This is a genomic window from Microbulbifer jejuensis (assembly GCF_047289955.1).
Classification (GTDB): Bacteria; Pseudomonadota; Gammaproteobacteria; order Pseudomonadales; family Cellvibrionaceae; genus Microbulbifer.
The window spans coordinates 114,320-229,662 of sequence record NZ_JBLBUB010000004.1; the positions used below are offsets into that span (position 1 = coordinate 114,320).

The 115,343-nt window shown below is 55.3% G+C and carries 87 protein-coding genes and 4 pseudogenes (2 of these 91 running past the window's edge); 64 read left to right on the top strand and 27 right to left on the bottom strand.

What is annotated here, in order from left to right:
• The 5 genes from hemC to gshB all read right to left on the bottom strand — a co-directional run.
• Positions 1–877: the 5' portion of a hydroxymethylbilane synthase gene (gene hemC, locus ACL7TT_RS03930; RefSeq protein WP_299940010.1), read on the bottom strand. 41 nt of this gene lie to the left of the window's left edge; only the first 877 of its 918 coding nucleotides appear in the window; its start codon is at positions 875–877; its stop codon lies off the left edge, out of view.
• Between the two features lie 81 nt (positions 878–958).
• Positions 959–1,390, bottom strand: a complete 432-nt coding sequence (gene ruvX, locus ACL7TT_RS03935; RefSeq protein WP_413393327.1) for a Holliday junction resolvase RuvX — start codon at positions 1,388–1,390, stop codon at positions 959–961.
• Between the two features lie 32 nt (positions 1,391–1,422).
• The gene (locus ACL7TT_RS03940) at positions 1,423–2,007 is read right to left on the bottom strand and encodes a YqgE/AlgH family protein (protein WP_413393329.1); all 585 of its coding nucleotides are present in this window, start codon (positions 2,005–2,007) and stop codon (positions 1,423–1,425) included.
• 35 nt (positions 2,008–2,042) lie between these two features.
• Positions 2,043–2,951, bottom strand: coding sequence for an energy transducer TonB (locus ACL7TT_RS03945; protein WP_413393331.1), 909 nt, complete (start codon positions 2,949–2,951; stop codon positions 2,043–2,045).
• A gap of 102 nt (positions 2,952–3,053) precedes the next feature.
• On the bottom strand, positions 3,054–4,010 hold the full coding sequence (gshB, locus tag ACL7TT_RS03950) for a glutathione synthase (protein ID WP_413393332.1): 957 nt from the start codon (positions 4,008–4,010) through the stop codon (positions 3,054–3,056).
• A 347-nt stretch (positions 4,011–4,357) separates the two neighbouring features.
• On the opposite strand from gshB, the gene pilG reads away from it, so the two are divergent.
• The 6 genes from pilG (at position 4,358) to ACL7TT_RS03980 (ending at position 15,229) form a co-directional block, all read left to right on the top strand.
• On the top strand, positions 4,358–4,753 hold the full coding sequence (gene pilG, locus ACL7TT_RS03955) for a twitching motility response regulator PilG (RefSeq protein WP_020413651.1): 396 nt from the start codon (positions 4,358–4,360) through the stop codon (positions 4,751–4,753).
• Positions 4,754–5,004: 251 nt separating this feature from the next.
• The gene (gene pilH, locus ACL7TT_RS03960) at positions 5,005–5,367 is read left to right on the top strand and encodes a twitching motility response regulator PilH (protein WP_413393335.1); all 363 of its coding nucleotides are present in this window, start codon (positions 5,005–5,007) and stop codon (positions 5,365–5,367) included.
• 16 nt (positions 5,368–5,383) lie between these two features.
• A complete protein-coding gene (locus tag ACL7TT_RS03965) occupies positions 5,384–5,923 on the top strand; it encodes a chemotaxis protein CheW (protein ID WP_413393337.1) in 540 nt (179 codons plus the stop codon).
• A gap of 167 nt (positions 5,924–6,090) precedes the next feature.
• Positions 6,091–8,232 (top strand): methyl-accepting chemotaxis protein, encoded by a 2,142-nt coding sequence (locus ACL7TT_RS03970; protein ID WP_413393339.1) that lies wholly within the window; start codon positions 6,091–6,093, stop codon positions 8,230–8,232.
• 135 nt (positions 8,233–8,367) lie between these two features.
• On the top strand, positions 8,368–14,703 hold the full coding sequence (locus tag ACL7TT_RS03975) for a hybrid sensor histidine kinase/response regulator (protein ID WP_413393340.1): 6,336 nt from the start codon (positions 8,368–8,370) through the stop codon (positions 14,701–14,703).
• Between the two features lie 43 nt (positions 14,704–14,746).
• Positions 14,747–15,229, top strand: coding sequence for a chemotaxis protein CheW (locus ACL7TT_RS03980; RefSeq protein WP_413393342.1), 483 nt, complete (start codon positions 14,747–14,749; stop codon positions 15,227–15,229).
• Between the two features lie 324 nt (positions 15,230–15,553).
• On the opposite strand, the gene ACL7TT_RS03985 is transcribed toward ACL7TT_RS03980, so the two are convergent.
• Entirely contained in the window at positions 15,554–18,211 is a 2,658-nt protein-coding gene (locus ACL7TT_RS03985; RefSeq protein ID WP_413393344.1) for a penicillin-binding protein 1A, read from the bottom strand.
• 147 nt (positions 18,212–18,358) lie between these two features.
• Here ACL7TT_RS03985 and ACL7TT_RS03990 point away from each other — a divergent pair, with 147 nt between their 5' ends.
• The 7 genes from ACL7TT_RS03990 (at position 18,359) to aroB (ending at position 25,046) form a co-directional block, all read left to right on the top strand.
• Positions 18,359–19,435, top strand: coding sequence for a pilus assembly protein PilM (locus tag ACL7TT_RS03990; protein ID WP_413393346.1), 1,077 nt, complete (start codon positions 18,359–18,361; stop codon positions 19,433–19,435).
• A 1-nt stretch (position 19,436) separates the two neighbouring features.
• Positions 19,437–20,012 (top strand): PilN domain-containing protein, encoded by a 576-nt coding sequence (locus ACL7TT_RS03995; protein ID WP_413393347.1) that lies wholly within the window; start codon positions 19,437–19,439, stop codon positions 20,010–20,012.
• Positions 20,013–20,024: 12 nt separating this feature from the next.
• Positions 20,025–20,645: a type IV pilus inner membrane component PilO gene (locus ACL7TT_RS04000; RefSeq protein WP_413393349.1), complete on the top strand. Its 621-nt coding sequence runs from the start codon at positions 20,025–20,027 to the stop codon at positions 20,643–20,645.
• Entirely contained in the window at positions 20,642–21,172 is a 531-nt protein-coding gene (locus ACL7TT_RS04005; protein ID WP_413393351.1) for a pilus assembly protein PilP, read from the top strand. The genes ACL7TT_RS04000 and ACL7TT_RS04005 overlap by 4 nt, the downstream gene beginning before the upstream one ends.
• Positions 21,172–23,355, top strand: a complete 2,184-nt coding sequence (gene pilQ / locus ACL7TT_RS04010) for a type IV pilus secretin PilQ (protein WP_413393353.1) — start codon at positions 21,172–21,174, stop codon at positions 23,353–23,355. Before ACL7TT_RS04005 ends, pilQ begins: the two co-directional genes overlap by 1 nt.
• Positions 23,352–23,876, top strand: a complete 525-nt coding sequence (locus tag ACL7TT_RS04015) for a shikimate kinase (protein WP_413393355.1) — start codon at positions 23,352–23,354, stop codon at positions 23,874–23,876. The genes pilQ and ACL7TT_RS04015 overlap by 4 nt, the downstream gene beginning before the upstream one ends.
• 84 nt (positions 23,877–23,960) lie before the next feature.
• Positions 23,961–25,046, top strand: coding sequence for a 3-dehydroquinate synthase (gene aroB, locus ACL7TT_RS04020; protein WP_413393357.1), 1,086 nt, complete (start codon positions 23,961–23,963; stop codon positions 25,044–25,046).
• Between the two features lie 133 nt (positions 25,047–25,179).
• Here aroB and ACL7TT_RS04025 read toward each other — a convergent pair whose 3' ends face one another.
• Positions 25,180–25,332: a hypothetical protein gene (locus ACL7TT_RS04025; protein ID WP_413393359.1), complete on the bottom strand. Its 153-nt coding sequence runs from the start codon at positions 25,330–25,332 to the stop codon at positions 25,180–25,182.
• Positions 25,333–25,390: 58 nt separating this feature from the next.
• On the opposite strand from ACL7TT_RS04025, the gene gltB reads away from it, so the two are divergent.
• The 4 genes from gltB (at position 25,391) to ACL7TT_RS04045 (ending at position 34,037) form a co-directional block, all read left to right on the top strand.
• Positions 25,391–29,839, top strand: a complete 4,449-nt coding sequence (gene gltB / locus ACL7TT_RS04030) for a glutamate synthase large subunit (RefSeq protein WP_413393361.1) — start codon at positions 25,391–25,393, stop codon at positions 29,837–29,839.
• A gap of 20 nt (positions 29,840–29,859) precedes the next feature.
• Positions 29,860–31,278: an FAD-dependent oxidoreductase gene (locus ACL7TT_RS04035; protein WP_413393363.1), complete on the top strand. Its 1,419-nt coding sequence runs from the start codon at positions 29,860–29,862 to the stop codon at positions 31,276–31,278.
• A gap of 175 nt (positions 31,279–31,453) precedes the next feature.
• Entirely contained in the window at positions 31,454–32,518 is a 1,065-nt protein-coding gene (gene hemE / locus ACL7TT_RS04040; protein WP_299940397.1) for a uroporphyrinogen decarboxylase, read from the top strand.
• A gap of 172 nt (positions 32,519–32,690) precedes the next feature.
• Entirely contained in the window at positions 32,691–34,037 is a 1,347-nt protein-coding gene (locus ACL7TT_RS04045; RefSeq protein ID WP_413393365.1) for an HD-GYP domain-containing protein, read from the top strand.
• A 51-nt stretch (positions 34,038–34,088) separates the two neighbouring features.
• Here the strand turns inward: ACL7TT_RS04045 and asd are convergent, their stop codons facing one another.
• Genes asd through rsgA form a run of 3 tightly spaced genes read right to left on the bottom strand, consistent with a single transcriptional unit; the run spans position 34,089 to position 36,813 of the window.
• Positions 34,089–34,961, bottom strand: a complete 873-nt coding sequence (asd, locus tag ACL7TT_RS04050; protein WP_413393367.1) for an archaetidylserine decarboxylase — start codon at positions 34,959–34,961, stop codon at positions 34,089–34,091.
• 26 nt (positions 34,962–34,987) lie between these two features.
• Positions 34,988–35,785, bottom strand: coding sequence for a sulfurtransferase (locus ACL7TT_RS04055; protein ID WP_413393369.1), 798 nt, complete (start codon positions 35,783–35,785; stop codon positions 34,988–34,990).
• Complete coding sequence (gene rsgA, locus ACL7TT_RS04060) at positions 35,779–36,813, bottom strand: small ribosomal subunit biogenesis GTPase RsgA (protein ID WP_413393371.1); 1,035 nt, start codon at positions 36,811–36,813, stop codon at positions 35,779–35,781. The genes ACL7TT_RS04055 and rsgA overlap by 7 nt, the downstream gene beginning before the upstream one ends.
• An 85-nt stretch (positions 36,814–36,898) precedes the next feature.
• Here rsgA and orn point away from each other — a divergent pair, with 85 nt between their 5' ends.
• Positions 36,899–37,438, top strand: coding sequence for an oligoribonuclease (gene orn, locus ACL7TT_RS04065; RefSeq protein ID WP_299939945.1), 540 nt, complete (start codon positions 36,899–36,901; stop codon positions 37,436–37,438).
• A gap of 24 nt (positions 37,439–37,462) precedes the next feature.
• Here orn and queG read toward each other — a convergent pair whose 3' ends face one another.
• Entirely contained in the window at positions 37,463–38,566 is a 1,104-nt protein-coding gene (gene queG / locus ACL7TT_RS04070; RefSeq protein WP_413393373.1) for a tRNA epoxyqueuosine(34) reductase QueG, read from the bottom strand.
• Between the two features lie 136 nt (positions 38,567–38,702).
• Here queG and ACL7TT_RS04075 point away from each other — a divergent pair, with 136 nt between their 5' ends.
• The 13 genes from ACL7TT_RS04075 to ACL7TT_RS04135 all read left to right on the top strand — a co-directional run bounded on the left by ACL7TT_RS04075 (position 38,703) and on the right by ACL7TT_RS04135 (position 54,062).
• Positions 38,703–40,184 carry an NAD(P)H-hydrate dehydratase gene (locus tag ACL7TT_RS04075; protein WP_413393375.1) on the top strand — a complete coding sequence of 494 codons (1,482 nt, stop codon included), beginning with the start codon at positions 38,703–38,705 and terminating at the stop codon, positions 40,182–40,184.
• 2 nt (positions 40,185–40,186) lie between these two features.
• Positions 40,187–40,702 carry a tRNA (adenosine(37)-N6)-threonylcarbamoyltransferase complex ATPase subunit type 1 TsaE gene (tsaE, locus tag ACL7TT_RS04080; RefSeq protein ID WP_413393377.1) on the top strand — a complete coding sequence of 172 codons (516 nt, stop codon included), beginning with the start codon at positions 40,187–40,189 and terminating at the stop codon, positions 40,700–40,702.
• Positions 40,703–40,781: 79 nt separating this feature from the next.
• Entirely contained in the window at positions 40,782–42,044 is a 1,263-nt protein-coding gene (locus ACL7TT_RS04085; protein ID WP_413393378.1) for an N-acetylmuramoyl-L-alanine amidase, read from the top strand.
• Positions 42,045–42,099: 55 nt separating this feature from the next.
• Complete coding sequence (gene mutL / locus ACL7TT_RS04090) at positions 42,100–43,980, top strand: DNA mismatch repair endonuclease MutL (protein ID WP_413393379.1); 1,881 nt, start codon at positions 42,100–42,102, stop codon at positions 43,978–43,980.
• Positions 43,981–44,050: 70 nt separating this feature from the next.
• Positions 44,051–44,974, top strand: a complete 924-nt coding sequence (gene miaA, locus ACL7TT_RS04095) for a tRNA (adenosine(37)-N6)-dimethylallyltransferase MiaA (protein WP_413393459.1) — start codon at positions 44,051–44,053, stop codon at positions 44,972–44,974.
• Positions 44,975–45,165: 191 nt separating this feature from the next.
• Complete coding sequence (hfq, locus tag ACL7TT_RS04100; protein WP_299939929.1) at positions 45,166–45,450, top strand: RNA chaperone Hfq; 285 nt, start codon at positions 45,166–45,168, stop codon at positions 45,448–45,450.
• A 138-nt stretch (positions 45,451–45,588) separates the two neighbouring features.
• Positions 45,589–46,920 carry a ribosome rescue GTPase HflX gene (hflX, locus tag ACL7TT_RS04105; protein ID WP_413393382.1) on the top strand — a complete coding sequence of 444 codons (1,332 nt, stop codon included), beginning with the start codon at positions 45,589–45,591 and terminating at the stop codon, positions 46,918–46,920.
• A gap of 148 nt (positions 46,921–47,068) precedes the next feature.
• Positions 47,069–48,205, top strand: a complete 1,137-nt coding sequence (gene hflK, locus ACL7TT_RS04110; protein ID WP_299940390.1) for an FtsH protease activity modulator HflK — start codon at positions 47,069–47,071, stop codon at positions 48,203–48,205.
• 11 nt (positions 48,206–48,216) lie between these two features.
• Positions 48,217–49,089, top strand: a complete 873-nt coding sequence (gene hflC / locus ACL7TT_RS04115) for a protease modulator HflC (protein ID WP_299939923.1) — start codon at positions 48,217–48,219, stop codon at positions 49,087–49,089.
• A gap of 195 nt (positions 49,090–49,284) precedes the next feature.
• On the top strand, positions 49,285–50,481 hold the full coding sequence (locus ACL7TT_RS04120) for an ATP phosphoribosyltransferase regulatory subunit (RefSeq protein WP_413393384.1): 1,197 nt from the start codon (positions 49,285–49,287) through the stop codon (positions 50,479–50,481).
• A 114-nt stretch (positions 50,482–50,595) separates the two neighbouring features.
• Entirely contained in the window at positions 50,596–51,918 is a 1,323-nt protein-coding gene (locus tag ACL7TT_RS04125; RefSeq protein ID WP_413393385.1) for an adenylosuccinate synthase, read from the top strand.
• Positions 51,919–52,059: 141 nt separating this feature from the next.
• Positions 52,060–52,713: a PAQR family membrane homeostasis protein TrhA gene (gene trhA / locus ACL7TT_RS04130; protein WP_413393387.1), complete on the top strand. Its 654-nt coding sequence runs from the start codon at positions 52,060–52,062 to the stop codon at positions 52,711–52,713.
• A gap of 128 nt (positions 52,714–52,841) precedes the next feature.
• Positions 52,842–54,062, top strand: coding sequence for a lytic murein transglycosylase (locus tag ACL7TT_RS04135; RefSeq protein ID WP_299939914.1), 1,221 nt, complete (start codon positions 52,842–52,844; stop codon positions 54,060–54,062).
• 7 nt (positions 54,063–54,069) lie between these two features.
• On the opposite strand, the gene ACL7TT_RS04140 is transcribed toward ACL7TT_RS04135, so the two are convergent.
• The 3 genes from ACL7TT_RS04140 to ACL7TT_RS04150 form a co-directional block, all read right to left on the bottom strand.
• Positions 54,070–55,092 carry a succinylglutamate desuccinylase/aspartoacylase family protein gene (locus ACL7TT_RS04140; RefSeq protein WP_413393389.1) on the bottom strand — a complete coding sequence of 341 codons (1,023 nt, stop codon included), beginning with the start codon at positions 55,090–55,092 and terminating at the stop codon, positions 54,070–54,072.
• Positions 55,093–55,182: 90 nt separating this feature from the next.
• Entirely contained in the window at positions 55,183–58,284 is a 3,102-nt protein-coding gene (locus tag ACL7TT_RS04145; protein WP_413393391.1) for a DUF6531 domain-containing protein, read from the bottom strand.
• A gap of 22 nt (positions 58,285–58,306) precedes the next feature.
• On the bottom strand, positions 58,307–59,170 hold the full coding sequence (locus ACL7TT_RS04150; RefSeq protein WP_413393393.1) for a Stp1/IreP family PP2C-type Ser/Thr phosphatase: 864 nt from the start codon (positions 59,168–59,170) through the stop codon (positions 58,307–58,309).
• A gap of 190 nt (positions 59,171–59,360) precedes the next feature.
• Here ACL7TT_RS04150 and ACL7TT_RS04155 point away from each other — a divergent pair, with 190 nt between their 5' ends.
• The 16 genes from ACL7TT_RS04155 (at position 59,361) to tssH (ending at position 82,336) form a co-directional block, all read left to right on the top strand.
• Entirely contained in the window at positions 59,361–60,080 is a 720-nt protein-coding gene (locus ACL7TT_RS04155; RefSeq protein WP_413393394.1) for a transposase, read from the top strand.
• Positions 60,081–60,206: 126 nt separating this feature from the next.
• Positions 60,207–61,640: a type VI secretion system contractile sheath domain-containing protein gene (locus ACL7TT_RS04160; RefSeq protein ID WP_413393396.1), complete on the top strand. Its 1,434-nt coding sequence runs from the start codon at positions 60,207–60,209 to the stop codon at positions 61,638–61,640.
• A gap of 149 nt (positions 61,641–61,789) precedes the next feature.
• A complete protein-coding gene (gene tagH / locus ACL7TT_RS04165) occupies positions 61,790–63,607 on the top strand; it encodes a type VI secretion system-associated FHA domain protein TagH (protein WP_413393397.1) in 1,818 nt (605 codons plus the stop codon).
• Positions 63,594–64,211 (top strand): type VI secretion system lipoprotein TssJ, encoded by a 618-nt coding sequence (gene tssJ / locus ACL7TT_RS04170; protein WP_299939894.1) that lies wholly within the window; start codon positions 63,594–63,596, stop codon positions 64,209–64,211. The genes tagH and tssJ overlap by 14 nt, the downstream gene beginning before the upstream one ends.
• Before the next feature lie 74 nt (positions 64,212–64,285).
• Entirely contained in the window at positions 64,286–65,623 is a 1,338-nt protein-coding gene (tssK, locus tag ACL7TT_RS04175) for a type VI secretion system baseplate subunit TssK (RefSeq protein ID WP_299939893.1), read from the top strand.
• A gap of 1 nt (position 65,624) precedes the next feature.
• On the top strand, positions 65,625–66,488 hold the full coding sequence (gene icmH / locus ACL7TT_RS04180; RefSeq protein WP_413393399.1) for a type IVB secretion system protein IcmH/DotU: 864 nt from the start codon (positions 65,625–65,627) through the stop codon (positions 66,486–66,488).
• Positions 66,489–66,542: 54 nt separating this feature from the next.
• Positions 66,543–70,082 carry a type VI secretion system membrane subunit TssM gene (tssM, locus tag ACL7TT_RS04185; RefSeq protein ID WP_413393401.1) on the top strand — a complete coding sequence of 1,180 codons (3,540 nt, stop codon included), beginning with the start codon at positions 66,543–66,545 and terminating at the stop codon, positions 70,080–70,082.
• Positions 70,079–70,756 carry a type VI secretion system-associated protein TagF gene (gene tagF, locus ACL7TT_RS04190; RefSeq protein ID WP_413393403.1) on the top strand — a complete coding sequence of 226 codons (678 nt, stop codon included), beginning with the start codon at positions 70,079–70,081 and terminating at the stop codon, positions 70,754–70,756. Before tssM ends, tagF begins: the two co-directional genes overlap by 4 nt.
• A gap of 526 nt (positions 70,757–71,282) precedes the next feature.
• A complete protein-coding gene (tssA, locus tag ACL7TT_RS04195) occupies positions 71,283–72,566 on the top strand; it encodes a type VI secretion system protein TssA (RefSeq protein ID WP_413393405.1) in 1,284 nt (427 codons plus the stop codon).
• Between the two features lie 42 nt (positions 72,567–72,608).
• Positions 72,609–73,130 (top strand): type VI secretion system contractile sheath small subunit, encoded by a 522-nt coding sequence (tssB, locus tag ACL7TT_RS04200; protein ID WP_299939881.1) that lies wholly within the window; start codon positions 72,609–72,611, stop codon positions 73,128–73,130.
• Entirely contained in the window at positions 73,127–74,614 is a 1,488-nt protein-coding gene (gene tssC, locus ACL7TT_RS04205; RefSeq protein ID WP_299939878.1) for a type VI secretion system contractile sheath large subunit, read from the top strand. Before tssB ends, tssC (ACL7TT_RS04205) begins: the two co-directional genes overlap by 4 nt.
• A 103-nt stretch (positions 74,615–74,717) precedes the next feature.
• Positions 74,718–76,232, top strand: a complete 1,515-nt coding sequence (gene tssC / locus ACL7TT_RS04210) for a type VI secretion system contractile sheath large subunit (protein WP_413393408.1) — start codon at positions 74,718–74,720, stop codon at positions 76,230–76,232.
• A gap of 4 nt (positions 76,233–76,236) precedes the next feature.
• Positions 76,237–76,710 (top strand): type VI secretion system baseplate subunit TssE, encoded by a 474-nt coding sequence (gene tssE, locus ACL7TT_RS04215; protein ID WP_413393410.1) that lies wholly within the window; start codon positions 76,237–76,239, stop codon positions 76,708–76,710.
• A complete protein-coding gene (tssF, locus tag ACL7TT_RS04220; protein WP_413393412.1) occupies positions 76,710–78,539 on the top strand; it encodes a type VI secretion system baseplate subunit TssF in 1,830 nt (609 codons plus the stop codon). The genes tssE and tssF overlap by 1 nt, the downstream gene beginning before the upstream one ends.
• Positions 78,503–79,651 (top strand): type VI secretion system baseplate subunit TssG, encoded by a 1,149-nt coding sequence (tssG, locus tag ACL7TT_RS04225; RefSeq protein WP_413393414.1) that lies wholly within the window; start codon positions 78,503–78,505, stop codon positions 79,649–79,651. The genes tssF and tssG overlap by 37 nt, the downstream gene beginning before the upstream one ends.
• A 69-nt stretch (positions 79,652–79,720) precedes the next feature.
• Positions 79,721–82,336, top strand: coding sequence for a type VI secretion system ATPase TssH (gene tssH, locus ACL7TT_RS04230; protein WP_413393416.1), 2,616 nt, complete (start codon positions 79,721–79,723; stop codon positions 82,334–82,336).
• A 169-nt stretch (positions 82,337–82,505) separates the two neighbouring features.
• Here the strand turns inward: tssH and pepN are convergent, their stop codons facing one another.
• Positions 82,506–85,208 (bottom strand): aminopeptidase N, encoded by a 2,703-nt coding sequence (pepN, locus tag ACL7TT_RS04235; protein ID WP_413393418.1) that lies wholly within the window; start codon positions 85,206–85,208, stop codon positions 82,506–82,508.
• An 865-nt stretch (positions 85,209–86,073) separates the two neighbouring features.
• Here pepN and ACL7TT_RS04240 point away from each other — a divergent pair.
• A complete protein-coding gene (locus ACL7TT_RS04240; protein ID WP_413393420.1) occupies positions 86,074–87,606 on the top strand; it encodes a cryptochrome/photolyase family protein in 1,533 nt (510 codons plus the stop codon).
• Positions 87,607–88,005: 399 nt separating this feature from the next.
• Here the strand turns inward: ACL7TT_RS04240 and ACL7TT_RS04245 are convergent, their stop codons facing one another.
• The 3 genes from ACL7TT_RS04245 to ACL7TT_RS04255 form a co-directional block, all read right to left on the bottom strand.
• Positions 88,006–88,602: an HdeD family acid-resistance protein gene (locus ACL7TT_RS04245; protein ID WP_299939854.1), complete on the bottom strand. Its 597-nt coding sequence runs from the start codon at positions 88,600–88,602 to the stop codon at positions 88,006–88,008.
• Between the two features lie 396 nt (positions 88,603–88,998).
• Positions 88,999–90,312 (bottom strand): omega-aminotransferase AptA, encoded by a 1,314-nt coding sequence (gene aptA / locus ACL7TT_RS04250; protein WP_413393422.1) that lies wholly within the window; start codon positions 90,310–90,312, stop codon positions 88,999–89,001.
• Between the two features lie 130 nt (positions 90,313–90,442).
• Positions 90,443–91,888: an NAD-dependent succinate-semialdehyde dehydrogenase gene (locus ACL7TT_RS04255; RefSeq protein ID WP_413393423.1), complete on the bottom strand. Its 1,446-nt coding sequence runs from the start codon at positions 91,886–91,888 to the stop codon at positions 90,443–90,445.
• A 206-nt stretch (positions 91,889–92,094) separates the two neighbouring features.
• Here ACL7TT_RS04255 and ACL7TT_RS04260 point away from each other — a divergent pair, with 206 nt between their 5' ends.
• From ACL7TT_RS04260 to ACL7TT_RS04270, 3 genes are all read left to right on the top strand, one after another.
• Complete coding sequence (locus ACL7TT_RS04260; protein WP_413393425.1) at positions 92,095–93,027, top strand: LysR family transcriptional regulator; 933 nt, start codon at positions 92,095–92,097, stop codon at positions 93,025–93,027.
• Positions 93,028–93,314: 287 nt separating this feature from the next.
• On the top strand, positions 93,315–94,268 hold the full coding sequence (locus ACL7TT_RS04265) for a DnaJ C-terminal domain-containing protein (RefSeq protein ID WP_413393427.1): 954 nt from the start codon (positions 93,315–93,317) through the stop codon (positions 94,266–94,268).
• A gap of 2 nt (positions 94,269–94,270) precedes the next feature.
• Entirely contained in the window at positions 94,271–94,594 is a 324-nt protein-coding gene (locus ACL7TT_RS04270) for a chaperone modulator CbpM (RefSeq protein ID WP_299939840.1), read from the top strand.
• A gap of 117 nt (positions 94,595–94,711) precedes the next feature.
• Here the strand turns inward: ACL7TT_RS04270 and ACL7TT_RS04275 are convergent, their stop codons facing one another.
• Positions 94,712–95,692 (bottom strand): calcium/sodium antiporter, encoded by a 981-nt coding sequence (locus ACL7TT_RS04275; protein ID WP_413393429.1) that lies wholly within the window; start codon positions 95,690–95,692, stop codon positions 94,712–94,714.
• 335 nt (positions 95,693–96,027) lie between these two features.
• On the opposite strand from ACL7TT_RS04275, the gene ACL7TT_RS04280 reads away from it, so the two are divergent.
• The 5 genes from ACL7TT_RS04280 to ACL7TT_RS04300 all read left to right on the top strand — a co-directional run bounded on the left by ACL7TT_RS04280 (position 96,028) and on the right by ACL7TT_RS04300 (position 100,809).
• Complete coding sequence (locus tag ACL7TT_RS04280) at positions 96,028–96,279, top strand: hypothetical protein (RefSeq protein WP_299939834.1); 252 nt, start codon at positions 96,028–96,030, stop codon at positions 96,277–96,279.
• Positions 96,280–96,572: 293 nt separating this feature from the next.
• Positions 96,573–97,652, top strand: coding sequence for a 4-hydroxyphenylpyruvate dioxygenase (gene hppD / locus ACL7TT_RS04285; protein WP_299939831.1), 1,080 nt, complete (start codon positions 96,573–96,575; stop codon positions 97,650–97,652).
• Between the two features lie 15 nt (positions 97,653–97,667).
• Positions 97,668–98,213, top strand: coding sequence for a VOC family protein (locus tag ACL7TT_RS04290; RefSeq protein ID WP_413393431.1), 546 nt, complete (start codon positions 97,668–97,670; stop codon positions 98,211–98,213).
• Between the two features lie 12 nt (positions 98,214–98,225).
• Entirely contained in the window at positions 98,226–99,233 is a 1,008-nt protein-coding gene (locus tag ACL7TT_RS04295; protein ID WP_299939826.1) for a fumarylacetoacetate hydrolase family protein, read from the top strand.
• 1,015 nt (positions 99,234–100,248) lie between these two features.
• Positions 100,249–100,809 (top strand): hypothetical protein, encoded by a 561-nt coding sequence (locus tag ACL7TT_RS04300; RefSeq protein WP_299939823.1) that lies wholly within the window; start codon positions 100,249–100,251, stop codon positions 100,807–100,809.
• Positions 100,810–101,433: 624 nt separating this feature from the next.
• Here ACL7TT_RS04300 and ACL7TT_RS04305 read toward each other — a convergent pair.
• A pseudogene (locus ACL7TT_RS04305) lies at positions 101,434–102,024 on the bottom strand (thiamine pyrophosphate-binding protein); the annotation flags it as partial.
• 345 nt (positions 102,025–102,369) lie between these two features.
• On the opposite strand from ACL7TT_RS04305, the gene ACL7TT_RS04310 reads away from it, so the two are divergent.
• A complete protein-coding gene (locus tag ACL7TT_RS04310) occupies positions 102,370–103,395 on the top strand; it encodes a helix-turn-helix domain-containing protein (RefSeq protein WP_413393434.1) in 1,026 nt (341 codons plus the stop codon).
• Positions 103,396–103,479: 84 nt separating this feature from the next.
• Here ACL7TT_RS04310 and ACL7TT_RS04315 read toward each other — a convergent pair whose 3' ends face one another.
• Together ACL7TT_RS04315 and ACL7TT_RS04320 are read right to left on the bottom strand one after the other, a co-directional pair.
• Positions 103,480–103,989: a hypothetical protein gene (locus ACL7TT_RS04315; RefSeq protein ID WP_413393435.1), complete on the bottom strand. Its 510-nt coding sequence runs from the start codon at positions 103,987–103,989 to the stop codon at positions 103,480–103,482.
• 50 nt (positions 103,990–104,039) lie between these two features.
• Positions 104,040–105,374 (bottom strand): NAD(P)/FAD-dependent oxidoreductase, encoded by a 1,335-nt coding sequence (locus tag ACL7TT_RS04320; RefSeq protein ID WP_413393437.1) that lies wholly within the window; start codon positions 105,372–105,374, stop codon positions 104,040–104,042.
• A gap of 466 nt (positions 105,375–105,840) precedes the next feature.
• Here ACL7TT_RS04320 and ACL7TT_RS04325 point away from each other — a divergent pair, with 466 nt between their 5' ends.
• A complete protein-coding gene (locus ACL7TT_RS04325) occupies positions 105,841–106,752 on the top strand; it encodes a bile acid:sodium symporter family protein (protein ID WP_299939812.1) in 912 nt (303 codons plus the stop codon).
• Between the two features lie 486 nt (positions 106,753–107,238).
• Positions 107,239–107,472 (top strand): annotated as a pseudogene (locus tag ACL7TT_RS04330) (transposase); the annotation flags it as partial.
• A gap of 52 nt (positions 107,473–107,524) precedes the next feature.
• On the opposite strand, the gene ACL7TT_RS04335 reads toward ACL7TT_RS04330, so the two are convergent.
• Complete coding sequence (locus ACL7TT_RS04335; protein ID WP_299939809.1) at positions 107,525–107,899, bottom strand: transposase; 375 nt, start codon at positions 107,897–107,899, stop codon at positions 107,525–107,527.
• A gap of 41 nt (positions 107,900–107,940) precedes the next feature.
• On the opposite strand from ACL7TT_RS04335, the gene ACL7TT_RS04340 reads away from it, so the two are divergent.
• On the top strand, positions 107,941–108,444 hold the full coding sequence (locus ACL7TT_RS04340) for an SMI1/KNR4 family protein (protein ID WP_413393439.1): 504 nt from the start codon (positions 107,941–107,943) through the stop codon (positions 108,442–108,444).
• Positions 108,445–108,566: 122 nt separating this feature from the next.
• Here ACL7TT_RS04340 and ACL7TT_RS04345 read toward each other — a convergent pair whose 3' ends face one another.
• Positions 108,567–109,247, bottom strand: a complete 681-nt coding sequence (locus ACL7TT_RS04345; RefSeq protein ID WP_413393441.1) for a DUF7822 domain-containing protein — start codon at positions 109,245–109,247, stop codon at positions 108,567–108,569.
• Positions 109,248–109,683: 436 nt separating this feature from the next.
• Here ACL7TT_RS04345 and ACL7TT_RS04350 point away from each other — a divergent pair, with 436 nt between their 5' ends.
• The 3 genes from ACL7TT_RS04350 (at position 109,684) to ACL7TT_RS04360 (ending at position 112,628) form a co-directional block, all read left to right on the top strand.
• Complete coding sequence (locus ACL7TT_RS04350) at positions 109,684–110,040, top strand: VOC family protein (protein ID WP_413393443.1); 357 nt, start codon at positions 109,684–109,686, stop codon at positions 110,038–110,040.
• 121 nt (positions 110,041–110,161) lie between these two features.
• Positions 110,162–110,653 carry a P-loop NTPase family protein gene (locus ACL7TT_RS04355; RefSeq protein ID WP_413393445.1) on the top strand — a complete coding sequence of 164 codons (492 nt, stop codon included), beginning with the start codon at positions 110,162–110,164 and terminating at the stop codon, positions 110,651–110,653.
• A 190-nt stretch (positions 110,654–110,843) separates the two neighbouring features.
• The gene (locus ACL7TT_RS04360; RefSeq protein ID WP_413393446.1) at positions 110,844–112,628 is read left to right on the top strand and encodes a DUF885 domain-containing protein; all 1,785 of its coding nucleotides are present in this window, start codon (positions 110,844–110,846) and stop codon (positions 112,626–112,628) included.
• 1,137 nt (positions 112,629–113,765) lie between these two features.
• Here the strand turns inward: ACL7TT_RS04360 and ACL7TT_RS04365 are convergent.
• Positions 113,766–113,966 (bottom strand): annotated as a pseudogene (locus ACL7TT_RS04365) (IS256 family transposase); the annotation flags it as partial.
• A gap of 21 nt (positions 113,967–113,987) precedes the next feature.
• Positions 113,988–114,302 (bottom strand): IS4 family transposase, encoded by a 315-nt coding sequence (locus ACL7TT_RS04370; protein WP_413393447.1) that lies wholly within the window; start codon positions 114,300–114,302, stop codon positions 113,988–113,990.
• Here ACL7TT_RS04370 and ACL7TT_RS04375 point away from each other — a divergent pair.
• Positions 114,283–115,059: pseudogene (locus ACL7TT_RS04375) on the top strand (IS5 family transposase); the annotation flags it as partial. The gene ACL7TT_RS04370 and the pseudogene ACL7TT_RS04375 overlap by 20 nt on opposite strands.
• A 108-nt stretch (positions 115,060–115,167) precedes the next feature.
• Here the strand turns inward: ACL7TT_RS04375 and ACL7TT_RS04380 are convergent.
• Positions 115,168–115,343 carry the end of a DUF4386 domain-containing protein gene (locus ACL7TT_RS04380; RefSeq protein WP_413393449.1) on the bottom strand. The gene runs 529 nt beyond the window's last position, so 176 of the gene's 705 nt are visible here — the last part of the coding sequence; the start codon falls outside the window, past its right edge; it ends in the stop codon at positions 115,168–115,170.

The following is a 115,343-nucleotide window of genomic DNA, read 5'->3' on the forward strand; positions in this document are numbered from 1 at the left end:
ACTGCTTCGCCAGTTGTGTGCCGAGCACCGCACCGCTGCTGGCAGCACCGCGGCACTCTGCCCTTATCAGCGTGGAACCGTCCGGGCTGCCCACTAGGCCGCGCAGCCAAAGAGAACCATCCTGCAACTCGGCATAGCAGCCGATAGGTACCTGGCAGCCGCCGTTGAGGTGCTTGACCAGTGCGCGCTCTGCACTGAGGCGAGCGGCGGTTTTGGCACAGTGCAGAGGTTGCAGCAGGGCTTCCAAAGCCTTGTCGCGGCGGGATTCGATGCCCACCGCGCCCTGGCCGCCGGCGGGCAACAGTATATCGGTAGACAGGTAGCTGCGGATGCGCTCGCGCATATCCAGGCGCAGCAGGCCGGCCGCAGCCAGAATAATGGCGTGGTAATCCCCAGCATCGAGCTTTGCCAGCCGGGTGTTAACGTTGCCGCGCAGGAATTTGATCCGCAGGTCCGGACGACGTGCCAGCAGCTGGCACTGTCGCCGCAGGCTTGAGGTGCCCACTACGGCGCCCCGGGGTAGCTCTTCGAGGCTGGTATGCAGGTTGCTGACGAAGGCATCGCGGGGATCCTCACGCGCGCAGATCACGGGCAGGTGCAATCCTGCGGGGAACTCCATCGGGACATCCTTCATGGAGTGAACGGCGATGTCCGCGCGCCCGGCCAGCATGGCCACTTCCAGTTCTTTCACGAAAAGCCCCTTGCCGCCAATCTTGGCCAGGGGCATATCCAGAACCTGATCGCCACGACTGGTGAGAGGCAAGAGCTCAATCTGTAAGCCCGGGTGTTCCCCTTGCAGGCGGTCTTTCACGTAATTGGCCTGCCAGAGTGCCAGGGCGCTCTGGCGCGTAGCGATGCGGATACGAGAAATGGGCATTCTGCTCGATCATCTGTTTGAGTGGTGGGACAATTCTACCAAAGGGAGGGGTGTCGTGGCTTTTACAGACCGAGGGAAATATCAATTTGGAGACTGCCGCGCGCGCAGCCAGTCCTCCAGAATGATGCGTGCGGCGATCGAGTCCACCGGATCCCTGGCGTAATTACCGCGGTGACCACGCTCATGGGCTTCTTCCTTTGCGGCGCGGGTGCTGAGGCGCTCGTCGATAAATGCCACCGGCAACCCGGTGCGTCCGTGCAGGCGTTGGCCGAATTTGCGTGCTCGGGCGCTCAGTGCACTCTCGCTGCCATCCATATTCAGGGGCAGACCCACCAACAGGTAATGGGGTTGCCACTCTGCGATGAGGCGCTGCAAGTTTTCCCAATCCGGTTTGCCCTCCTTTGCCGGCAGGGGGGACAGTTCCCTGGCGCTTGCGGTCAGGCTCTGGCCAAACGCGAGGCCGATGGAGCAGGTACCAAAGTCAAAGGCAAGGGCAGTAATGGGTTTACTCATGGGGTGGATATGCTTGGATTGGTGTGCGCTGGCTAGGCGTGGCCGGTCTGTGAGCCGAGCCCGGACAGGTTGATGCCGTGGCGCGCGGCAGCATTCTGCCAGCGTTTCTCTACCGGTGTAGCGAACAGGATCTCTGGTTCTGCCGGTAGCGTCAACCAGGCGTTGTCGACCAGTTCCTGTTCCAGTTGCCCAGGTTCCCAACCGGCGTAGCCAAGTGCGAGCAGCACGTCGTCGGGGCCGTGTCCGCCGGCGAGGGATTCGAGGATATCCTTGGAGGCGGTGAGGCTGATCTCCGTATTGATCTCAGTCGTTGAGTCGAACTGTATACCGGCCCCGTGCAGGACAAAGCCCTGTTCCGGGGAAATGGGGCCGCCCAGCAGCACCGTCTCGCCTCCGCGCTGACTGGAGTCCTGCAAGGACAACTGTTCGAATACCTCTTTCCAATGGACCTTGCTGGGGGCATTAATCACTATACCCATAGCCCCCTCATCACTGTGTTCCACAAGCAGGGCTACGGTCTGCTTGAAGCGGGGGTCTTCCATACCGGGCATGGCCAGCAGGAACTGGCCGCGCAGGCTGGCGTGGGTCAAGTCACTGTCGATGTTCGATCTGGGCATAGCTTGATTCTAGGTCGCCTGAGTGAAAGGCAAGTTTAGCCCCGCCTGGGCGGGTCACCTGCGGAGGTGGAAAACCCGGTCATTTCGAAACGCCAGGTACGTATAATTTCCAGCCTGTCGGCCTCCTTGCGGATCTGAGCTGGAAAGGGCGCAAAGGGTGCCGCGAGGTGCATGATCTGTTGGGCCGCATCATCGAGAATGCGCTCGCCGGAGGATTCGAGAATGACCACTTCCTCCACGGCGCCGCTGGGCAGCAGGCGCACCATCATCCGCAGGCTGCCGGTGATCTGTTGTTGCAGGGCCTCCTCGGGAAAGTTGTCGCTGCCCACGGCCTCCACCTTTTGTCGCCATTCGTGCAGGTAGGCGGCATCTGCAGAGGCTTTAGTCGCCACTGAGGTGAGGCGCCTCACCCTCGGGCGCCGGGCAATGGTTTGCCGGATTTTATCCAGGCGCGCCTGCAGGCTGGTAACTTTCGGATTGGTTCGGTCCAGGTCACTGGGGGCGTCGCCGCGCTTTTCCTCTGAGCGCTTATCTTCTGCGGGCAGCTCGGGCGCCTGCAGCGGACTATCGCCAATGGTGGTGACCAACTGGCGTCGCTGGTCTGCCGGGCGCTCTGCCTGTTGCTGCGGCAGTGGATTCACGTCGTGAATCTGTGTATCGGCAAACTCCGCGCGGCGGTTGCTGGACAGTTCTTTGGGGGTATCCGAGATGCCGCTGGCCTGCTGGTTGTGCTGAGCCAGGTAGTCGGCATCCACCGGTGCCTGTGCCGAGCGGTGCTGGGCCAGGGTTACCTCCAGTGTGGGGGATGACTGGCTGCCCTCGGGCGCGGCAAAAGCCACTCCAAAAATAATCAGAGCGTGGATGGCGCCGGCGAGAAACAGGGAGAATACAAAGCGTTCGCGCTGGGCAGCGTTAAATGATGCCGTGTTGGCGGTGGAGTTCATCGTGTGCGGTCTTTACTACCTGTTGCGCCAAGCCCTTTAACTGGTTGTCCGTTTGGTCTACCTGCTGGCAAGCAGCCTGGGTTGAATTTGAAGTGTCCCAGTTTACCCTTTTTGTGCCAGGCGGTGTGTGATTGCGCGCATCAGTCGCGCACCGATTTTGGTGTCATAGGCTGCATCGATTTCGCGTACGCAGGTTGGGCTGGTGACATTGATTTCGGTGAGGTAATCCCCGATGACGTCCAGACCGACAAACAGCAGTCCTTTCTCTTTCAGCGTGGGCGCGACCTGCTCGACAATCCAGCGATCGCGATCGTTCAGAGGGCGCGCTTCACCACGCCCACCCGCGGCCAGGTTACCGCGCGTTTCTCCGGCTACAGGAATGCGGGCAAGACAATAGGGTACCGCCTGTCCATCAACGACCAGAATACGCTTGTCGCCATCCTTGATTTCCGGGATATAGCGCTGCGCCATAATTTGCCGGCAGCCGTGTTTGGTGAGCATCTCCAGTATCGCCCCGAGGTTGGCGCCGTCGGGTTTACAATGGAAAATCCCCGCCCCACCCATGCCGTCCAGGGGTTTGAAGATAACGTTCCTGTGTGTCTGGTGAAACTGTCGCAATCTGAGCATATCCCGGCTTACCAGTACTGGCGGGGAGCACTGTGGAAAACTGGTTGCGAAAATTTTTTCGTTGCAGTCGCGCAGGGATTGGGGCTTGTTGACCACCAGTGCGCCCTCGCGTTCTGCCGCCTCGAGGATGTAAGTGGAATAGATATACTCGTTATCAAAAGGGGGGTCGACACGCATCAGAAGGGTGTCCAGCTCTCCCAGATGTATCTCTCTGGATTCCCCCAGAGCAAACCAGCGTTCGGCGTGGTCAAAAACCTGCAGTGGCCGTCCACAGCCAATGGCGCGGCCGTTATCCAGGTACAGACTGGTCTGCTCGAAATAAAATAGCTGGAAACCACTGTCTTGTGCGGCCTGTAACAGTGCAAGTGTTGTATCTTTTTTAACATTGATCTGGGCGATGGGGTCCATCACCACACCGAGGGAGAAATTCATAGGGATTTCCGTTTCTGGCGGGATAGCTTTACCCCGCGCTGTGGTGGTTGTGGCTCAGTGTAGGCTGCCACCCCCGACTTGGTAGGATGGATAAGGTAAAAGCAGCTTCACCAGGATGCAACTTTAACACGCTGGACTGGGTTCGAGCGCAAAGTGATGATAATTTGAACCGTATCGCCAGGGGTTTGTCGAGTCTGGTAGATTAACCTGGGGTTCTGTGATAAAAGTTCCTCCAGTGTGCGATCTTGGCTAGGCGAGACACCCAGACCCCCTATGCGGTTCACCAAGGGTGCAAGTAAACGCTTTCACGTGTCCGACAATAAGTAAACAGGGGAGTCAAAAAAACTATGGAGCTTAACTGGGAAAGTCTGACTGTTATGGTGATCGACGACAGTAAGACAATTCGCCGCACTGCCGAAACGCTGTTGCAGAAAGCGGGCTGTACGGTTGTTACCGCAACGGACGGCTTTGATGCGTTGGCGAAAATCGCAGACTCCCGCCCGGATGTTATTTTCGTCGATATCATGATGCCGCGCCTGGATGGTTATCAAACCTGCGCTCTGATCAAAAATAACAGCGAATTTCGCTCTACTCCTGTCGTTATGTTGTCGAGTAAGGATGGTTTGTTCGATAAGGCAAAGGGGCGTGTTGTCGGTTGCGATCAATATTTAACCAAGCCGTTTAGCAAAAGTGAATTATTGGGTGCGATCTCTGCCCATGCCAAGCCACATCACGCAGCCTGAAAATTGTGGCTAACAAAAAAAGTGTGTGGCTGGCTCCGGGAGCTTGGCACCCGGGAACTAAGACAGTAACGATCCTAAGTGGCGCACATATCCCCTTGTCTGTGGGAGTCTGGGAAATGGTTTGGCCGAGAAGTAGCTGATAGTCAGTGCAAACTGGACATGCTAACAAGAAAGTAACAAGCAAACCGCCAAGTTCGATCGTGGTTGCGCAGCTGCCGATTAGCTGATTATAAGATGTCATGGGGAAAATGATGGCAAAAGTACTAATAGTGGATGACTCTCCTACTGAAACACACAAATTGACCACAATTTTGGAAAAAAACGGACATGTGGTAATCACAGCGCCCAATGGCGAAAACGGTGTTGAGGTGGCGCGCGCGCAGTGCCCGGATCTTATTCTGATGGATATTGTAATGCCCGGTCTGAATGGCTTCCAGGCCACCCGCCAGTTGAGCAAGGACAGCAGCACAGCGGGAATCCCAATTATTATTGTGACGACCAAAGACCAGGACACAGACCGTGTCTGGGGCATGCGCCAGGGAGCCAGGGCTTATCTGACCAAGCCTGTAGACGAGGGCAAGTTGTTGAGTGCGATCGGGGAGGTGTTGGCCTGACGGCCAGCTGCTCAGTGTGCAGTCAACAATACCCTATTTGGCCCTGATTGATATTGCGCGGCGTGCCAAGGCGCAGTCCACCGGCCTGCCTGCGCGCCGGGAAATCAAGCCGTACTGGAGTGGGATCGGCTTCTCCCTTCTCGAGCATAATTTCGTCGCCTCCATGGATGATGTTGTGGAACTGCTCGAAGTGCCGCAATACACTTTCATTCCCGGTGTCCAGCCCTGGGTGAAAGGCGTATCCAACGTACGTGGCCGCCTGTTACCTTTGATTGATCTCGCCGCATTTTACGGTGGCCACCTTAGCGGCCCGCGACAGCAGCGCCGAGTGTTGGCGCTTGAACGTGAAAAAACCTATGTGGGCCTGATTGTGGACAGATTACACGGGATGCAACACCTGGCGTATGAATATGCCCGGGAAGCGCCAACAGATTTGATTGAGTCATTTACACCCATGGTGCAGGGCCAGTTTATTTTGCAGAGGGACCGTTGGCTGGTGTTCGATATGCGGGCCCTGCTCAAAGATGGCCGTTTTATGGATGCCGCCCTTCAATAGAAAATCCAAGCCCATTTTTATCGGCGCTTCACTTTATTGATAGTGTCGGGAGTGGCCTGCAGGCGGTGCTGGAATGAACGTGCTGGGTGAAGGCGATTGTTGTTTAAGTGTTAGAAGTCAAGTGGTACTAAATCCGGCCTGATACCTGGGCCCGCTAGGAGTGAACTATGAAAACAGGCTCCCAGAGTTCCTTTTCCGCGTTGCGCAGTAACCCTGCCGCGCTGGGTTTGGGCCTGCTGGTACTCGCCGTATTGGCGGGACTGGTCGTCAGTATCTATCTGGTACAGACCCGCAGCGACCGCGATAAAGAGTACCTGCAGCAAGCGGCGGAATTGCGTGCGCTCTCTTATCAGGTCGTTTCCTACGCACCGGCGGCCACCTCAGGAGATGAGGAAGCATTTGTCGAGCTGGAAAAAGTGTCCAGGCAAATGGCCAACGCCTGGAACCAGTTGCAGCAAATGGATGCAGGCAGCCGCCGCACACTCGACGCCGAGTTGGCTGCCTATGGGCAGGTTTGGCGCAATCTGCGCGAGCAGATGGACACCATTCTCGGCAATGAGGAAACCATTATCTTCCTGAATGACGTTGCCACCACCCTGAGCGCTTCTCTTCCCGAGCTGCAGGCGGAGCACAACAATATCGTTGAGATCCTGCTGGCCAACACCGCCCCGGCCAATCAGGTGGAGCAGGCATTACTGCAAGTTTGGCGCGCGGAACGGATAGGCCGGAATATCGACAAGATGCTGCAGGGGGGTGATGATGCTGAAGCCGCTGCGGATCAGTTCAATACCGATGCGAGTCTTTTCGGTAAGGTCGTGGACGGTATGAAAAGCGGTGACGTGGTGATGGGCATTTCCCGTGTTAGCGATGATGAAGCGCGCCGTTCCCTGGATGAAATTACGGAATTGTTTGAGTTTGTAAGCTCCTCTGTGCGCGAAATCTTTGAGGCGACCCCGGCCCTATTTGCCACGCGCCAGGCCTCAGACGGCATTATTGCCTCCTCACCGCAGTTACTCGAAGCCCTGAGCGCGCTGAATGATCGAATCGTGAATCTCGCGGACGAACGCCAGCCAAACAATATGACGATTACTATCCTGGCAGCGGCCTTCGTACTGCTGATTTTCGTCATGATGGGAATGGTTATCTCCGGTACGCGCCGCAACCTGTTGCAGGAGGCGGATACCAACGAGCGCAACCAGCAGGCCATTATGCAGTTGCTGGATGAGCTGGCGGATCTCGCCGATGGGGACTTGACTACCTCTGCCACGGTAACCGAGGCATTTACCGGTGCGATTGCCGATTCTATCAACTTTACTATTGACCAACTGCGCGTGCTGGTATCGCGGATTAACGGTGCTGCTCAGGAAGTATCCGGCCTGTCCCAGGAAACCCAGCAGACCGCTCTGCATCTCGCCGAGGCCTCTGAGCACCAGGCGCAGGAAATTGCCGGGGCCTCCGCTGCGGTGAATGAAATGGCGGTTACCATTGACCAGGTGTCTGCCAATGCCTCCGAATCTGCCCAGGTTGCGGAGCGCTCGGTACATATCGCGAGCAATGGTGCCAAGGTGGTACAGAACACCATCAAGGGTATGGACAACATCCGTGAGCAGATCCAGGATACCTCCAAGCGAATCAAGCGGCTGGGGGAATCCTCCCAGGAGATTGGCGATATTGTAAGCCTGATTAATGACATTGCCGACCAGACCAACATCCTCGCATTAAACGCCGCCATCCAGGCGAGTATGGCCGGTGACGCAGGCCGGGGCTTCGCGGTGGTTGCCGATGAAGTACAGCGACTGGCGGAGCGTTCCGCCGCTGCAACCAAACAGATAGAAGGCCTGGTGAAAGCAATTCAGTCGGACACCAATGAAGCGGTCATCTCCATGGAGCAAACCACAACGGAGGTGGTGCGTGGAGCCCGCCTGGCCCAGGACGCGGGGGTTGCCCTGGAGGAGATCGAAAACGTATCCGGCAGCCTGGCCTCTCTGATTCAGAACATCTCCAACGCCGCGCGCCAGCAGGCCTCTTCTGCTGGGCATATTTCCAATACGATGAACGTGATTCAGGAAATTACCTCCCAGACCTCGGCAGGTACCCAGGCAACGGCACAGTCTATTGGTAATCTGGCACAAACGGCCAATGCACTGCGCGATTCCGTTGCCGGCTTCAAACTGCCTCAGGATGAAAGCCTCAAGGCCGACAGTGATTCCTTTGACGTGGAATTACCGGAAATGGACGTGGACAGTTTCACCATCGAAAGTGAAGAGCCCGCAGCTTTGGGCTCTCGCGAAGGCCGGGCTCTGGCCTGACCCAAATACAATCTGGCGTCATTTTAAGATGACCGGGTGGAGAGGGGCGCGCGGAAGACTTTCGGGAAACCCGTGTAAGTCGGCTCGCATCGGGGTATAGCGCCTGCATAGAGAATGAAATATTGGGGACTTGGCGTGAACCACGACAATCCAAACTTCATGGCCCTGGATTGGCTGATCGGTGAAATTAACGAGACGATGGCGCAGGCGCGTCAACTTCTCGAGACATTCTCTGATGATCCAGATGCCGGTGCACCGCTGTTGCAAAACTGCCTGTCTCTGGTCCATCAGGTACATGGCAGCCTGCATATGGCACAGCTTTCCGGTGCGGCCATGCTGGCTGAGGAGATGGAACAACTGGTTCAGGCGCTGGCCAGTGGCGGTGTCGAAAATACCGAAGAGACCCGAGAGTTTCTTATGCGCGCGCTGTTGGAGTTGCCTCTCTACCTGGAAAAAGTCTCTTTTCAGCGTCGGGACAATGCAGTCCTCCTGTTGCCTCTTCTCAACGATTTGCGTGCTGTGCGTCGTGAACGCCTGATCACAGAAGGTGCACTTTTTTCTCCCGACCTTTCCTCTCTGGAGCAGGTCACCGGCAAGCGCCAGCCGCTGACTGCGGATAATGCGAGACTGCAGGAGCTGGTCACCAAGCTGAGAAAGATGTACCACGTCGCCGCGGCAGGCCTGATCCGGGATGTGAACAGCGGTGAGAGCCTTGCCTATTTGAACAAAATTGTTGAAAAGATGCAGTTGCTCTACAACGGCAGCGCGCGTAAGCCCCTGTGGGAGGTACTGCTGGGCATCTTTGAAGCCATCGGTGCACATCGCCTCAGTGTACAGCCCGCCCTGCGCCACCTGCTGCGTAGGATAGATGTGGAGTTCCGCCTGCTGCAGGGGCGCGGCGCCAGGGTACTGGATGCACGCCTTGATGCAGATTTCCTACGCAATTTGCTTTTCTACGTCTACTTGGCCGGCCCCAACGGCTCGCGCTGCCACGACCTGTACCAGCGCTTTGGCCTGGGCAGAGCAGTACCGGGCACACCGCGCCCCGATACCGAGGATGTGCTGGCGATGGGTCCCGAGGCCCTCGGCACTGCGATCACCGCTCTGAGCGAAGAGCTTCAATGGGTGCGCGAGGCCCTGGAACCGAGTAGCGCTGTGAGCGAACAGCCGCCACTGAGCGAAACTGCAGCGGTGGTCAAACGGGTTGCGGATACGCTCGGCGTGCTCGGGCTTGAGACACAGCGCGCCCGCGCCCGCGGCATTTATGAATATTTGCGCGATGCCTCCCGTGGCAGCGATGTCGAAGAATATCTGATGCGTGCCGCCGGCGAGTTGGTACAACTGAATTCTGCCCTGGCAGCCAATATTGATCGCAATAAACGGGTTGACGAAGAGCAACCGATTATGGGTGATGCCAAGGATTCCGTTCGACGCGAGGCGCACCTGGGGTTGGAGGCAGTTAAAGAGGCGGTGATGGAGTATGTCGCCAGCCACTGGGATATCAGCTACCTGAGCCGGGTCCCACAGCGCCTGCAGGAGGTCTGCGGTGGCCTGGAAATGGTGGGCTATCGGCGCGCCAGCGAAATAATCGCCGCTTGCAAACACTATATCGACAAGTCCCTGATCGAGAAGGCGGAGCAACCCGAATGGCGCATGCTGGATACCCTGGCCGATGCCATTACCAGTGTTGAATATTACCTGGAGCGCCGCTGCGAAGGTCTTGAGGATGCCGAGATGCTACTGGCATTGGCCGAAGACAGTGTCGCCGATCTGGGCTTTCCCCTCAGGGGAGAGAGGCGGGAGCTCTCCGGTACCGCCGCTTCCACAACTGACCGGGTGCCGGAGGGTGAAACCCTTCGTGCGAATAGAGAGGGCTTTACGCTATTTGACCCCAAATTTGCCGGGACTGGAAAAGTCGAAGGTGAAATGGGGCATCAATCCACCCCTGCAGCCAAGTCTGTAGGGGGGACGCCAGTCACATTTGCTGAGTTGGAGGGCGCGAAAACCCCTACAGCTGAGCCCCTGGGATTCAGTGAACAGGTTGAAGTGCCGAAAAGGGACCCTATTGCGGCTGACAATGACATTGAGGTTGCGCGTGCCCTCTCTGCCGACGATAGGGTGCCGGATACGGAAAAGGAGCATGGGTTTCCAAGCGATGAGCATGCTGCAAAATGTATACACGCAACGGCTCCGGCAATGGAAAATGCGGTGGGTGAACCGGCAGAAACGGCTGAAGGGACCGCCATCGCACCGGAAGCGGATACCCAGACCGAGTTGGCCTGGGAGAAGCCTGAGAAACCGCTTGGGACACGGGCAGTGATTGATGGTGACGAGCGTCTGATCGACGATGAGATTGTAGAAATCTTTCTCGAAGAAGCCGGTGAAGTCCTCGTCCATATTCGCAACTACTTCCCAGATTGGGCGGCCGATTTTGCCAATGTTGGTGCCCTGGAGGAATTCCGCCGCGGTTTCCACACCCTGAAGGGGTCGGGTCGTATGGTCGAGGCGCTGGATATCGGCGAGCTGGCCTGGGCGGTGGAAAACATGCTCAACCGCATTATCGACGACAGCGTGAAACCCCAGAGTGCTCACGTAGGGTTGATTGAGCGGGTCTGTGAGAAATTGCCCTCCATGATCGAGGCTTTCCGCTGTGGTCGGGGTGATCCGGATCAGCAGCAAACCTTGCAGTTGCAAGCCTGGGCTGAGCAGCTCAGCCGCGGGCATATGCCTGCGGTACTGGAGACGCAAAGCGCAGGTAGGGCGACGCAGGCCACTGTGGAGGAAGACAACGGGGAGGACCGGGCACAACTGTGGGAGATCTTTGCCCAGGAGGCTGAGACGCACCTGGCGGTAGTGGCTGAATTCCTTGAGGACATGCGCGCTGCCGCGCCGGTTTACGGCGTGCCCAGCGACCCCTTGCACCGAGCGCTGCACACCCTGAAAGGTTCCGCCCATATGGCGGAAGTCAAGGTGGTCGCCGAAATGATGGCGCCGCTGGAGCGATTTGCCAAAGAGCTGCGTATCTACCAAGTGCCGATTGACGTCGACATCCTTGATCTGATCGGTGATGGGGCCAGCTATGTGCATCAGGCGTTGGCCCAGATCCGCACTGGAAAACCGCTTGGCATTGGAAGATCTGAGCAGTTCCTCGCCCGTGTGACCGAGCTGCAGGAGCGCTCTGTGGGCCACTTGATCCGCGAGCGCGAGGCCAGTGAGCCCAAGGCGGTGGACCCGCAACTGCTCGAAGTGCTGATGGCTGACGGAATGCGTGTTTTATTGGATGCCGACCAAGTGCTGAATCATTGGCGCATCAATCCCGCCGACAAGTCCCAGGTTACCCTCGTTGCCGAAGAGCTTGTGGTTTTACACAAAGCCGCCAGTCACGCACAACTGCAGACTTTGGCGGAGTTGTCTCAGTTACTTCTGGATGTCTACCACAAGGTGCTTGCCGGTCAGCTTGAGGGAGAGCCGGCGCTGTGGGCATCCCTTGAGCAGGGGCACAACGAACTGCTGGATCTGGTTGATGCTGTCGCCGCTGCCCAGGACTTGCCGGAGGTGAGTGAGGCTGTTGAGGAGGCGCTGCGTTACCTGGCGCAAGGTGTGGCAGTCGCCGAAGTGTTTGAAGAGGATTACGATCTGGGTGAACTGGGTATCAACGGCCCAGAATTCGGTGTTGTGCAGACCCCGAAGCAGCTCAGCGATACTGCCGTTGAACGTGAGCCTGTGCACAGAGCTGAAAATGCGGGAGCAGACAGCGCCAGTGAAGGAATACAAAAAGCGCCCGCTGCGCTCTCAGGGCTACAGGTGGCAGCGGTGCCAGAGCATGGGCCGCAAAAGTCTGTAGATACCACACTCCGGGTACGTACAGCGGAGACAAGCAATTCTGAGGCAACACCTGCTGAGTCATCATCGGTGGCGTTAGCCAGCGCTGCCAGGTACCGCCAGGATACGTTTGCCGAGGGAGAAAAACTGCTTGCGGAAATCGATTCCGATGTTGTTGAGGTCTTTTTGGAGGAAGCGGTCGATCTTACCGACGAGTTGGAGGCATTGATCCAAAACTGGGAAGACGCGCCGGAAAGCCGAGAGCAGGCGGAAGCACTCAAGCGGGTGCTGCATACCTTTAAAGGCGGTGCACGTATGGCTGGCCTTCTGGGGCTTGGCGAAGTGGCCCACCGTTTTGAAACCGTGATCGAGCAAATGCGGAATGACACCCGGCCCTCCCGGCAGTTTTTTGCCGATGCCCACGGTATCCACGACCGTATCGCCGACGGCATTGAAACTGTGCGCGCCTGGATGTCCGACGAACAACCGGAAGCCTTTGTGCAATTGCTGGCCGCCGACTGGGCCGATCAAGGTGCCCGGGAGAGTACTGCAGAAACAACCGAGAGCAAGACTGTGGTTCTGCCGGAGGCGATGGAAGTTGTCGAGGGCACTACCGCTGACACACAGGCAGGGGTGAGTGTGTCGGAATCCCTACCCACAGTGGAAAGCCTGAGGGAAAAAGGGACCGAGACCCCTGACCGTCCACCGCAGCCGGAAGTGGCCCAGAACAGTGGCAACATACTGCCGTTTATCCGCAAGTCAGAGGGCTCGGATGAGTTGGCGGGTTCCGCCAGAAACCAGCCCCAGGAAATGGTTCGTGTGGCCGCTGAGCTGCTGGAAGAGCTTGTTAACCTCGCCGGTGAGACCGCCATTTCACGCGGTCGCCTCGAAGAGCAGATGAGTGAGTTCGGTCTTGCGCTCGACGAAATGGATTCAACCCTGGTGAGGCTCAACGAACAGTTGCGCCGCCTGGATAGAGAGACCGAGGCACAGATCCTGTTCCGGCACGAACAGCTGGCTGAGCAGGACGGCAACTTCGACCCGCTGGAAATGGACCGCTACTCGTCTATCCAACAATTGTCCCGCTCCCTGCTGGAATCCACTTCCGACCTGATGGAGCTTCGCTCCACACTTGATAACAAAGCGCGGGATACCGAGACCCTGCTACTGCAACAGTCGCGGGTGCATACGGAACTGCAGGAGGGGCTGATGCGCAGCCGCATGGTGCCCTTCTCCCGTTTGGTACCGCGTCTTCGCAGGATCGTGCGACAGGTGAGTGCAGAGCTGGGCAAGCAGGTGGATCTGGTGTTCTCCAACGTCGAGGGGGAGCTGGACAGATCCATGCTTGAGCGCATGGTGGCGCCGTTGGAACATATGCTGCGCAACGCGGTAGACCACGGCATCGAAATGCCAAAAGCACGTCTCGCTGCGGGCAAGCCCGAGCGCGGTCGTATCCATGTCGCTATGGCGCGCGAGGGCAGCGAGGTGGTGCTGACCATCCGCGACGATGGCGCCGGCGTCAACCTGATAAAGGTGCGGGAAAAAGCCGTGGAAAATGGCCTGATGCGCCCGGACGCAGAGTTGTCCAATAACGAGATATTGCAGTTTATTCTGCAGGCGGGCTTTACCACGGCGGAAAAAGTGACCCAGATTTCCGGTCGCGGGGTGGGTATGGATGTGGTCTCCGCAGAGCTGAAGCAGATTGGTGGCGGCGTGCATATCAATTCTCAGGCGGGGGCTGGTACCGAGTTTGTCGTGCGCCTGCCGTTTACCGTGTCGGTCAATCGCGCCCTGATGGTTAAAATCGGCGAGGATCTGTTTGCCCTGCCTCTGAATACCATTGAGGGCATCGTACGCCTCAGCCCCTTCGAACTGGAGCATTACTATCGTACCGGCGATGCCCGCTTTGAGTACGCCGGTGAACGCTATGAGGTCTGCTACTTCGGCACTCTGCTCAAGTCGGGTGCCCAGCCAAAACTCAGTGTCGATGATATGCAACTGCCGGTTCTGCTGGTGCGCTCCGAGGGCCATGCCATGGCGCTGCAGGTGGATGCTATCCGCGGCAGCCGCGAGATCGTGGTGAAGAGTATGGGGCCGCAGTTCGCCGGTGTGCAGGGGGTATCCGGGGCGACAGTAACCGGCGATGGCACTGTGGTAGTGATCCTCGATGCCCACGCCCTGCTGCGCCGCCAGGCGACCCAGCTGGCGCGACCGACAATGCCTCAACTACCGTTGCAAACGGCGCCGAAGCGAGAGCTGGAAGAGCACCAGCAAACGGTGATGGTGGTGGATGATTCAGTCACTGTGCGCAAGGTGACGACCCGTTTCCTCGAGCGCGAAGGCTACCTTGTCAGTACCGCCAAGGATGGCCAGGATGCGGTGATCCAGTTGCAGGACAAGATCCCGGATCTCATCCTGCTGGATATTGAAATGCCGCGTATGGACGGTTTCGAGGTGGCGCGGCACATTCGCTCCAGCAGCCGCCTGCGGGATATCCCTATTGTGATGGTCACATCCCGTACCGGTAGCAAGCATCGCGACCACGCCATGTCACTGGGTGTGAACCACTATCTGGGCAAGCCCTACCAGGAAGACGTATTGCTCGAAACCATTCGCGAATATGCGGGCACCTCAGCTGTCGGTAGTTGAGGTTGCCGGCACCCAATAGAGAGCCTAAACACAAGAGGTAGCAATGCGTGAAGTTGAAGCCCTACCGGTAGATGTCCCCCCAGAGGTGAGCAGTCTGTTACTGCCCCTGCAGCAGGGGCAGATGCTGGTACCTGTAGACAGTCTCTCTGAAATCATCGCGATGCAGACTCCGGTGGCTGTGTGCGATGCGCCCGAATGGTATCTGGGGGACCTGATCTGGCGTGAGCAGCGCCTGCCGCTGTTGTCTTTTGATGTGATGCGCGGTGACTCCCCTGGCGATATCCCGGAGAATGGGCGCATCGCTATTCTGAGCAGTGGCAATCCCGATGGCGACCTGCCATATTTCGCGCTTGTACTACGGGGAACGCCACGCCTGGTGCGCGTAACCCCCGAAGAGCTGGCGCTGCGTGAGCAACGCTTGAACCCCGGCGAACTAATGCATGTTGCGCTCTCTGGTGAGGAAGCTGTCATTCCCGATTTACAGGGGCTGGAGTGCGCCTGTGTGAAATACCGCAGGACAGATTGAAGGGGTGTCCAGTTTAGACGGGCGGGGCCCTGTCCCCGGCCACACACGTTTCCTGCCAAACCGTTTTTGAGGTCCTTGGTATCCTTGCAGGCTGAATGCATTTGTGGCCTAGCGGGTGAGGCAATGGTGCGCCGGCTTGCGCTCTGGGCATCACGCCGATTATTACCGTGCCTTTCTGACCGACCTCAATGGCAATAACCTAAAAGCCGTATGTCTCCTGCCTGACCGCGCAAACTCACCGGGGAACATCCAGCAATAAGCACAGATAGTCGGGTCCCTTTTTCATGAGATTACCCAGCCGCCAAGAGGTGCCCTGGGGCGGGGTTAAAACAGTTCCTCGGGCAGGGATTCAACCGGTCGTTCCCGTCCGGGCATATCCCTATCCTCGTCGGTATACCTGGATCGGTAGGGGTTATAAACCTCCCGCCTGGGTACGCGATTGGTGCGGAAAATCTCGAACATACCACCATAGGAGGTGCGCAGGCCATTCTTGGGGTTGATACGCACGGTCATTATACCGTCGGGTTGGGGCAGATGGCGCTCCGGTAGACCCTCCAGGGCTGCGGACATAAATTCGATCCAGATAGGCAGCGCTGCGGAACCACCGTATTCATTCTTGCCGAGTTCCCCATAGGAGTCGAAGCCCACCCAGGCACTGGTGGCCAGGTATGGACTGTAGCCGGAGAACCAGGCATCGCGGGGACCATTGGTAGTGCCGGTCTTACCGGCGATATCGCCGCGTTTCATCACGAGAGCGCGGCGCCCGGTTCCTTTCTTGATCACGTCCTTGAGGATGGAATCCATGATGTAGGTGGTTTCCACCGTCATGGCGCGCGGGGCCAGAGGACGCGCCTGGTTCTTTGCAGGGTCCAGCGGCCCTACCGGCAACACGTTTAACTTAACGGGCCCCTTGCCCTGGTCAGGGCCTTCCTCAGCCTGCTGCCAGGCGGCCAGGTTAACCGGCTCCTCAATGAAGCCCTGGGAATCGATACCGGGTTCGGGACAGTCATTGCACACAGTGAGGGGCAGTGCCTGGTAGAGCGCCTCGCCATTGACATCCAGCACTCGGTCCACCAGATAGGGTTCCACCCGGTAGCCGCCGTTGGCAAAGGCGGCATAGCCGCGCACCATGTCCAGGGGGGTGAGCGCAGAGCTGCCCAAGGCAATGGTCAGGTTGCGCGCGAGCTTGCTGCGCTCGAAACCGAAGCCTTCGATAAAACCCAGCGCATAGTCGAGCCCGAGGGCCTGTAACAGGCGGATGGAAACCATGTTGCGCGATTTATACAGTGCCGTACGTAAGCGGGTTGGCCCGAGAAAGGTGCCGCCATCATTCTCGGGTCGCCACACATCCTGTAGGTTGGTCTCCTCAAAAATAATCGGCGCATCGTTGATCACACTGGCCGCCGTGTAACCCCGCTCAATGGCGGAGGCGTAGATAAAGGGCTTGAAGCTGGAGCCCGGCTGTCGCGCTGCCTGGGTTACCCGATTGAAGTGGCTCTGGCGGAAATCGTAGCCGCCAACCAGAGCGCGTATGGCACCGTCTTTGGGATCGATGGAAACCAGTGCTCCCTGCGCTGCCGGTACCTGGGCCAATGCCCACTCTTCGGCGACCTGCGCTTGTGAGGGTTTTGAATCGCTTTCATCGGGGTCGGCAAATGGATCGGGCTTGGGTACTTCCTCGCCGGTTGAGGCCGGGGAGGCATGGCTGGCGCCTTCGCGAGGGGCCAAGACAACCTGGCGCAGGCGCACCACATCGCCCGGTGCAAACATTTTTTCCGCAGTTTGCAGCCGCGGGCCCCGGGCACTCTCGGAGATGTAGGGACGAATGGCATTGAGCCCGTTGCGCCAGGGAACCTCCACCACCCGTCGATCCCGCAGCTGTACCTGCAGCTGTTTGGGTTCGACTGCAGTGACCACACCGGGCTCGAGGTCCCCCAGTACAGGAATTTCATTGAGAAGATCAATCAGTTGGTCGCTGTCGTGCAATAGTTCCGGTGGCAACCGCTGCTCGGGACCGCGGTAGCCGTGGCGGGTATCGTAGGTTTCGAGCCCGTGTTGCAAGGCCTTGCGCGCCGCATCCTGAAGGCGGCTATCCACGGTTGTAATCACCTGATAGCCGTCGGTATAGGCGCTATCGCCAAACAGCGCCACAGCCTCCCTTCGAGCCATTTCGGCAATGTAAGGGGCATCCAGGTCCAGGTCGCGGCTGTGATAGCGGGCAGTGACCGGGGCGGTAATGGAGTGTTTGTACGCATCCTGGTCGATATAGTCCAGGTCCAGCATGCGCTTTAGAATCCAGTTGCGCCGCACCAGTGCGCGGGTTGGATTGGCAATGGGGTTGAAGGTTGAGGGGGCCTTGGGCAGCCCCGCCATCATGGCCCACTGGGCCAGGTTGAGCGCTTTGATATTGCGGCCATAGTAGACTTGTGCGGCAGCCTGGAAACCGTAGGCGCGGTTACCCAGGAATATCTTATTGATGTACAGCGTCAGGATCTCGTCTTTCGTAAGCTCGCGCTCTATCTGTAGGGAAAGCAGGATTTCATTGAACTTGCGCACAAAGCGCTGTTCGCGGCTCAAGAAGAAGTTGCGCGCCACCTGCATCGTCAGGGTACTGCCACCGGACTGAATGGCGCCGGTTTGTATCAGTTGGGAGGCGGCCCGGATCAGCCCCTTGATGGAGACGCCATTGTGGGAGTAAAAGCTTGCATCCTCAGCGGCGAGAATGGCCTGGATAAAGGGCTCGGGCGTTTGCTCGATGGTAATCGGGCTGCGCCGTTTTTCTCCGAACTCGCCAAGCAGTTTCATGTCCTGTGAATAGACCCGCAGGGGTGTTTGCAGGCGGATATCCCGCAAACTTTCAATGGAGGGCAGCCCCGGCTTCAGGTAGAGGTAAATGCTGGCGAGCACCATGGCGGTAGCGGCCAGGCCGGCGAGGAAGAGCCAGAACAGCGCCAGCAGGCGATTTTGGACTTTTGCAGTCATGAAACGGCTTCTGTGTACTTCATTTGTAGGATCCGATGAATAATTATACGAATATTGTGCGCTATTACCTATGCAAATGCCGCTTGAAGCGGTAATTTAAAGTGCTATAACATCAACCTCTCATAACCCACGGAAAAGATAAGAAAAATGGGGATTTTCCCTTTTCTGAATAAAGGCCAAAAGGCCATGTTGGGGCTCGATATTAGCTCTACTGCGGTGAAATTGCTGGAGCTGAGTCGCAATGGCGATAAATATCGTGTGGAGGGTTACGCCGTGGAGCCTCTGCCCCCCAATGCGGTGGTGGACAAAAACATCAATGATGTCGGGGCTGCGGCCGAGGCTATCCGCAAGGTGGTGCGCCGTTCCAAAACCCGCTTGCGTCAAGCCGCTGTGGCTGTTTCCGGCTCGGCGGTGATTACCAAGACGCTGGAAATGCCTGCGGATCTCTCCGATGAAGACTTGGAGGCACGGATTGCGCTGGAGGCGGACCAGTATATTCCCTATCCCCTGGAAGAAGTGAGCCTGGATTTTGAAGTGCAGGGCCCATCGGAGAAAGGGGAGGATCAGGTGGAGGTGCTGCTTGCGGCATGCCGAAGCGAAAATATCGATCAGCGCGTTTCCGCACTGGCAGAAGCCGAATTGGAAGCGGGCGTGGTCGATGTGGAAGCCTATGCCATAGAGCGCATCTACACTCTTTTGGAGGGGCAATTGCCGGCACAGGAGCAACTGACTGTCGCTGTTGTGGATATTGGTGCCACCATGAGTGCCTTGTCCATTTTGGTGGATGGCAAGACGGTTTACACCCGCGAGCAACTTTTCGGCGGGCGTCAACTCACCGATGAAATACAGCGCCGCTACGGCCTTTCAGCGGAAGAGGCCGCCCTGGCGAAGCACCAGGGTGGCAGCGGATTGCCTGACGATTACCACGCTGAGGTGCTGGAACCCTTCCGGGATGCGGTGATTCAGCAGATTACCCGTTCACTGCAGTTCTTTTACTCTTCTACCTCCTACAGTGATGTCGATTACATCCTGCTCAGCGGCGGTGTTGCGGCCATGGAAGGGTTGTCCGAGCTGATCGGTGAGAAACTGGGAAAGCCCACTTTGGTCGCCAACCCGTTTGCGGGGATGAGTATTTCCTCCAGGGTCAATCACAAGGCGCTGGGCAAAGAGGCGCCGGCCCTGTTGATTGCCGCGGGTCTGGCGATGCGGGAAAAGGAGTACTGATATGGCCAAGATTAACCTGCTGCCCTGGCGCCAGGAATACCGGGCCCAGAAGCAAAAAGAGTTTCAGCAGATCGCCCTGCTGGTTGTGATGGCGGCAGCGGTGTCTGTATTTCTTTGGATGGAAACTGTGGGTCAGCAGGTTGATCGCCAGAAAGCGCGCAACCAAATTCTACAGGTGAGGATCAATGCGCTGGATAAACAGGTCGCGGAAATCAAAGAGCTGAAAAAACACCGCCAGGAGCTGATTGATCGCATGCGGGTAATCCAGGAGCTGCAGGGCAACCGCCCCCTGGCTGTGCGCTATTTCGATGAGCTGGTGCAGGCCACACCAGAGGGGTTATGGCTGACCTCTCTTGTGCGTAAGGGAAACAGTCTGGCCCTATCCGGTGTCGCTGAATCCAACAATCGGGTTTCATCCTTTATGCGCAACCTGGACCAGTCTGACTGGTATGACTCCCCGATCCTCACTGATGTCACGGCAAGTCCTGCATTTGGGGAGCAGGCGAGTGCTTTCCAGCTCGGAATCAATATGAGTGGGCGTAAAAAAGACAGTGAACATGCCGATGCAGACAATTAAAGGAACCTGATCATGGCATTGGGAGATACCCTAGAGCAACTGAAAAATCTCGATATCAATGATATCGACTTCAGTCGTGTAGGCGTCTGGCCGCTGGCTGGACGCGTTGCGCTTTTGAGCCTGGTTGCGGCGGTGCTGGTTGGGCTTGGGTACTATTGGCAGATTGGCGACCTGTACAGCAAACTGGAAATCGCTGCAAAAAAAGAACACGAGTTATTTTCTCAATTCGAGCACAAGCAGTTTGAAGCGCAAAACCTGGAAGCCTATCGCGCACAGCTTGTCGAAATCAAACAGAATTTCGGTGCCCTGCTCAAGCAGCTGCCCCAGGATACCGAGGTTCCGGGCCTGTTGGAGGACATTGACGAATACGGCCGCGGCAGTGGTCTCACCATTGAAAAAGTGGCACTGGAAGACGAATTGGTGGGCGAATTCTATGTGGAACTCCCAATCCGTATAGAGGTTCAAGGCGGCTACCATGAATTTGGTGCCTTTGTCAGTGGTATTGCCGGCATGCCGCGCATCGTGACATTACACGATTATGAAATTACCACCAATCGAGACGGGGCAGGCCTTCTGAATATGGTCATCAACGCCAAGACATATCGCTATAAAGATCAGGAGGAAGAGGGGTGATTAGGTATATCGTCCTCACTGTTAACCTCCTGGTGGTTTCGAGCTGTAGTCTGAATACGGACCACAGCGACTTGCGCGAGAGAATGGCCGAAGTGGAGCAGAAGCCCCGGGGCCAGATGGAGCCGATTCCGGCCTTTACGCCCTATAGTCCCTATGTGTACAGCACGGCAGCCCGGCGCAGCCCTTTTGTGCGCCCGGTGCTGGAGTCGGAGCAGCGGCTGGTGGGGCGCAAGCTCGATATCGCACCGGATATGCATCGACAGCGGGAGCTGTTGGAAAGAGTCAACTTCGATGCCCTGTCGATGGTGGGCACCCTGTCCGGCGACGGACAGCTCTGGGCTTTGATTGATGATGGTGCCGGCGGTATCCACCGGATTACCGTCGGCAACTACATGGGTAAGAACCATGGGCGCGTAGTGAATGCCACCGCTTCACAAGTCGACGTACTGGAAATTGTACCGGATGGTACCGGTGGCTGGATTGAGAGGCCGCGGGCACTGACGTTGAAAGAGAGGGACAACGGATAATGATCAATAAGCAGTTCGCCAATTTCTTGGCTCCCTATCAGCTACTACTGCTCGGATTGCTGATGCTCCCTGCTGCCGCGCAGGCCCAAATGAATCAACTGAATGATATTCAGTTTTCCGAGCTACCCGGAAGCCGGGTGCAATTGCGCCTGACTTTTAGCGACACACCCCCCGAGCCCACAGGATACACGATTGAGCAACCGGCGCGCATCGTGATGGACTTCGTCGGTGTTGAGAGTGTATTGCCGCGAAAAAAATTTCCCTTGGGGATAGGGGGTGCCCGTAGCGCGGTGATCGTCTCCAGTGAGGGCCGCACGCGCTTGATTGTCAACCTGGACCAGTTACCGGTGTATACCAGCGCGCGCGAGGGCAATCAGCTGGTACTGGACATCGGCGCCGACTCGGCGACTGGGGCCATGGTATCTGCGCCGACCACCCAAGCCTCCCATGCTCGCGGCGCCAATTTGAGTGGCGATCAACAGTTCCTCAGTACTGGAGGGGTGGTCATCAGCAATATCGATTTTCGCCGCGGCGAGACCGGCGAGGGGAAAGTGATTATCAGCCTGTCTGACCCTGGCGTGAATATTGATGTTGAACGCACCAAAGGCAAAATATATCTGACGTTCCTCAATGCCGAGTTACCGGACTCTTTGCGCCAGCGCCTGGATGTAACGGATTTCGCAACCCCGGTGAATTCAATTACGGTTGATCACGATGGACGAAATACCGTCATTGCCATTGATCCGGCGGATGTCGAGTATGATTATCTTGCCTACCAGGCGGATACTGAGTATGTGCTCAGTGTGAAACCGCTATCGGCTGCTGAAGTTCGTGAAAAAGAAAAGGCGTTTGAGTTTTCCGGCAAGAAAATGTCATTGAGTTTTCAGGATATAGAAGTACGTTCGGTTCTGCAGATCTTTGCCGATTTCACCGACCTCAATCTGGTAGCGAGCGACACCGTGCAGGGGCGCATCACCCTGCGCCTGGATGGTGTCCCCTGGGATCAGGCCCTGGACCTGATTTTGAAAGCAAAAGGTCTGGACAAGCGCCAGGAGGGCAGTGTCATTATGGTGGCGCCGGCCGCGGAGATTGCCGAGCGGGAGCGCCAGGAGCTCGAGACACGCAGGCAGTTACGGGAGTTGGCACCGCTACGCACAGAGTATATCCATGTCCGCTATGCCGATGCCGGTGAGCTCTTCAAGTTGTTTTCCGGCGGGCAAGGGGATAGTCAGGGGCAGGGGGGCTTTGCCGGTGGCAACAGTGATGATAGCAATAAAGCCAGTATATTGTCCTCGCGCGGCAGTGCGATTGTCGATGAGCGTACTAACACGATCATTCTCACGGACACAGAAGATAAGATCGCACAATTTCGCGAATTGATTGAGGCCATCGATGTCCCGATCCGCCAGGTAATGATCGAGGCCCGTATTGTCACGGCAAACAGTGATTTTACCCGTCAGTTAGGGGTCAAGTGGGATTATGTGGGTGGTCAAGAAATCAGTGATGATGCTTTTGGGGCTAGCTCTGGCAGCTTGGGATTAAAGGACGAAACCACCCTTGGTGCCCTAGAAGGAGACTTTGATCCACTACTGGTGGATTTGGGGGTAAGCAATCCCGCAGGTAGCATCGCTTACGCCATCCTAAAAAGAGACTTCTATCTTGGCTTGGAATTGTCTGCCCTGGAAGAGGCGGGTATGGCTGAGATTGTCTCCCAGCCAAAGGTGGTGACGGGAGACAAACAGGAAGCCAATCTTCAATCGGGCGTTGAGATTCCCTATCAGGAAGCAACCTCTTCAGGGGCAGCCTCTATCACCTTTCGCGAGGCGGTGCTGCATTTGAAAGTTGTGCCGCAAATCACGCCGGACAACAATATTATTATGGCATTGAGAATTGATCAGAACAGTGTTGGTGAGCTTGTTGCCGTGAGCGGCGGTGGTCAGGTGCCCTCGATCAATGTTAACTCCCTGGAGACAAAGGTGTTGGTCCGCAATGGCGAGACGATAGTCTTGGGTGGGATTTTCGAGAGTAATGTGATTGAGGGAGAAACCAAGGTTCCTTTCCTGGGGGACATCCCCTACCTGGGTAATTTGTTCAAGAGGACTATTCGGACAGATGACAAACGCGAAATACTGATGTTCATTACCCCGCGCATTATGGAAGACGAGACGTTTTTTGCTAAGTGATCAACCGCTCCATTTTTTTAGTCGGCCCCATGGGGGCGGGCAAATCCACTATCGGTAAATTGCTGGCAGCTCAATTGCGGCTGCCGTTTGCCGATACCGACAAGGTGCTGGAAGAGCGCACCGGGGCGGATATTCCCTGGATCTTCGATGTGGAAGGAGAGGCGGGATTTCGTCGGCGGGAAAGTGACGTGCTCAAGGAGCTGTGTCATGGGGATTGCCAGGTGATTGGCACTGGTGGCGGTATAGTACTACTGGCGGAAAACCGGCGGATGCTGAAAAAATGCGGCCACGTTGCCTATCTGCAGGCCGGTGTGGAGCAACTGCTCGAACGCACTTCAAAAAATGCCAATCGCCCGCTCCTGTATGTCCCCGATCCACGCAAGCGTATCGAAGAGATACTGCAGGAGCGCGAGCCCCTCTATCGTGAGGTGGCAGACGTGATCTGCACTACCGACCATCTCAATCCCAAACAGGCTTCCGTTCTGGTGGCCGAACGCCTGCAGGACTTTCTCTGCCAATAACGCCGCGGGCACTCTGTGCTAAAGTGCGCTTCATTTAATTCCCCTTTACGGTGTCAGACTCGAACTGACGGGAAAGAGAGCACCATGCACAGCCTGAATGTAGCCCTGGGGGCGCGCAGCTACCCCATTATCATCGGACCGAAACTCCTTGGAGATGCACAGTATTTGCTGCCCTCAATTCGCGGGCGTCAGGTCTGTGTGGTGACTAATGAGACTGTTGCGCCCCTTTATCTGGCTCGGCTGCTCAAAGGCCTGCCTGGCTTCGATAAGGTGGATGTTGTCGAGTTGCCCGATGGTGAATCCTACAAGACCCTGAATACGGTTAACCGCATCTTCGATGCTCTTCTGGAGAAACGCCACAATCGCACCACCACCCTGATTGCCCTTGGCGGCGGTGTGGTTGGGGATATGTGTGGTTTTGCCGCCGCCTGTTATCAGCGCGGGGTGGATTTTATCCAGATACCCACGACCCTGCTCGCGCTTGTGGATTCCTCAGTTGGTGGTAAGACCGGTGTCAATCACCCGTTGGGGAAGAATATGATCGGCGCTTTTTACCAGCCTCGCCTGGTACTGGCGGATACGGATACCCTGACCACCCTGCCCGGCAGGGAGTTTTCCGCCGGTATTGCCGAGGTTATCAAATATGGTTTGATCTGTGACGCGCCGTTTTTTCTTTGGCTCGAGGCTAATATGGATGCTCTGTTGCAACGCGATACAGCTATCCTCGCTTATGCCGTTGATCGATGCTGCCGGGATAAGGCGGCAGTGGTCGCCAGTGACGAGCGCGAGTCCGGACGCCGTGCCATATTGAATTTTGGCCATACCTTTGGCCACGCGATCGAGACGGTGCAGGGCTACGGCGCCTGGCTTCACGGTGAGGCGGTCGCGGCTGGCATGGTCCTGGCACTGGAGCTGTCGCGATTGTGTGGCAGTGTCGATAACAACCTGCTCGGGCGGTTGCGAAGTCTTCTGCGCAAGGCCCGGCTCCCACAGCGGCCCCCCGCGGGGATGACCGTTACGGACTTTCTGCAAGCCATGGCGCTAGACAAAAAAGTGGTGAATGGGAGGCTGCGCCTAGTGGTGCTGAAGGCGCTTGGCGAAGCCAGGGTGGCAGAAGACACACCGAGGGAAAAAGTGATAGATGCGCTAAAAAACTGCGGGGTGAGGTGATGATTCCCCCGATATGGCCCACAGCAGAGAGGTGAATAACAGAAAATGATCTCAATAGGAGATAAGTCTGTCTTGATTTAACTTGGCAGATTAATAATCTGCATAATATTGAAAATACAGTGCCATGGAAGTACTATTGCGCGCCCCATGAAGAATGGTTGGGTAAAAAAACCGCCATAAAGAAGAAAAAAAGAAAGCCCCAGCAGAGGGCTTTTTTTATCTTGGGATCTTCTACCTGGGGATTGCAGGAGAGCGCAGCGGGATTCAAGCGCATTTTTTTGCCCATGACAGGTCTGGAGTCGTCCGTTCCTGTGGTTCCGTAATCGATAGTGACGAGGAGTTCTATGGGTAGCAGTCTGTATCAGTTGGATGAATTCAAAGACAACTGCGGTTTTGGCCTGATTGCGCATTTGCATGGCTTGGCGAGTCATCAGTTAGTGCAAACAGCCATCCAATCCCTCACCTGCATGACCCATCGGGGCGGTATTGCCGCCGATGGCAAAACTGGCGATGGCTGTGGACTGTTGCTGCAAAAACCGGATGCCTTCCTGCGCGGCGAGGCCCGCGCCCTTTTTGGTACCGAACTGACCGATACCTATGCGGTGGGCTCGGTGATGTTGCCCGTTGATGAGCATGACGCTCGGTCCGCCCGGCAAATTTTGCAGGAGGCGCTGGAAGCGCAGAACATGCACATTGTCGGTTGGCGCACAGTGCCCACCAACCCGGAATGTTTAGGTCCCATTGCCCATGCTTGCCAGCCGCGCTTTGAGCAACTGCTGATCAATGATGCCGAGGAGCCGCTGGGACAGGCGAAGTTTAATGCGCGCCTCTATGTGGCGCGGCGCAAGGCGGAAAAACAACTGGGTAGCTCTGTATATATCGCCAGTCTCTCCACCAGCGTGCTCTCATACAAGGGCCTGATGATCCCAGCAGACCTGCCGAAGTTCTTCCCGGAATTGGCCGACCCCCGCTTGCAGTCCGCCATCTGTGTCTTTCACCAGCGCTTTTCGACCAATACCATGCCGCGTTGGCCGTTGGCCCAACCGTTTCGTCTGCTGGCCCACAATGGCGAGATCAACACCATCACTGGCAACCGCAACTGGTCTGTGGCGCGCACTAATAAGTTTGTCACCGGCCTGATTCCCGAGTTGGATGAACTGGTACCGCTGGTCAACAGCGAGGGCTCCGACTCTTCCAGCCTGGATAATATGTTGGAAATGCTGCTCGCTGGCGGCATGGAACTGCACCGGGCGGTACGCATGCTGGTACCGCCAGCCTGGCAGAATGTCGAGGGCATGGATGCGGACCTGCGCGCTTTTTATGAATATATCTCCATGCATATGGAGCCCTGGGATGGCCCCGCCGGCCTGGTGATGACCGATGGTCGCCACGCTGTTTGTACCCTCGATCGCAACGGTTTGCGCCCATCCCGGTGGGTGATTACCAAAGATGACATCATCACCGTGGCCTCTGAGGTGGGTGTTCATGGCTATGCAGCAGAGGACGTGGTGGCCAAGGGGCGCCTGGGGCCCGGGCAGATGCTCTCCGTGGATACCCTGGAGGGTAAGCTGTACTACACCGCGGATATCGACAACATGCTCAAGCGGGCCCAGCCATACAAACGCTGGCTAAAGGAAAAAGCGCGGCGTATCCGCTCCACCTTGGTCACCGCACCGGTGGACAATAATTTCTCCCACCAGCAATTCAAGGTTTACCAGAAGCTGTTCAGTTCCTCCCTGGAAGAGCGCGACAAGGTGGTGCGCCCCATGGCGGAGGCCGGCCAGGAAGCGGTGGGCTCCATGGGGGATGACACCCCGATGGCGGTTTTGTCCCGCTACAATCGCGCCCTTTACGATTACTTCCGCCAACAGTTTGCCCAGGTGACCAATCCGCCTATTGACCCCTTGCGGGAGACGGTGGTGATGTCTCTGGAGACCTGCCTGGGGCGCGAGAAATCCGTGTTCGAGGAAACACCGGAACACGCTGACCGTGTGATCCTATCCTCTCCGGTTCTGTCCCATATGAAATACACCGCATTGTTATCGCTGGATCGCCCCGGTTTCGATGCCGAAATCTTCGACCTGAATTACGATCCGGCGGAACTGGACCTGAAAATCGCCATCGAGAGATTGTGTGCCCGGGTCGAGGCCGCAGTGCGTGCCGGCACTGTGATCGTGGTACTTTCAGACCGGGATATTTGCCAGAGTCTCCTGCCTATTGAGGCATTGCTTGCCACCGGTGCGGTACACCATCATCTGGTCCATGCGGGCCTGCGTTGTGATTCCAATATCGTGGTGGATACTGCCAGTGCGCGGGACGCCCACCAACTCGCCTGCCTGGTGGGCGTTGGTGCCACTGCCGTACATCCCTACTTCTCCTACAGCATCATCAATCATTTGATCGATACCGGCGAACTGCTGTTGGATGCGGCGGAAGCGCAGAAAAATTATCGCAACGGCGTGATCAAGGGGTTGTTGAAGATCCTGTCGAAAATGGGGATTTCCACGGTGGCCTCCTACCGCGGTGCCCTGTTATTCGAATTGGTGGGGCTTTCCAAAGACGTTGTGGACTTGTGTTTTCCCGGTGCCCCTACCCGCATAGAAGGTGCCGGTTTTGCCGAACTGGAGGCAGATATGGCCTCCCGCGCCGATATTGCCTGGAAGGCGCGCAAGCCGGTCTCTCCCGGTGGACTGCACAAGTATGTGCACGGCCAGGAATATCACACCTTTAACCCGGATGTGGTGACCGCCCTGCGCCGTGCCGCCAGTAGCGGCGATTACACAGCCTGGTGCGATTACACAGCCCTGGTGAATCGGCGTCCGGTAGCGACCCTGCGGGATCTGCTCGGCTTCAAGGAGTCTATCAACCCGATACCCTTGCAGGAAGTGGAGCCTGTTGCACAGATCGTGCGCCGCTTTGACACCGCCGCCATGTCCCTCGGTGCGCTGTCGCCAGAGGCGCACGAATCCCTGGCCCAGGCGATGAATCGCCTGGGGGGCCGCTCCAACAGTGGGGAGGGCGGTGAAGATCCGGCCCGCTTCGGCACCGACAAGGTTTCCAAGATCAAGCAGATTGCTTCCGGCCGTTTCGGGGTGACGCCGCATTATCTGGTGAATGCGGAAGTACTACAGATCAAGGTGGCCCAGGGAGCCAAGCCCGGTGAGGGTGGCCAGCTGCCGGGCGGCAAGGTGAATGCGCTGATCGCGCGTCTGCGCTACTCCGTCCCCGGTGTGACCCTGATTTCACCGCCACCGCATCACGATATCTATTCCATCGAGGACCTGGCCCAGTTGATCTTCGACCTGAAACAGGTCAATCCCGATGCGCTGGTATCGGTGAAACTGGTTTCGCGCCCCGGCGTCGGCACTATCGCCGCGGGAGTGGCCAAGGCCTATGCGGACCTGATCACCATTTCCGGCTACGATGGTGGCACTGCCGCCAGCCCCATTACCTCTATCCGCTACGCCGGTTCACCCTGGGAGCTGGGGTTGGCGGAAACCCACCAGACCCTGCGCGCCAATGACCTGCGCGACAAGGTGCGGGTGCAGACCGATGGTGGCCTGAAGACTGGTCTCGATGTGATCAAGGCGGCCATTCTTGGCGCTGAGAGCTTTGGTTTTGGTACCGCGCCCATGGTGGCCATCGGCTGTAAATACCTGCGTATCTGCCACCTGAATAACTGTGCCACTGGTATCGCCACCCAGCGTAAGAGCCTGCGCGACGAGCACTATATCGGCACTGCCGAAATGGCCGTGAACTTCTTCCGCTTCGTCGCCGAAGAAACCCGTGAGTGGATGGCGCAGCTCGGGGTGCGCAGCCTGGAGGCGCTGGTCGGTCGCGTGGATCTGCTGCGTGTACTGGAGGGGGAAACCGACAAGCAGAGAAAGCTCGACCTGTCGCCGCTGTTGCACACCGATGCGCACCTCGACAGCAAACCGCAAACCTGCCAGTCCACCAGGAATGCGCCCTGGGACAAGGGCGCGCTGGCCGAGCGTATGGTGGCGGAAATTCTGCCCACCATAGAAAGTCTGGCCGGGGGTACATTCAGTTACGAGATATCCAACCGCGACCGCTCCCTGGGCGCGCGCCTGTCCGGTGAGATCGCCAAGCGCTATGGCAACCAGGGCATGGTGGAAGTGCCGGTCAAACTGCGTCTCAAGGGCGTTGCCGGGCAGTCGTTCGGCGTCTGGAACGCCGGCGGCCTGGAAATGTATCTGGAAGGGGATGCCAACGATTATGTGGGCAAAGGCATGGCCGGCGGCAAGCTGGTGATCCGCCCGCCCGAAGACAGCGTCTTTGCCTCTCGGGAAACCAGTATTGTCGGTAACACCTGCCTGTACGGTGCCACCGGCGGCAAACTGTTTGCCGCGGGCCGCGCCGGCGAGCGCTTCGCCGTGCGCAATTCCGGCGCCTTTGCCGTAGTGGAGGGCGCGGGTGACCACTGCTGTGAATATATGACCGGCGGTATGGTCGCAGTACTGGGTCGCACCGGTTACAACTTCGGTGCCGGCATGACCGGTGGATTTGCCTATGTACTGGATCTGGAGCGGGATTTCTTCGACCGCTGCAACCATGAGCTGATTGAGCTGCGCCGTATCAGCAGCGAGATCCTGGAGCCGCACCAGAGCCATTTGCGCGCAGTGATTGAGGAGAGCACCGCGGAGACCAGCAGTGCCTGGGGTATGGAGTTGTTGGAAAACTTTGACGAACACCTGAGCCGTTTCTGGTTGGTGAAACCCAAGGCGGCAAGCCTTGCGGATCTTCTTTCTGACGTGCGCAAGCGCGGCGAATAAAGCGGGGACAGGGAGACAGTATGAAAGACAGGCTGAACAACGATTTCCAGTTTATCGATGTGGCGCGTATCGATCCACCGAAGAAGAATATCATCACCCGCACCAACGAATTTGTGGAGATCTACCAGCCTTTCAGTAACAGCCAAGTGGCGAGCCAGGCGCACCGCTGCCTGGACTGTGGCAACCCCTATTGCGAGTGGAAGTGCCCGGTGCACAACTATATCCCCAACTGGTTGCAGCTGATCAGCGAGGGAAATGTGATCGAAGCGGCGGAACTCTGTCACGAGACCAATACCCTGCCGGAAGTCTGTGGTCGCGTGTGTCCACAGGACCGCCTGTGCGAGGGCGCCTGTACCCTTAACGATGGTTTTGGTGCTGTGACCATCGGCAATGCGGAAAAATATATTACCGATACCGCCTTTGCCCTGGGCTGGCGCCCGGACCTGAGCCATGTCACAAAGAGCGGCAAAAAGGTTGCGATCATCGGCGCCGGCCCCGCCGGACTGGGCTGTGCCGATATCCTGGTACGCAGCGGTGTGCAACCGGTGGTGTTCGACAAGCACCCGGAGATCGGCGGCCTGATCACCTTTGGTATCCCGGAGTTCAAGCTGGAAAAATCCGTGATGCAGAAGCGTCGCGCGGTGTTTGAGGAAATGGGGGTGGAGTTCCGCCTCAATACCGAAGTGGGCAGGGATATCCGCTTTGGTGAGCTACTCAACGACCACAATGCTGTCTTCCTGGGCATGGGCACCTACAGCTATATGAAAGGGGGTTTTCCCGGCGAGGATTTGCCCGGCGTGCATGATGCCCTGCCGTTTTTGGTGGCCAATGTGAACCGCAATATGGGCTGGGAGAAGGACCCAGCGGAGTTCGTAGCGGTGGAGGGCAAGCGTGTGATAGTGCTTGGTGGCGGCGATACTGCCATGGACTGCAACCGCAGTGCCATCCGCCTGGGTGCCAAGAGTGTGACCTGTGTCTACCGCCGCGATAAGGAGAATATGCCCGGTTCCCGCCGCGAGGTGGCCAATGCCGGGGAGGAGGGGGTGCAGTTCCTGTTCAATCGTCAGCCGGTGGAAATCGTTGGCGAGGGCAAGGTCTTCGGGGTCAGAATGGTGACTACCGAATTGGGTGAACCCGATGAGAACGGCCGCCGCCGGCCCCAGGTGCTGACCGATTCTGAGGAGGTGGTCCCGGCGGATATCGTTCTGGTGGCTTTCGGCTTTCGCCCGAGCCCCGCCGAGTGGTTTGCCGAGTATGATATCGAGGTCGCGGATTGGGGCGGCGTTGTCGCGTCACAAGAACAGAAATACAAATTCCAGACCGCCAACGAGAAGGTCTTTGCCGGCGGTGATATGGTACGCGGTTCCGATCTGGTAGTGACCGCCATCTGGGAAGGGCGCCAGGCCGGCGAGGGTATTCTCGATTACTTGGGCATCTAATCGGCTCCAGCTGTTCGCAGGGGACCGCTCCCCCCACTATCGCCCTTTTATTGCGCTTCCCTACCCATTCCAGGCTGCACTCCGCTATATTTTTGCCACCCTGTTTATCGTGGCCCTGCCCCCGGTACAATGGCGCTTTTTTAACCCATTCAGTGTGCCTATGTCTGATACCAAATTGCCCGAATTAAAAAATGACCGTTTCCTCCGCGCCCTGCTGCGCCTGCCCGTGGATCGAACGCCGGTGTGGATGATGCGCCAGGCGGGCCGCTATCTGCCGGAGTATCGCGCCAGCCGCGCCGAAGCCGGTAGCTTTATGGACCTGTGCCGTAATACCGAGCTGGCCTGTGAAGTAACCCTGCAGCCACTGGAGCGTTATCCCCTGGATGCGGCGATCCTGTTCTCCGATATCCTCACCATTCCCGATGCCATGGGCCTCGGCCTCTATTTTGCCGAGGGCGAAGGGCCCAAATTCCACAAGCCCCTGCGCAGTGCTGCGGATATCGAGAACCTGGAAGTGTTGAACAGTGCGCGCGATCTGGACTATGTGATGAACGCCGTGACCAGCATTCGCCGCGAACTGAACGGGCGCGTACCGCTGATTGGCTTCTCCGGCAGCCCCTGGACCCTGGCTACTTACATGATTGAGGGCGGCTCCAGCAGGGATTTTGCCCGCTGTAAAGAAATGCTCTACAACCGTCCTGAATTGATGCACCGGCTGCTGTCAGTACTGGCCGACTCTGTCACTGATTACCTGAACGCACAGATTCGTGCAGGAGCCCAGGCTGTACAAATTTTTGATACCTGGGGGGGGACTTTGAGCCACAGGGCCTATCGCGAGTTTTCCCTGCAATATATGGCGCGTATCCTGCGTGGCTTGATCAAGGAGAGCGAGGGTCGCCGCGTGCCTGCCATCCTGTTCACCAAGGGCGGTGGCCAGTGGTTGGAGGCGATGGCGGAAACCGGTGCAGAGGCCCTGGGTCTTGATTGGACCACCGATATCGGCAACGCCCGCGCCCGCGTGGGCGGACGGGTGGCTCTGCAGGGTAACCTGGACCCGTCGGTCCTCTTTGCCGGACCCGAGCGCATCCGCCGGGAAGTCGCGCTAATCCTGGAGGCGTTCGGTCACGGCAGCGGCCACGTTTTCAACCTCGGTCATGGTATTACCCCGAAAGTCGACCCGGTCCACGCCGGCGCCATGATTGAGGCAGTGGTGACGCTTTCGGCAAAATACCATGCATAACGGTGGCAACCAGTGTCTGAGTCTGTGAGCGCAGTCCCACTTTTGGCGGGTGCTCGTCAATATCTCTCCATGATATAAAGAGACGCTTGCCCAGAGTGTTCCGGCTGTTGCGCCCTGGCGGTTCTTCTGGGCGCGTTACAGCCAATTTTCACAGTGGTCGGCATCTCTCCAAGTGGCAATCGAACAGGTAAAAATTTCCGTCGGTGACCTCCAGCGCGGCATGTTTGTTTCCAGGCTCGACAGGCCCTGGGCCCGAACGCCCTTTGCTCTGCAGGGTTTTTATATTCGCGATCTGGAGGAGATTCGCCAGCTGCAAAAATACTGCCGCTATGTCTATGTGGATGTGCACAAGACCGTAGGCAGTGCCGGTGCCACTCTTCGCCGTCTCCTAGGCGGCAGTTGCGGCAGGCAAGACCGGGCCGCTTCCCGTGTTGTTATCCCCTGTCGCCCTGTGGCTATTGCGCACGGGGCCTACCCACCGCCGCAACCGGCCCGGCGCGAGGCCGGCAGTGCGCGCAAACTGTACGGGCAAATTCTGCAGGGTATGGGGGAAGTGATGGCACTGGTGGTCAGCAATCGCCCACTACCGCTGAGGCAGGTAAACCGGGTGGTGGAAGACCTGGTCGAGAGCGTGTTGCGCAGCCCGGATGCCTTCACCTGGCTGGCGCGGGTGCGGCATAGGGATGAACACACCTATAGCCACTCGGTGCGCGCCAGCATCTGGGCGGTAGTGTTTGGCCGCCATATCGGCCTGGCGCGGCGGGCGCTGGTAAGGCTGGGTGTGGCCACGCTGCTCAAGGACGTGGGTAAGCTGTCTATCGCCAGAGAAATACTGCAAATGCAGCAACGGAATCCCCGCAGCGAACTGGAATACCGCAAATTTGTTCAACACAGTGTGCAATTGCTGGCCACAGATGCGCAAATAGATCCTGAGGTGGTCCGTGTTGTGCAGGGTCATTGCGAGCGCCACGACGGCAGCGGCTACCCCGCCGGCTTGCGCGGCGACAAGATTCCGGTACTGTCGCGCCTGTGCGGGATCGTGACCTTCTACGATGAGGCCACCAACCCGCGCGGTGCCGGCCAGTCCATAGCGCCGTCCTGCGCGGTGGCGCAACTCTACGATTTGCGTGGCATCGCTTATCAGGAGCAGCTGGTGGTCGAGTTTATCCAGGCGATCGGGCTATACCCCACCGGCACCCAGGTGGAGCTTTCCACTGGAGAGGTTGGCGTGGTGGTGGAGCAAAATTACGGCCGGCGCCTCAGACCCAAGGTGATGATTATTCTGGATGGCCACAAGCGCCAGCTGAGCAAGCCGCGCCTGTTTGACCTGGCTGCCGCCGAAGACCGCGCAGAGAAGCTGATTGAGCGGGGCAAAATGGGTGCCCGGGAAAAAATTCGTATTTTGCGGGATATAGAACCCGGTGCTTATCCCCAGGTGGATACCGCTGCTGTGCGGGACCACTACCTGTTCAAGGGCGGCGGGCAACTGTCCCGGCTGATCTCGCGCCTGGCAAACTAGCCGGGCTTTTTACAGCCTGTGTAGGCCATATTGGCGAGAGCAACCTCCCGTTTACAAAGCCCGCTCCTTGTGGGTGACAAGGTTGCCGAAATGCGCACCCATATGCACCAGAGACTCTGCTTCCAGAGTGTCTAGCCAGCACACCCGGTCTGCACCGAACAGCATGATGACTGTCGAGCCCAGCTTAAAGCGCCCCATCTCCTGGCCTTTTTCCAGGTGGATTGGTGCATTGTTGAGATAGTTGCTGTTGCGAACATCGCGCCTGTGCGGGGTTACCTGGCCCGCCCACACGGTCTCGATGCCGGCGACGATCATGGCACCCACCAGGATCATGGCCATGGGGCCGGCGGCGGTATCGAATAGACACACCAGGCGCTCATTGCGGGCAAACAGGCGCGGTACGTTTTCTGCGGTCACTGTGTTGACTGAGAACAGCTGGCCCGGCACATAGGTCATGCTGCGTAGGGTACCGGCAATCGGCATATGTACTCGGTGGTAATCCTTGGGCGACAGGTAAACCGTAGCGAAATGACCGTGGTTAAATTGCGCCGCCAGCTCCGGGTCCCCACCCACCAGTTCCAGCAGGCTGTAATCGTGTCCCTTGGCCTGGAATATGCGGTCATCGTGAATACTGCCCAGCTGACTGATGGCGCCATCTACCGGGCAGGCGAGACTGTGTTCGCCAGTGACAATAGGGCGTGCGTCTTCTTTCAATGCGCGGGTGAAGAAATCGTTAAAGGTGCGATAGGCGGTGCAGTCGGTTTCCTTCGCCTCCCGCATATTGACGCCGTACTTTTCCACGAACCAGCGGGTAAAAGGGTCTTTGATCAATTTGATTTCGGTGTCTGCCAGCCAGCCGGCAGCGCGGGACAGGGCGTGCTGCGGGGTCAGGTACTGCAGTGTGGCAAAGAGTTTTGGATGCATAGAATGACAAGGGTTCCCGGTGATGTTTACGTTTCTATCGGTGTATCGGGCAAATTGCCCCACTCGCTCCAGGAACCGGGATAGGCACGGATATCCAGGCCCAGGGATGTGCCTACCAGCCAGGTAAAGCCGGAACGGTGGTGACTCTGGCAGTGGGTGACAATTGTGTGTTTGTTATCGATCCCCAGCTTCGCGAGAAACGCCCGCGCATCGGTACGGATACGCAGATCGCGCTGGGAGTCCATCAACTGGGTCCACTCGCAGTTGATGGCGCCGGGAATATGCCCGCCTTTCCTGGCCAGGACCCGCTCGCCACGGTACTCCTGCGGCGAGCGTGCATCCCACACGAGGAAGTCAGGGTTGCCCAGTTGTGCTTGAATCTGTTGGGCATCCATGGTCGCGGCGGTGTTGATCGAGAGATCGATTTCACTGGGCGTGACCTGCGGCTTCTCGGTGGCAAGGGGCAGGCCGGCGCCGCGCCAGGCGCGCATGCCACCGTTCAAATAGCTGTAGTTGTGATGGCCGATGACTTCCAGGGTCCACAGGAAGCGCCCGGCCCAGCCACCGCCTTCGTCATCGCAGGCCACCACATGCGTTTCGGGGCGTAGACCAATGGCGCGAAATACACGGGTCAGTTGATTCAGGTCCGGCAGTTTGCCCGGTGCCGGCGGCGTGCCGGCCATCAGGGCCTGGAATGACAGGTGCAGGGCACCGGGGATATGGCCGTTCAGGTAGTTCTGGGGGGCACTGAGATCGACGACCAGCAGCGCCTCGTGCGCCAGCTCAACGGCGAGGTCTTCCGCCTCTATTATCAGGTTCAACATTTATTCTCCGATGCCAGGCTGTTGCGCAGGTGCAAAAAACTGTTCATACGCCGCTCGCTAATCTCCCCATTGGCCAGTGCGGCGCGGATAGCGCAGTCGGGTTCTCCCTGGTGACGGCAGTCGCGAAAGCGGCAATGGCCGATAAAGGGGCGGAACTCAACGAATCCCTCCAATAATGCCGCCTCTTCCAGGTGCCAGAGACCAAACTCGCGGATACCGGGGGAGTCTATCAGATTGCCGCCACTGGGCAGGTGAAACAATTCCGCCGCGGTGGTGGTGTGGGTGCCCTTCTGGGTGGCTTCTGAGAGCATGCCAGTGTGTGCGCCGGCGCCAGGGAGCAGTGCATTCACCAGTGATGACTTCCCAACGCCGGACTGGCCCACAAAAACACTGCTACCTTGAGCCAGGGCCTCCAGTAACCGGGGCAGGCCTTCGCCAGTTTTGGTGGAGAGTCCCAGCACCGGGTAGCCCAGGTCGGGGTAGGGTGCCAGCAGTGCTTCCAAGGGCTCGCGGTTGCTGCCGTCGATCAGGTCGATCTTGTTCAGCAGCAGAATGGGCGCAATGCCAGTGGTTTCCGCAGCGACCAGGTAGCGGTCGATGGCATTGGCGAAGGGCTCGGGATAGGGCGCTATCACAATGACAATACGATCGATATTGGCGGCTATGGTTTTCAGGTCGCCATAGCGATCCGGGCGTTGCAATTCTGATGTGCGTGGCAGGCACGCGCCGACAACGCCGCAGCCGCTATCGCTACTGGCCGGGCGCCAGGCGACTCGGTCCCCGGTCACCAGGGTGTCGATGTTGGCGCGCAGGTGGCAGCGTTGGCGCAGAGACGGATTACTGTCGCTCTCCACCAGGATCTGGGTGCCGTAATTGACAATCACCAGGCCGGTTTGCTCCGGGCCCAGGCGATCGTGCTCCAGGGCCTGCTCCGCGGACTGACCGCGCTTGTGCGCGCGCGCTTCGCGCTCCTGTTGGGCCTTGGCAATGCGCCACTGCTGGCGCCGGTTCAATTTGCGTTTACTCATGCACTGGTACCTGGGGATCAGCGGCGGATTATAGCTATTGGCGGGTAGGTAGGGTAACTTGCGCGGAAAGTTTGAGGAGACCCCTGTGGATCAGAACAACCTGATCTGGATTGATCTGGAGATGACCGGCCTCGATCCGGAGAGAGAGCGTATTATCGAGATCGCGACCATTGTGACCGATGCGCGGCTCAAAATTCTCGCTGAGGGCCCGGCCCTGGTGGTTCACCAGAGCGATGCGCTGCTGGAGGCCATGGATGAGTGGAATACCGAGCAGCACGGCGGCTCCGGCCTGATGGCGCGGGTTAAGGCGTCGACGATTTGCGAGCGGGAGGCGGAGCGGGAAACCCTAGAATTCCTGCGCCACTGGGTGCCGGAGGGCGCCTCGCCCATGTGCGGTAATTCCATCGGCCAGGATCGCCGCTTTCTGGTCAAATATATGCCGCAGCTGGAATCCTATTTTCACTATCGCAATTTGGATGTCAGTTCGGTGAAAGAGTTGGCCAGGCGCTGGCGTCCGGATGTGCTCGAGGGCATAAAAAAGCACAGCAGCCACCTGGCTCTCGATGATATTCGCGATTCCATCGAGGAACTGCGCCACTACCGCGAGACTTTTTTCCGCCTCTAGCCCTGTGTACCGCAGCGCGTTTTGTCAGGGTGCGCGCTTGATTTTGCGTTTGCGCCTACGCCCGCTGCGCAACCGCGCCAGGGCCCAGTCGATATGCTCCAGTACCAGTGGCGTGGCGGTTTTTCGCGCCTGCTCCAGAACACCAACCACTGCAACGCTGGATTCTCCATTGCCCAGGGCCACCGCCAGGTTGCGCTGCCAGCGCTCGTAACCGATACGACGAATGGGGGAGCCTTCGGTCTTGCGCAGGAACTCCGCCTCCGTCCAGACAAACAGCTTGAGCAGTTCGCCGTTATCCAGGCCGTGGCGCGGGTGGAAGTCCCGCTCGGCGGTGGGCTTGGCGAACTTGTTCCAGGGGCAGATCGTCTGGCAGTCGTCACAGCCGAACACCCGATTGCCCATTGGTTCGCGAAGTGCCTCCGGTATCGGTCCCCCATTCTCAATGGTCAGGTAAGAAATGCAGCGGCGCGCATCCAGCGTGCGGGGGCCGATAAAGGCATCGGTGGGACACACCTTGAGGCAGGCGACACAGTCTCCGCACTGGTCGTCCTCACCGCTGGTATCCACCGGCAGTGGCAGGTTGGTATAGATCTCGCCGAGAAAGAAAAAGGAGCCTGCTTTGGGGTTGATAATCAGGCAGTTCTTGCCCACCCAGCCGAGGCCGGCCTTCCTGGCCAGGGCGCGCTCCATCACCGGGGCACTGTCGGTAAAGGCGCGCCCCTTGGAGTCGATACCCTGTTCGGCGCAGAAAGAATCGATTTTCCTAGCCAGGGTGGCCAGGCGCTTGCGAATCAGTTTGTGGTAATCGCGGCCATTGGCGTAGCGGGAGACGTAGGCCTTGCTGGAATCCCTGAGCACTTCAATCGGCCGTGTATCCGGAGGCAGGTAGTCGAGGCGGGCGCAGATGACACGTAAGGTGCCCGCCTCCAATAACTCCGGACGCCAGCGCTTTTCACCATGGGCACCCATCCACGCCATATCCCCATGGTAGCCCGCGTCTATCCAGGCGCGCAGGCGCTCGCCGTCTTCCTCAAGCTGGCAATCGGTGATGCCAATTTGCTGAAAGCCCAACTCCCGCCCCCAGCGTTTGATCAGGTTGGCAAGTTCAAGGAGCAGTGATTCGGTCATAAATTAAAGTGGCTCGATATCTCGTGCAAGCACACCGCCTGGCCGGGGCGGTATACTTTGCTGTCAGGGCGAGTGACGGCGATGTAATCGCCTATTTTGCCACAGATTAAATCTTGACCACTATTGCGGGAGTCGCATGGACACGCCTCAACCTCTTTACAGTGCCGAATCGGTTCGGGAACTCGACCGACAGGCGATGGCTGCACTGGGGATCCCCTCCATCCAATTGATGAAGCGCGCCGGTCGCGCTGCGTTTACCCATTTGCTGGCACGCTGGCCGGATATCGGTCGCATACAGGTCTACTGTGGCGGTGGCAACAATGGTGGCGATGGCTATGTCATTGCGGCACTGGCCGCGCAGAAGAATATTCCCGTCACCGTTTTTGCCTGCACCAACCCCGGGCGCCTTGGCGGCGATGCCCGAGAAGCCCATGACTACGCCTGTCGCGAGGGCGTGCGGATAGTGACCGCTCTCACCCAGATGGACAGTGCCGATGGCGATACCCTGACCGTGGACGCCCTGCTCGGCACCGGCTTCAGCGGCGTACTGCGGCCCCCGGTAGCGCACGCCATAGAGCGTATGCGCAAGAGCAGGGGACCGGTGCTCGCCGTGGATATCCCCTCGGGGCTCGATGCCGATACCGGCAGTGCAGAGCTGGCGGTGTGTGCAGAGATGACGGTCACTTTTATTGGCCGCAAGCTGGGTCTTTATTATGGCCGCGGACCGGCGCTTTGCGGTGAGGTGATCTTTGCAGGGCTCGGCGTGCCAGAGCCAGCATACGACGCGGTGCGACCACTGGTGCAACGCTATGGGAGTGCCAGTATCAAACGCTTACCGCCGCGCCCTGCCGACAGCTTCAAAAACCAGTTCGGTCATATTCTGATTGTGGGTGGCGACAGCGGTTTTGGCGGCGCGGCGTTAATGGCGGCACAGTCTTCGGCACGCGCCGGTGCTGGCCTGATCTCCCTTGCAACGCGCCCCGGGCACCTGGGTGCGGCACTGACCCGCTGCCCAGAGGTGATGGCGCACCCTGTGGTTTCTGGACAGGAACTGGAGCCGCTGCTCACAGGCCCCGACGTGATAGCGGTGGGGCCGGGGCTTGGACGCTCGCCTTGGAGTGAGCAGCTGCTGGCACGTGTTGGTCGTACAGGCAGTCCGCTGGTGGTGGATGCCGATGCCCTGAATATTCTCGCGCAGGGGCGGGTGCTGGCCGGGGTCAAGCGGGGCGACTGGGTGCTGACCCCCCATGTGGGGGAGGCTGCGCGTCTGCTCGGCTGCGATACCGCCGAAGTGTGTGCCGATCCCCGTGCGGCGGCAGTGGCTGTTCAGCAGAAATTCAGTGGCGTGGTGATACTGAAAGGGGCTGGTACGCTGATTGCCCACGACGGTGGTGTTGACCTGATCAACAGCGGTAACCCGGGAATGGCCTCCGGCGGCATGGGCGACCTGCTCACCGGCATTGTTGCGGCGCTGATCGGTCAGCATCTGCCGCTTGTGGAAGCGGCGCGCCTGGCGGTGTGGCTGCACGGTGAAGCGGGTAATCGCGCCGCCGCGGATGGCCAGCGCGGTTTGCTCGCCACGGATTTGTTGCCCTGGATTCGCCGGCTGGTGGATTGATTGTGGGTGAACTGAAATTGCATCTGGCGGACGAGGCGGCAACGGTGGCCGGCGGTGAAGTATTGGGTCGCGCCTGCCTTGCCAGTGGTTTGCAGCAGGGGTTGACCCTGTACCTGAACGGCCAGCTGGGTGCCGGTAAAACCACCTTTTGCCGGGGTGTGCTGCGTGCATTTGGCCATAACGGTGCGGTGAAAAGCCCCACCTATACCCTGGTCGAGCCCTATGAGCTGGGCGCCCAGCGTATCTATCATTTCGACCTCTACCGGCTCGGTGATGCCGAGGAGCTGGAATTTATGGGGGTGCGGGATTATTTCGTCGCACACAGCCTGGCTCTGGTGGAGTGGCCTGAGCGCGGTGCCGGTGTATTGCCGGAGCCGGACCTGCAGGTAGAGCTGGGAGTACGGGATAACGGCCGTCTGCTGTATTTAACCGCTCACTCCAAACAGGGTGAGCGGGTCATGGGTTTGCTGGGAAAATTGCGACGGGAACACGGAAAGGAATTGGATACAGGGCAGTAGATATCAGATGAGCCGTGAGGGTTGGTAGTTAATGGAATTGAGGTGGCGATGGCTGATGGCCCCGGTGTGCGTGCTGGCAATGGCGCTGCCGGTTGCGGCGGCGGAAGTAGAGGGGGTGCGCCTGTGGCGTGCGCCGGATCACACACGTCTGGTTTTTGACTTGAGTGCCCCGGCAGAGCACAAACTCTTTACCCTGAGTAGACCACACCGGGTAGTGGTGGATATTACTGATACCAAATTGAAGGCCCAGTTAGATGCACTGGATTTAAAAGATACTCCAATATCTCAGGTACGCCACGCGCAACATAATAAGAAAGATCTGCGTGTGGTGCTCGATCTCAAACAGCAGATTAAGCCGCGCAGTTTTTCCCTGCGTCGCCACGAGAAATTACCGGATCGCCTGGTAATCGATCTTTACGACAAAGTTGAAAATCAAGAAAAGACTCTACAACAAGTAAGTAGTGAGCGAGATATCGTTATTGCTGTAAATGCTGGTCACGGGGGCGAGGATCCAGGAGCTCTAGGTCCTAGCGGTCTACGGGAGAAGGATGTCGTGCTGGCAATTGCGCGCAAACTTCAACGGGAGCTTGATCGAGAGCGGGGATTTAGCGCGAAATTGGTAAGAACAGGCGATTATTTTATTCCCTTGAGACAGAGAGTAAAAAAAGGGCGTAAAATGCGTGCTGATTTGTATGTTTCGATTCACGCCGATGCCTTTACCCGAAAGGAGGCTCGTGGTGCTGGGGTCTATGCAGTTTCCTCTCGAGGAGCGACCAGTGAGACGGCACGCTTCTTGGCTCAGCGAGAAAATGAGTCTGACTTAATTGGGGGAGCGGGAGACCTGAGTCTGGATGACAAGGATGATACTCTTGCCGGGGTATTATTGGACCTGTCGATGACTGCAACTATGAATGCGAGTCTCGATATTGGTGCCAGCGTATTGAGCTCCCTGGGTAGTTTTACCCGTTTGCACAAAAAGAAAGTGGAGCAGGCAAATTTCTCAGAGCTGCGCAACCCGGATGTACCTTCGATCCTTGTAGAAACAGGCTTTATCACTAATCCTTATGAGTCTCGGCGCCTCAGCGACCCTAAATTCCAACAGCTCATGGCAGAAAAACTCAGCGAAGGTATAGTGGGCTATTTCAACCGTCGTCCGCCGGCAGGCACTTGGCTAGCAACCAACCAGAGCACCAGGTCGCGGCGCCATATAATTGCCCGAGGTGAGACTTTATCTGGGATAGCTGCGCAGTATAATATCTCTGTTTCAGCCCTAATGAGGGCTAATGGCATTAAAAACTCAGTGATTCGTGTGGGTCAAACTCTGAGTATTCCCTCGAGGTAATATCGAATTCTGAAGCCTTTCGGGCCGGTCAAATAAGTGTTAACAGGCCAGAGTCATGCACGAACGTATCCAGCAATTATCGCCCCGCCTTGCCAACCAAATCGCTGCCGGTGAAGTGGTAGAGCGCCCGGCCTCAGTTATTAAGGAACTGCTGGAGAACAGTCTCGATGCCGGTGCCACACGCCTGGATGTGGATATAGAGAAGGGCGGTATCAAGCGAATGAAGGTGCGTGATAACGGCAAGGGGATTGACCAGGATGACCTGGCGCTGGCGCTCGCACGCCACGCCACCTCGAAAATCCATGCGTTGGAAGATCTGGATGCAGTGGCAACCCTGGGCTTTCGCGGTGAGGCTTTGGCCAGTATTTCCTCGGTGGCACGCCTGACCCTGACCAGCAGCCGCAACGAGCATGGCAAGGGCTGGCAGGTGAGTGCCGAGGGTCGCGAAATGCGGGCCCAGTTGACGCCGGCAGCCCATCCGCGGGGCACCACAGTGGATGCGCGCGACCTGTTTTTCAATACGCCGCCGCGGCGCAAGTTTCTGCGCACAGAGAAGACTGAATTCAACCGTATTGACGAGACGATCAAGCGCCTGGCCCTGTCCCGCTTTGATGTCTCCATCAGTCTGCGCCACAACGGCAAGGGTGTTCTCAGCCTGCGTGCCGGTAGCAATCGCGTGGAGATGGAGCGTCGTGTAGCTCAGATCTGCGGTTCGGCGTTTATGCACAACGCCCTGCATATCGAGGTGGAACGCAGCGGACTGCGCCTGTGGGGCTGGGTGGCCGAGCCGGCCTTCTCCCGGTCCCAGGCGGACCTGCAGTTTTTCTATGTCAATGGCCGTGCCATTCGCGACAAGGTCGTGAGCCATGCGGTGCGCCGTGCCTTTGCCGATGTGCTCCACCACGGTCGCCATCCCGCCTTTGTGCTCTACCTGGAACTGGACCCGGCGTCGGTGGATGTCAATGTGCACCCGACCAAGCACGAAGTGCGCTTTCGCGACAGTCGCCTGGTGCATGATTTCCTGTTTGGCAGTCTGCACCGGGCCCTGGCGGATGCGCGCCCAGGACAGCGGGAAAAAGCTGCAGAGGGCGCGGTGACCGAAGTTGCCGAAACTGTGGGTATGGGAAAAGCGACCGGCATCCGGGGCGGGGAATTTGCCGGGCAACAGAAGATGCCACTGAGCAATCGGCCATCTCCGGGGAACCTGCAGCAGCAGATACATGCCTACGGTACCCTGCACCAGCCCTACCAGGAGGGTGCAGGGGTTGCGGAGCCCCTAACTGAAGGTTCCGCTGGCGTAGCTGCGGTGGCGCCACTGCCTATGGGTGGTGAAGCGGCCTCCGGAGAAGGGGTACCGCCGTTGGGGTTCGCCATTGCCCAATTGCACGGAATTTATATTCTCGCGCAGAACGAGCAGGGCATGATCATAGTGGATATGCATGCCGCCCACGAGCGCATCGTCTATGAACAGATGAAGGTGGCTCACGCTGCCGGAGGTATCCAGGCACAGCCGCTGCTGGTGCCGGTGAGCCTGGTAGTGAGCCAGGGCGAGGCAGATTGCTTTGAGGAGCGCAGTGAAGTTTTTACCTCCCTCGGTTTTTTGCTACAGCGCGCCGGGCCCGAGACTTTATTGGTGCGCCAGGTGCCCACCATGCTGCACGGTGCTGAGGTGGAGCAACTGGTGCGGGATGTGCTCTCTGACTTGCTGGGACAGGGGGATAGTGAGCGTATCGGTGAGCGTATTAACGAGATTCTTGGCACCATGGCCTGCCATGGCTCGGTGCGTGCTAACCGACGCTTGACGGTACCGGAAATGAACGCCTTGCTGCGGGATATGGAGCACACCGAACGCAGCGGCCAGTGCAATCACGGCCGCCCCACCTGGACGCAGGTTAAGCTGGCTGAGATGGACAAGTGGTTTATGCGCGGTCAATAACCGCGAATTGGAAGTAGGTGGCGATTTGACCGAGCGCACTTCGGGCGACAAACCCCGCGCAATATTCCTTATGGGGCCCACTGCATCGGGCAAGACGGATCTGGCCATGGCTATTGCCGACCGTTTACCGGTGGCCCTGATCAGTGTTGATTCCGCGCTGGTCTACCGTGGCCTGGATCTGGGTTCGGCCAAACCAACGGCGCAGGAATTGGTCCGTTACCCCCACTGCCTGATCGATATCTGCGAGCCCAGTGAATCCTATTCCGCTGGGCGCTTTTACGCGGATGCCCTTCTGGCTATGGATGAAATCAGTGCAGCCGGTAAAATTCCTTTACTGGTTGGCGGAACTATGTTGTATTTCCGCGCTCTCTTGCAAGGATTGGCAGCATTGCCCAGGGCCGATACGCAAGTGCGCGCTGACATCGAGGCGCGTGCCGAGCGCGAGGGCTGGCCGGCGCTGCACGCGGAGCTGGTCCGGGTCGACCCGGAACTGGCGGCAGAATTGCACCCCAATCACTCGGCGCGTATTGAGCGGGGATTGGAAGTCTACCGCCTCACCGGCGTGCCGTTGTCTCGACTGCGCCGCGAACAGACCGGTGGCGGGGTGCAGGAGCGCTACCAGCTGCACCAGTTGGCGATCATGCCGAGGGACAGGGCGCTGTTGCATCAGCGCATCGAAGTGCGTTTTAAACGAATGCTCAAGGCAGGGCTGGTTGAGGAAGTGCGGGGGCTGCGCGCGCGTGGCGACCTGCACGGGGATCTGCCGGCGATGCGTGCGGTGGGCTATCGCCAAGTGTGGCAATACCTGGAGGGGCACTGCGGTTACGATGAGATGGTTGCCGCGGGTATCGCCGCCACCCGCCAACTGGCCAAGCGCCAGTTGACCTGGCTGCGACGCTGGCCGGCGCTGGCGACTTTGTATACTCAGGATGCCGAGGGCAGGGAGCGCGCGCAGGAGGAAATAGTGGCGGAAGCCTTGAAATTTCTCGCCTGAGCAACCATAACGTGATTGGGCCAAAAAGCGACAGGCCCATTCAGTCAGTTTTCACAGAGTCCGGCCTTTTCCGGATCGCTACTACACTACTTACACGCGTATTCAACCTCAGTCGTTCTTTGATCCGCGCATTTCGCGGGTGTGATTGTGGCCTGCATACCGAATTCAGCTTTTTGACAAGGAGAAAAAAGATGTCAAAAGGGCATAGCTTACAAGACCCTTACCTCAACGTATTGCGCAAAGAGCGTATCCCGGTTTCTATCTATTTGGTCAACGGCATCAAGCTCCAGGGACAAATTGAATCTTTCGATCAGTTTGTGGTGTTACTGAAAAATACCGTCAGCCAAATGGTGTACAAGCATGCAATTTCCACTGTGGTTCCATCCCGCGCGGTGCGCGTACCGCTGCTGAACCCGGCGGCCCAACACGGCGGTGAAGGTCATGCAGAAAGCGGTGAGCACGAATCCTTCAGCTGAGTGGTCCGCGCGCTAAATTGACCTGTGCTCCGCTTGAGCGGGGCGCCCGCAGTTGAGTCAGCGCACAACGGCCTCGCCGGCTGCCACTTCCCGTCAGGGAGCCGGGCCGGCACCCGTTTTAGCAACAGAGAATTCCCATTGTTTTTCGATCGACCGGAATCCGGTGAACTGGCCGTGCTGGTGCACCTAGAACTCTCCGCTATCGACAGTCCCGATGACCCGCGTGAGTTTGAGGAACTGGCCCTCTCTGCGGGAGCAGATCCCGTCAGCTTCATCTTTGGGCAGCGTGCAACTCCGGACCCGAAAACCTTTGTCGGGCGTGGCAAGCTGGAGGAGATTGCTCAGGCGGTACAGGAACAGGGCGCGGAGCTTGTGATCTTCGATCACATCCTTTCCCCCAGCCAGGAGCGCAATATCGAGCGCGAACTGAAATGCCGGGTGCTGGACCGCACCGGTCTGATTTTGGACATATTTGCCCAGCGCGCACGCACCCATGAGGGCAAGCTACAAGTCGAGCTGGCACAGCTGCGCCATATGGCCACCAGGCTTGTGCGCGGCTGGACCCATCTGGAACGGCAGAAAGGCGGTATCGGCCTGCGCGGGCCGGGTGAAACCCAGTTGGAAACCGACCGCCGTCTGTTGCGCGCGCGTATCGACGCCATCGAGAAGCGTCTTGGAAAAGTCCGGCGCCAGCGGGAGCAGGGCCGGCGTGCGCGTTCCCGTGCGGAAGTGGCCACGGTGTCGCTGGTCGGCTACACCAACGCCGGCAAGTCCACCCTGTTCAACCGCCTCACCGACGCCGAAGTGTATGTGCGCGATCAGCTGTTCGCCACCCTCGACCCGACCATGCGCAGGGTTGAATTGCCCAATGTCGGCGCCATGGTATTGGCAGATACCGTGGGGTTTGTCTCGCACTTGCCACATAAACTGGTAGAAGCTTTTCGAGCCACGCTGGAGGAAGCTGCCAATGCAACCCTGCTGCTGCATGTTGTGGATGCCGCCGCGGAGGACCGCTTGCACCTGATGGAAGAGGTGCAGACGGTTCTCGGAGAAATTGATGCGTCAGACCTGCCGCAGCTGGTTGTGTATAACAAAATCGATTTACTCGCCGATTTTGCCCCACGTATGGATTGTGATAACCGGGGTGTGCCGCGTGCGGTTTGGCTATCCGCCGCTACCGGTGAAGGTTGCGAACTGTTGGTGGAGGCGATCGCCCGGCGCCTGGGTGAACAAATGGTGCGTGGCCGGTTGGTGGTGAGACCCCAGCAATCCCGCCTGCGCGCCCAGTTGTACCAGATCAACGCCATTCAGGGCGAGGCCTATCGCGACAATGGTGATTGCGAGCTGCAGCTACTGCTGCCGCGCAGGGACTTCCAGCGCCTACTGGCGCCATTTACTGCCGGCGACGAAGGCCCTGTTTGGCTGCCACTGGTGGACACGGGTGAGGGCAGCGGGCAGAGGGAACACTAATGGCCTCTGAGCAGGTGTGGGTATTGTTGTACAACCGCAATTGCGACAGACTTGCCTGCAGCTGAGTCCTGGCGGCAATATTTTTCCGGCGGTGATGCTAGAATCCGCCGGAGTCAAAGCGTTAATGATCAGAGTTGGAGTAATCTTGATGGCCTGGAATGAGCCGGGTGGTAATAACAAAGACCCCTGGGGTGGTGGTAATCGCAAGAACGATGGCCCGCCGGACCTGGACGAATTGTTCCGTAAAATTCAACAAAAACTCGGTGGCCTGTTCGGCGGCGGCAGCCCCGGTACCGGTACTGGTAATTTCCCCTGGATGTTGATCATTGTCCTTGGCGCATTGATTTACGCGGGCCTGGGGATTTATCAGGTCAATGCCAACGAGGCCGCGGTGGTGCTGCGCTTGGGCAAATACCACACCACGGAATCCGCCGGTCTGCACTGGAACCCGCCGCTGATCGACAGTGTCACCAAGGTCAATATGACCGAGGTGCGGACCGAGCGCACCACCGGGCAAATGCTCACGGAAGACGCCAATATTGTTGAAGTGGTGCTTACCGTACAGTGGCAGGTGGGCGATGCGGAATCCTATGTGCTGCGTGTGCGCGATCCGGTCAAGAGCCTGCAGGAGGCCACCGACAGTGCCCTGCGCCATGTGGTGGGTTCCCTGACCCTAAACGGCGTGATTTCCCAGAACCGAACCCAGGTGTCTACGGATACCCAGCAGCGCCTGCAGGAATATCTGGATCTCTACCAGACCGGTATTCTTATCGATGTGGTTAACCTGACCGAAGCCCAGGCGCCGCGTGAAGTGCAGGATGCGTTTGACGACGTCACCAAGGCTCGCGAGGACGAGGTGCGCTTGCAGAACGAAGCCCAGGCTTACGCCAACCAGGTAATCCCGGTAGCCCGTGGCCAGGCCCAGCGTATGATCGAAGAGGCGGAGGGCTACAAGGCCCGCGTGGTGGAGAGTGCCCGCGGTGAAGCGGTGCGCTTCGAAAAGCTGCTGGCCGAATACGAGCGCGCCCCGGAAGTCACCCGCGAGCGCCTCTATCTGGATGCGCTTCAGGAGGTGATGTCCGGTACTTCCAAGGTTATGGTGGATGTCGAAGGTGGCAACAACATCATGTACCTGCCGCTGGACAAGCTGGCCCAGGAAAGCGCGACGCCGGCGGCGCAACGCCAAGGCACCTCGCCGGTTGTGGTCGAGGAGGTCTACCAGCGCGTTGTTGAGCGGTTGCGCAACGATGCGGCCAACAGCCGCCGCAGCCAGACTGTGCGTTAGGAGGAGATGGAATGAATAACAGAACACTGGCCATTATCGCGGGCGTGCTGCTCGGCATACTGCTGATTTCCTCCAGCGCCTTTGTGGTGAAGGAAACGGAAAAGGCGGTGCTGCTGCGCTTCGGTGAACTGGTGCGTTCCTACTACGAGCCCGGGCTCTACTTCAAGTTTCCGTTTGCGGAGAAGCTGCGCAAGTTTGACGCGCGTATCCAGACGGTGGACTCCAGCCCGGTGCGTATGCTCAACAGCGAAAACAAGTTTATGATGGTTGATTCGTACGCCAAGTACCGTATCTCCGACGTGAGCAAGTTCTATATCGCCACCCGCGGCGACGAGCGCAACGCCGTGCGCCTGCTGTCCGAGCAGATCAATGACCGCCTGCGTAACCAGTTCGGTGTGCGCGACCTGCACGAAGTGGTGAGTGGTGAGCGCGACGAGCTAATGTCGGAGATCACCAAGAACCTGAACCTAGTGGCGCAGAAGAATTTGGGCGTGGAAGTTATCGATGTGCGCGTCAAGCGTATCGACCTACCGCCGGAGGTGTCCGAATCGGTGTTTCAGCGCATGCGCGCCGGCCGGGAGCTGGAAGCGCGGGATCACCGTGCCAAAGGTGAGGAAGCCAGCGAGCGTATCCGCGCCAATGCAGACCGCCAGGAGGTGGTGATTGTGTCCGAGGCTTACCGCCAGTCCGAGGAGCTGCGCGGTGGAGGTGATGCGGAAGCGGCCGCTATCTATGCCGCAGCCTACAACAAGAACCCCGAGTTCTACCGCTTTACCCGCAGCCTGCAGGCTTACAAGGAGTCCTTCAAGAGCAAGTCGGACATGCTGTTGGTGGAGCCGGACAGTGAATTTTTCCGCTACCTGAAGAACCCTAAAGGGGAGTAAGCGGGAAAAACCAATCGGCGCTTTACCTACGGGTCTGCGCGTCTCTTACGGGAGTCCCGGGCTGTCGCACCGACAGCCCCAAAAACCCTACCTTCCCGCCAGTACTTGATGCTAAAATCACACAAACCGGGCCTCGCCCGGTTTTTTTGTGGCAACTGCCGGCCATCCTGTTAACTTTGAAAAGTCCGTTTCACCATGACCCAAGCTGATCGCTGGATGTTGCCCGATGGCATCGCGGAAATTCTGCCTGCAGATGCCGTTCAGGTTGAAACCCTGCGCCGCCGACTGTTGGATCTCTACCACTGCTGGGGCTACGAACTGGTGATACCGCCGATGCTGGAATTCACCGAGTCCCTGTTGATTGGGATGGGGCGGGATGTGGATCTGAGTACCTTCAAAGTTACCGACCAGATCTCAGGCCGCACCTTGGGTATCCGCGCCGATATCACCCCGCAAGCCGCGCGTATCGATGCGCACAGTTTTCCGCGCGCCGGTGCCAACCGCCTGTGTTACGCCGGCCATGTTCTGTATACCCGACCGCGCACGGCCATGGGTTCCCGCGCCCCGTTCCAGGTCGGTGCAGAACTGTTTGGTGTCGACAACCTGAATGGGGATATCGAGGTCATTTCACTGATGCTGGAGAGCCTGCAGATTGCCGGGGTCGAACGCATTCACCTGGATCTCGGCCACGTTGCCATCTATCGCAGTCTGGCCGAGGCGGGGGGGCTGGACGAAGCACAGCGCGAGGCGCTGTCCGCCCTGCTACAGAGCAAAGCGAGCGCCGATGTGCGCAGTTGGGTGGCGGAAAATGTTGCCGACCCACAGACGGCCGCCTGGTTGCAGGTATTGCCCGGGTTGGCGGGGGGCGTGGAGTGCCTGGAGAGGGCTGACGCAATGCTCGCCGGTGCGCCGGCAGCGTTGCAGGGCGCGCTGACTGACCTGCGCAAGGCGGCAGATGCCCTGCGCGGACGCTACCCGGCGGTGGAACTGTTTTTTGATTTAAGTGAAGTGCGCGGTTACGACTATGAAACCGGGCTGGTGTTCGCCGCCTATACACCGGGGCACGGCCAGGCGCTTGCCAATGGTGGCCGCTATAACGGTATTGGTGCGGTCTTTGGGCGCAATCGCCCGGCCACCGGCTTCAGTAGCGACCTGGTAGTGCTCAATACCCTGGGCAATGGCCCGGCACCGGGCGCCGGAGCTATTCTCGCGCCGCAAGTCCATGGGTCGGATGACGCCGCCGGGTTTTGGCGCACCGTTGGCGAACTGCGCGCGCGGGGAGAGGTGGTGATTGCCGCGCTGTGCGGTGACACAGACAGCGATCTCCATACGCGCTGCGACCGCGAGCTGGTGCTCGACAGGGACTCCTGGGTGGTGAAGCCACGGGATTAAGGGATAGCGGCCACAGCGGTGCCGCACACTGTGCGGCAGAAATCCCTGATAGCCACTTTTGCCGGGGCTTACAGCTCCAACTAGAGAAAAACCTGAGTTTAGAGATTGATACAGATGGGCGAGAACCTGGTAGTGTTGGGAACCCAGTGGGGTGATGAAGGCAAGGGCAAGATTGTCGATTTGCTAACAGAGAAAGTCTCTCTGGTTGTGCGCTTTCAAGGTGGGCATAACGCCGGTCACACCCTGGTTATCGACGGTGAGAAAACCGTACTGCACCTGATTCCCTCCGGTATTCTGCGCCCAAGCGTAACCTGCCTGATTGGCAACGGCGTGGTACTGTCTCCCGAAGCACTGCTGGATGAGATGCAAGCGCTGGAAAAGAAAGGTGTGCCTGTCAGAGCGCGTCTGCGCCTGTCACCGGCCTGCCCATTGATCCTGCCTATACACGCAGCACTCGATGCAGCTCGTGAGACAGCCCGCGGCGATAAGGCGATAGGAACGACCAAACGCGGCATTGGCCCGGCCTATGAAGACAAGGTGGCTCGCCGTGGCCTGCGCCTGGGTGACCTGTGCAACTGGGATCACTTCTGCAGCCAACTCAAGGAGCTTATCGATTATCACAATTTTGCCCTGACCCGGTATTACAACGTGGAGCCGGTCAGTTATGAGGACACGCTGGAGAAGGCGAAGCACTGGCGTGAGCAGCTGGTGCCGATGATCACCGATGTAGCGGATCGCTTGCACAAGGCCCGTGAGCAGGGTGAACACATCCTGTTCGAAGGCGCCCAGGGCTCACTGCTGGATATCGACCACGGCACTTACCCGTTTGTAACCTCTTCCAACACGACTGCCGGCGGTACCGCCACTGGCTCCGGTTTTGGTCCGCTGTACCTGGATTATGTACTGGGCATCACCAAAGCCTATACCACCCGTGTTGGCAGTGGCCCCTTCCCGACCGAACTGGACTGTGAAGTCGGCCGCTATCTGGGTGAGAAAGGCCACGAATTTGGTGCAACGACCGGACGAGAGCGCCGCACAGGTTGGTTCGATGCCGTAGCCGTGCGCCATGCGATTCGTATCAACAGTATTTCGGGCCTGTGCCTGACCAAACTGGATGTGCTCGATGGCCTCGGGGAAGTGAAGATCTGTGTGGGCTACTGCAACAGCGCCGGTGAAGCCGTAGCAGTCCCCTTCGACGCCGCTGGCTGGGAGGGCGTGGAGCCGGTTTACGAGGTCATGCCCGGCTGGGGGGAGACCACCAAAGGCGTGCGCAGCGAGGCGGATCTGCCGCCTAATGCCAAGGCCTATATCGCCCGTATTGAGGCGCTGGTGGGAGTGCCTGTAGAGATAGTTTCCACAGGGCCGGATCGCAATGAAACCATTGTGCGGGCCTCTTCTGCACTCTGTAAAATGGGAATTCACAACGCCAGTGAGTAAGCTTTGGCGAGCGGGAAGTGAATCAATGGTCTGATGCAGTTCTTGCTATTTTCCATGGGGCCACTGATGATGGGGTTTGATCCATGCCGTTGGCCGAGCAGTTTTACGGGGCTCGAAACCTGAATTTGACCGGGTGAATCCATGCCTAGATCCGTATCCGTTACCAGTCGCTATAGCTTTGCCGAAGAGATTGCCAATAGCGTCACCCACGGTATCGGAGCGCTGCTCGCCATCGCAGGCCTGGGGGTTCTGAGCGGTTTTGCCGCCCTGCGCGGTGATGCCTGGCATATTGTCAGTGCCAGTGTCTATGCCTCGACCCTGATCCTGTGCTTTCTCGCCTCGACCCTGTACCATGCCGTGAGCCATATCGGGGCCAAGGCGGTATTGCGCACACTGGACCACTCCTCGATATTCCTGCTGATTGCAGGGACCTATACGCCGTTTACCCTGGTGACTCTGCGCGGCCCCTGGGGCTGGTGGCTGTTCGGGATTATCTGGGGGCTGGCCCTGTTGGGACTGATTATCCAGCTAACCCCGCTAAAGAGGATTCGTGCCCTTTCCATTACCCTCAGCGCGCTGATGGGTTGGGTGGTGATCGCCGCAATCAAGCCGCTGGCGGGCAGCCTTGAAACCGGTGGTCTCTGGTTGCTGATGATAGGTGGCCTCTGTTATACCGGCGGCATCGTTTTCTACCTATGGCGCGGCCTGCGCTTCCATCACGCCATCTGGCATCTGTTTGTTTTGGCCGGTGGGATCCTGCACTTCTTTGCCGTGCTGTTTTATGTGATCCCCTGAATGCCGTGCGCCCGCGGCGATTGCCGGCAAGCCGCCCCTGTGGCCGGTCACCGGTAAAAACCGCCTTTCAGATCAAGGGGACTCGGTCTACCCTTGAGCGAGCAGAATCCAGTATCAAGGGTACCGCAATGCGTCAACCGTACAGAACCCCCTCGCTGCCCTGTCTCCTCGCGCTCTTTGCGGCACTTTTCTGCACTGTTGCCCAGGCGGCCGATCAGCCCGACCCGGCTTTCGAGCAATGGGTGCGGGAATTTCGCCAGACAGCCATTAGTAATGGTATTTCCGCACAGGTTTACGATCAGGCATTTAAGGGCATTACCTCGCCGGACCAGTGGGTGTTGGACAGGGCCAGTTTCCAGCCGGAGTTCAAGGCGCCGGTATGGCAGTACTTTGATAACCGGGTGCAGCGCAGGGCGATTGAGCGGGGCAAACAGGAAAAGGAAAAAATAGCGCCCTGGCTCGACAAAATCGAGAAACGCTTTGGCGTGGACCCGGATATTCTCCTGGCGATCTGGTCGGTGGAGTCGAGCTTTGGCGGTATTCTCGGCAATGACAAGGTCTTGCGCAATGTGATCCGCTCCCTAGCGACCCTCGCCTATGCCGACCAAAAACGCAAAAAGTTCGGTCGCCAGCAGCTGCTCGCTGCCCTGAAGATACTGCAAGCCGGGGATATCGAAGACCGCTATCTGCTCGGTTCCTGGGCTGGTGCCATGGGCCATACCCAGTTTATTCCCACCAGCTACTTGGCTTACGCAGTGGATATCGATGGCGATGGCAAGCGCGATATCTGGAACTCCGTGCCCGATGCCCTGGCCACAGCGGCCAATCTGCTGTCGAGCAATGGCTGGCAGCGCGGCAAGCCTTGGGGGTATGAAGTGACTATCCCTCAGCGTAGACTGCCGGCGGGCAAACTCACTGTGGCGGAGTGGGAAAAACTCGGTGTCAAGCGCGCCAATGGCGACCCCTTCCCCAGTAAGGCGGCGGTGGCCGAACTGAAATTGCCGGATGGCCGCCAGGGCCCGGTCTTTCTGGTATTCAAAAACTTCTTTGTGTTGAAGCGCTATAACAACTCCGATCGCTACGCAATAGCCATCGGCCTGCTTGCCGATCGCATCGGTGGCGCTCCCCCGTTGGTCAAGGACTGGAATCGCCCCTTTACCCCCCTGCAAAGCGGCCAGGTGGAGGAACTGCAGAAACTGTTAAATCAGCAGGGCTTTTACAGTGGCGAAATCGATGGCAAGGCCGGCCCCGCTACCCGCAAGGCCATTCGGGCGTTCGAGGCGCGGGCTGGCGTTGCGGTCAAGGGCTATCCCAGCAAAGAGGTGCTTGAATTACTGCAGCGGCAGTAAGGTGCGATCAGAAGTTTTCATCCGGCAGCAGGCTGTCCTGCAGCAGCTCGAGGTTTTCCACCACTTCCTGCGGCTCGCGGAAATAGGCGATGTGGTACATCGCCTCGCCCTCCTGCACCAGGGGGATATTCTGTTGCCCGATAATAATGCCCACGCCGTTGCAACAGACCCGGTCGAGTGCATTGCCGAAAGGGTCGGCAATCGTTGCCAGCAGCTCCCCCTCGTGTACCTGATCTCCCAGGGACTTCATATAGTTGGCAATACCACTGTCACCGGCCCTCAGCCAGCCGCTGCGCCGCGCGACAAACGGCTCGATGGGGTTGTTCCTGCGTCCTTTCGGCAGCATATGCAGGTGCCGCAGGACATTGATCACCCCTTTTACGCCGGCGCGGATACAGAGCTCGTCAAAACGCAGGGCCTCCCCTGCTTCGTAGAGCAGGATCCTTACCCCAAGGTCCGCGGCCGCCTGGCGCAGGGAGCCGTCCCGGATGGAGGTGTTTAGCAGCACCGGCACACCGAAGGCTTTGGCCATAGCGCGGGTGGCTACGTCATCCAGGTTGGCGCGAATCTGTGGCAGGTTACTGCGATGGGCGGCGCCGGTGTGCAGGTCGATGCCATAGTCGCATTTGGTCACGACTTCGTTGAGGAACACATGGGCCATACGCGCCGCCAGCGACCCTTTGGCCGATCCGGGAAAGGAGCGGTTGAGGTCGCGCCGATCGGGTAGATAGCGGGTGTGTTGCAGTACGCCATACACATTGACCATCGGTACTGCGATCAAAGTACCGCGTAGCGACTGCAGCGCGCGCCTGCGGATCAGGCGGCTGATCACCTCAATGCCGTTTAACTCATCCCCGTGCACCGCAGCGCAGACAAAGAGGACCGGGCCGTCCCTTTTGCCGCGCTGTACATGGACGGGAATGGCCATCTCGGTGTTTGTATACAGGCTGACAACGGGCAGGTCGATGCGGCGGGACTCCCCTCTGGACACCGGAATATCGCCAATTTCAAAATCGGGCGTGGCTTTCATGGTTCAGCCGCACGATTGACCTGATTATCAGAGTGTAGAGGTTGGGCAGGAGGATGGCGTAAGCACCGCCGGTTGTCTTTGGACCCGGCGTCAAGTAGTGATCGACCCGTCTCGGAGCCCGCCCACTGCAGTGTCGGCAGTGCAGCGTGTAAAAACCCCAGGTCCGTTAAGCCAGATCCGCAACCCCGGGTGCCAGTATCCCAGGGGGTGATACCACAGGCCGGTCTCGGTATCGGCAATCAGGTTGATACCGCGCCAGGAACCGGGTTGCTGTCGATTACTGCTACCGGTATTTTCCCTTTTGCCGGGATCCTGGAGCCAACGCACTGCCCCTTTTGCATCGCAGATGGCCAGGGGCTTACCATCGGGACTGTTCAGGTAGTGCTCGCTGCCAGCGGATTTCCAGTGGCATAGAACGGTGCGGGTCAGAGGGTGGTGTATCCAGTGACCGGGACTGCGGGATTTTCCATCTATCTGCAGGGTTTCCGCCCAGATCCCCAGGCCACTCCAACGGGTAATCACCCGGCGCTGGCGCGTGGATTTGCGATGTGTAGAGGTTTTACTCAGACGCCGGCCAAAGGGATCGTAACGGAAGTAGGTTTTGAACTCAGCGCATTCTGCAGTGCCCATCAGTCCCCAGCCGTCGTAGTGATAGCGGAAATTCCTGTGCGCGGGCATGTCCCGCGCGCCGATGACATTGCCGCGTTTGTCCCGGTCTATTTCCACTCGGGCAGACCCCGTATGGCGGACAGAGGCGGTGAGTGGTAAAGGGGGCGGTTGTTCGAATTTCCAGGCCGGGGTCCCGCCGCTCTCCAGAGCGGACAAATGTCCGTACTGATACCTGTGAATACTGCGCACCTCCCCCTGCACCAAAAGGGTATCCCGGCCCTCTGCCTCGGTGCGTAGTATGGGCGCTCCGTTGGCGTCGATGCTATACAGGGATCCGCAGGGTGCGAAGGTGTAGATGAGGTCGAGATCATCCGAGCTGGCGCTGCGTAGCCAGCCACGGGAATCGTACTGATATTTCAGGCTGAAGTCGCGGACGTCGCTGCTGTTGTGATTTTCGGCGATCACCCGGCCGCGCTGATCGTACCGGAAGCGAACCGAGGCGTGCAGATTGTTGGCCTGGATCAGTCTCAGTTGGGTGTCGTAGTGAAACGCACTGCTCTGGCCGTTGTTGTTGCGAATCCCGGTAACAGCTCCGCGCTCGTTGTAGAGAAAATACCAGTGACAATCGTTGTCGCAGTACTCGCGCAAAGTGCCGTCGACGTCGTAGTGCCAGCGCAACTGGCGACCGCCCGGTGCCTGGTGGCAGACCAGTTGCCCGAGCGCATCGTATCGCCAACAGTAGTCGCCATTGGAGGTCCGTAGCTGCGCCAGCTGGCCGTGGGGCGTGCGCAGCAGTTCCCAGCTGTTGCCATCGGCAAAATGGATCTGACACGCCCGCCCGGCACTGTCGAACTCCCAATGGAGGCGCTGGTTGTTGCCGGCGTGAATTGCGCAGGGCAACCCGCGCCTTGCGTAGTCGAGGGTATAGTGGTGAAGACCCAGGCGGGCTTCGCGCACTTCACCGGCCGCCCCATAGCGCCACGCGCAACGGGCTTCGCCGCCTGTTACTATTGCGGTCACCCGCTGCCAGTGGTCGTACTCGAACCCCCACTGCTGTTCCCCGCAGCGCACGGTTTGCAGTTGCCCCTGTCCATCCCAGATAAAATCCACCTTGCCTCTCTCGGGGTCGATGATCTGCGTGAGCTGGCCCCGGTCGCTATACAGAAACTTCCACGCCTGCTTTTCGGGATCGATCACGGTCAGCGGCCGGCCGCTAGCACTGAACTGGTAGCGCCAGGCCTGCTCTCCAGCGATCAGTGCGGCCTGGGGAAAGCCCTGTTGATCGTATTGATAGCGGGTGCTGATACCACTGTGGGTGCGCCGAGTGCAGCGCCCGAAAGCATCGTGGCGGAAGAAGGTGCGCTGGCCCTGACAGTCGATGTGCTGGCACAGGTTGCCGTAGGTATCGTAGAGCCAACTGCGTTGGCGCTGTCCCTGGCGCTCGCAGGTCAGCTGGCCAAAACTATTAAAGCACAGCTGCTGCGGGTCCCTGTCCTGCGTCTCCACCCGACAAGTAGTGCGCTTGCGCTGCCAGCGCAATACGGTCTCTGACGTATCGAAGCGCACTTTTTGACAGCGCTGGCGGTGGTCGTATTCAAACTGGCAAGTACCAGACTGGTTGCTACTCAGTTCAATAAGGGCAAGGTTTTTATAGCGATACTGCTCTGAGCTTTGGGCACTACTGGCTTCGGTGAGAAGCTCACCGTGAAAGGCATAATGACAGAGGTCCCGCTGGTCTTCCGGGGCGTGATGATTGACCAGCTTATCGATCCGGCCGCCATGAACCTGAAATTCCACCACCCGTCCCCAGGAACTCACGATCTTTCTGGGCAGTCCTGCGCTGTAGTCAATGGTCAGGGTGTTGCCGCACAGATCGCGAATCTCGCTGAGCGGCAGTGTTTTGTTGACACCATCTGCACGAAAAATCTTGTGGGCTTGGTCAAATGCAGTGAGGCAATAGCTGTGCAGGCTTTGGCGCGATAGCAGCAGGCGTTCGAACCGGTTGTAGCAACCATGGCCTACTGCGGGCTGTTGGAAGCGGATCCTGCGCCCCTCGGCGGTCTGCAGTTCAACAAGGTTGTCTTGCACCAGCAATTGTTCGCTCAGGGAATGGCGCCAGCCGGCACCAATGCCCGAATCCTCACGAATAGAGGTGCGGTAGTAGCGTTTCCAATGAAAGGGCAGCGGACCCGGTATCGCCATATCGATCCGCTCAAAGGCCACCTCGCCATTGCTGCCAATGACCCGGTCACCTATCCGCCGGCATTGGCCCAGAGGCGGAACGGGGGTGCCCAGGTGGTTGACACCAGGGGTGTTGATAAAGTGAACCGGGCCGTCACCAATACCGGGCAAATGCCCGACCGCCGGCGCCATCGCAATAGTGTATTGATTGGTCGCTACCGATGGCGCTTGTGGCCAGAGCGGTGGTTCTCGATCGACAGGGCCGGGACTCGCAGATATACCCTGGATAGCGTTCAACCACTGGCAGGCGGCAGCCGGGTCTTGCTGTGAAAAAGTGACAGGTGGTGGGTTTAGGGTCTTGAGCAGGTCGGGTACGAGTTGGGCGGGATGTTCCGGTGTCATTCTTCAGCTTCCGGAAAATAGGTTAGCGTTGCGATTTACGCACAGTCACATCCAGTGACCTGGGCCTTTGGGTTACACTCTGTTCCTCTGTACGCATTTGCGGCAGGGGCCGGGAGGCGTATTCGAGGATGCCGGCGCTGATATTGTCCCGGCCCCCGAGTTTGTTGGCATCGTCGATAAACCGGTAAACGCACTCCAGCGCGGGGCGATGCGTCGCCAATACACGCTCAATCGCGTGGTCGTCCAGGTATTCTGTGAGTCCGTCACTGCACAGCAGCAAGAGCGCATTTTCTGTGAGTTTCCAGCTGTTAATTTCCGCTTCCGCGCTCGCGGATACGCCCAGTGCCCGGGTAATGTGATTGCGCACCCCGGATTGTTTGGCCTGCCCAGGGCTGATTTGGCCGCTGTCGAGCATTTCTTGCACCACACTGTGATCCCGCGTAAGGCGCTGTAAGCCGTAATTGTTCCAAAGGTACGCGCGGGAATCGCCAATGTGTGCGACGATAAGAAAATCGTGCCACATAACAGCCACAACCAGGGTCGTACCCATATTGGCAAGTTGTGGGTTGCGGGTTTTGGTATTGAGCAGCGCGGTATTGGCACTGTTGATGGCATCGATCAGGGTTGCGCGCAAAATCAATTGCTGCTGCTCCGGGCTACAGGTAATAAAGGTGTGTTTGAGCAGGTTGTCGAGATGGGTCTGAATGGTTTCCGCCGCCAGCTTGCTGGCCGTGGCACCCCCTGTATAGCCACCCATACCATCGGCCACCACGATATAGGCGAAGGGTTTATCCGCGCAGGCATACCAGCGAATACTGTCTTCATTTTCCTCGCGTACTTGACCAATGTCGGTGCGCCCGTTGACTGCCAGACTTATCTGATCCATGTCTGGTGCAATTCCCCTCTATTAAAACGCAATAAAATGCAGCGTAACATGATACAACCCATAACCGTCGGTAATGTTAACTTGCCCGCAGCTCAAGTTTGAATTTTTTTCTCAGAGTTTGCGATAATAAAACCCCTATTTATCATTATTAAAGGCACCGCGCCTGTTAAATGAAGGACACGTTGGCAAAATGCCCCGTTTGCCCAGACTCAATCTGAGAGATATTCCCCAGCATATAGTACAGGTGGGACACAATAACCTGCCCTGTTTTTTTGACGAGGAAGATTATCAATATTATTTGATTAGTTTGCGGAATGCTGCGGACCAATACAGTGTGGATGTGCACGCATACGTTTTGCTACCGAACATGGTCCAGATCATCGCCACGCCGAGGATTCCGGATGGCATCTCCTCTGTGATGCAGTCTCTGGGGCGACGCTACGTGCAGTTTGTCAATCATCGCTACAAGCGCTCCGGCACCCTCTGGCGAGGCCGCTATAAATCCAGCCTGATCGATTCGGAGGGCTACCTGCTCACCTGTTATCGATATGTTGAACTGCGGCCGTTATATCTGGGACTGGCGGATTCCCTGGCAAGTTACCCGTGGTCAAGCTTCAACCATCACGTAAACACAAAGCACGATAATCTGATTTGTGATCATCACCTCTACCTCGCCCTGGGGGAAAACGCCCAGGAACGCGCGCAGGCTTACAGAAAACTGTTTCGTTACAGCTTTGACCGCAGGCTGCTCGATTACATTGCCGAAACCATCAAACTGGGGCAGGTATTGGGTGGGGATGCCTTCAAGGACAAAATCGAGCAGATTGCCAATCAACGGGTTCGTCCACTCAGGCGAGGACGACCGAGAAAGTCAAAAAAAATCGAAAAAGAATCAGTAGAAACCCATTAGATAAAAACGCATGATGTGCTCAGGAAGCTATCGATAAAACGGCAATGGATATTTTGCCAACGGATAGTAGAGCGTGAGAAAAATTACCCGAACAGACTTTCCTATTTCAGGCGATGGTAAAAAGCAATGATAGCGACAGGCCCTGATATCCTGAAGGTTGCGATCCTTGGAGACTTCAGCGGGCGCGCCAGCCGCCGCCAGTGTGAGCCGGGCAGTATCGCTCAGCGCCGGGTCTATCTGCTAAATCGGGATACTTTCGAAGGGGTTTTTGCCGACCTGGGCGTGCGCCTGCAGCTGCCGGTGACAGAGGGGCCTCTGCCGCTGTCCTGTTTTGACGATTTACACCCGGATTACCTTTTCACTCGCCTGCCGCTGTTTAAAAAATTCATTGAACTAGAACGCCGGCTGCGGGATCCGCAGCAGTTCCGGCAGGCCGCCGAGGACATCCGGCAGTGGAAGCCGGAGCTACGCGAGGCTCCCCCCCAAACCGCGACTTCTGCCGGCCGGTCCATCCTCGATACAATGCTCGCTGCGGACCGCAAGCACCGGGCCAAAGAGTGCAGCAGTGCGTTTCAGGTTGAGCGGTTGATCCGGGATATTGTCGCCCCTTATGTGCAGAAGAATACCCACCCCCACCAGGGCGAATATTTGAACGCTCTTGCCGAGGCGACCTCCGATGCGATGCGTAAGATCATGCACCACAGTGACTTCCGCCAGTTGGAAGCGAGCTGGTACAGCCTGCAGTTTTTGTTGCGGCGTTGCGATGAGCACAGGAAACTGCAATTCTATTTGATCGATGTCAGTAAAGAGGAGTTGCTTTCAGATTTTGCCGGTGCGGAAAGTAATCTGGAGCAATCCCAGATCTTTAAACTGCTGGTGGAGCGTGAAACGGTTTCGGGCAACCGGCCCTACAATCTGGTCCTCGGTGACTTCTATATCACCGATGAGGAGCGCGATCTGCATTTGCTGATTGATCTCTCCACCATTGCGGAGGCGGCGGGCAGCGCCCTGCTGCTGGGCGGTGATACGAAGCTGGCCGGCTGCCCCAATCTAGCTGGTTCTGTCGATCCCGACGATTGGTATTACCCCATGAGTGAGCGCTTTGCCGAGAGCTGGCAGGCCGTACGGGAATATTCAGCGAGCGAATACGTCGCCTTGGCCGCACCCAGGTTTATGCTGCGCCTCCCGTTTGGCAGTGGGGCGGCCACCACCGAGCAGTTCGACTTTGAAGAACTGACAGCAGAGCAGGGGCACCAGTATTATCTGTGGGGCAACAGTGCCTACCTGCTCGCACTGGCGATTTGCCAGGCAGTTTCCGCGAACGGAAAATTGCAGGTACCGGTTTCCGCCAGTTATGAGGACCTGCCGTTGCACCTGCGCAAACTGCCCCAGGGACAGTGGGTGACTCCCTGTGCCGAAGCACTGCTGACCGATAGCGGTGCCACGCAGTTTATGCAGGCGGGGCTCAGTACCCTTCGTTCTGTGCAGGGGCGGGACCAGATTATTCTTCCCAGGTTGCACTCCCTCGCCGGCGGGGCCCTGAAGGGTCCCTGGGACTGAAACTGTCTGTGCGATGGATCTGGAGGACCGGCGGGTTTTGCAGGGCGCAAGGCCCGGTTTTGGGGATATGACCGGCAAAGCTGCCCCATGTTTGGCGATGCCGTACGCTGGTCAGAACGCTTTGCGGGTAAATGAAGTAAATCAATAGTATGAGTCAGGAAGACATGGACCTCATTTTCTCTGTATTGGCAGACCCCCCAGGGGCCAATATGCTCAAACACACCAAGCTGTTTACAAAAGCGGGTGGGAGCTTGGGCCGCTCGGCAGACAACGACTGGGTGCTGCCCGATCCCGACCGCGTTGTCTCTTCCAGACACGCGCAGATTTCCTTTAGTGGGAATCAATATTTCCTGACGGATACCAGTACCAACGGTACCTTTTACAATGGTGCCGAGGAAATGATCGGCAAGGGTAACCAGATGCCCCTGAAAGAGGGGGATATCATCCATATGGGGGAATACCGCCTCAAGGTGGCTCTGCGCCAGCCGCAGGTGGAAAGCCATCTGCCCAAGGGTCTTGGCAGTGCCGATTTTCTCGACACCTCAGACCGCACCACCTTTAGTTCCAGCACCAGAGCGAAGATACAGAGCCAGACCGATGCCGGGGAACTGGACAACTGGCTGGAACCCGGTAGTGGCGCCGATATCTCCCAGTCCGGGGAGTGGGGCTATATCGGCCCCGGGGCCCAGCAAACACCGTCCGGTGACAGCCTGTTGGGCGCCGATGCTGGCCCGCTGGATCCCCTCGCCGCTTTTGACCAGCCACAGGCGTTTGCTACGTCGGATGCCCCGGGTTTGGGGGCGTTGGATGGGTCGGTCAGCCAGGCCGGTTCGGGCCAGTGGTCCGATGAGGAGTGGTGGAAGGATGGCAGCGAGCAGGACCATGTGCCGGCGGATCAGCACGCAGTGCATATCGCCCCGGAGCCGCCCGTGGAAGCGCAGACAGCGGCCCAGCCGCAGGTAGCGCCACCCAGTCAGTATCAAAGACCCCCCGTGTCGTCACAGCCACCGCCCCCGCAGCCACAGGCCCCGCGGGGATTTTCGCCATCGTCGCCACCGATGGCACCTGCGCGAGCGCAGGAGCCTCCCCCCCAGTTGACGCCGCACGCTGCGCAGTCACCACCTCAGGATAATCCGTTTGCGGATTCTTTCGCCGCTGTACAGGGCCAACCGATGGCGGGCGCGCCGGGATTCGGTATGGGGCAGGCGCCCCCGTCCCGCCCTGCGGATTCTGTCGCTTCGGGGTACCCCTCCTCCCCGTTGCAATCGCAGACCCAACCGCCTATGGCGGGCCAACCGAGTCAGGTTGAACCCCCAGCACACCCGCTACAGGCACCGCCCGCAGAGTCATCAGCGGCCAGTGTTCTGGCGACAACGTTGGGTCTGAATATGAGCCCCGTGCAACAGCAGCAGGCGGATCAACAGGCGGCCGAGATCGTTCGCGAAACCGTCGTACGTCTGATAGACCTCTTGCGCGCGCGCACCAGTATTAAAAATGAGCTGCGTGTGCAGCGCACCATGATCCAGACAGAGGCCAATAACCCACTGAAATTCAGCGCAACCGAGCGAGATGCCCTGGAGGCCATGTTTGCGGGCAACAGTGCATTTATGCAGCCAAAAGAGGCAGTGCGGGACAGTTTTGAAGATCTTTCCGATCACCAGGTGGCCGTGCTCGCCGGCATGCGCGCGGGCTACAGTGCAATGCTCAGCTACTTCAACCCCGAAAATATCGAGCGGCGCCTGGGTGATATTTCCGGGGTCTTCGGCAATAAAAATGCGAAAAAGTGGCAGGGCTTTGACGCACTGTACCGCGAACTGGTTGGCGACCCCGAGGCTTGTTACCGCAAGCTGTTCGGTGATGAATTTGCTGTGACGTATGAAAATCAACTGTCAGAGTTAAAGAATGCCAGACAGCTGCAAAATGAATATATTGATCGAGGAAAAGGAGTTGGTCGTGTCGAAAAATAATTGGTTCCGTATCACTCTGCTTGGCTTTTTGCTGGTCTCCCTGGCAGCCTGCCAGACTACCAGGCGTACCTTGAACCTGGACACCAGTATCGAGCTGTCGATGGATGTCCGAGAGGACGTCAATCCCGATGGCGATGGGCGCGCGTCCCCCGTTGTGGTGCGCATTTTTATGTTGGCGGACGATCGTCAGTTTGCACGGGAGGAATTCCTGAATCTGTACGAAAATGCTGAATCCCGTCTGGGCAAGGACCTGCTGGATACCGTGATCCTGAAGGAGTTCGCTCCCGGTGAACAGCGAGTGGAAGCATTGGCACTGGACCCGGAGGTGAAATATATCGGCCTTCTGGCCGAGTTTGTGCAGTACCAGAGAGCCGATGCCCTGATGGTGCTGCCGATCATTGATCACAAAAAAAATGCGTACCAGATATCCCTGGCCGATACTCGCATCGGCACCCCCGACGAGATTGCCAAACGTCGTCGCGACAAAGCATCCGCCCTGTCGCGAAGGCGCGCTAGTGAGGCCCAGGACAAAACGATAACCATTTCCAGTGAGGACTATGAGTCGATGAAAAAGCGCCTCCGGGAAATGGAAAATTCTAAATAGCGCGCTGCGCAAAGCACGGGCAGGTTTTATTTCCAGCACTGGTCCATTTGGCTCGGGCGTTACAAGGAAGACTTATGTCGGCAAACAACAAGGTGATCTGGAGTGAGGGTATGTTTTTACGCCCCCAGCACTTCCAGCAGCAGGATCGCTATCTCGAACAGCTGGTCGAAGCGCGCACCGCTTCCCTGGGCCCCTACACCTGGGGTGTGGTTGAGCTGGCGATTGACAGCGAACCGCTTTCCATGGGCAAGGTCTCCGTATCCCGCCTGCGGGCGATTTTCCCAGACGGCACGCCAATCCTGGCGCCGGAAAATGAGCACCTGCCGGATGTGCTGGATGTGCCTGTGCATACCCGCGATGAAGTCGCCTATTTATGTATACCTCTGAAGCGCCCCGGCAGCCAGGAGTCCATCAGGGATCAGGAGGACTTTCCCCAGGCCCGCTACCAGGCGGCCAATTTTGATGTGCGTAACAGCGCTACTGCTTCCGGTGAATCCGCCCGTATCCAGGTGGGCAAGCTACGTGTCTGCCTAAAGTTGGAGAGCGATGACCTGAGCGGTTACGCCGCGATCGGCATTGCCCGGATACGTGAGTGCCAGCCGGAAAAACCGCTGGAGTTGGATACAGATTATATTCCACCACTGCTGAATGCCGAGACTTCGCCGGTGATCAAAGCCTATATCGAAGAGGTCAAGGGGCTGCTGGATCATCGCGGTACCGCGCTGGGGCACCGTTTGTGTGACAGCGGCAGAAGTGGATCGGCGGAGATTGCCGACTACCTGTTGCTGCAGGTTATCAATCGTTTTGAGCCCATGCTGAAACAGATTACCGCACAGCCGCGCCTGCACCCCCACAGTCTGTTTTTGGAATTGCTGCAACTGGCTGGAGAGTTGTCGACTTTCACCTCGTCAAACAAACGCCCAGCGGAGATTCCCGGTTATGCCCATGAAAATTTGCAACTGAGTTTTGCCGGGCTGTTTTCCGCCCTGCGCCAATCCCTGTCCACGGTCCTGGAACAGACCGCTATTCCCATGGAACTGGTGCAGAGGAAGTTTGGCATCTATGTGGCACCGGTGACCGATCCCTCGATGCTCAAATCGGCCAGCTTTGTCATGGCTGCGAAAGCGGATATGCCGGGTGACCTGTTGCGCAGCCGCTTCCCCACCCAGGCCAAGGTGGCCCCGGTGGAGGCCATTCGCGAGTTGATCTCAGCACAGCTGCCGGGACTGTCCCTGCGCCCACTCCCGGTGGCGCCCCGCCAAATTCCCTATCACGCCGGATTCACCTACTTCGAAATGGAGCGCAGCGGCGAAATGTGGCAGGCCATGTTGAGATCCGGCGGTTTCGCCGTACATCTCGGCGCGGAATTTCCGGGGCTGTCCATGGAGCTTTGGGCCATCAGGAATCATTGACATGAGCAAAGAAAGCTTCACGCCCCCGCCGGCACCCGATGGCGGCGACAGGACAGTGATGATACCAACTCCGGGTGCCGCTGCTCCGGTGCAGCCGGACCCGATCCCGCAACAGTTGTTTGCCGATCCGGGTAGCGCTGCAGACAGACAGGTGCGCAACAGCCTGAACCCCCTGGTGTCTGCGGCCTCCAAGCTGCTGGGAGTGATTATCAAACTGCGCACTACCATGAACCACGCCAATGTACCGGACTTGCACAAACGCCTGACCCGGGAAATTCAGGCATTTGAACGCGAGGCCAAGCAACTGGCGCTAACTCCGGAGAGCGTTCTCACTGCGCGTTACTTACTCTGTACTGTGGTGGATGAAATGGTGTTGACCACCCCCTGGGGAACGGCCAGCGGCTGGAGCCAGCACTCGCTGCTGAGCTTGTTCCACAAAGAGACTTTTGGCGGTGAGAAGTGCTTCGCCATTTTGCAGCGCATGCTCGAAACCCCGGCCTCTCACCTGGAGTTACTGGAGCTTTTCTATCTGTGCCTGAGCCTGGGCTTTCAGGGCAAGTATCGCCTGGTGCAGCGCGGGCACGAACAGATTGAACAGATCAGGGACGAGCTTTACCGCACCATTGAACAGCACAGGCCGGCCATGGAGCGCGACCTGTCACCGCGCTGGCAGGGCTGTGTCGAGCGCAAGTCACGCCTGATCCACTTTGTACCGCTGTGGGTCATCATGAGTGTCGCCGTCGGCCTCTTGGTTGCCACTTACAGTGGTTATCGCTGGTGGTTGTACGAAACGACAACACCGGTTGTGGATCGCGTGGCGGATCTCACAGGCAGTGAGAGAGCGCTCCCGCCAGGGGAAGGGTAACACTCGAACCGTACAGAGCCGGTGCCGGCAGGGCCCCGGGAGATGGAGTTTTTCATGAAACGCTTGCGCGACTTTTTTACCAACAAATGGGTGGTCGGGCTGATAGGCCTTTTGGCCCTGTCCTTGCTGATTTGGTTTGGGGCGAACTACATCAAATTTGGTAGTGACAATGCCACGCTCCCCCCCACTATCCGCATCATTATCATCGTTTTTATTTTTGTACTCTGGTTGGTCTGGAACCTGAGTCAGTGGCTGGTGGAGCGGCGCCAGAACCAGGCGCTGATTCAGGGCATAGAGGCATCCCAGGAAGCGGCACAGGATCCCGATGAAGCCCATTCCCGCGAGGAACTCGATGCGCTTTCCGGGCGCTTTCGCGAGGCTATGGATGTCTTGCGCAATGCCCGCTTCAAGTCGGGAAAAGGCAAGGTATCCCTTTATCAACTGCCCTGGTATGTCATTCTCGGCCCTCCCGGTTGTGGCAAGACCACGGCACTGGTCAATTCCGGGTTGGAATTTCCCCTCGCCCAGAGCCACGGCAAGGGAGCCCTCGGCGGTGTCGGTGGTACGCGCAACTGTGACTGGTGGTTTACCAATGATGCGGTATTGATCGATACCGCGGGCCGCTACACCAGCCAGGACAGCCACCGGGTGTATGACAACACTGCCTGGAAGGCGTTCCTGGGGTTGCTGAAGCGCTACCGCCGCCGCCGCCCGATCAATGGCGCCCTGGTCGCAATTAGCCTGCAGGACCTGATGGTGCAAACTGAAGAGCAGCGGCAGCACCAGGCGAAAACCATCCGCCAGCGGGTGAATGAGCTGCAGCGGGAACTGGGAATCCGCTTTCCCATTTATCTCACCTTTACCAAGTGTGACCTGGTCGCAGGGTTCAGTGAATTTTTTGACAACCTCTCCCAGGCTGAACGCGAGCAGGTGTGGGGCCTCAGTTTCCCGCGTGAGGTCGATGCCGCTGCCGGTGCCCCACTGGATAATTTCAAGTCGGAGTTTGATCGGTTGATTGAGCGGCTCAACCAGCGCGTCCTGTGGCGGGTACACCAGGAGCGCAATATTGAGAAGCGTGCATTGCTTCAAGGCTTTCCCGCGCGGGTAGAGAACCTGTCCGGCGTGCTCACCGAATTTGTTAAACAGGCTTTCGGGTCCAACCGCTATGAGACTGTGCCTATGGTGCGGGGGGTATACTTTACCAGCGGCACCCAGGAAGGCAGCCCGGTTGACCGTATGATGGCCTCGGTAACAGCGGACTTTGGCCTGGAGCGCAATGTCGGGCCCAGACACCAGGGGGTTGGAAAAAGCTTCTTTTTGCACCGGTTGCTGAAAGACGTTGTGTTTCCCGAGGCGGAACTGGTTGGCGTCAACCGCAAGATCGAAACGGCCACCCAATGGCTGCGCAGGGGCGTCTATGCTTCTTTGGCAACGGTTTTTGTCGGAGCCGTATTTCTCTGGAGCGGCAGTCTCGCCCAGAACAAACTGTCCATGGGGGAAGTGAGCGATCACCTTGCCGCTTACCAGCAGGCAGAAGGTGCACTGAAGGATACAAGGCCGTCATCGGTAAAGACACTCAACATGCTGGAGCCATTGCGGCAGGCCGGCGCGGTGTACGATCGAGATGAGCACCCCTGGATTGGCAACCTGGGGCTCTATGACAAGCGGATTGATAAGGGGGTGGACAATCTCTACCGGGGCAAACTCGAAGGTGTTTTTTTGCCGGCGTTGTTGCGGGATATTGAGAGCGACCTGAGCCGCCTTGGCAGCGATGACCCAGCGCTGGGGAATACCCTCAGGACTTACTTGATGTTCTTTAATGCCGACAGGATGGATATTGGCACCATAGAGAGCTATTACGCGGCGCGCTGGGAGCACCTGTTGCCGGGGAAGGCCCGGGAACAGGAGCATCTGCGCTACCATCTGGATCAATTGCTGGCGCAGCCTGTTCCCACCAGCGTGGGGCAAAACACACGGGTCGTGGCCCGCGCACGCCAACAGCTGCGACGCATACCCGTACCCCAACGGTTGTTTGCCCAGTTGCAAAATACTGACCTGGGGCAGGTCTCGGTGGATCTTTACCAGGAAATTGGCGGCGATACCCAGCAGCTCTTCGGGATGAATGCAAACGATTCCCGGTTTCGTATTCCTTTCCTCTACACCAAAGCGGGGTACAAGGAGCTGGAATTCGATGCGGATTCCCCGCTGATGACCAATATGGCGAAAGAGCGTTGGATTTACGGTGGCGATCTCAGTGGGGAGGACTTTACTGAGGCCGACCGGGAAAAGCTCGGCGAGGAGGTAAAGCGTATCTATCTGGGGGAATACCTGCAGCGCTGGCAGGCATTTCTGGGCGGATTCAACATTCGGCAATTCGAGAGTACTTCCCAGGCACTGGAAGTGCTGTCAAATCTGTCCGACCCGATTTATTCGCCGCTGCTTGCGGTTGCGGAAATTACCTCGGACAACACGCGCCTGACACCGCGCCCGGAGTTGTCCGTAGACGCCTCCGGGGTCGCTCTACCGGTCTCCAGTACCACCCGCAAGGTAGGTGGGGCCGCACTTGACAGTGCGACGGGTGCTTTGCGGGATCAGTACAAACCCAATATCGTCGATTTGCACTTTGAGGAAGTTCAGCGCATTACCCAGAGTGAGAAGGGGCGGACGGCCAGGGTTCAGGAATACCTGCTGGCCATTCATCAAATTCAGGAATATCTGACCGAGATTGACAGCGCACCCGATGCTGATGAGGCCGCATTTGCACGGGCCAAGGCGCGCTTTGGTGGAGGTGGCGATGCCATCAAGCAGCTCAGAATTAAGGCCGCCAGTGCCCCGGCGCCATTCGACCAGTGGCTGACCGATATCGCCAACAGCACCTGGGGACTGGTGATGGCGAAGGCCAAGGCTCATCTCAACCAGGTGTGGAATGAACGGGTCTATCTCAGTTATGCCAACAGCTTGGCCGGACGCTACCCACTGAGTGGTGATCGCGACCGGGAAGTGCCGGTGATGGAGTTTAACCAGTTCTTTAAGCCAGGCGGCATTGAGCAGACGTTTGTGAACGAGTATTTGAAGCCGTTTGTCGATACCAGAAACTGGCGGATTAAGTCTGTCGAGGGTCAGGGTATGGGCCTGTCCCGGGAGGCGTTGTCGCAACTGCGGCGGGCGGAGCGCATCCGCAGGACGCTTTTTGCCGGGGGTGAAACCGCATCCTATGCATTCCGCATCGAGCCCACCAAGCTGGATTCCAGTGTGCGCCTGTTTGAACTGGAGCTGGGGGATCAGCGCGTTCCCTACTCCCACGGACCCAAGACCAGTAAGAAGCTCACCTGGCGCGGCGGGGAAAGCAACAGGGTCAGGATTATTTTTGAAGACCTGAATGAAACTGTGCATCGAAAACACTTTGAGGGGGATTGGGCGTGGTACCGCCTGTTGGCCAGTTCCGATCTGGTGGTTGGGCGCAGCAAAGCGGAACGCCTGGTAACTTTTTCTGAAGACGGTCGTAAGGCGCAGTTCAGGCTGATTGCCTCCAATGTCAACAACCCGTTTGATCGCAATCTGCTGCGTGGTTATCGATGTCCGGAGGCCCTGTGAGCGGTATCGGACTCTTTGGCAAACTGCCTGGACACGGCGACTTTATCCAGCGCCAGTTGCCCGGCAGTTTTGTCAAGGTGTGGGATGAATGGTTACAAAGCGCTGTACGCGGTTCCCGTGAAATCATGGGGGAGCAGTGGCTGGATTATTACCTGACGAGTCCAATCTGGCACTTCGCGCACGGCAAAGGGGTGATCGATGAAAGTCCCTGGGCGGGCATCCTGGTACCCAGCGTGGACAGTGTAGGTCGCTACTTTCCCTTAACCATTGCCACGGCGCTGCCGCCAACAGTGGATGCTTTTGCGTTTATGTCGGCCGCCAAACAGTGGTATCAGAGTCTCTCCGAGCTGGCGATCAGTGCCCTGCAAAACCGCTTGCACGCCGACCAGTTGTTTGCGGCGTTTGTCTCTGCCCCGGAAGGTATCGGTGTGGCCAGTGGGCCGGGTATGCAGTCCGATGTCTATATTGCCAGCGGCGATGTGGGTGGTGTTGAGAGTAGCTATGGGGGCTTGCTCGGGCAACTCTGCCGCCGGCATTTTTCCTGCTATAGCCTTTGGTGGTGTGAGGGATCTCAACACTTGGCGCCCACCAGCCTGCTGTGCCCGTCGCTGCCCACTCCGGAATCCTATTGCGCCATGTTGGGAGCCGGGGGCCGACTGCCGGCAAAGCAATAAAGCAATAGTATGTTTAACCTGCCAGTAAGCGGATTTGTCAGCTGTGGTAACGCATTGGAAAATTTGCAGGTGGTCATCTCGTATTGGGTTTTATACCCATGCTTACCAGTAGCAAAGTGGGCTGATACAGGATTTTCTCACGGGTATAGATCGGCGGAGTCCGTTCTACACCGGGTGATTAAACTGTGTATTTACAAGGCGCTGACCCTCCTTAACCCAGATGGGGCAGAGATGGCTGTGTAAAGGAAAAATCAAATCTATACAAATAGTGTTGGCTGAGAAAGTATTGACGGGAGCGGGTAAGTCGCCAGAAGAGGCAAAAAATCTGTAAATGCCCTGCTGATGACGTTATAAAAACCTTCTATTGCAAAAATATCAAAATTATTTTGATTAATGTTTTGTGTTGAGCCCATTTTTTACAGTATCGTGGTTTGAAGATGCCATTTGCTTTGATTCGATATCTACAACGTGTACTCTTCCCAGAATCCTTACTTGAAGGAGTTGAGTCGATAGAAGGGGCTTTTCCATGGCATTCCCAAATACAGTAAATATAGAGGCACTTGTTGCTCCGGTTTCTTCAGATAAGCCTGTCGGTGAGGATATTCGAGAAGATCGTTCACCAACCTCAGATTATTATGCCATCAAGGATGCCCGCAATAGTGCCAGAGCCGCTGAGCGCTCGGCCATGTTCGATGATACGGACGCTGATCTGCTGGCGCCCTGGCGCGATGTGGCCAGGTTCGCAGAAAAAATCCTCATCGAGAAAAGCAAAGACCTGGAAGTTGCCAGTTGGTACACCGAAGCCCTGATCCGTTTGCACGGATTTAGCGGGCTGCGCGATGGCTTTCAGCTGATTGACCGGTTGCTTGAAGATTTTTGGGATGGTCTGTACCCGCTGCCGGACGAAGACGGTATTGAAACCAAAGTGGCACCACTGACCGGTCTCAATGGCGACGGTGGTGATGGCACATTAATGATGCCAATTCGCAGCGCCGCTATTACACCGGAAGACGATTGCAGTGAATTCTCATTCTTTCAGCACCAGCAGGCGCGGGATGCAGACAGAATTGCGGATGAGGATGCGAAAACGGCACGCATTGAGACCCTGGGCTACAGCCTGGAAGCGGTCAACCTGTGTGTGAACAGTGCGAGTGACGACTGGGCCCAGAACCTTATTGAAACAATAGAAACCGCCCTGAGCCATTTCGGCAATATGAACAATGCACTGCGAGCGCGGTGTGGGCACGAGGCACCACCGTCAACAAATATTTCCTCTCTGTTGGATGAGGTATTGCGCACTGCACGCTTTATTTACAAAATCCAGCTGCAATCCATCGCACAGTCCGAAGCGGTCGCGCAGAATGATGTTCCATCCAGTGAAACTGGGTCTGATATGCCCGTCGAGACTGGGGTGGCTGACAACAGACTCTCAGTGCCCGCAGGGCCTGTGTCCTCGCGGGAGGACGCACTTGGGTTGCTGGAGCAGGCCGCGAAGTACTTCCGTACCTATGAGCCGCACACACCTTTGGCGCCGAGCCTGGAAAGATTGATTGGCTGGGGACGTATGACGGTTTCTGAATTGATGGCGGAGCTGCTCCCAGATGAGCAGGCACGTGTGCTTTACTCCCAGTTAACCGGTGTGCGTCTCGACGGAACCGATAGCCAGCGCTACGTGGCGCCACCGCTAACCAGTAACAGTCGTTCCCCAGCACCAGCAGCCCCCGAGCCGGTGCCAGCGGCCTCTGGGCCGGTGTCCGCTTCCGATGATGGTTGGGGGCAACCGCAAGAAGAAACCAGCACAGGCTGGTAGTTAATTGACAATAGTCCCTAAAGCTAGGAAAGGAGACCTGAGATGTCCGAGAGCATCCACAATAAACTCAAGCGTGTGCGTAAACCCCGTGTGCATATTACCTACGATGTAGAGACCAATGGCGCTGAAGTCAAAAAGGAACTTCCTTTTGTGGCGGGTGTCATGGGCGATTATTCGGGGGATAACGCTGAAAATCGCAGGGTATTGAAAGATCGCAAATTTGTGCAAATAGATCGCGATAACTTCAATGATGTAATGACCAAAGTGAATCCGAAGTTGAATCTGCAGGTGGAAAACACGCTATCCGGAGACGGCAGCAAGATGGCTGTTGATCTCGACTTCAAACACATGGATGACTTTTCTCCTGAGCAAATCGTTGAGCAGGTTGAACCACTGAAGCAGCTTCTCGAAGCGCGCAGCAAATTGCGTGATCTCCTCAGCAAGGCCGATCGTTCAGAAGAACTTGAAAAGGTGCTGGAGGATATCCTGAAGAGCACGGAAAACGTCGGTGCTATTTCCGAGCAACTGGGCTTAAACGGGGATAAGGGAGAGGACTCAGAATGAGTACAGAAGTAGAAAATATTGCGGAAAGCGAGGCCGAGGAGCAATCGGCTGGCCTGCTGGAGCAGGCGATCGCGGCAACCAAGCAAACAGAGCCACAGGAGGCCCAGGATCTGATTGCGAACCTCACCGAGCAGGTGCTAAAAGGCACCGTGACCTGGGACCGCAACCTGACCCAAACGATTAAGAAAGCGGTCAGTGCACTGGATACCGCAATGTCCAGACAACTGTCCGCGATTCTGCGCGATTCCAAATTCCAAAAATTGGAGGGTTCATGGAGAGGGCTCAACCACCTTGTTATGAACAGCGAGACCGGCGCGACCATGAAAATACGCATGCTCAACCTGAGTAAGCGCGAATTGTTCCGCGATCTGGACAAGGCTGTTGAATTTGACCAGAGTCAGACTTTCAAGAAAATTTACGAAGAAGAGTTTGGCACTGCAGGGGGAGAGCCCTATGGCTGCATGATCGGCGATTTTGAGTTTACCAGCCACCCGGAAGATATCGAGCTTTTGAGCAAAATGTCTAACGTTGCCGCAGCGGGCTTTTGCCCATTTATCGCGGCTGCAGGCGCGGGCATGTTTGGCTTTGATGATTATACCGAACTGTCCAAGCCGCGGGATCTCGGTGGTATATTCGAATCCGCCGAATATATCAAGTGGCGCAGTTTCCGCGACAGTGACGACTCCCGATTTGTCACTTTGGTAATGCCGCGTACACTGGCCCGCACTCCATACGGAGCCAATACCAAACCGATCGAAGCGTTTAACTTCGAGGAGTTTGAAGTAGACGAGTCCGGTGTTTCTCGCTCGGCAGAGCACAATCAGTACTGCTGGATGAATGCTTCTTACGTTATGGGTACCACCATGACCAAGGCGTTTGCTGAAAACTCCTGGTGTACAGCAATCCGCGGTGCCGAGGGTGGTGGTAAGGTCGAAGGGTTGCCTTCTCATGTGTTCAAGAGCGATGATGGCGATCTGGATCAAAAGTGCCCCACCGAAATCGGTATCACTGATCGCCGTGAAGCGGAGTTGAGTGCACAAGGCTTTCTGCCCCTGTGTCACTACAAAAATACCGACTACTCTGTCTTCTTTGGCTCCCAGAGTGCGCAAAAACCCAACACCTATGATGATCCGGATGCAACATCGAACGCAGCCATCTCCGCGCGACTTCCCTACCTGATGGCCACTTCCCGTATCGCCCACTACCTGAAGGTCATGGCGCGGGATAAAGTGGGTTCATTTATGGAAGCCAGTGACTGCGAACGCTGGTTGAATAAGTGGATTATCCAATACACCAACTCCAATCCGGATGCGAGCCCGGAAATGAAGGCGAAGTACCCGCTTTCCGAAGCCCGGGTAGAGGTCAAGGAAATTCCGGGACAACCGGGTTGCTATAGTGCCGTGGCTTACCTGAAGCCCTGGTTGCAGATGGAAGAGTTGACTACGTCCATGCGCATGGTGGCGAATATCCCTTCTGCCGGATAATGCCCAGGCCCGCCGGACAAAGGCGGGCCATGTTATCAAAAGGTCTTGTCCTGGGCCGGGATTCTATCGAGTCTCTCAAAAATACTACTTGTGGGAGTGTCCGGTGTCTCGTACGACAGCCCGCCCGATAGCGGAAGATCACATAGAAATACTATCGGAAAAATTGGCCAGGGGGGAACAGACTGAACTTCGGAATTTTTTACAGGAACCGGATACCCTGTTTGCTTTTGAATATTGGTTGAGCGAGATCTGTCCCTGCCCTAAAGAAAAAAGCTTTTCTGTTCGCCAGTATCTCAATCGTATGATCGTGGAGCTGGACGAGCTGATTTGTAACCAGGTTAACCGGATAATACACCATCGCCGCTTTCAGCGACTGGAGGCCAGTTGGCGCGGCCTATCCATGTTGGTTTTCAATACGCCCCATTCGGACAATATCAAGATAAAGTTGCTGGATGTGAACTGGAGGGATCTCAGCAAGGATGTGGAGCGGGCCCCGGATTTTGATCAGTCCGGTCTTTTCCACCTTGTATATAATGAGGAATTCGGTACTCCGGGCGGAGAACCTTTTGGCCTTTTACTGGGGGATTACTATATTTCCCACCGCCCTTTGCCGGAACATCCGTATGATGATGTCTTTACCCTCCAAGGAATAGCGCATACAGCGGCCGCCGCATTTGCCCCTTTTGTCTGTGCGGCCAGCCCGCAACTGTTCGGTGTGGATCACTTTGATGACCTGGCAAAGCCCATCCGGTTTTCTGAAGTTTTTCGTCAGGGTGAATATATCCGCTGGAACAGTCTTCGCGAGTTGGAAGACAGCCGTTTTATCGCAGTGACTCTGCCACAGGTGTTGATGCGGAAACCCTATAGTGTTGATTTTTCACTATACCGTGGCTTGCGGTTTGAAGAGCAGGTTGCGGCATTGCATAGCCGGCACTACTTGTGGGGCAATGCCTGCTTTGCCCTGGGTGCGGTATTGCTGCGGGAATTCAGTGAGGTCGGCTGGTTTTCCCATATTCGTGGCGTTGCCCGAGACCACTTGGGCGGTGGACTGGTGACCCAGTTACCGGTTGTGCCTTACAAGCCCGACAGTCGCCCGGGCATGGTGCGTATGTCCACCTCCATTCTGGTTACCGATTTTGTTGAACGGGATCTCTCTGAGTTGGGTTTTGTTTGTCTGAGCCATTGTTACGATACGCCCTATTGTGCCTTTAACAGTGTTCCCTCGCTGCAAAAAGCCAAGCAGTATACTTCCAAGGCCGCCACTGCAAATGCCAGGATCAGTTCAATGTTGCAGCAGATACTCTGTGCATCGCGTTTTGCCCATTACATCAAGGTAATGATCCGGGACAAAGTGGGCGCTTATATGAATGCGGCGGATTGCGAGCGCCAATTGCAGCATTGGCTGGATCGCTATACAACTGGGCGGGACGACCTTTCCTGGGAAATGCTCGCGCGCTACCCGCTGCGTGAAGCCCGGGTCAGGGTGGCCGATGAACCGGGTAAAGCCGGTAGCTATCAAAGCGTGATTCACTTGAAGAGCCACTATACCGTCGATCATCTTGTATCAGAGTTGAAACTGACCACAGCGCTGGCAACGATTGGGGTGGGAGCTGCCTAGTTCGATGGCAAAAGAAAAGCGTCTGCTGGCACCGATTTTGGATCGACTGCTGGAATCCTCGCGCAAACTGGATATGCACCAGTCACACCAAATATTGCGGCAGTTGCGCGAAGGCGTGCGGCGGGACCTCGAGTATTTATTTAATACGCGCTACCGCTGTATTTCTGCAGCAGATAGCCTGACGCACCTGCAGGGCTCCAATATTAATTACGGCCTGCCGGATTTATCCACGATTAATCTATCTTCTCTGGGTAGCAGAAAACAGTTCTGTCGTGATATTGAGAAAACCATTGTGCACTTTGAGCCGAGGATTCGCTCTGTCAAGGTGACGACACAGGAAAAGATAGATATGGAAGACCCGAGTATACGGTTTCGTGTCGAAGCGGTTCTATATGTCAACCCGGCCTCGGAGGTCATTGTTTTTGATTCCGCCCTGAATCCCGTGACCCAAATGGTCGACGTGTCCGAGATTATATAATGAGTGAACGTTTAATCGATCTCTACGAGCGCGAGTTGGCCTTTATCCAGCAGACAGCCGCTGAATTTGCCCGCATGCACCCCGCTGCGGCCTCCAGGTTACAACTGGATACGGAGACTGTAGATGATCCCTTGGTGGGGCGTCTGCTATCGGGCTTTGCCTACATGAATGCGAGGGTTCAGCAAAAACTCAGTGACGACTTTCCGGAACTGACAGATGCTATGCTGGAAACCCTCTATCCACACTATTTGCGCCCGATTCCCTCCTGCGCCATTGTGCAGTTTGAGCCAGATGAGGATCTAGACGCCATAACGCCGGTGGAGGCCAGGACACTTCTGGAAAGCGAGCCCTTTCAGGGGCAGGTCTGCCGGTTTACCACCTGCTACCCCGTGGAAATAAGCCCGTTCCAGCCGGTGAGTGCCAGCTTAATGCCCAGGCCTTTTATTGCACCTGGCTGTAATGATGTCCAGGGCGCCAATGCGGTTCTCAAGTTAACCTTAAAAACCCTGAGTCCGGATTTGAGCTTTGCAGAAATGAAGCCGGGATGTTTGCGTTTCTTCCTGCGGGGGCAGCCCACACATGTTTACAGCTTGTATGACTTGCTGTTGACAAAGTGTGTAAAACTGGTAGTGGCGCACGGTGAGACCGATCCCAAGCCGACTTTTCTATCCCCGGATGAGATCGGGCAAGTGGGACTGGATGAGGATCAGGGTCTACTGCCGTATCCCGACACAGCATTTATTGGCTATCGCCTGCTCACCGAGTATTTTGCCTTTCCGGAAAAATTTCTGTTCCTGGATATCAAAAACCTCCAAAGGGCAATCAACGAGAGTTTTGAAGACTCCCTCACGCTCTATTTTTACCTCTCGGAAACTCACGAAGAATTAGAAAAACAATTGGTCCCGGGTATGTTTGCACTCGGCTGTACGCCGGTGGTGAATCTATTCACACAAAGTGCAGACCCTATTCCGCTAAGCCACGCGCAGTATCATTATCAAATAGTACCCGATGCACGCCGAAACGATGGATTGGAAATTTACTCTATCGATGAGGTTACCGCAACGGATGGAAATGGGAAGGCGACCAGGTATCGACCATTTTATGGCATAAAACACAGTCAACACCATGCGCAACAGTCTGCTTTCTGGTTTAGCCGACGGCGTGAGGTTATTGAAGGGGAGCATCGCAATGAGTATGCTTCCGAAGTCGATATTAGCTTGGTGGACCTGAATTTTAACCCACACCGGATTAGTGATCAGACACTGGATATCAAGTTAACCTGCTGCAACAGGAATCTTCCCAAAAAGCTCCCCAGCGGGAATGCGCAACCTTACCTGGAAGTGGTAGATGGGGATCTACCGGCAAGCCGCATTAGCTGTGTCATCGCACCGAGTGCGACACTGCGGCCGCCGAGGCGGGAGCGGGGCTATTGGCGACTCATTTCTCACTTGAACTTGAATCATCTGTCTCTTTGCGGAACCCAGGGTTGTGATGCTCTCAAGGAGATATTCAGACTATATGACTTTCGTGATTCTGCGAGTATAAGGAACTTGATAGAGTCACTATTAAGGCTGAATACCAAACCGGTCACCGCTCCAATTCAGATAGATCAGAGCATTGTACTCTGTCGGGGTACCGAGGTTGAAATTGAGCTGGATTCAATGATGCTGACAGGAACCAGCCCGGTCTTGTTTGCCAGTATTATCGAACGCTTCCTTGGCCTCTATTGTTCCATTAACTCTTTTACAAAATTAATTGCCACAATAAACGGCAGAGATGGAGAACTGAAGAGATGGCCACCTCGTGCCGGAGAAAAAGCGTTACTGTAATAGAGCGGCTGAGTCGAGAGCCCTATAGCTTTGACTTCTACCAGGCTGTACGTCTTGTAGAGCGGGCTGTAACTATGGCCGATGATGATTTCTGTAACGCAGCCATTGCCGGTGCGGCACCGCCCTCCAAAGAGTTTATTCGTTTTAGTGCCCAGTGTGGACTTTCTTTTGTCGGTTCAGATGTACTGAGCCTGGAGAGGAAGCCGGTTGACGAAAGTGACCTTCAGGACAACCTGTCGAACCAGTGGCAGATGGAAGTGGGGTTTACCGGGCTGATTGGCAGTCAGGGTGTTATGCCCTACTATCTTACGGAGCTTGTGCAGAAGGAACTCCGGGAAAATAACACCGCCCTGCGGGATTTTCTCAACCTGTTCAATCACCGTCATATCTCGCTACTTTATCAAGCCTGGTCCAAATACCAACTACCGGTAAACTATGAACGGCAGCGATTGCGCAATGAAAGGGAACCGGACCTCTTCACTCAGGGTATAGCCGCTTTGGCCGGGTTGGGCACCAGCGAAATGCGTTACCGTATGCCCGTACCCGATGAGGCTCTTCTGGGCATGGCAGGCCACTTCAGCCAAGCGCGTTGTTCTGTTGCTGCACTGACCAGTATGATTAAAAATTACTTTGGCTTGTCTGTCACTATTGAGCAGTTTCAAGGTCAGTGGGATGCGCTGCCAAGAGATATTCTGTGTCGTTTACCCTGCATAAGCGCGCCTGATGGAGTAAATAATTGCCTGGGGAAAAACACCATTCTCGGTACGCACTGCTTCCAGGCACAAAATAAATTTCAGGTGGTTATTGAGCCAATGGCGTATGAGCAGTTTATGACCATCGCCCCCGGCACCCAAGAGCTGGAGGCGCTAAAGGCATTTATCAAATTCAGTGCGGGAATCGAACTGGATTTTGAACTCTTAGTCACCCTACCTACAGATCAGGTACCACCGGCACAGCTAAACAGGAAACCTGAACATGCTCCCCTGCTGGGCTGGAATACCCATATGGTCAGTGACCAGGAAACTGTCGAACTCGTAGAAATCACGTTGAGTGCCGAAAACATATCTCCGGATGAAGCTTTACCCACTGCAGAATCTTTACTTACCCATTAATTTTAAAAGGAATTTTAGACCGTGATACATATCGACCTTAAACGGTTAGTGGATAACATGACACCATATATGCGCGATTCTCTTGAAGGCGCTGCCGGACTGTGCCTTGCACAAAATCAATACAATGTAGAGCTTGAGCACTGGATGCTGAAGCTTTTGGATCAGTCTGATACGGATCTCTACCTGTTGTTAAAAAAGCATGGCGTTATTCCGGAAAAGTTAGCCAAGCAGTTGGCAACTGCCATTGCAGGGTTTCGCACTGGCAGCAGTCGCCCCCCGGCATTGTCGCCGACTATTGTGGAAGTCACTAAAAATGCCTGGATGCTCGCCTCTATTGACTATGGTTATCACGCTATTGGCTCGGGACATTTGCTGGCCGCCCTGATGCTGGAGGAAACTTCTCGAAGGCAGTTACTTGAATCCTGCCCGGAACTCAAAAGCATCGCGCCCGAGTCTCTTCGAGAAACAGCGCGAGCCATGTTTGGCCAAAGTGGCGAATCCAGCCATATAGTAGCGGGTGTGACAACGGATGGGGGCATTACTGCAGCGGCCGTGGTGGCGAGCAAAGCACCGGCGCTGGATAAATACACCATTAATTTGACCGAAAGGGCCAAACAAGGGGAAGTCGATCCGGTCCTTGGCCGGGATGAGGAAATCCGCCAGTGTATTGATATTTTGACACGCCGCCGACAGAACAATCCGATATTGACCGGTGAGGCTGGTGTGGGTAAAACCGCAGTGGTTGAGGGTTTTGCCCTGCGAATTGCCAACGGCGATGTACCCGCACCGCTCAGGGGGGTGGCGGTGCGCACTCTGGATCTCGGTCTCTTACAGGCCGGAGCCAGTGTCAAAGGTGAGTTCGAAAACCGCCTGAAGTCTGTGATTGAAGAGGTTCGTGCTTCGGCAACGCCGATCATTTTGTTTATCGATGAAGCCCATACCATGATAGGTGCAGGTGGGAAAGAGGGACAGGGGGATGCGGCCAACCTGTTAAAGCCGGCTTTGGCCAGAGGAGAACTCCGAACACTTGCGGCGACCACCTGGGCGGAATATAAAAAGTATTTCGAACGCGACCCCGCACTGACCAGGCGCTTCCAGGTTGTGAAAGTAGAGGAGCCTGGCGAAGGGGATGCCATTGATATGATGCGCGGTATTGCCACCAGCTTGGAGCAGCATCACAATGTGCGTATCCTGGATGAAGCTATTATCGCTTCTGTCAAACTATCACACCGCTATATTCCCGGACGTCAGCTACCGGATAAATCTGTCAGCCTGTTGGATACCGCCTGTGCCCGGGTTGCGCTAAGTCAGTCTTCTACACCTGGCTCTATTGAAGATGCACGCAATACGATCGACCGCACTGAAACAACCCTGAGCAAGCTGGAGCGTGAAAACGCAGCTCTGGGAGGATATGAAGAGCAGTTGGCCGAGCTGAGCGCACTTAAGGAAACGGAACAACAGCGTTTGATTTCTCTGGATCAGCAGCTGGTCAAAGAGCGTGAACTGGTCGGGAAAATCCAGGACCTACGCGATCAGGTTGACTCAGAGTTTATGAATATCCAGAGCAGTGATGGAGCACCGGATACCGCTACACTGGCAGATTGTCAGCAGCAGCTTAAATCTCTCACTGGGGACCTGTTGGATGTTCAGGGCAATACCCCTTTGATACAGCCCGCTGTGGATGAGCAAGCCATTGCTGCGGTGGTTGCCAACTGGACGGGAATCCCGCTTGGCAAGATGGTTAGCGATGAGATCATCGCGGTGAAGACCCTGGCCGAGCGCTTAAACAAACGCATTATCGGGCAGCCTCATGCGATTGAAGCGATAGCGCAATCCATTCACACCGCTCGCGCCGGTCTCACCGATCCCCGCAAGCCTGTGGGCGTATTTATGTTCTGTGGAACCAGCGGTGTAGGTAAAACCGAGACCGCATTGGCCCTGGCAGATGAGCTCTTTGGCGGTGAGCAGAATGTCACAACCATTAATATGGCCGAGTTTAAAGAAGAGCATAAGGTTTCCATGCTACTCGGCTCTCCCCCCGGATATGTTGGATACGGCGAGGGTGGTGTTTTGACCGAAGCTGCACGGCGCAAGCCCTATTCGGTCATTTTATTAGATGAGATGGAGAAAGCGCATCCCGGTGTGCAGGATATTTTCTACAATCTGTTTGATAAAGGCATCATAAAAGATGGTGAAGGCCGGGATATCGATTTCAAGAATACCGTTATTATCATGACCTCCAATGCCGGTGAAGAAGCGATCAGGGCTATCTTTAACCAGGTAGAGGAAAGGCCGGAGCCGGATGTGTTACTGGATAATATCCGCTCTCATCTTTTACAGAAATTCAAGCCGGCATTTCTCGGTCGTTCCAATGTGATTGCCTATTATCCTCTGGACGATGAGAATTTGATGACCATCTGCAAACTCCATCTAGGCAAGATCGGCAAACGCATAAGGGAGCATTATGGTGCCTCCTTTTCGTTTGATGAGGATGTGCTGATCAATATCGTCGCCCGGTGTCATGAGACTGATACGGGTGCGCGTAATATCGAGATTATTCTCAACAGGACCCTGCTGCCTGAATTAGCCAGTGTGTGTCTGGATAAAATGGCGAAAGGCGAAACGGTCAAAACCATTAAGGTATCGGGGAGCGCATCCGGCGATTTATCCTACAAAGTAGATTAAAAATCACAGGTGCAGCTGTGAGAGAGTGTAGTTAAGCACTCAGCCTGGCCTTAGATGGGTCTTTCTACAACCCATTAATACTGTTGTGCAGTGGCCTGCCTATTGAGAGACCCCATCACCGGCCTGCGGTCGGTGGTGGGGTCTCTCCGGGTGCTACTAGCCCGGCAGTTTATTTTCTGATCTGGATGCTGTTTTGTGCCAATACCTCCCCCATGGCAATGCAGCGACCGCTTGAGTACAGATGATTTTTAAGCGCTTTCACCAGCATCGGTTTGAGTTGCTGTTTTTCTGCCAGTGTGTCTTTGATTTTCTGTGCATCCTTTTGGTTGCACATCAACGGAAAGATACTCGCATAGGTGCTGATTAACTCCGGAGAATCCTCGGCGTTGATTTGACTCAGGGTTGCAAAAATACGCTCGCTGTTGGTATTAAAAAGCCCGATTTGTTCGGAGGGAAACATTGAGTAGGCGGCCTCCCGGAGTTCACTCAGTTTGAATTTATCGCGATGCATACTCAGGTTGTCCAGCCATTTTTGTTTACTTTCCGGCAGAGGGCGTACGGCTTCAGCAGCGATGGCATTGAGTTTTGCGCGATCGGAGTTATCCGCTTGTAACTCGCGCTCAATAGCTTGTTCGTAGTCGGAATATAAATACCGATTTTGCAGAGTGATCAGGTCCCAGCGCATATCCGGGTCCAATTTCAGACCACCAACAGTCAGCTCGCCTAACAACATCTGTCTGGCGTGGGAGAGGGCACGGGTGGAGTGGGCTACATCGGTAAAGGCCCTGAACCAGGTTTTCTGTCTGTCACTACCTGCAGGAGACTGCTGCAACTGTGTCCAGACGAAGTTTTCGATGGCCAGCTGCAGCTCATCCCGGCGCACATTTTCGATAGGGATTTGATTCAGGTAACCATAGGCAAAGCCCAGGTTGCGGGCATTCAAGCGAACCGCATTGATGTCCTGCTCAGCGGCGCCGTTGCTGAGAAGAAAACTGATATATTTGTCCAGGGGCAGTTTTGCATCATAAGTACTGTCAAACAGACTTTGCCACAACATCAAGCGGATAAAGGGCGGTTCGATATCGTTAATGTATTTTGACATATTCTCGACGGACACCGGATCCAGATTAACCTTGGCAAACGCCCAGTCTCCTTCGTTGGGATAGAGAATCTCGGGGCAGGGAAGGCCTACGGCCTCCTTTACCTTGGTTATAGCGCCACTGTATAGCACAGGCAGGGTTGCCACCTGTTTCATACTTTCGCTTTCCATGCGGTAGAAGCCGAGTTGTGTGCGTTGTGTCCGCAGGGTTGGATACTCCTTGGGTGCAGTCTGTTTCAGGGTCAGGCCGGTAATTTGATCCTTTTGACACTGAAAGCTGGCCTCAATCGTGTTCAGGCCGGCTTTGTAGAGCCATTGTTGTTGCCACTGGTCCAAATCCATCCCGGCGGCCACACCCAGGTGGCCCATAAAGTCATCCAGGGTCGAGTTGCGGTAGGACAGTGCTTTCAGGTAGTTGCTGACCCCCTTTCGAAACGCCTCCTTGCCCAGGTAGTAGGGAAGCTGTTTGAGTATGGAGCCGCCTTTGCCGTAAGTAATGCCATCAAAATTAGCGAAAGCCTCATCGGTATTTTTGACCGGCAATTGAATGGCATGGGTAGTGGGGCGCTGGTCTGCGTTATAGGCCCACTGTTTGGTGCCCAGATAAAAATTCTCCCAGGTATTGGTAAATTCACTATTTTCGGCCAGGGACAGATTGGCCATATAGGTGGCGAAACTTTCGTTCAACCACAGATCATCCCACCAGTTCATGGTCACCAGATCACCAAACCACTGATGGGCCATCTCATGGGCAATCACATTGGCAAGACGCATTCTCTGTGCTTGAGTTTTTTCACCACGGGAAACGTAACTATCGTTAAAAGTCACTGACCCCACATTTTCCATGGCACCGGCATTGAAATCAGGTACCAGGATTTGGTCATATTTTTTGAAAGGATAGTCAATTTCAAAATAGGGCTGAAAAAACGCAAAAGACTGTTTGGTGAAGGTGAACCAGTCGTCGGGCTTGACATACTGTGCCAGGCTTTGGCGAGCCATCAGCCGCAGGGGAATGCCGTCGGCCTCATCTTCCCAGATATGATAAGGGCCGGCGTGAAGGGAGAAAATATAGGATGAAAACTTCTGGCTTTGTGGGAAGAACCAGTGACGCAGCTCCCCCTTTTTTTCTACACGGCTTTCTCGCTCAGCACTAATCACTATCCAGTCTTTGGGGGCAATAACATCCAGGGTATAATGCGCTTTTAGATTTGGCTGGTCGAAATGCGGGAACAGGCGGTTGGCATCGTAGGGCTCGAAGTCCGTATACATATAGACTTTACCATCTTTGGGATCTTCAAAGCGATGGAGCCCGGAGCCGTTTTTGGAGTAGGGGTGCTGGAAGTGCACCGTGATAGCATGCTGTAGATTGGGGAGGTGTTGTGCGGCAATCGTGATAAAGTGGTCGTTGTATTCGACGGGAATATCCCGTCCGTCCACGGCGACAGATTCTACCGTGCCCCCGGCGAAATCGATAGTCAGTGGTTGTTGCAGGGTATGCTGGAATGTCGTATCGGCAGTGACGGTGCCGGAAAAGCTATCGCTATTCCTGTCTAAATTGGCACTGAGCTGGTAGTCCACCTGGGCCACCTGCCGCTTGCGCAATTTGGCATACTTTTCAGAAAGTCCCGGTATTGCGGCTCTGGTTGGGATTGTTGCAGCTGCATCGGGGACGGATTTTGGTGTGCCGGAAACCTGGCTGCAGGCGGCCAGGATGGCACCGCAAATCAGGGTGACGGCAAGCCCAGGTGCCGCCAGTTTGCTCTTGTGGATCATATTTTCCTCTCCGTTCTGGATATTTTTTGTTTATTTTTGATTGCTAATATTCATGCAGTAGGCCCTGTTGCCCTGTTAATGAATAACGGCGACATTGAGAAACCAGGAATGCGGTGATCGACCCCACCCATGGAGAAGGTGGGTAGCTTCGTAAAACCAATAAGCTGCCAAAAGGGGATTCTACCCGATGGCTAGCGGGTAGGTTCATTATCGAGCGGGATTATACGTTGAAATGCCGAGTCTGTGCGATGCGCTTCGTGAGCGCTTTCAAGGACTATCGGCCCATCCTGTAATGGTGTCGGCGTACCTAACACAATCCGGCCCGGATAGGGTTGTGTGTACGATACCGACTACAGGACCTATCGGTAGCAGTGTCCACAGTGGCCAGAGTCGGGATAACGTTGCCCACTCATCATGGTAATAATGGACCGTCACGGGCCATTTTCACTGGCTGGAGAGCGTTTTGGTGCTGGGATGTAGTCGATACTTCACGCCTGCGTCTGGGGGAGGCCGGAAAGTGGAAATAGTGTTTCTGCTATATAGAAACCAGAACACCTTGTTTAGTCCACACAGAGCAGAGCCACACGTCGGCACCCATCTCACTGGATGATGGAGTACATCTGGCAGCGGCATTGGCAGCCATCCGTGGTGTCCAGTCACGGAATCTGCTACTACTGAACGAATCAGGCCGCTCTCCTCCCCTGGGTTCCCACCAACCACCTGGAGAGGACCGGGGGGCTAGCCTCGCAATCCCATGGGCGGTGTGTTTTGGCACTGTATTTTTTGCGATGAAAGTGGTCTATGGCCGGCCCGGGCTATAACGGCTGAGGAAAGAATCGGCGCCATAGCCGAAAGGATGCCCTTTGTGAAAACCCTGCGACTGATTCTCGGCGATCAACTAAATCACAAGCACTCCTGGTACCGTGAAAACAGTGACGAGGTACTCTACTTTATCGCCGAAATGCGTCAGGAAACGGATTATACAGTCCATCATATCCAAAAAATAGTGGCCTTTTTTGAGGCCATGGGCCAGTTTGCCAATTGGTTGGAATCCCGTGGGAAGCAGGTTATTTACTACCGCCTGGATAATAGGGAAAACCAGCAAAACCTTGCGGCAAATATCAAGCAACTGATAAAACGTTTTGCTATTCAGAAGTTTGAATACCAGCTCCCGGATGAGTATCGCCTGGACAAACAATTGAAAATACTCACCCGGGAACTGGAAATAGAGTGCTGTGCCTACGACACGGAGCACTTCTTTACCAGCAGAGAGGCGTTGTCGAATTTTTTCCGTGGTAAAAAAACTCTGCTCATGGAAAATTTCTATCGTCATATGCGCAAAAAGCACGATATCCTGATGTCTCAACAAGTCAAACCGGAAGGCGGTAAATGGAATTACGACCAGAGCAACCGCAACAAGTGGAAGGGCGACTTGGTGGTGCCCGGACAATGCCGGTTTCGCAAGGAGGTTGGTCATACCCTAGCCCGTATCCGACAAGCGGGCGTAAAAACCATAGGCGATATAAATCCAGAGGGTTTTTCATGGCCGGGAGACCGAAAAGACAGCTTGAAAATGCTGCAACACTTTTGCAAACACCTGTTGCCACACTTCGGTGACTTTCAGGATGCCATGGACCCAGAGGAAACCTGCCTGTTCCACAGCCGGCTCAGCTTTTCCCTCAACTGTAAGCTGCTGAGTCCACGGGAGGTGATAGATGCCGCAATCCATCGATGGCGGAAAAGCCAACGGACTATTTCTATCAGCCAGGTTGAGGGGTTTATCCGGCAGATATTGGGATGGCGGGAATATATGCGTGGTATTTATTGGCGAGAGATGCCCGGATACTCGCACTGCAATGTATTGCAAAACAGAAACCGACTACCGAAATGGTATTGGACAGCGGATACTGAAATGAACTGCCTGTACCACACAATCAAAAACAGCTTGGAGCACAGCTATGCACATCATATCCAGCGTTTGATGATAACGGGGAACTTTGCACTTCTCATACAGACACATCCGGATCAGATTGATGCCTGGTATTTGGGAATCTATATTGATGCGGTGCAGTGGGTGGAAATGCCAAATACACGGGGGATGAGTCAATTTGCCGATGGCGGAATGATCGCCACTAAACCCTACGTCAGTAGCGGAGCCTATATTAACAAAATGAGTAACTACTGCGGGGATTGCAAGTATAATGTCAATAAAAAAACGGGTGAAGGAGCCTGTCCATTTAATTATCTTTACTGGAATTTCCTGATGGAAAAGTATGACTATTTTAAAGGTAATCCCAGAATGGCCATGGCACTCAACATGTTAGATAAAAAACCAAAAAAAGAACGGCAGGGCATACACCGCCAGGCCAATGCCTTTATTCGATCAATGAGTCAGTGAGTTCTGGTGTTTTTATTAATAAGTCCTCCAGTTTCCCGAAAGCGGCAACAGGCAAATTGAGGTTGCCCGCGTAATATCATATAGATAGTTTTACTGCCGGGTCGGAAGGAAAGAATATCCCCCTCCCAGGACGCACTGTGAATACACTCCTGTGCGCTCGCAATCGATATTTATACCTCATACAATCCTGAGAGAGGCATATTCTTTCCTCCTGCCTTACCAGCAGGTCGCAGAGAGTCTCGGCCAGGAGGAACATATGCCTACCTGGCGAATAACACAAGGGGTGCGCCGCTGATCGCTACTAACCATGGGCTAAGGGCAACTTTGCGGAGCTGCCCGGTATTCTCGGACGATAGCCGATTAAGTCATAAGCCCCCAGGTTGATCGCGGAGAGAATAGTCAGTCTCCCGAAGATACCAACGCACCCTTCTGGTGCTTGCGCAGGCGAAATGCCAGCCAGATCATGGGCAGACCGAAAATGATCGCGTAGGCTCCGATCACCCATACCAATGCAAGGGCTCCGGCACCGGGGCTTACCAGTATGGCAATACCGAAAATGACCGAGAGTATGCCGATTGCAATCAGCAGCCACTCGTTGTCAATCTCCTTGCGCAGGCGAATCGCCCCGACAATTTCAAAAATGCCCCGCACCAGCGCCCAGGCACCAATAAAAATCACCAGCACCAGGGCGGTAACCTGTGGATAAAGGAAAGTAAAGATTCCGGCAGCCAGACTGATTAGCCCGGATACAATCAGCCACCATAAGGGCGAGGATTTGTGCCGCCCTAGAACGGCTGCAACCAGGGAAAAAATACCATCCAACAGGGCGTAAATGCCGAATAGCAAAACCAGGGTGAGCAGGGTAAGGCCCGGCCAGATAAATGTGAGTAAACCAAAAATAACCGCGACGATTCCCCGTAGCAGTAGCAGCCACCAATTGGCAGAAAGTGCCGGTAAAATTCGACTCGCAGGAAAAGAAGAAGGATCAGTGGACATAAAGTAATACCCAGATGACGTCTTTTCTTCAGTTTAAGTGTTGCCGGGTATAAATAACCAGTTTTTTGGGAAATTTTCCCAGACAGATAACGAAAAAGTGGGGAAGTGGAGGGAGGCGGCCCACGAGCGCGACCCGACAGTCGACTCTGCAAAGACCGGGATCGCGCCGCGGGCCGCTATTTCCAGTGTAGCTGCAACTGGCGAATTGGGTTTTAGGATGCAAGTCAGCGCTTTTGCCGCTTCGCGGAGGTTGTTAAATTGTGGACAATTCCTGAATTTTTGTCAGTGTCTCAAGAGCGGCGCGGATAGGTTTTCCACAACCGGTTTGATCACTCGGTGAATAAGAGCGGAGTTTGCCCAGCCCGGAGGCTGGGCAAAACGTCCGGCTTTTGAGCATCAGGTAAGCGTGTTGATCACGCTGCGCAGCTTGTCAACAACTGCGTCGATCTGGTGTTTTTCGATAATCAGCGGTGGCGACATACACAGGGCGTCGCCGATACCGCGAGCCATCACGCCCGCCTCCCAGGCCATGCCGGAGACTTTGGCACCGAATTTACCACTGAGCTTTTCCGGTGCGCGCAGCTCAATCGCACCCACCAGGCCGTAATTGCGCACATCAATCACAGTGTGCCCGTCTGCCAGGCTGTGCAGGGCGTCTTCCCAGTACTGGGCGATCTCGCCGGATGCGCGGGTGAGCAGACCCTCTCGCTCGTAGATATCCAAAGTCGCCATCCCTGCGGCACAGGCCACCGGGTGTGCAGAGTAAGTGTAGCCGTGGAAGAATTCGACCATACCTTCCGCAGCGGCATCCATGATGGTGTTGTGTATCTCCTCTTGCACGAATACCGCACTTAGGGGCACCGCTGCATTGGTAATACCCTTGGCCGAAGTGATCATATCCGGGGTGACACCAAACTCGATGGCACCGAACGCGGAACCGGTGCGGCCCCAGCCCGAAATCACTTCGTCGAAAATCAGCAACAGGTCGTGCTTGTCGCAGATCGCGCGCAGGCGCTGCAGGTAGCCTTTTGGTGGTAACACCACACCGCCGGCTCCGGCAAAGGGCTCTACAATGACCGCGGCGATCTGGTCCGCACCGTGGAAATTCACCAGGCGCTCCAGGTCTTCCGCCAGTTCCACGCCGTGCTCCGGCAGACCCCGGCTAAACGCATTGCGCTTGATATCCAGTGTGTGGCGCAGGTGGTTGGCTTTGACTGGCTGGCCAAAGCTCTGGTAATTCGGGGCAATACCGCCCACGGAAATACCACCAAAATTCACCCCGTGGTAGCCTTTCTCACGGCCGATAAACATGGTGCGGGTGCCCTTGCCGCGCGCGCGCTGGTATTGCAGGGCAATTTTCAGTGCGGTCTCCACCGCCTCGGAACCGGAGTTGCCGAAGAACACGCGGTTAAGGCCATCGGGTGTATGTTGCACCAGGCGGTTGGCGTATTCGAAACCCAATTCGTGGCCGAAGTTAAAGATGGAACTGTAGTCAAGGGTTTTCGCCTGTTTGTAGATCGCATCGGCGATCTCCGTGCGGCCGTGACCGGCGTTGCTGCACCAGAGGCCCGCAGTGGCGTCGATAATCTGGCGCCCACCCTTTTCAGTGAGGTAAATGCCCTCTGCGCGCTCCACAATCCGCGGGGCGGACTTAAAGGCGCGATTGGGTGTAAAAGGCATCCAGAACGCGTTGGTTTGCAATTCAGACATAGACAATATCTCCGCAGATTCCCTGAAATTTCAATGTGTATCGGTGCGGGGGCTACGGGCTCCCGGTTCTTGATTCAGGCGCTTTTCACCGGTATGGACAAGCACAAGGCGATGTCGTTCAAAGCCGGTTTCAGGCGCCGAAGCAGCAGTACTTGGTCTCATAAAACTCGGCCATGCCCTCGACACCGCCCTCGCGGCCAATGCCTGATTCCTTATTGCCGCCGAACGGTGCCACAGTGGTGGAGAAAACGCCGGTATTGCAGGCGACCATGCCGTATTCCAACGCTTCCACCACGCGATTCGCGCGCCGGATGTTCTCACTCATCACGTAGGCGGCGAGGCCATAAGGTGTAGCGTTTGCGCGGCGGATTACATCGGCTTCGTCGGTAAATTTTTGCACTGCCGCGACCGGGCCGAAATTCTCCTCTGTGGCGATACGCATTGCGTCGGTCACACCGGTAAGCAAGGTGGGCGCAAAATAATTCTCACCATTTGGCAGCTGTTCGCCACCGAGTTCTATTCTTGCACCGGAGGCTACCGCATCCTGCACCAGGTTCTGTACCCGCTCCACTGCGCGGCGGAAGATCATCGGGCCCATATTGACCCCCGCTTCGGTACCGTGGCCGATCTTCAGTGCGGCCACTTCACTGCGCAGCTTCTCAACAAACTCATCGTGTACGGCTTGATGCACATAGATGCGGTTGGTGGCCACACATACCTGGCCCGCATTGCGAAACTTGGTGGCCATACAGGCTTTTACTGCCGTGTCCATATCCGCATCATCAAATACGATAAACGGCGCATTGCCGCCGAGTTCCATAGACATTTTCTTTACGGTGCTGGCACACTGGGCCATCAGCAGTTTGCCCACGGGGGTAGAACCGGTAAACGTGAATTTGGCCACGCGTGGGTCCTGGGTCAGCACCCTGCCGATGCCCGCTGCATCGCTACCAGTCACCACATTGAGGGTTCCCTTTGGCAGACCTGCCTCATCCGCCAACTGACACAGTGCCAGCGCAGACAGCGGGGTTTCCTGGGCGGGCTTGATCACCACGGTACACCCGGCGGCCAGCGCCGGTGCCGCCTTGCGGGTAATCATGGCATTGGGGAAGTTCCATGGGGTGATGCAGGAGACTACTCCCACTGGCTGACGGATAGTGCTCAAGCGCATGGTCGGGTTGTGGGTGGGAATGGTTTGTCCATAGGCCCGGCGGCACTCCTCGGCGAACCACTCGATAAACGAGGCACCATAGGCGATCTCGCCCTGGGCTTCCGCCAGGGGCTTGCCTTGCTCCAGGGTAAGAATACGTGCCAGATCCTCGCTGTTTTCCACAATCAGCTGGTACCACCGTTTGAGGGTGGCAGCGCGCTCACCCGCAGTGCGGCGGCGCCACTCCGGCAAGGCATCCGTGGCGGCGGCCACGGCAGCCTCTGCATCCGCTGCCGTGCCATCGGCCACATTGCCCAGCAGCTCGCCGCTGGCAGGATCACACACCGCCATAGTGCGCTCAGCAGCCCGCCAGGCTCCATCGATATAGTTCTGAAATTTCAACAGGTCTGGATTTGCCAGCTTCACGAGAAAACTCCCGGTAAACAGTGATTATTGAACGTGTTGCGCCGATTCTGGCGGCAGTGAAACACAGAAAATAGTAATATTTTTGCAACTAAAATTTAGATTTATCAAATTTTAACCGATCTTATACATCAACCGCTTTTCGCACAGACTGAAAAGTGCAGACAATCTACGCCAAAAAGATCGCAAGAACAGGGAAAATCCGTCAAATGCGCAAGACCAAAAACGCCCTGAGCGGACGCCTTAGCGATATGGATTTGCGCCTGTTGCGGGTTTTTCGCGAGGTGGTGCGTGCCGGTGGCCTGGCCCCGGCGGAAGTGGCCCTGAATATCGGCCGCTCCACCATCAGCGTGCATCTCTCCGATCTGGAAGCGCGCCTGGGCATGCAGTTGTGCCTGCGCTCCCGCGGCCGGGCCGATTTCAAGTTGACGCCGGAGGGTGAGGGCCTCTACCGGGCCATCCTGGAACTGGACGGCCACCTGGCTGCTTTCAAAAGCCAGGTAAACGCCATTCAATCCCAGTTGACCGGTACCCTGCGCCTGGTGATGCCGGATGACCTACTGGAAATCCCGCGGCTTGACCTGCCCGGTACCATCGGTCGCCTGCGAAACCGCGCTCCCCAGTTACAACTGGAGCTGCAGCTGGCCGCCCCTCAGGAGCTGGAGTTGGAGATTCTCGCCAATCGCGCCGATGTGGGCATCAACCCCCTGCACTCACGCCGTCCCGGGCTGGAATACCAGCCCCTCTTTCATCACCAATCCGTCCTCTATTGCGGCGCCAACCACCCCTGTGCCAATACCGACCGGTTAAGTGAAGAGTTGCTCACTCAGCAGACACTGGCCGCCCCCAGCCACGCCGTGTTCTCCGGGGCTGCTCACTTATACCGTCTCTTCCCCAATCGCTCCACCGCTAACCATATGGCCGCACGGCTGGCGATGATCCTCTCCGGCTGTTACATCGGATTTCTGCCGGAATATTTGGCGCGGCGCTATGTGGAGGCTGGCAAACTGATCCCCCTGCTGGCGGAGCACTTCCACTACCGCATCCTGAATGCGGTCACTTACAAAAAAAGTGCTGCAGAGCACCCGGCGCTGCGGTTGTTTCTGGAGGCTTTGGTGATTAATGCATCACCTTGCAGGTAGAGCGGCCCTCCATAATCCATTTGATTGGTAGCTTGATGACCTGCGCTGCTATGGAGCGCTGCCTGTATTTCCAATGCCCGCACGCGTCGGCGTCTTCCTGCGGGGCATGCACCCAAAACCGGCTGTGGCCTATTCAGGCTGTCGGGCCCTCCCGCCAATCGGGGACTTTACGGTTGTGTAGCAGTGTTTCACCGCAAATAGCCCTGTAGAGGTAGCGTTGTACTGGCGCCAGTCTATTTACCCTGCCATCGTGGCGAAGATCTGGATCATACGCTTTTATTAAAGCCATGGAATACAAGGACTACTACAAAATACTCGGTCTTGAACGGGGTGCGGATCAGGCCGAGATCAAGCGTGCCTACCGCAAACTGGCGCGTAAATATCATCCCGATGTCAGCAGTGAGGAGCATGGCGAAGAGCATTTTAAAGAGGTGAACGAAGCCTACGAAGTGCTCAAGGACCCGGAGAAGCGCGCCGCTTACGACCAGCTTGGCGCCGGCTATCAGTCCGGCCAGGATTTCCGTCCGCCGCCGGGCTGGGATGAAGGGTTCGAATTCCACGGCGGTGGTTACACCAATGCGGACCCTGAGGCGTTCAGCGACTTCTTCGAAAGCCTCTTCGGCCGGGGCGGATTCAGCCAGACCTATGGTGGCCGGCAGCGGCACCAGTACAGCGCCCAGGGGGAGAACACTTATGCTCGTATCACGATTGATCTGGAAGACAGTTACCGTGGCGGTACCCGCCAGATCACCCTAAAGCACCCGACGCTTGGTGCAAACGGGCGCCCACAGCTGCGTGAACGTACTCTCAATGTCAAGATTCCCAAGGGCATTACCGGGGGCCAGCAGATTCGCCTGGCGGGACAGGGCGAGCCGGGTATGGGCTCGGGCGGACCCGGTGACCTCTATCTGGAAATCAATTTCAACCCCCATGCGCTCTATCATACCGAAGGCAAGACGGTGTTTCTGGATTTACCCCTGGCGCCCTGGGAAATCGCACTTGGGGCCAAGATACAGGTGCCTACCCCGGATGGGCCAGTAAAGATGACTATTCCCGCCAACAGTGCCAATGGTAAAAAGCTACGTCTCAAGGGCCGTGGAATCCCGGCCAGGCAGGCTGGAGACATGGTTGTCGTACTGCAGACAGTGACACCTCCGGCCAGTACCGATGCCCAGCGCGAGGTCTACCGGCGGTTTGGCGAGGCGTTCGAGTTCAACCCACGCAAAACCATAGGGGGCTGAAGGTGAGTGGCGAAAAGTTCGAGCAGGTGGTGGGTGTGTTGTTGGACGAAGAGAGCGAGATGAGCCTGAGCGAACTTTGCCGTGCCTGCGGTATGTCGGCGGAGCGCATTATGACCCTGGTGGAGGAGGGGATTATCGAGCCCAGCCGCACCGGCGCCCCCTGGCGTTTCAGTGGTGTTTGTGTGCGCCGGGTTCGCCGGGTTTATACCCTGGAGCAGGATCTTGGCGTGAATCTTGCCGGCGCGGCCCTGGCTATCGAGCTGCTCGAAGAAATAGAGCGGTTGCAGGCACACCTGACCCGGCTGGAGGAGCGACACAAGGGATAACGGCTCCACGCGGAGCGGCGTGTATTGTGGGGGATAGCTGTCCGCAATCAGTGGTGGCAGGGCAAATTCTGCAATCCAGGACCCCGGTGCAGAGGGGATGCCCGCCCGACGGTGCAATCACAGCGCGGCTTTGGTAATTGTTGTAATCAGATAGCCGGTATACCCGAGGTAGGCCAGCAGCAGTGCGGCACCCTCCCAGCGGTTGATGCGGCCATGGCCGCGGAAACCGTAGGCGAACACAAACAGGGCAATGGTCAGGCCGATGACCATCGGCCAATCCCTTGTGAGCACTTCCGGCGGCACGCTCGGCATGGGCGTGATAGTGCCCGCGATGCCCACCACGGCCAGCAGGTTGAACATGTTTGAGCCGACTACATTACCAATGGCGATGTCGTGCTCCCCCTTGCGCGCCGCCACGATTGTGGCGGCGAGTTCCGGCAGTGAAGTGCCCAGAGCGACAATGGTGAGGCCGATAATCAGGTCGCTGACCCCCAGGGATTCGGCAATCGTCACCGCCCCCCACACCAGTATGTGGGAACTGGCGATCAGCAGCAGGAGCCCGGTCACTACCCAGAAGAGGGCCCGGCCCAAGGGCATGGCGTGCGTCTCCAACTCTCCTGCCAAGTCCCCCTCCATTCGATCCCCTTTTCCGTGCAGTGCAGAGAAAATACTCCAGCCAATCAAAGCAAAGAAACCGCCCAACAGGGTAATGGCCTCCCAGCGCGCCAGCTTGCCGTCCCACAAAAAAGCACCGCTCAGCAGGGTAATGGTCAGCAAAAGCGGCAGCTCCTTGCGCACGATCTTTGAGTGCACCGTAAGGGGAATAATGAGTGCGCTCAGGCCGAGGATCAGGCCGGTATTGGTGATATTGGAGCCATAGGCGTTGCCCAGCGCCAGGCCGGGGCTGCCATTTAGGGCCGCGATGGCCGAGACCACCATTTCCGGGGCGGAGGTTCCAAAGCCGACCACCACCATGCCGATCAGCAGTGTGGGCATGCCGGCGTGCCTGGCGGTAGCTGCGGCACCTTCTACAAACTGATCGGCGCTCCAGACCAGCACAACAAATCCGGCGATGATGGCGACTGCGGCGAGCAGCATAGGCGATCCTTAATCGAATAGAGGGGCACTGCCCCGCAAACGGGGGCCGATTGTACCGGCTCTGGCGGATACAAAAAGGGGGGGCTGCCCTTTGTCTGGCGAAGTCGGAGGAAATCAATAAAATGTCCGACCAGTCATACAGTTTTACTGCCCCTGTGAGCTACAGTCTTTGCATGACCCGGTAAATCCGTGGGGTGGCGTGTGAGCGTCACACCCAGGTGTGGGGTTGGTGCGGCTGGTGAGTATTGTCTGCGCAGGTCGGGCAAAGCATGCGTGGCAGATGTTGCAATATCTCTATACCAGCTGCTGTGCGGAATTAACAAAAGGAGGCCGATATGCGACTCAAAACTTCAATCGGGATACTGGCTGCGGTGATAGTACTGACCCTGTCTGCCTGCGGGCAGAAGAAGGCGGGGATGGGCGAAGGCATGGGAATGGATAAATCGGAAATGGGCTGTTGCCAGCACGGGGAGAATACCTGTGCCAGTGATGTCACCAAATCCCAGTGCGACCAAATGGCGGGCAAATTCCATAAGGGCCACATGTGCAGTACCGATGCTGGTAAGTGTACCCCCAAGGAGCGCTAATGGTTTCGGGCGTGTTGCAGATTGGTAACACGCCTGCGTGCGCCCGAATCCCTATCCTGCCCTAACTGCTGTTCTCTCTGAGTGTGACACCGATTTGCCTGTTGCTGGTTTTGTGGCAAGGGAAGCGCTGTTGATACGATATTCATGACCCCCCAAGCCAGGTCGGTACCAGCCGGCCTCGCTTTGTGAACCCCTTGACATTAGTTACATGTGCAACTAAGTTCTTTGCGCTTTAAATCAACCATTCGCAGCCTCGATTTCAGGCGCCGCGATGATAAGAGACGGAGGACTGCATGGCCGACTTGTTTGAAAATCCGATGGGTCTCGATGGCTTTGAATTTGTGGAGTTTACCGCACCGGAAAAAGGCATTCTCGAGACTGTTTTTACGGCTATGGGCTTTGAGAAAGTCGCCCGTCACCGCTCCAAAGAGGTGGAGCTGTGGCGCCAGGGGGATATCAACTTTATCACCAACTACGAGCCTAAAAGCCACGCTGATTACTATGCCCAGGAGCACGGCCCCTCCGCCTGTGGCCTGGCCTTCCGTGTGAAGAATGCCAAGTTCGCCTACGAAGAGGCCCTGCGCAAAGGCGCCCAGCCGGTAGATGTTCAGACTGGCCCTATGGAGCTGCACCTGCCGGCGATCAAAGGTATTGGTGGTGCCACCCTGTATCTGATCGATCGCTACAAGAAAGGCGAATCCATTTACGATATCGACTTCCACTGGGAAGAAGGCGTGGACCGCCACCCCGAAGGCTGTGGCTTCCACACTCTGGACCACCTGACCCATAACGTATACCGCGGTCGCATGGATTACTGGGCCAAGTATTACGAGGATCTGTTTAATTTCCGCGAGATCCGTTACTTCGATATCAAGGGCGAATACACTGGTCTTCTATCCAAAGCCATGACCGCGCCGGATGGCAAGATCCGCATACCGCTGAATGAAGAGGCAGCCGGTGGCGGTGGTCAAATCGAAGAGTTTCTAATGAAGTACAATGGCGAGGGCATCCAGCATATCGCCTTTGCCTGTGACGACCTGATCGCCTGCTGGGATCGCCTGAAAGAGCAGGGCATGGAGTTTATGACTCCGCCGCCGGACACCTACTACGAAATGCTGGAAGAGCGCCTGCCGGGCCACGGTGAGCCAACCGAGGCATTCCGGAGCCGTGGTATCCTGCTCGATGGCACTACCGAAGGCGGCCAACCGCGCCTGCTGCTGCAGATTTTTTCTGCCAATATGCTCGGCCCGGTATTCTTCGAGTTTATCCAGCGCAAGGAAGACGAAGGCTTTGGCGAGGGCAATTTCAAGGCCCTGTTCGAATCCATTGAGCGCGACCAGCTTAAGCGCGGCGTCATTAAAGAAAAGGAATAAAACCCGGAGGCTTCAATGGGCATCAAGCGCATTCACCACGTGGCATATCGCTGCAGGGACGCCAAGGAGACCGTAGAATTCTATCGCGATCTTCTCGGCATGGACTTTCAGCTGGCCATTGCCGAAAACGAGGTACCCTCAACCGGTGAGCCGGACCCTTACATGCATGTGTTTATGGATGCGGGTATGGGAAATGTGCTCGCCTTCTTCGAAATCCCCAACTCCCCGGAGATGGGGCGCGATGAAAACACCCCCCAGTGGGTGCAGCACATCGCCTTCGAAGTGGAGTCTATGGAAGACATGCTCGCGACCAAAGCGCGACTGGAAGCGGCCGGTGTGGATGTGCTCGGCCCTACCGATCACACGCTTTTTCAGTCGATCTATTTCTTCGACCCCAACGGTCATCGTATTGAGCTGGCCGCCAATACCGCCAAGCCCGGCATGCACAAGGAGCTGAAGCGGGTGGCCGAAGAGATGCTGGAAGAGTGGTCGCGTACGAAAAAAGCCCCAAGGCATGCCGCCTGGATGCATGGGGAAGAAGATTTTGTGGAAAAAAACTGAAGGGGAGGCACAGTGAAGTTAGCCAGTCTGAAATCCGGCCGCGACGGCCAACTGGTTGTCGTCAGCAACGATCTTACCCGTATGGTGGCAGCCGGTGATATCGCTACGACCATACAGAGCGCACTGGACAACTGGGCAGTAGTGCGCGGTGAACTGGAGACACTGTACCAGCGCCTGCAAAGCGGTGAAATCCAGGGCGAAGCGTTCGATCAGACCCGGTGCGCCTCGCCTCTGCCGCGCGCCTACCAATGGGCCGATGGCAGTGCTTATGTAAACCATGTGGAATTGGTGCGCAAGGCCCGCGGTGCCGAGGTGCCGGAGAGTTTCTACAGCGACCCGCTGATGTACCAGGGTGGTTCCGATACCTTCCTGGCCCCGCGCGAGCCGGTGAAGATGCCACAGAGCAATGGCTTCGGTATCGACTTCGAAGCGGAAATTGCCGTGGTCACCGATGATGTGCCTATGGGGGTGTCCGCTGAGGATGCGCTGTCACATATCAAGTTGGTAATGCTGGTGAACGACGTTTCCCTGCGCGGCTTGATTCCTGCAGAATTGGCCAAGGGGTTCGGATTCTACCAGTCCAAACCCTCCAGCGCCTTCTCGCCGGTGTGTGTCACTCCCGAGCAATTGGGCGATAGCTGGCGTGAGGGCAAATTGCATCTGCCGCTGGTTTCACAGCTGAACGGAGAAAAGTTTGGCGAGCCCAATGCCGGTATGGATATGACCTTTCATTTCGGTCAGCTGATCGCCCACGCTGCCAGAACCCGTCCACTCTGTGCGGGCACCATTATTGGTTCCGGTACCGTGTCCAATAAATTGGACGGCGGCCCCGGTAAACCGGTGGCAGAGGGCGGTGTCGGCTACAGTTGTATCGCCGAGATCCGTATGATTGAAACCATCCAGAAGGGCTCGCCGAGCACACCGTTTATGGATTTTGGCAATACCATTGCCATTGAAATGTTTGACAGGAATGGTCAATCTGTTTTTGGGCGTATTGATCAGGTCATAGAGCAGGCATAATTGACGCTCTGTATAAAATCCGGCTGTATTCCGTGGGCTGCGGCTTTTCAAGCTGCAGTTTTCTGTTCAGTCGGGTTTTTTACCAGAGATGGTCTTCGTCTGTTTCCCTAATCCAAGCCGGTCTGTAACTCCTGGGTGTGTACATGTGATGGCCCTAGCCTGAATATTTCACCAAACTTATTATGTTCAGGGGCAGTCGCACAATCTTGTTTCGGGTATTCAGGCAATAGATTTTTGTTCAATAAATAGCGAACTCAGCTGAATTGCGGCGCAACTCCCCAACTCCCCAACTCCCCCAACTCCCCCAACTCCCCAACTCCCCAACTCCCCAACTCCCCAACTCCCCAACTCCCCAACTCCCCAACTCCCCAAATCCCCAACTCCCCAAATCCCCAAATCCCCAAATCCCCAAATCCCCAAATCCCCATGCTTTTGCTGTACGCCGGGGACAGCGCTCATGCGGAGTTATCCGCTGAACAGGCGCTCCGTCGTGTGGCGAAATAGCTTTTGCCGATTCCGATAACATAATCGACGCTCCGGCGATCACACCCATTCAGAGGGCGCGGCACACAAAAGCAAACAATGATCAAATCGGCTATCAATGTGGGATTCCACAATCATTTTGATGGTTATTCCGGGAATGCCAGTGCCACTGGGTGAAGTTGGCTGGATTCCAAAAGGTTGTGTTGGTCTTCCCTGTGCCGTAACCCCCAGAGACTTAACGAATTGACAGGCCATAAGCAGATAAAATTTAATTAGTATTCTGTGCCTGTTCAAGTATGATTCAACGCCAATGCCACATCAAAAAATAGTGCCAGAGTGGATTTAAAAACCGATCTTTTACTCTGTCTGCACAGGAATTTTTCTGCTTCAATGCGCGCCTAATTGATTGAGAGTCGCTATCCAAACTCCGGTGTATGAATTGAACTGGGTTTTAGGAATGCGCTTCAGATTCGAATCTAAGTCGTTAAAAATTTCATGATGATTCGAATTATTCCAACACATGAGGTGCCAGATGGCTAAGTATGATTTTCTAAACGAAAAAGTAAATAGAGTTAGGCGGCGCGTTGGTAGAATAATAAATGGCAAGAATTTACCGCCCTATGCCTACCGGTTCGACACTAGAGAGCCTGCCGTGATTCGAATATCTGGTTTTCAGCCTTGGGATGCTTTAGGGGCTGTTTCACTCATGGAACATGTGAACAACGCATTTGCGGCCAAGCATTCAAAAGCAGGACTGCAAACTAAGTATGAAAGCCAGTGGGTATCCACAGGTGGTTATGGATTAATTGCAAAAATTGATCCTACATTCGCGCAACAGATATTGAATACAAACCTTTATAAGATTGATACTTCCATTGCGTTGCGTACCGGTAATTTTTCTGATGCAAATGACCATTTCGACCGGGCAGGTGTCAATAGGCCTTATGCAACACAGAGGGAATGGATTAAGAGTGGTGGAATACCCCAGGAAGCCGTTATAGAGTGCATGGAGGGTCTCACTTACGCTAATCAGCTTGATAATCGGGGCAACGCCCCCGCCGAAAATTTACTGCAAGGCTGGCGTAGATTTTAAAGGTTTATCAACAGGTATAACGGATAAGGATAGATCGCGTAAAGGCCAGGCGCGCCTGGCCTTTATCTGGGGTTACCCAATGATCGTGGGGCGACGCTTGCAGATGTTGCAAGGCGTGTCGGATCCGCCAGTGGGGTAGCGGGAGGGAAGCCGGTTGCTCTTTACACTGAAACCCAGAGGCCGGACAAAAAACCAATATCCGGGTTGAGCCGCAACCAATCGGTTCCGGTCTGCTTCATGGGCATTTTACAAAAGCATCATTGAGCACTCTTGATAGACTGCTGAATAATTACGGGTAAGCCAGATTTCACTCGGGGTTTTACTTTTTTAATCAACTGGCTTTTCGCTTATTCCTATTGAGAAACACATCCTCGATGGAATCTCCACTTATCCAACTGCTTTGTAGACCGCAAGAGGAAAATGGCTGTAGTGACGAATAAATAAGTCAGGTCACTAAATTTCAGGAAACTTGGTCCAAATCCGATACCCTTTGCATAAACACGGCATTTTCATGACACTTTTATTGGATCCTTCCGCAGTGTTATTGTTTTCATGAATGGAGAGAAGAATTGCCTGGCGCCAATTTGGCGGGCCCTGTTCGTTTCATGCCTGCACTTTTCCCGGCTACTGGATCATGTCCTTCCAGGCAGCGCGTATTACGATAGTACGGTCTAGGCTATATCTGGAAATTACTGTTGTCGTTCCGAATAATCCAGCTGGTGTATTTTTTAAACTTTGCAAGATCAGAAATAAGTCCGGTTCCGATTTGAATATTGACAGAAACTTCAATAAATACTCGGCCGGACTGTCAGTGTGGAGCCAAGTGATTCGCTTCATAGAAACTAGAAATAATTTCGGAAAGAGTACCAATTTTAAAACACCCTTGGTAATCGGTTCCAGCAGATTATGCTGATCAATATCATGAAGTTGGTGCTTGAAATTACTCTCACTGTGAATCCCGACAACAATGGCCAACAGGAGAATACTATCCAGGGATGCTTCACCAATACCACTAGCAGCATGGATAACACCGGCAGCGGGTACGATCACCATTGTTCCGATACCACCACTTGTCCGGCTCACTGCATCGCTCATAAATGCTCCATGGCCTTCTTGGGTAACCAGTAAGGGAGTTATTGCCTCTGATTGATCTAATGCGTCGTATATTTTGATTTTGTGAACAACGGGGATTTCAAAGGTGTGAGTAACCCCTGCCTGTTCGAGGGAATATTGAACTTACCAGGCTCCGGTTTTTTTCATCATTGTTATTCATGACTGCTGATAATACAGACTTGTTATTGTTCTCTGGTGGAAAAGATACTAAAGAAGTTAGTTTCTCAGTGCTGTTCCAGCAGTAACGGAAAGTATGCAAATTGAGGCAGCAATAAGGGGTGAGGAGTGATATAAGTCATAGCGCTGTTTTTCTTCATGGATAAGGTGATACAATGTAAAAATTTTTAGTCGCCATGTAGTTACATGGATTGCCTTACTTACCAGTAGGAAGTAAGGGTGCAGAAGTGAGTAAGAGAGTACTATCACTATCATTCCAGGAAACCGTTCATGCGTCGTCAGCAACGACTTTTGAAAAAAAATAATGTGCACCGTTTTCATAAGGCGCTGGTTCGACAGGGCGTTGATGTAAAAACCATCTACGATGAGTTGGGTATAGATGCTTCCGTAATGTTGGACGAAAAAAATGCCAGCGTTAGCATGTCAAAATACCTGGCGCTTATGGAATTAGCATCTGAGCACACTGGCTGTCGTTTCCTGTCGGCGAATATGGCACTCAACCCTGAAACCCAGTATCAAGGTGTACTGGGCTACATTCTATCCAATGCACCTGTATTTTCTGCAGCACTGTCTCTACTTAGTCAGTACATCATGCTCGCATCCCCAGGAGCGTCCGCAAATTTTAGAGAAGCTAGTGGTGAGTGTTTTCTTACCTACAAGATACACCATGCGACAGTGACAGAGTGTCAACAGGACGTGGAAGGAACTATTGTCCAGTTTGTGCTGATGATCAGGAATATGCTCAGCGAGCAAAATTGGTTACCAAATAGTATCTATTTTGAGCATGGAAATTCCGACAGCTTGAACGAATCAACATTTCCATTGGCATGTGATGTTATTTTTGATCACCATTTCAGTGGTATCAGTTTTCCAGGAGAGTTATTGGATTATCCAATCACCGGTTCAGACCCTAAACTTCTGGAGTTGCTGGAAAGCCATGTACGATCCACACCAGAATACCTTGCCCATAGCAGTTCGCTGGTGGATCAGGTGAGGTTTCAGATTGGCGTCAATCTTGAGGATCGAGAGGTCAGTGCAGATAAGATTTCTTCAACCCTTGGAATGAGTCGCCGCACAATGCACCGTCGTTTAAGTGAACTGGGCACTTCATTTAACAGCTTGAAAGAAGATATCGTTTTTGTACGAGCTAAAGAGTATCTGTCAGATACGGATGTAACGATTACTGAGCTGGCACAGAAGCTGGGGTACTCGGATTCCAGCTCTTTTGATCGGGGCTTCAAGAGAATGGCGGGCTTAACACCCCTGAATTACCGGAAAAAGTACAGTCAGCTTTGAATGGAATAAATGATTGATCAGTGTACTTTCGCAGGAGTTCACCGATCAATATCTTCAAAATAGCGTTGATATTCTGAGTGGTTTTTACGATGCCTTTGGTTGGATGACCTTCATGATTTTCACTATCATCCACTTTATTAAAGCTACCAGTGAAATCAGAAATCCCAGCTTATAACCCATGGACTTGACCGGTGTTGTATATGCCTTGATATCCAGCAGGTCAGCAGTATTTATTAGTGCCAAGGTCTGTACAACACCCTCTACCAAGTCCAGGGGAAGTGCGGCCAGCGGGGGGAGAGCCAGTATCCATCCGAACTTGCCAAATGCATTCATGGCGGCGCTGGCGAACAGTGAGGCAGCGGCAAATGGCAGGATGAGGTCCAATGTGTTAGTGAACCAAAGGTGTCCTGTAATCTGCTCAGAAGTCATATGGCTTAGTAGTATACGGGCACCTTCCGGGTCGCTGATACCATCTATAAGCATCAGGTTTGCATAAGGTACGATCCATTTGGAAAAGAGGATCATGGGTACTGCAATAATCATTAAAAAAACTAATACTTTTGGATTTCTTAGAGAGTTAATGATTGTTCCCATATATTTTCTGCCAGTTCTTTATTAATTCTGTTTTTAGTTTTAATGGTTATTTAGAGTGGTGAGGCAAGTTTCATCACGCTCTGTAGCATCATGTTGCGGTAGTAGTCTCTTGGAATTGGTAGGGAGCCTGCTGTGTCTTCCAGGAACTGAACATCAGGATCTGGATTACCTGTTATCCGGCTGGCACTAAGATAGCCGATATTATGCCCGGGCATAATCCCGAGTCCGTTGTAAGCGATACCGATATGAACATTGTTTTCACCAATAACACTGAACACAGGTTTTTCCGATACCGTATGTCCGGTAACGCCATGCCATGCGATGTCTGGTTGAAGTTCATGGATATTAGGGTAACGTTTTTCAAATAAATTGAGAGCAGTGGCTTTTGCGCCCTCAGGACTATGCCATACTTGAGAATCAAACTTTTCATAACCCAGAACCATTCGCATAAAGAAATGGCGGGTAGGTGTTAAGCTGAAGGTTACAGGTAGAGTGACTTTCTCGAAACGTGTCGTCCACTGGTCCAGGCCATACCGGTTAATTTCATCGAGCGTCAGTTGCCGTGTTGCCAGGGTGTATTGATGAATTGGAAAAGCCGTGTGAGGGAAGATACCGAGGCGTGAACTGTAGGCATTGGTGGCAACCATAGCATGGGATGCAGTCACATCGCCCCCTGGTGTGTTTATGGTGACTACCTTACCATGATAAATCTTCGTGGCTGGAGATTGCTCAAAAATTTCAACACCAACATCGAATGCTGCTTTTAGATGGCCGGACAGTAATTTTGCTGGCTGTATTTTGTAATAGCCTGGTGATACGACACCGCCATTATAAGAACGACTATGAAGACGTTCATTTAGTCTAGGGGCGGGTATCCAGCGTTCATTGGAAGTCATTCGAGAAATCAGAGTGGCCGCCTGGGACGAATTATTGGCGAGTATCAGGGTTGGAGACGGCATAAAATCACAGTCAATCTGCTGGTCATCAATAAATGCTTTTAGTCGTTCGAATCCCCGATCAGCGAAGTCCTGATTATTAATGCCCACCTGACGGGCGTAGACGATTCCTGAGTTTCTGGAACTGGCGCCAGAACCAACCATATGGGATTCCAAAACGATGACATTCCAATCAGGGCGCATCTTTTTCGCATAATAGGCACAGCTCAAACCTGTATAACCAGCTCCGATAATAGCGAGATCTACTTTTCTTGAGTGATCAAGGGGTTTGAAGCTAGGCTGTGTTGGCAATTGTAGGGTCCACAGGGACAGATCACGTTCTACATTGATCTCAACACCACGGGGGGCTGTAAGTGCTCCTAAAATTCCTGGGGCCGCAATAGCTGCTGCGCCGCCTCCAAGCAATAACTGGCGTCGAGATAGTTTCATAATGATCCCATAATTTGTAGTTAGCTTCCGGGCACGATATTACGCCTGGTATCTATCTACTTTTAATAAACCGAAGTATGACTAATTAAAATAAAAATGGTTAGAGAGAGGCTGCTCATCATAAGCTTTACAATGAAAAAAGTGACTAATATTTAACACGATAACCCGGATTTATTATTTTAATTCGGTTCGATTGGAGTTTATTGAATTGAAAGAAGAAGTACTTGTCTCGATGAGACAGAAAACAGACATTTTGGGTCTAAGTTTCAGAAAGGGAATAATACATGGGAATCAATACGTTATCAGCTTGACAAGAGGTTTCTATTTCCCGATGCTCTATTCCGGATATCACGCTCATTCACAAAGGCTGATATTTTAAATCCGGCATTTCTTTGTATATTATCAACAGTGAAATCTAATTCTTTATATCTGGATCACTACATCTAGAACAATAACAAGGTGATGTATGGGTGAATTTTATATTCAAAATGAATACGGGTTTTCTGTCTTTCAATTGGTAACGGCAATGATTGGTATGGGGGCGACTCTAACTCCCAGTGATTTCAGGGAATTGCTTCTGGAACCTAAAGCAGTTGCCTGTGGAACACTGATCCAAATTGTGGTGGTCCCTGCCATTGCTTTTGGTTTCATTTCGGTATTTGGCCTCACAGGTGGTATTGCATTTGGAATAGCGCTAATTGCAGCGGTTCCCGGAGGTTCTACATCCAATATATTTACCCACTTTGCCCGGGGAAATCTGGCGCTGTCTGTGGCAATCACGGCGATTACTACATTACTCTGCTTGATTACCACGCCGTTAGTTCTGAAAATGCTGATCAGTTCTGATATGCCGGCAGATTTCGTTATGCCCACGGGTAAAATAATGAAAGAAATAGCTGTAACCCTATTGTTACCATTGTCACTGGGTATGCTTTATCTACGTTTATTTCCAGACACGGCCATTCTACTTTCACGATGGGCTATTCGTATTTCCATGTTCGGCCTGCTAATGATCATCGTTGGCGCCTCCCAGGCAGACCGTTTGGACCTAGAAGCGTTTGGAATGAAGAATATCTATTTGATTCTTTTCTTGATTTTGGTGATGACCTTGTTGAGGTCGCTACTATTCAGAGGAACTTTAGGTCTTTCTCGGTGGGATGCTACAGCGGTAGATATGGAAGTGGTGGTACGGAACATCAATCTGGGTTTGATGCTGAAGGTATTGTTGTTTCCAGTAGTTGCCGGTCAACCAGACCCGGTAGGTGATATTGTCCTTATTTCTCTTCTGATGTACGGCGCACTGCAGACGTTTGTTGCCATCGGTCTTGTTGGTTTTAAGCGTTATCGGATGAAGAGACTGATAGTTGAGCAGGTCTGAACTTCTAGAGTTTAAGTAATATTCAGTGAATATAAAAAAGCAAAATAGTATTCTTGCATCTGTTTGTGCTCGATGTTCAATTCCTGCGTTATCAGCGATCTGCTTACGCGTGTTTTTAAACAATTGAACCTGGTTTACATACAAAAAATCAAAGCGTATGATTCTCGGGAAGGTATTTTCAATGCCGGCTGCTTTGAAAAGGCAGCCTGACCAAAATGATTCATATTTCTTATTATCAGAAATGGCCGCCTTGCCTTTGGAGTATGCGAATAAGTTCACAAGCACGAGTTAATCTCAGAACAGTTCAGCCACTGATGATTTTCTCATGCCCAGCAGCTTAGCTTTGCAGATAGTGAGTTTGTCTAGAAACATCGAACAATTCGCAAGGAACGATTTTTGGCAAAACTGGAAAAACTACTGCCTTGGCATAGGCTCATCAATCTCATTGAGCCTTACTACCCTAAACGCTAAAATGGTCGTCCACCCTACACACTGGAAGCCATGCTTGGTATTCACTGTCTTCAACAGTGGTACGGCCTCAGTGAAAAAGGTATAGAAGATGCCCTTTATGAAAAGCATCAAATTGGTCGAGCTACTTTTACTGAAGTCAACAGCTGGCTGGTAGAATCAGGGGTGATCCTGAAAGAAGGTACCCTAGGAGGCCGTCCGAAAACTACCCATAACACAAATGAGAGCTTCAATATTTTTTCAATCGTTTAAAAATTAACCTATATTCTGGCTATTTGGGATAGGAAATTCCAGTTTTTGCCCTTTATATGGCCATTTTCAGTCTTTTCGCTTCTTCAATACAGATTGATCCTGTGGAAATCGATTTGGCAATTTTTTTGAAGTCATAAGCACTGCAGACCAATGAAAATTCTCCGGCTACTTTTTCTTTGCCCCGGACACTGAAACCTCGGAATTCTGAGTTCTTGATCTGGTCAAAAGACGGTTCTGCAATGGCCTTACATCGTTTATATACCGCTTTGGCTTCTTTGGTTTCCATTTTGCGGTTCATCGCCTGAAGTATTGCCTCGTGCCGGTTAGTGCGTATCACCTTACCGGGATCTTTGTTATCACCACTGCACCGTTTATGTAAGAAGAGCGTGTATTTAAGAGGGCCTCGATAGACTGGAGTAGCCGGCATGAAGTAGTATCTCCATCTTTTTCACTATAGAGAATATCGATATGACACTGGAAGAGTTTGTTGCAGTCATTAGGGGGGAGGGCGGAAAGGCGGCATCAGATGAAGCGCTTTCAGCTTTCGAGCGCAGGATGGATTTGACACTTCCCCAGGAGTTGAAACACTTTTTGAAATGTTGCGGTGGTGGGCGCGTCATTGAGACGCCTGTTGAATATCTCGATGAGCGAGGTGCACAACTGATACCCAGGCGTATGTACAGCCTGGATGAAATGCAGGCGGCATTCAATTCACCTGTTGACTCATGGGTCCCGAAGGCGCTATTGCCGATCGGAGTTGACGAAGGCGGAAATACGATAATGCTGTGCCTCCGCAAGGACCGGTTCGGCCAGATTTTCCTTTTCGATCACGAATGCGTTCACTATCCAGGTGATGATGAATGCCCTGATACAATCGAAACTATTGAGGAGGCCGAAGACTATCGTTTAGGATACTACGCACCCAGTTTTCGTCAGTTCCTGGATGATCTTCGGGTTGTGGAAACGGTATGATGCGCGTCGGCAAATTACCCGGAGATATGAAAAAACTCAACAATCTCCGGGGTTACACATTTATGCAACCCTGCTTATATCACAGCCCGTTGGGGTGATACCCCAAGTGAGATCGGGTAAAGTTACACAAACTCATCAAACTCTTCCTTATTTTCGAGTTCGCAATAAAGAACATCGCTCCAGTATAGTCCCAAGGGAGTATCATTATCTAAACAGTCGAAATTATCGTTGAACAGGATTCTATAAAATACGTTAAGGGGTGGAGCTTTCTCTTTCTCAGCCGCTTCTTTGAGAATATCCGCGGCCATTCTGGGATCTCCTGGGAGTGAATCGATAGCGGCCCCGACATCACGGCAAGCAGTAACTTCAGCTTCAACACAGGCGCGCAGTGCAGCTTCCTCTTCCTCCTCCATACAGCCCAGCTCAATGGTCTCAAGCAGTAGATAGCGATCCTGATGCTGCTGAAGGAAATCCACCGTTTCATCCAGCATGGACAACAGAGGTGCAGACTTTTCTGCGGCAAGTAATCGCACGACTTCGATAAACTTTTTGAATCGTATGAATCCCGCCTCAAAGTCACCGCTTATCGCATAGAGCTGTGTCTTATCATCGGGTGAATCACTTTCAAAGCCGTCTGAAACCAATGAAGCACAAAGCTTCGGGTTGCCCGACAAAAGGATGCGGTATGACAGCGGAACATTATATGGCCACTCTGATAAGCCAGAAATCGATTTGGGTCGGTCTGTATAGGAGATTGGTTGGTTGCTGAGGCTGTACAGATATGAGCGGTTCGCCAATTGCATATACTCCTGGGACATATACCCGTGAGGGTATGGGTTTTTGCGATAAAGCATCTTTCGAAAAGGTGGATTATTAGAAAGCAAACGCTGGATAATGGCAAGTCAAACATACCGAGTAGTAACTGCTGCCAACCCAGAGGACTTTGATAATTCTGTGAGGTAAGAGAGTGTACAAAAACTCAGGCGGGTCAAGGCGTATATCCTTAACCATAAGCAGAGTTTTTGGTACATTTTTTCCAGGTTTTGGATTTTATATCATTGACAAAACTGCTTTCTGACTCAATGATAATGGTTGCTGAACTAATATGTGCAGTTCAAGTCCGGCTTATCGACAAGCAGGAATCTGGCAACTTGATAAGTATCATCCACTGTGCCCAGTCTATACACTGTGTATACTTCAGTGCATAAGAACGGCTTTTAGCTTGATGCGGAGGAAAAAATGAGCACAGCTCCAAAAAGTGGAGTTATAGTTTACTCAAAAAAGTTCAAGAATTTATCTAAGTTCTATATTGTAATGTTTGGGATGAATTTATTGCGGGAAACAAAAGAGTTTGTCAGTATCGGTAATGATCAACTGAATATTGTTGTGCATGCACCACCCTTTGAAGTATCGGCGCATACTCTTAATACCATAAAAATATTTCTTACCGTAGAGTGTCTTAATAAAGCAAGAGGCAAAGCTGAAAAATTGGGTGGTCAAGCATTGGAGGGAGAGTGGTCAAACCCTTTATTTAAAGTGTGCAATATGGTTGATCCTGATGGCAACCAAATCCAACTTAGAGAGTTCATATCTTAGCAGGTAACCCCAGTCCCACTTTTAGCTTCTGTGCCCATAACGAGTTGCTCGGCTTTTCTGGCGGCTGCGATTTGTCTACAGTTATCCATGGGGTTTTGTGATATTAAACCTGGAGGTTGTGATGAGGAAAATTTTAATTTTTGGAAATTCCGGTTCTGGGAAATCTACACTTGCCAGACATATTGCAGGTAAAGAGGGTTTGGCCCATTTGGATCTGGATCTTTTGGCATGGCTGCCAATATCGCCACCTCAAAGAAGAACTATTGAAGAATCACGGATAAGGATAAATAGTTTTCTGCAGGAGCAGAATGGATGGGTGGTTGAGGGATGCTACACTGATTTACTGGTACTTCTGAAGCATGAAGCCACGGAAATAATATTTATGGACCTCGGCGTTGAACAATGTATCGTCAACGCCAGGAATCGCCCCTGGGAGCCGCACAAGTACAAGACTCAAGAAGCCCAAGACGCAAATTTGGAAATGTTGGTCAGCTGGATTAGGGAATATAATCTAAGGTCAGATGCAGTCTCCTATCAATCACATCGTAACTTTTACGATACTTTTCAAGGCAATAAGAGGATTTATACCGAGAATCAGGTGAACAAACACTGATTCGATACAATTACCTTTGCCTCTATAGAGGGTGTTTAAAACGCTGTATTATAACCAGCCGTAAAGATTATTGTCTTTCTCCAGGCGACCGGAAATCCGCAAGGAGTTTCCGATCGCAAAAAAGCAGCCCTCGATTACGCCACCCATGTTATGGTTACGAAATGATTTGAACGGAATAATGGAGAGAAAAGTGAAATCTGGCAGCACCCTGGGCAACCGCCTTATTCGATTCTCCGGTGCCCTAGTGGTCACCTGTATTCTTGCCCCGGCGGGCTGGGCCGCTACAGCCACCGAGCAACTGCACAGTGTGATTGAGGACCACTGGAAATACAGTTTACGCGAAGACCCTATCACCGCCGGGCGTATGGGTGTGCGGGATTATAACCGACAGCTGCCGGGGGTGACCGCTGAGGATCGCGCGCGCCGCCTGGAGGCCGAGCGCCAGTTCCTCAATCGCCTTAACGCCGTGGATGCAAAGGACCTGGTTGAATCGGACAGGATCAACCGTGAACTGCTCGCGTGGGTACTGGAAAGCGGTATTGAAAGCAAGACGCTGTTCCTGGAGCGGGTTCCCCTGAACACCTTCTCCAGCTTCTACAGCAGCGCACTGAATGCCAACCGGGGTCTGGCCATGTACCGGGTCAGCGACTACGAGGATTATATTGCCCGGATTAGAGCATTCGGCCGCTACTTCGATGAAAACATCGCCAATATGCGCGAGGGCATACGCACCGGCTTTGTACTGCCCAGGATTGTGGTGGAAGGGATAGCGCCCACAGTGCGTGCACAGGTCTACTCAGACCCCACCGAGAGCAGTTTGTACAAGCCTTTCGCGGAAATGCCCGCATCTATTCCAGCCGCAGAACAGCAACGCCTGCGCGATGCCGGTACAGAGGCAATCCGGCAAGTGGCCATGCCGGCCTTTGCCCGCGTTGCCGATTTCCTTGAAGGAGATTACCTTAAGGCTGCCAGCGAGACCATTGGCGCAGAACAGATGCGCGATGGCAGCGAGTACTACCGTCATAATATTCGTTATTATGTCACCATGGATATGGACCCGGCGCAGATCCACCGTATCGGTCTTGAAGAGGTGGGGCGCATCCGTACGGAAATGGAAGCCTTGATTAAGGAATCCGGCTTTAAAGGCAGTTTTGAGGAGTTTACCCACTTCCTGCGTACAGATCCGCAGTTTTATGCCAACACACCGGAAGCACTTTTGAAGGAAACCGCCTATATCGCCAAGCGTATTGACTACCGCTTGCCGGAATTTTTCAATCTGCTGCCGCGCACGCCCTATGGTGTGGTGCCGGTACCCAGTGAGATAGCCCCCAACTACACCACGGCTTCCTATAACCCCGCCGCCATTGGCGGTATCCGCGGCGGTGCCTACTGGCTGAACACCCACGGACTGGACCAGCGTCCCCTGTACGAGTTGCCGGCGTTGACCCTGCATGAGGCGGTGCCGGGGCACCACCTGCAAAACGCGCTTTCCCAGGAGCTGGAAAATGTACCGGACTTTCGCCGTAACCTTTACCTGAGCGCCTTCGGTGAAGGCTGGGCTCTCTATTCGGAACGCCTCGGCAAGGAGATGGGCCTATATACCACCCCCTACGAACACTTTGGGCGCCTCAGCTATGAAATGTGGCGTGCCGCCCGCCTGGTGATCGATACGGGTATCCACTCCCAGGGCTGGACCCGCCAGCAGGCCCTGGATTTTCTCTCTGACAACACCTCCCTATCGCCGGCCAATGTGCGTGCGGAAGTGGACCGCTATATCTCCTGGCCGGGACAGGCGCTCTCCTACAAGATGGGTGAGATCAAAATTCGCCAGCTGCGCGCCCAGGCAGAAAAGGCCCTTGGGGACAAGTTTGATCTACGGGCATTCCACGACGCCATTCTCAGCAATGGCGCCCTGCCGCTTTCCATGCTGGAAACGCAGATACAGCGCTTTATCGCCGAGCAGAAAGCCCCTTAGCAAGGATTGAAATGTATTTTCAGCAGCCTGCAACCCTAAGGGTATGTTCGAGCCATAAGTCATGGTTACCGGAGATTAAGTTGTCGCACAGGGACCGTAGTCCGGTTGTCTGCGTGCTCAATTTGTGTCAATCATAGAAAAATAAATTCCTAAAACGAGTAAATACAATGCGTTACAGGTAGTAGTTTATTCCAGGATAGAGGTCGCGATGACCTTTTTCTATTTTGTGCAACTGTACAAAATTGTACAATTGATTGATTTAAAAGGAAATATTAGACAGGTGACGCAGAGTCTCCTCCGAGAGAGTAATCAGGATAATAGTGCTCATGCCGGTCGCTGTATAAATTTGCTTTATTGGTCTTTCAAAATTTTTAGTAATAGCTATCGAGAGGAATATCATGGAGTACAAAATAGAAGCGGTCTCTCAATTATGGAGTTTAGTCGGCCTCACAGAGAAAGCTACACGGCGAGCTAACGATCTGGCTCGTGACGGTTGGGAGCTTAAAGACATAAGGCAAGGCTGGAGTGGTTTCATGTTTTCTACTATTTATATGGTTTTCCAAAGATAAAAATAATAAACAAAATATGGCATGACCTACTAGTCAGCCCGATAATCAGGTAAAGCGTAGGCCGCCCTGTTGGCAACGCTATGTGTAAAAACCAATGAGCAGATTACTAGCCATTCTATTTATGTTGCCCATCCAGGTACTTGGTATTCCATACCATTGCCCAACTGATGGGGTAATGCATAATAAAGAGGCTTTGAATGAGGCCTATGAAAAAGCCGAGATAGTATTTCTCGCCAATGTCACTCTAGGCAATGAGCCCATGAATAAGACTCGTTGGCAGTATCCGGTTATTACTCCAGCTCTAAAGGGGAAGTTGAGACAGAGGGTTATTTAGATGATGGCACACAGGCTTGTGACTTTATGGAAACAACTTTAAAGGGTGTTTATCTCATTTTTTGGGAAAAGTAAAATGATCCAGTTACAAACAAAAATTCCAAGTTCACAGTTTATGGTAACTCAAAGATCATCGAAGAATGGGTTCTTAATCGGGCTAAGGCAAAATACATACCAAATAAAGATATGTTGTGCCTGCCACAACATATTTGGTGAGGGTGTTCAAAACGCTGTATCAGCCAAGTAGCCTCATATATTTCGCCAAGCGAACTGGGAAGTGGATCGTCAGCTGTGACAGCGTCAAGTTCCAGTTCTGGATCGGCTGCGTCCAGCGCCCGAAGGCTTTCAGTATACCGCCGTAAAGCAGCTTGAGTAAGCTGTTCTCATTGGCAAGGCTGCCCTTGGTTTTAGTCAGCTTGCGGAACTGGCGGTGTACAGTAAGCGATCAAATAACCATTTAATTACCCACATCTAAGGCGAGTTCGAAGCCCGCACGCAATTCATACAGTTTGTTCATGCCTCTCCAAATGACGGTATTGCCTGGTGGCGGATCACTTGCCCGCGCTAAGTATCCACCCCATCTCGCTAATCGATCGATATAATCCGGTAAAGTTGAAGGCACCACTATTTTCTGAAAATACTGGATCAATATTTTCCTTTCAATATCATCAAAAGCCAAGTTTGGAGACAACCGCTTGTCTTCTCTATTTAACATTGTCAGCCAATGTATTCTCCACGCCAGAATGCATGTGATGCTGCGTATCCACTGCATGCAGCTGTTTTACAACCTCAGCGACCCGGCTATGGAGGATGCACTGTATGAGATTGAGTCTATGCGTCGCTTTGCGGGCCTGCGCCTATCCGACAGCCTGCCGGACGAAACGACCATCCTGAAGTTCCGCCACCTGCTGGAACAGCACAATCTCGGGAAGAAATTGTTTCGAGAGATCGGCAAGTACCTCTCTGACCATGGGTTAGCGCTGCGCGAGGGGACGATTATCGATGCTACGATCATTTCTGCTCCCGGCTCTACGAAGAACCGCGAAGGAAAACGCGACCCTGAAATGCATCAGACCCGAAAGGGCGATGAATGGCATTTTGGAATGAAGATGCACATTGGCGTGGACGATGGATTGGGGCTGATTCACAGCATAGAGACCACTAGCGCCAATGAACACGATATTACGCAAACCGACAAATTGTTGCATGGCGATGAGCAGCGAGTCTGGGGGGACGCCGGCTACCGCGGTGTAGAGAAGCGGCCGGAGCATCAAGGCAAAAGTATCGACTGGTACATCGCCATGCGCCCGGGCAGTCGGCGCAAGCTTGCCAGGAATAGTGACATGGCCAAAGCGGAGAAAATCAAAGCTCAAGTTCGCGCCAAAGTCGAGCATCCGTTTCTCACGATCAAGAGAATTTTCGGATACAGCAAAGTTCGCTATCGCGGTCTCGCGAAAAATACCGAGCGCCTGCATCTACTGGCGGGCTTTGCAAATCTGTTAAAGAGCAAAGATTACCTCCTCGCGTAGGAGAGGTGCGTCTACGATTCGCCAGGAGGCGGGTTGCAGCCGAAGATAGATGAAAATGCGAGCAATTATTTTTCCAAAATAAGGAAAATCCACGAAAAAGCTGATTTTTTACAAATTCCTGAACTTGCTCAGAGCTTCCCTAGTGTTCTTAGAGGTTGCAGGTAGGTGAAACCCTTTAACAAACAGCCACAACGGTAAAAGTAGCTCAAATAGTGCGCCAGGAATATACAGAAAGCCACCACCTAAATTGATTGCAAAAAAATCAGATGTCACTTTTAACAACA

Coding starts and splice junctions, on each gene's coding strand:
- ruvX (WP_413393327.1), bottom strand. CDS start 1,390: ATGAGTAAACCCATTACTGCCCTTGCCTTTGACTTTGGTACCTGCTCC.
- ACL7TT_RS03940 (WP_413393329.1), bottom strand. CDS start 2,007: ATGCCCAGATCGAACATCGACAGTGACTTGACCCACGCCAGCCTGCGC.
- ACL7TT_RS03945 (WP_413393331.1), bottom strand. CDS start 2,951: ATGAACTCCACCGCCAACACGGCATCATTTAACGCTGCCCAGCGCGAA.
- gshB (WP_413393332.1), bottom strand. CDS start 4,010: ATGAATTTCTCCCTCGGTGTGGTGATGGACCCCATCGCCCAGATCAAT.
- pilG (WP_020413651.1), top strand. CDS start 4,358: ATGGAGCTTAACTGGGAAAGTCTGACTGTTATGGTGATCGACGACAGT.
- pilH (WP_413393335.1), top strand. CDS start 5,005: ATGGCAAAAGTACTAATAGTGGATGACTCTCCTACTGAAACACACAAA.
- ACL7TT_RS03970 (WP_413393339.1), top strand. CDS start 6,091: ATGAAAACAGGCTCCCAGAGTTCCTTTTCCGCGTTGCGCAGTAACCCT.
- ACL7TT_RS03980 (WP_413393342.1), top strand. CDS start 14,747: ATGCGTGAAGTTGAAGCCCTACCGGTAGATGTCCCCCCAGAGGTGAGC.
- ACL7TT_RS03985 (WP_413393344.1), bottom strand. CDS start 18,211: ATGACTGCAAAAGTCCAAAATCGCCTGCTGGCGCTGTTCTGGCTCTTC.
- ACL7TT_RS03990 (WP_413393346.1), top strand. CDS start 18,359: ATGGGGATTTTCCCTTTTCTGAATAAAGGCCAAAAGGCCATGTTGGGG.
- ACL7TT_RS03995 (WP_413393347.1), top strand. CDS start 19,437: ATGGCCAAGATTAACCTGCTGCCCTGGCGCCAGGAATACCGGGCCCAG.
- ACL7TT_RS04000 (WP_413393349.1), top strand. CDS start 20,025: ATGGCATTGGGAGATACCCTAGAGCAACTGAAAAATCTCGATATCAAT.
- pilQ (WP_413393353.1), top strand. CDS start 21,172: ATGATCAATAAGCAGTTCGCCAATTTCTTGGCTCCCTATCAGCTACTA.
- aroB (WP_413393357.1), top strand. CDS start 23,961: ATGCACAGCCTGAATGTAGCCCTGGGGGCGCGCAGCTACCCCATTATC.
- ACL7TT_RS04025 (WP_413393359.1), bottom strand. CDS start 25,332: ATGGGCAAAAAAATGCGCTTGAATCCCGCTGCGCTCTCCTGCAATCCC.
- gltB (WP_413393361.1), top strand. CDS start 25,391: ATGGGTAGCAGTCTGTATCAGTTGGATGAATTCAAAGACAACTGCGGT.
- ACL7TT_RS04035 (WP_413393363.1), top strand. CDS start 29,860: ATGAAAGACAGGCTGAACAACGATTTCCAGTTTATCGATGTGGCGCGT.
- asd (WP_413393367.1), bottom strand. CDS start 34,961: ATGCATCCAAAACTCTTTGCCACACTGCAGTACCTGACCCCGCAGCAC.
- ACL7TT_RS04055 (WP_413393369.1), bottom strand. CDS start 35,785: ATGTTGAACCTGATAATAGAGGCGGAAGACCTCGCCGTTGAGCTGGCG.
- rsgA (WP_413393371.1), bottom strand. CDS start 36,813: ATGAGTAAACGCAAATTGAACCGGCGCCAGCAGTGGCGCATTGCCAAG.
- queG (WP_413393373.1), bottom strand. CDS start 38,566: ATGACCGAATCACTGCTCCTTGAACTTGCCAACCTGATCAAACGCTGG.
- ACL7TT_RS04075 (WP_413393375.1), top strand. CDS start 38,703: ATGGACACGCCTCAACCTCTTTACAGTGCCGAATCGGTTCGGGAACTC.
- ACL7TT_RS04085 (WP_413393378.1), top strand. CDS start 40,782: ATGGCGCTGCCGGTTGCGGCGGCGGAAGTAGAGGGGGTGCGCCTGTGG.
- mutL (WP_413393379.1), top strand. CDS start 42,100: ATGCACGAACGTATCCAGCAATTATCGCCCCGCCTTGCCAACCAAATC.
- miaA (WP_413393459.1), top strand. CDS start 44,051: ATGGGGCCCACTGCATCGGGCAAGACGGATCTGGCCATGGCTATTGCC.
- hfq (WP_299939929.1), top strand. CDS start 45,166: ATGTCAAAAGGGCATAGCTTACAAGACCCTTACCTCAACGTATTGCGC.
- hflK (WP_299940390.1), top strand. CDS start 47,069: ATGGCCTGGAATGAGCCGGGTGGTAATAACAAAGACCCCTGGGGTGGT.
- hflC (WP_299939923.1), top strand. CDS start 48,217: ATGAATAACAGAACACTGGCCATTATCGCGGGCGTGCTGCTCGGCATA.
- ACL7TT_RS04120 (WP_413393384.1), top strand. CDS start 49,285: ATGACCCAAGCTGATCGCTGGATGTTGCCCGATGGCATCGCGGAAATT.
- ACL7TT_RS04125 (WP_413393385.1), top strand. CDS start 50,596: ATGGGCGAGAACCTGGTAGTGTTGGGAACCCAGTGGGGTGATGAAGGC.
- trhA (WP_413393387.1), top strand. CDS start 52,060: ATGCCTAGATCCGTATCCGTTACCAGTCGCTATAGCTTTGCCGAAGAG.
- ACL7TT_RS04135 (WP_299939914.1), top strand. CDS start 52,842: ATGCGTCAACCGTACAGAACCCCCTCGCTGCCCTGTCTCCTCGCGCTC.
- ACL7TT_RS04140 (WP_413393389.1), bottom strand. CDS start 55,092: ATGAAAGCCACGCCCGATTTTGAAATTGGCGATATTCCGGTGTCCAGA.
- ACL7TT_RS04145 (WP_413393391.1), bottom strand. CDS start 58,284: ATGACACCGGAACATCCCGCCCAACTCGTACCCGACCTGCTCAAGACC.
- ACL7TT_RS04150 (WP_413393393.1), bottom strand. CDS start 59,170: ATGGATCAGATAAGTCTGGCAGTCAACGGGCGCACCGACATTGGTCAA.
- ACL7TT_RS04155 (WP_413393394.1), top strand. CDS start 59,361: ATGCCCCGTTTGCCCAGACTCAATCTGAGAGATATTCCCCAGCATATA.
- ACL7TT_RS04160 (WP_413393396.1), top strand. CDS start 60,207: ATGATAGCGACAGGCCCTGATATCCTGAAGGTTGCGATCCTTGGAGAC.
- tagH (WP_413393397.1), top strand. CDS start 61,790: ATGAGTCAGGAAGACATGGACCTCATTTTCTCTGTATTGGCAGACCCC.
- tssK (WP_299939893.1), top strand. CDS start 64,286: ATGTCGGCAAACAACAAGGTGATCTGGAGTGAGGGTATGTTTTTACGC.
- icmH (WP_413393399.1), top strand. CDS start 65,625: ATGAGCAAAGAAAGCTTCACGCCCCCGCCGGCACCCGATGGCGGCGAC.
- tssM (WP_413393401.1), top strand. CDS start 66,543: ATGAAACGCTTGCGCGACTTTTTTACCAACAAATGGGTGGTCGGGCTG.
- tssA (WP_413393405.1), top strand. CDS start 71,283: ATGGCATTCCCAAATACAGTAAATATAGAGGCACTTGTTGCTCCGGTT.
- tssB (WP_299939881.1), top strand. CDS start 72,609: ATGTCCGAGAGCATCCACAATAAACTCAAGCGTGTGCGTAAACCCCGT.
- tssC (WP_299939878.1), top strand. CDS start 73,127: ATGAGTACAGAAGTAGAAAATATTGCGGAAAGCGAGGCCGAGGAGCAA.
- tssE (WP_413393410.1), top strand. CDS start 76,237: ATGGCAAAAGAAAAGCGTCTGCTGGCACCGATTTTGGATCGACTGCTG.
- tssF (WP_413393412.1), top strand. CDS start 76,710: ATGAGTGAACGTTTAATCGATCTCTACGAGCGCGAGTTGGCCTTTATC.
- tssG (WP_413393414.1), top strand. CDS start 78,503: ATGGCCACCTCGTGCCGGAGAAAAAGCGTTACTGTAATAGAGCGGCTG.
- tssH (WP_413393416.1), top strand. CDS start 79,721: ATGCGCGATTCTCTTGAAGGCGCTGCCGGACTGTGCCTTGCACAAAAT.
- pepN (WP_413393418.1), bottom strand. CDS start 85,208: ATGATCCACAAGAGCAAACTGGCGGCACCTGGGCTTGCCGTCACCCTG.
- ACL7TT_RS04245 (WP_299939854.1), bottom strand. CDS start 88,602: ATGTCCACTGATCCTTCTTCTTTTCCTGCGAGTCGAATTTTACCGGCA.
- aptA (WP_413393422.1), bottom strand. CDS start 90,312: ATGTCTGAATTGCAAACCAACGCGTTCTGGATGCCTTTTACACCCAAT.
- ACL7TT_RS04260 (WP_413393425.1), top strand. CDS start 92,095: ATGCGCAAGACCAAAAACGCCCTGAGCGGACGCCTTAGCGATATGGAT.
- ACL7TT_RS04265 (WP_413393427.1), top strand. CDS start 93,315: ATGGAATACAAGGACTACTACAAAATACTCGGTCTTGAACGGGGTGCG.
- ACL7TT_RS04275 (WP_413393429.1), bottom strand. CDS start 95,692: ATGCTGCTCGCCGCAGTCGCCATCATCGCCGGATTTGTTGTGCTGGTC.
- ACL7TT_RS04280 (WP_299939834.1), top strand. CDS start 96,028: ATGCGACTCAAAACTTCAATCGGGATACTGGCTGCGGTGATAGTACTG.
- hppD (WP_299939831.1), top strand. CDS start 96,573: ATGGCCGACTTGTTTGAAAATCCGATGGGTCTCGATGGCTTTGAATTT.
- ACL7TT_RS04290 (WP_413393431.1), top strand. CDS start 97,668: ATGGGCATCAAGCGCATTCACCACGTGGCATATCGCTGCAGGGACGCC.
- ACL7TT_RS04300 (WP_299939823.1), top strand. CDS start 100,249: ATGGCTAAGTATGATTTTCTAAACGAAAAAGTAAATAGAGTTAGGCGG.
- ACL7TT_RS04310 (WP_413393434.1), top strand. CDS start 102,370: ATGCGTCGTCAGCAACGACTTTTGAAAAAAAATAATGTGCACCGTTTT.
- ACL7TT_RS04315 (WP_413393435.1), bottom strand. CDS start 103,989: ATGGGAACAATCATTAACTCTCTAAGAAATCCAAAAGTATTAGTTTTT.
- ACL7TT_RS04320 (WP_413393437.1), bottom strand. CDS start 105,374: ATGAAACTATCTCGACGCCAGTTATTGCTTGGAGGCGGCGCAGCAGCT.
- ACL7TT_RS04325 (WP_299939812.1), top strand. CDS start 105,841: ATGGGTGAATTTTATATTCAAAATGAATACGGGTTTTCTGTCTTTCAA.
- ACL7TT_RS04335 (WP_299939809.1), bottom strand. CDS start 107,899: ATGCCGGCTACTCCAGTCTATCGAGGCCCTCTTAAATACACGCTCTTC.
- ACL7TT_RS04340 (WP_413393439.1), top strand. CDS start 107,941: ATGACACTGGAAGAGTTTGTTGCAGTCATTAGGGGGGAGGGCGGAAAG.
- ACL7TT_RS04345 (WP_413393441.1), bottom strand. CDS start 109,247: ATGCAATTGGCGAACCGCTCATATCTGTACAGCCTCAGCAACCAACCA.
- ACL7TT_RS04350 (WP_413393443.1), top strand. CDS start 109,684: ATGAGCACAGCTCCAAAAAGTGGAGTTATAGTTTACTCAAAAAAGTTC.
- ACL7TT_RS04355 (WP_413393445.1), top strand. CDS start 110,162: ATGAGGAAAATTTTAATTTTTGGAAATTCCGGTTCTGGGAAATCTACA.
- ACL7TT_RS04370 (WP_413393447.1), bottom strand. CDS start 114,302: ATGCAGTGGATACGCAGCATCACATGCATTCTGGCGTGGAGAATACAT.